We start from the raw sequence: 115343 nt of genomic DNA, 5'->3' as shown, positions 1-115343 counted from the left end.
TGTACCTGATGTTTTATAACCTAAAACCACAACTAAGTTACAGGCCAAGGTAAATGGCCGGTAAGGTATGACTTATTTGTTTTAAGTACAAGTAACGCTTACCTCCTGCGCAGCATCGTTACAAGATATGCTTATACCGTTATAACAATAAGTCTAAAAAAACAGGGGTGCTAAGCCAAGTGCCAAACTGTGTGGGTTGAAATCATCTAAAAACAAAGGCCCCTGCAAATTGATCTGCAAGGGCCTTGTTTATGTTAAGATGGTATCTTATCCATTAATAGCTTTAACACCCGGCAATTCTTTACCTTCCATATATTCGAGTAAAGCACCACCACCGGTAGAAACATAACTTACTTCATCTTCCATACCGAATTTTGCAATTGCCGCAGCAGAATCGCCACCGCCGATTAAAGAGAATGCGCCGTTATCTCTGGTTGCAGCTACAACTGCTTCTGCAACAGCTTTAGTACCTACCTGGAAACTTTCCATTTCGAAAACACCCATCGGTCCGTTCCACAACAAAGTTTTAGAATTTTTAATTACATCCTGGAACAAGGCAACCGATTTTGGACCGATATCCAGTCCCATCCAATCTGCAGGAATCTGACCAGAGTCTACATCTTTTTTATCGGCATCATTTGCAAATTTATCAGCAATTACCGTATCAACAGGTAAAATCAGGTTCACGCCTTTTGCTTTTGCCTTTTCGATCAGTTCTAAAGAAAGCTCCTGTTTATCAGCTTCTAATAATGAGGTACCAATTTCTCCGCCTTGTGCTTTAGCAAAAGTATAAGCCATACCACCACCAATAATCAGGTTATCTACCTTATCCAACAATTTTTCGATCAACAGAATTTTATCAGATACCTTAGCACCACCCATAATTGCAGTAAAAGGTCTTTCTGCGTGGTTCAATATTTTCTCTGCATTTTCTACTTCTGAGGCCATCAAATAACCGAAGTATTTTGCATCCGGGAAAAACTGGGCAATAATTGAAGTTGAAGCATGTGCACGGTGAGCAGTACCAAAGGCATCGTTTACATAAACATCACCTAATTTTGATAATTTTTCTGCAAAGGCAACATCACCTTTTTCTTCCTCTTTATAAAAACGAAGATTTTCCAACAATAAAACTTCACCCGGTTTTAAATCAGCTGCTTGTTTTACTGCGCTTTCGCCTATACAATCATCAGCAAACTTAACTTCAACACCAACAAGAGCAGATAGATCAGATAAGATATGTTTTAAAGAATATTTATCCGTAGGACCATCTTTCGGGCGGCCTAAGTGAGACATTAAAATAACCGCGCCACCATCTTTTAAGATCTTAGAAATGGTTGGCAATGCCGCCCTGATTCTTTTATCGTCTGTAATTTTAAATTCGTCATCTAAAGGCACATTAAAATCTACCCTGATTAATGCTTTTTTATCTTTAAAGTCAAACTGGTCAATTGTATTCATGTTTAATTATTTTTGATTTAAGTTTAATTTCATTTCGTAATGGAAACCGATGCCAGGGATATCGAACTCTGGAGATTCTGTAGTGAAGCCGATTTTCTTGTAAAAAGCGGCCGCCGTTGAACGGGCATTACACCATAAATAATCGGTTTTATATTCTTTCAGGTACTCAATGGCAAAAGTAACCAGTGCAGCACCATAACCATTTCCAACTGCATCGGGATGGGTGGCCATGCCCCTAAGCTGATAGCCCTCTCCCTCTTCGGGAAAAAAATCGTTCCGCATGAAGGTCGCAATTGATTTTATTTCTCCATCTTTTAAAAAACCAAGATGAAAAGTATCGTAGGCAAGATCGCCTTCAAAAACGCATGCTTCGAGTGGTTTGCCATTGCGCAAGACCAGGCTCCTTAAAGGCAGTACTTCTTCCGGAAGAATAAATTTGACCATATTTTTAGTATCAGCTAGCTTACATCTAGTGTGAAGACATTGCTATTGGATGCACTGCAAACGTTTGCAAAGTTAATAAAGCAATTGAAACCCAATAATAATACGGGTTAGAATTTTCAACATTTTAGATACTAATGTAAGAAGGCTTAAAAACAAATAGATTATGTTTTGTTTTCTGCAAAGCAAGACTCATTGCCTGTAGGTTACTGTAGCCCTTCTTTCCGCTCTTATCTTTTTGTGATCGTAAGCAAATGATGATTGGCGCTGTAACAAAAAGGATAACCGCTGCAATAAGGTTTATTGAACCAAGGCCTGTAGAACAAAACCACGGGCAGCTTTGTATCTGTTTCCTTGCAGATTAGAAGTACCTAGCCCCGGGCGTAGCGGCATCCCTGAAGCGCAGCGTAAGGATACAGCGGAGAACGGGAACAGACGCTAATAGCAGATCAGACCTTGCGCTCCAAAAATTGATTCTTTTTTTTTGTAAAGCAAGGTTCATTGTCTGTAGGTTACTGTAGCCCTTCTTTCCGCTCCTATCTTTTTGTGATCGTAAGCAAATGATGATTGGCGCTGTAACAAAAAGGATAACCGCTGCAATAAGGTTTATTCTAACAAGGCTTGTGCATCAAGACCACAGCCCGATATCAACTGTAAAATTAAAGGTTGTTTTGTATCAGTTTGCTTGCAGGCAAGAAGTGTTTAGCCCTCATCCCAATGCCATTAAGTTAATCCACCTGAACAGACACTAATGGCTGTACTAGTTCTACGCTCCAAAAAATTAAAGCCTCACATAAAATGTTCCAGTTAGCCAATTACTCACAAGGTCCATTCCTTTCATCTATCCGCTTCAATATAAAAGAAAGCACCATGGCATAAACTACATAGGCCACAAATACAAAAAAACCAAGCTGAAGGGCTGAATTGTTGGCTGTTACGGTTTTAAGCGTTCCACTCTGTACATTCAACCCTGAAAGCTGGCTCTTCAATATGCCGTTCAGGCCAATATAGGTCATGGCAATGCCAACCACCATTACATCTGCCATATCCCATTTACCAAGGTCGAAGGCGAGGAAGCGCAGTATTTTTCTGCTGCCAAAAAGATGTCCGCAGGACACATGAACCCCTCTAGCGACAATTCGTAGCAAAGGCAATACAACCACAAAAACAAGCAAGAGTACACCAACTAGTACCGCATCAGGCTTTGGTTGTTCAATCAGTGTTCCTATTATACCAAGTATGCTTTTGCTCTGAAAGAACAGCACCTGGTTATTGAAAGCAATCTTATCGCCTAAAAGGCTAAATTCGAGCGATTGGATGCGCGCATCAACCTCTATAATCGGCGAGGTAACGCCAACAGTAAGCAAAATCACGGCAAACAACAGCGACATAATAAATAATGGTACATGCAACTGTGCCGATTTTCTTAAAAAAAGCCATAATATGAGTGCGAAAGCTATACAGCCCAGCATTCCCAATCCACATTGAAAAGTTTCTATTTTGATCTGTGCAAGCCTCGAGTTTACTAAACGGTCGTACGCGGTTGCATTAGCAACATGATACTTATGGTATATATTCTGCTCTACAGTGGTAATGGTGGTATCTGTGCCATCGTAGGTCTGATTTTCCAGCTCATCTAGCTTACTCGTTGCTACTCCCTTAAGCCTTCTCAGACTTGTTGGACTGGTAATCTTAGCCACAATAGTTTTCGCAAAAGAAGGAACCTGGGCATGGAGTTCATCAACATCAACAAAACTGTTAAAGGCCAATTTTTTCAGTTTACCGCCAAGGGTTTTCTGAGGCTTGGTAACCTCAGACACAGCCTTGTTTACCAACCCATGCAGTTCTTTTTCAACCTCCTTGCGCATGTCTTTTTTCTGCTTTGCAGTTAAGTTGAAGCCTTTTACCCTTCTGTCAACAACTGCCGAAATTTTTTCTCCCCACCGGTCAACCGAGAATATCCCAAAAGTGATATTGTTCGACAAGCTGTAATCTTCTTTGATCCGTTTCTGTTCGTAAGAAAGTGAATGGAAGCGGTAGCCAAAATAGGCCTCCCCCAGCAAAAGGATGCTGAGACCAACGATCAGTGCAAGTGGCGCAAACCAGTTCTTTTTTGTGTGGATATTTTTAGGGGTATTTGGTGTAGTTGCCATAATAAATCAGCTTTAATAAACGGTTAGTGGGCATCATGTGGGGTAATAAACTTCAATATCGTAGAAAGAATGAGGCCATAAAGTACAAAACTGATGAATATGATGTATCCCGGCTGCAGGGCTGTATTATTAGTGGTTAAGATGGTAAGTGAATCATTTTTGATATTGAGTGCCTGGAGCTGACCTTCGAGCAGGCCGTTTAGTCCGATGTAAGCCATTAGGATAGCGATTACAATCACATCTGCCATACTCCACTTACCCGATTGGAAAGCGAAATACTTAATAATCCCATTTTCAGCCAAGCGTTTACTGCCCAAAAGATGCACCCCTGTTGAGCTCAGTTTAACTACCGGGAAAAGGATGCTAAATACCAATATCAGCACCCCTACCAGAATAGAATCAATTCCGGGCTGGCTAATAAGCACCCTCACAACATCCATAATACTTTTACTCTGAAAAAACAGCACCTGATCTTTAAACACTACATGTTCGCCAAGCAGCACAAAATCGAGCGAACGGATGCGGGCATCCACCTCGATCATCGAGGCAGTAAGGCCTACAAAAAGGAGAATGAACGCAAATAGCAGCGACATCACAAAAAGTGCAACATGAAGATCCCTGCGTTTGCGGAGCCCCCACCAAAAACCAAGAACAACCACTACGCAGGCGAGCATACCAAAGGAATAGCCATAAGTTTTTGTGCGGATATCGGCGAGTGAGGCAATGAGCTTTTTATTGAGCATCCTGGTAGATGATACCTGATATTTACGGTACATCGCCTTTACAGAAGCGCCGTTTGCAACAAAGGCACTGTCGAGCTTTTCCTCATCAGCCAACTCGTTAAACTCGCCCATGGCCATTTTGCTTAACTGCCGCTTGTTCTTCGGATTATCTACGTCGGCTATAATTTTCCTGGCAAAACCAGGCACCTGCGCCCGAATGCTATCAGAGTTCACAAAATTGCGGATCGCAAATTTCTGAATCTTCCCGCTTAAAGTCTTTTTTGGCTTATTCACTAAGGCTTCTGCCTTATTAATAAGCGCAAGCAGCACCTGCTCTACCTCTGTTTGCAATATTTTTTTTTGTTTTCTGGTCATCTTCAGGTTGCGGACCTGGTGATGCACAATCCTGGATACATTGTCCTTCCATTGCTGCACCGAAAACAACCCATAGGTAATGTTGTTGATATCAGCATAATCTTCCTTAATGCGCTCCTGCTGATCAGAAAGCTCGTGCAGCCTAAATCCGAAATAAGCCTCCGTACCAAGAAGCATGGAAAGGGAGAGGATGAGCAGAAATTTGGGAAGCAGGGGCTTCCGACTCCCTGTATTTTTTTTATGTGTTTCCAAGCCTATTGGTTTATGCGGTTTATCAATTTCTATCTGTTTCCCCTGCCCAAACCAAGAGCAAGCGCTTTAATGTGCGTTTACCGATCGGAATATCGGGCCTAATATTGGCAGATAAAACCAACAATACACAAAAAAAGTTTTTGAAAGATGAGAATATAGCCGTGAAGTTATTTGAAGGATGTATTAAATCATTTCATATTAGAATCCCTGTATTTAACAATCCGCTCAGTTAGGCAGATTTCCTGATCTAAATTAAATCAAACAGATTTACTGATCGCTTGTTGAATGATATATCTCATTTGATCTGATCTGCAATTATGGAAGATGAAAACATAAAAAAAGCCGCCAGGATATTGTTGGGCGCAGGTTTAATTACTGCCGGAATCGGTCATCTGACTTTTGCCCGTAAACCTTTCCAGGCGCAGGTACCGGATTGGGTTCCTTTAAAAAAAGATGATACAGTAGTATATTCGGGTTTTGTCGAAATTGCATTGGGCGCGGCCTTAGTGCTAGCGCCCAAAAAATATGAAGATTTAGTAGGTAAGGTTGCCGCAGGATTATTTGTTGGCGTATTTCCTGGAAATATTTCACAGTACACCCATAAACGCAGCGCCTTTGGCCTTAATACTGATAGTAAACGTTTTCTACGCTTATTTTTTCAACCGGTATTGGTTTATTGGGCATTAAAATCTACACAAAAATCTAAAATCAGCCTTTAGCAAGCATGTCTATTTTTTTTACCACATCGATCAAGCGACTGCTGTAACCATATTCATTATCGTACCAGCCCACAACCTTAACTAGGTCACCAACAATGGAGGTTAATAACGAATCGAATATACATGAGTGGGGATTATCAATAATATCGACAGATACAATTGGATCCTCGGTATACTCGAGTAGATTTTTCAGTTCATTTTCTGCAGCTAACTTAAAGGCGGCATTAATTTCTTCGATGCTTGTCTTCTTCTTTAACAGGCAGGTAAAATCGGTTAACGATCCGTTTAAAACCGGAACCCTGATCCCTGCCCCACCTAAACGGCCATCCAGTTCTGGAAAAATATGGGTAATGGCTTTTGCTGCCCCTGTTGTAGTTGGAATGATGGAGGATGAGGCTGCCCTTGCCCTGCGCAGATCCTTATGGTTTGCATCGTGCAGATTCTGATCGCCTGTCATCGAATGAATGGTCGTAATATAACCTTCTTCAACCCCCCAGTTATCGTTCAAAATCTTAATCATCGGGGCAATATTATTCGTTGTACAACTGGCATTTGATAGCACAGGACTACTTAAATCAATCTGATGATCGTTTACACCTAATACTACCATCGGAATATCATCAGCAGCCGGGGCTGAGATGAGCACCTGTTTTGCGCCTGATGTAATGTGTTTTTCTGCTGATGATCTGGTTAGATTTTTACCTGTACAATCGATAACCAGATCCACTCTAAGTGCCGACCAAGGCAATTCATCGGCATCCTTAATAGCGAAAACCGGAATAGAAAGCTGATTGATTACCAATGCATCAGGTTTTGCAAAAACACTTCCTGCGAAAACACCATGAACAGTATCGTACTTAAACAGGTGAGCCATCGTTTTGGCATCTGCCAGGTCGTTAATAGCCACTACTTCAAATCCCTCAGCCAATGCTAAGCGTAAAAATGTTCTTCCTATTCTACCAAAACCATTTATTGCCAGCCTCATTATTATAAAAATTAGAGCGCAAAATTAGTATTTATTTATCAAAGCAAAGACCTGATTATATAAGATGGAAAAGGGATGATGAAACCTTATTATAGCGGCTATGCCTTTTCTTAATAAGTCAATTTTGCTTCTTTCTAAGGCAATCGTCATGCTGACCTGTAGCGCAGCGTAAAGCTACACAGTAAACCGAGCCTTAAGCGAGCTCACCGAAGGTAATTTATTTCAGCATCTATCATGTTACTAAATATTCTACCTGGCACCACAAAAGATAAAAGGGAAAAGAAAGATCTCAGCAACCGTAAGCACTACAATGCTTTACTAAAAAAAGTAAAATTAATTTCAGGAGTACAAAGTTATCCGCTTTTTCAAACAATAAGGTTCTTTTTTTAGGAGCGCAGGGTCTGTACAGCTATTAAGGATTGTTCCCGTTCTTCGCTATATCCCTGCGCTACGCTCCGGGGATGCCGCTACGACCAGGGCTAGGCACTTCTAATCTGCAAGTAAACCGGTACAAAGCTTCCATAATTTTACAGATATACCCAGCTATGGTTTTGAACCACAGTCCTTTGCTAAATAAACCTTATTGTAGCGGATATCCTTTTTGCTGCACTAACACACAACTTCTCTCTAACCATCACAAAAAGATAGAAGCGGAAAGAAGGACTGCCATAACCGATAGGAACAATACCTGCTTTACTAAAAAAAGTAAAATTAATTTCAAGAGTACAAGGTCATCTGCTTTTTCAAGCAACAAGTTTTTTTTCTGAAGCGCAGAGCCCGTACAGCTATGGATGTTTGTTCCCGTTCTTCGCTATATCCCTACGCTGTGCTCCGGGGATGCCGCTACAACCGGGGCTAGGCACTTCTAATCTGCAAGGAAACCGATACAAAGCTGCCCTTTAATTTTTTCTACAGACCCTGGTTAAATAAACCTTATTGTAGCGGATATCCTTTTTGCTGCACTAACACACAACTTCTCACTAACCATCACAAAAAGATAGAAGCGGAAAGAAGGACTACCGTAACCGATTGGAACAATACCTGCTTTACTAAAAAAGTAAAAAATTAATCTCTGGATCGCAAGAACACGTACTAAATTAAAGTTTGTCTACCTTTCTTTTTAAGCAGGCCTAAGGTAAGCAGGGTATTAAACGCAATGCAGAGGCCAATAATGAGCAAGATCAAAACGAAATTCCCAAGATGCTGAAGGAAGATGGTGGCAGCTATTGTAGCCAGATTAAACCCAGCAGTAGAAATTACGATCCAGTTGGATTTAAACCCTAACTGCTCTAAACGATGGTGGATGTGGTTACGGTCGCCCTTAAACGGAGAACCTCCTTTTAAAATACGGATAGTAAAAACCCTTAATGAGTCGAAAATGGGCACGATCAGTATGGCTACCGCTATTGCTGGCGCAGAATAAAAAGCTGGCCTGCTTCCTCCGGTAAACTTATTAAGCTCTATAAACTTAATAGCTAATGCAGCAGAAATAAGCCCGATGATCAGTGCACCGGTATCGCCCATAAATATTTTGGCAGGAAACCAATTATACTTTAAAAAGCCTGCTATAGCACCCGCCAGGGCAAAGGCAATAAATGCATAGGGTACCTGCCCCATCGAAGAAAACAAAATACCGAAAACCAGGCTCGTTAAAATGCCGATTCCACCTGCCAATCCGTCAATGCCATCTATTAAATTGAATGCATTATTCAGGAAAATAATTAATGCAACCGAAAAAAGGCTTCCCCATAATGGCGCCATATCCCCTATACCCAATACACCGTATAAACTTGTTAAACGGAAGGCACCAAAAAAAACCAGGATAAAGGCGACCACGATCTGCAGAATAAATTTTGTGCTGGTATTGGTGCCATAAACATCGTCTTTTAAGCCAAGTGCCGCAAGGATGATGCACGATGCAATTAAAAAATTAGCTTCTTTAAAATTAATAATGGCCGAAAAAAGCAAGATACATACGGTAAAACTGCCTACAATGGCTAAACCACCTAAACGTGAAATATTGCGTTTATGTTTTTTACGGTACAGGTCGTTCTTATCAAAAAGACCATACTTTAAAGAAGTATAGATTATACTCGGAATACTAATAATTACGACTGAAAAGGCCAAAATAAATATGGCCATGCAGAAATAATTTGGGTTGGTATTCAGGATATCTTTAAACAATGCGGGATGACTTGGTACACAAATATAAGTAATGTACCCTTAACAATTTGCGATCATAAATGTTTAACATGACATAAATCAAATGTGAAGTAGATTTATATGGTACAGCCTCTAAAAAGAATTAAAATTGATTGAGTTTACTCAGCTTTTTCCTGATCACGACCAAAAGTGGATGTGGTACACCGTTTCTTTTTAAAGCCTTATAATCATTAACAAAGGCAGAGACCCTGCTCATCACAGATTGGTTACTTACCCCTCCCATGCGCATATTTATCATTAAGACAGGCAGATAAACGGCTTCTATTTTATGGGTATAAAAATATCGTAATATTAATTCGTAATCGGCAGCGGTACCAAGATCCAAGGCATAATCTCCATTTTTTTTGAATAAAGATCTTTTCAGATACAGTGTAGGGTGTGCGGGCATCCAGCCTTTTTTAAGATCCTGAAAGGTGTTTTGCTTTGATTTCCAAGTCCTGACCGTTTTATGTGTTGTGGGATGGATGTAATTGAGGTCACCATAAAGTCCATCTATTTTCGGCTGGTCGATAAAGGCTTTGGCTACTGACGCCAATACATCAGCGTGTGCAAATAAATCATCGGCATTTAAGATTCCGATCACCTCTCCTGTTGCCCTCTGGATCCCCTTATTAATGGCATCGTATAAACCTTTATCTTTTTCTGAGATGAAATAATCAATATACGATTGGTTTTCTTCGATAATGTTCAGTGTTCGGTCTGTCGATCCCCCATCAATCACCAGGTATTCTACGTCAGGATAGGTTTGCGCCATTACAGAATTAAAACACGCTTGCAAGAATGCTTCTCCATTATAAACGACCGTAATCAAGGATATCTTCATGGTTACCAAACAGCGATTCTGCAGCTTTTTTAAGCTGAAAACTGTGGTAAAGATAAAGAATAGCTTTACATATGCCGAATGGTTTCCTATTCGAGCCGACAAAGATGATCTATAGTTTATTTTTTCTTTTGATTACGAATATACCGAAGAGACCTGCGGCGGCACCAAGGGTCCAAGTGTAATCATCTAAATTACAGTTCACAAACGAGTAAGAAAATTCCACCCCCTCGTTTTGTGCAACAAGCCCCAAACCCAATATGGTTAGTGCAGATGTAGTGCAAGGAGTTCCAAGGCTTACAGGAGTATTTGCATACCCAGGGCATGCGCCCGGAATTTGTGAAATCTCGGGTGAATTGTAAAGAGGAACTAAAATACCCAAATTCAAAGGGACTAATGTCGCTCCAAGCAAAGCGGTTCCCGTTTGTGGCCCGTAGATCTTACCATTAGGCAACTTGCATCCTGTATCCGCACCAGCTTCAAGATTACAAGACAACAAAAAAAGACCTATAAAATAGTATTTCATGTAGTACATCTCCGCATTGTTATGCGAAGTTACTACTGTAATGAACTACAAACTACGTTCGTTTTGTTCAATACTATATCAGCACTATAGCCCTTAGTGATACAAACTTACTACTACAAGAAATAACAAGAGTAATTGCCTATAGACTGTATAAGATTGAGCTTTTTTTACGAATTATGATGAAACCAAGAAATCCGATGGAGCTTATTAAATATGGCATATAATCATCTAATGGTAACGCCATACAATTGCTATCAGATGGACTGTAATTTACCAGAAGACCCTGATTTAAAACATTTTCCTGAGAAGTACATTTAGATTGAGGGTTGCCAGAGCCCCCACTGGCCACGGAATAATTTTCTGAGGTGGTTCTTAAAATCCCACAATTTGGATCTTCAGGCCAGTTTCTTATTGTGATTCTATCAGATGCAGTATATAGCGGCATAGTGGTACCTCCATCAAAATAGGTTCCACTTTGAACTGTGTAAATAAAATTTCCGGTTCTACAACCTACCGCTCCAACGGCATTAGAGACAAATAAAACTGTTGACAAGACAGTTAAAAAGAGATATTTTGACATTGTTGTTTGGTACTAATGGGTGCACATACGTAACTCCCACTATCAGAGATGTTCTGCGGCAAAAAAATTATAATAATAGACAACTAACTTCTGGAACCGAGTAATGATGCAAACCAAACACAATCCCTAAATAATCGTAAGATTAATATTACAAAATTAACCAAAAAAGCGTAATTAAATTACCGAATGAAATGAATATGAACAGAATATGACACTCTTATTTCGCGCTAAGATTCGGCAAAAAACGGGGCAGAAAGTGATCAAACAAAGAAAAAATAAAAGAATCGCTAGAAATAAGGTCAGAAATTATTGACAAATATCATGAACAAAATGAACGAAACTAAAACAACTTTAATAAAACCTGGATAATCTAATGTTTTTAAACTTGAAACGTGTCAGAGAAAATGAGCCTATTCCGGCTAGAACAAGCAATGCAAGGGGAGCGTAGTCATCTATTGGGCAATCGGTAGGGCTGGTGGAAAAAGAAACCAGTGTACCAAAATCGTCACCAGGACCACCATACCCTTTGATATAACATGACCCCTGTCCGTTGCCAAGCCCACCATAACAATAGACCTGAGACAATGTATACCTATTCGTAAAATTATCATTGCGATACTGGGGGACACCATTAAACAAAATTGAACCATCACGCACATAATATATGGTATTGGACCCAAGTGTTGCTTGGCATCCTGTAACAATTGCGCCATAGGAATATGATGCCGATAGCAATACCAAGACAAAGATTATTATGCGATACTTCATTAAAAATAGGGACAGAACTTATACAAAAGTACAAATCCCTAATAAAAGACACTAATAAAGATGTATAATTATACAAAAAATACCTTTTATGTACCTACTTATGAGTATCAAAAAACTCTAACATCAAACGGATTCATATCGCAAAGACATGCATAAGAGACTAAATATAAACCCGTTAACATCATAAAGTAATCAGCAGAGTGAAACTAATTCAGTCAAATTTATAGATAATCTATAATAAAATTTTAGCGTCTTTACATGTGTTTGTTTAACATTGCAAATCCAAAACATGATGTGATTAACATGAAGAAAACGATATAGGAATCAATTGGGCAAGGATAAATTAAATTCGTTGTTGCTTGCCTATAGTATGAACTACTTAAGCCTTCTATACTGCATGGCGCGTTTGGATTATATGATCCGGCAGTAAATGTTGAGCATGATAACACCGAACCCGAGGTCGCATATGTAGATCCGCTATAGTTGTTCGTTCCTATCGAAATATAATAAAATCGGCTGGTAAAAGTACTATAGCAACCATCAGTGGCATAGCTTTTACTAAAAATACCCATAAACAGGACTATCAATCCAAATGTATATAATTTGCTCATAAGAAAAACGACTTCAACAAAAGTAGTTAATATCCGTAATCTTAATAATACAAAATTCTTTATTATGTTGACTTTAGTCATGTTAAATCGTATTTCTAGATCCTAAGCAAAAAAGAAGCACTACAGCATATAAAAACATAATAATCAGCACATTATATATTCATAAAATACTTAAGAAAAGGACCATCTGTGCTGCAATTAACCAATAAAACTGTTTTTGGTAAATGCTTTTAATTAATGGCGGGGCTATGCTTTTCTAATTACTATTTTTTTTAAGCATCTTTAAACAGTATTTTTGCATTTACCTACACATCTCATTTAGTTAGTATATCTTTCTAATAATTATGATCCAAAAACACCCCATTTTTAAATTCAATCTTTTTTTATTTACGTCGATCATACTGTTCAGCTGCTCAGTCCGCAAGCAACATAGCTTATTCAATGCACCCAGTGATATCGTTACAGATACAATTAAACAGGTTTATGTAGTAAATGATCAGGGCATAAGCGATGCTTACTATAAAATCAAAATCGGTGATCAATTGGCCGTTAGGAATGTTCAAAACCCTGAGTTCGGGGCAACATTGAGCACAGGCGTTTCGGGTGCTTCAACGAATAATGTTGCAGCAGCAGGAACTTCGCAAAATACTCTCTCTTATCCGGTAGAGCCTGATGGCATGGTTAATCTACCTGCCATTGGGAAAGTAGAAGTTGTGGGTTTAACCAGAAGAGAGGCCACCATAAAGATTCAGGATAATTATAAACAAAAGCTACTCAAGGATCCGATTATTGAGTTAACCGTTGTTAACTTAAAGGTTACTTTATTGGGCGAATTTGGCAAACAGGGTAATTTTTTATTGGAAAAAGACAATACCAGTTTAATCGAAATCATAGGTGAGGCAGGTGGTATTACCAAAACTGCAGACCCTAAAACTTTAAAAATTATTAGAGGCGATCGCAGCCACCCTGAAATTATCTATGTAAACTTAACTGACATTAATAGTCTGGCGAGCAAAAAACTGATTCTGCAGAATAACGATATTATTGTACTGCAACCCACCAAAGGCTCTGCATTAAGTGAAAAACTTCAGAGTTTTAATAACATTGTACAGCCTTTACTTGTTGTAGTTAACCTTGCCGTATTAATTTTTACCGTAACACGCTAATGGAAAAAGCAGAAGATTTAGAAGTTAAGGCTGTTAGTCAACAAATTGATTTTTACAAAATATTCAGGGTATTTTGGAGCAGGTGGTATTGGATAGCTGGCTGTATCGCAATTGCATTAGTTGTTGCCAAGATAAAAGTGCTTTATACGCAACCTATCTATCAAACCGGAGCTTCCCTTAAACTTCAGGATAGTAACCCGAGCGTGAGCACCAATAACCAAATGCCGACACAGGTTTATAACTACACCGATAAAATCCAGGCAGAAAGTTTTGTGATCCGCAGTAATGATGTTGTGCTCAATGCTATAGCCCACCTTGATTATAAAATCTCTTATTATTTAAAGGGCCGTATCCGCACTACCGAACTCTATCCAAATATTCCTTTTCAGATCGAAATTATACAACAAGATTCAGTTAATTTTAATCGGGGTTTATATAACATCGAAGCTATAGATAATAAAAGCTTTAGCATTAGCGATCCCAATAACGAAAAAACCAAGCAGACCGTACACCGTTATGGAGAGGTACTCAATATGGGTAATATGCAATTCCGCATTAAATCTATTGTTCCAAAAGGTGATTATAGTTTTAAATTTAATACCAAAGAAGATTTTATCGGGCGGGCCATGGGTTTAAGTGTAGCAGAGGCTGCTCGTTTCACCAACGTAATGAGTTTAAGTTTAACCGATGGCAATCCTGTTTTCGCTGCAGATATGCTCAACGCCATTATGAAAGAGTATGTGCGCTACGATCTGATCCAGAGGCAACGTTCAGCTAAACAGACTGTGCAATTTATCGATACACAATTAGGCTTTATCAATACTGAGGCTGGCAAATCTGGTAATACCCTGGCCAATTATAAAACTAAAAACAAAATGGTCGATCTTGGATCTGCCACCTCTACAACAATCGGTAAATTGTCAGATTTCGAAAAACAAAAAACAGAACTCAACATTAAACAACTGGCCATTAAACAACTGGAAGACCAGGTAAACAACAACCGCTCGAAGGTAGAAATCGGCTTAGATATAGAAGGTGATTTAAATAGCGGACTGGGGGCCTTGGTTACTCAGCTCAATACCTTGTTAGCCAACAGAATACTCAAACTGAATCAGTTTAATGCAGATTCGCAACCCGTAAAACAAATAGACCAACAGATTGCCAACGTAAAAGCGAGCATAAGAAGCAATGTACAGGCCATGCGCAGGAATAACGAACAGACCATTCGTTATATCGACAGCCAAATCTCAGGCGTTAACCAAAACATCAGTACCATTCCGGCTAAAGAACAAAACTTTGTAAAACTCAGTACTAATTTTGAGGTAAATAATAAGGTGCGTTCTTATTTATCAGAGAAAAAATTAGAAGCCGAAATGAATGCTGCTGCCACAGTTTCTGGCGCGGCCATCGTCAATTTAGCTTACCCTTCCTACTACTCTATTTCTGCAAATTCGAATAAGGTTTATACCTTTGCCATTTTATTTGGCTTAGGTGCTGGTATGGGTTTGATCCTATTGGTTAGGTTTTTAAATCCTTACATCTACGATAAGGAAACCGTAGAAGGATTAACGAATACTCCTATCATCGGGGTAATACGCAAATTCCCCGATTATATCGATCAGGATAACCGTCAGGCCTTATCAATAGCTAAACCCAAATCAGTTTTCGCCGAGTCGGTTAGGTCCGTACGTACCAATTTGAGCTTTTTAGCCAGCCATAAAAAAAGCAAGGTGATCTGCATTACCTCGGAGATATCGGGCGAGGGCAAATCATTTGTCACCGTAAACCTGGCTGGAACGCTAGCGCTAATTGAGAAAAAAGTAATCTTAATTGCTGCCGATCTACGTAAATCGAGGTTACACAAAGTTTTTGGAAGCGATAACCGTAGAGGCCTGAGTTCTGTTTTATCCGGACAGCACAAATTGGAAGATGTGCTCATACATGATGAAGTACACCATATCGACTTTATTCCTTCAGGCCCTGTACCACCTAATCCTTCTGAGCTTTTGCATACCGCCGCCATGCGCGATTTATTGAAAACGCTGGAAAAAGAATATGATTATGTTTTGGTCGATACCGCACCAGTAGGACTGGTTTCGGATGCCATTCCATTGATCAGAAATTCGGATGTCAATCTATTTGTCATCCGCTCAGGCGTTTCGCAAACGCGGGCAGCTGCTATACCCGAAAGGTTATCGCGGGAGTATGGATTGAGCAATATGGCTATTGTGTTGAATGCATTTGGTGATGATGCCCTTTATTCGAATTATTATACTACCGATTATAGCCGAGGTGGTGGCAACAGCACCTATTATTATTCTGATTATTCGGGCTACTCGGGCTCGGGCTATTATGATGATGAGAACCGGAAATGGTGGATGTTTTGGAAAAAGAAATAGGATTAATCGGTTAACTGTTTAAATTGGTTAACTGTATGTAACTGATGAAAGAAAGGCGTGGAAAGATACATGTGGGTTTAATTGTTGAAATTAATTAGCTTAATGATTGATCAAAATTACAGGTGGTATCCGGTATGTACGCGTTCGAGGGCTGAGAAAAAGGCGCATGAGGAGTTAACGAGAAAAGGTATTTCTTCTTATCTCCCGCTAAAAAAGACGGTTAAACAATGGAGCGACCGTAAAAAAATAGTTGAAGAGGCTTTGATTAAGTCTTATCTGTTTGTGTATATTTCGGCCAAAGAATACGCTGAAGTTTTGATGACCAACGGCATTGCCCGGTTTATCTATTTCTCCAGCCAAATAGCGTCTATACCCGAACAACAAATCAATGATCTTAAGCTCCTGCTCGCTACTGATGCAGATCTTGAGGTTTTTGAGTACGACATCAAACCTGGTGAACGGGTGTTGATTAAAGCAGGTCCATTTAAAGGGATCCTGGCCGAACTGGTATCGATACAGAATAAACAACGTATTATTTTACGTTTACAAAATATGGGCTATGCGATTGAAATTAACACCTCAGTTGCGTTTGTAGAACCAATTTAGAACTGGATGATGCGTGAGGGATTAGATTAGCCCTTAATTAATAGAGCTGATGTTTTAAGCTCAGCAGCTTATAAAAAGCAAATATCAGTCCGTTTTTGAAAATAAAATGTGACTGAGGGGGCGAAGCTGTGTCCAGCCCAGAAATATCAAATGACCATTACCTTTTACAGATGTGCCGCATTGCGGGAATTATAGATAGCAGCAGACCAATGGACCTGCTTCAAACAGAAGTTAAAGGCATGTGCACGCTAATGGCTCATGGCGGCCCTGATGATGAAGGTTTTTACGTCAATGCCAGCGATGGAATTGTAATGGGCCATAGGCGCCTTGCGCTGATCGATTTATCTCCTAAAGGACATCAGCCCATGCTTTATCGCAATGGAAAACTGGTGATTTCTTTTAATGGTGAGATCTATAATTATCTGCTGTTGAAAAAAGAACTTCAAAACCTAGGCTTTCAGTTTAAGACCGAGAGTGATACCGAAGTTATTTTAGCCAGCTATGCCGCATGGGGAGTTGAGAGTTTCGACAAGCTTAAAGGCATGTTTGCTTTTTGTTTATATGATGCTGATCTACAGCATAGCTACCTGGTGCGCGACCCATCGGGCATTAAACCTTTATATTTCCGTGCTATCGAAAAACATCTGGTTTTTTCCTCGGAAGTTAAAGCCTTTACTGAGACCGGTTATATTTATAATGAACAGCCTGATTGGAAAATCCTTTTTCTGGCTTTTGGCCACTTACCTGAACCTTACACCACCTTTAGCGAGGTGATGATGTTAACTAAAGGACATTATCTGATCTGGCAACATCAATCGGATACCTTCGAGATCAAAAATTATGTCCAACAGCACTCTATAAAGGAAATCGCGGATTACCAAGAGGCCAAAAATGCTGTACAGCAAAGTTTATATGCATCAGTTAAAAAGCATCTTTTATCTGACGCCAAAATCGGTGTTTTCTTAAGTGGTGGGATCGACAGTAGTATTCTGACATTGCTTGCTGATAAAATTTTAACCGGGACTACTGAGTTGAGCAAGCTCAATACCGTATCGATCAATTTTGAAGAAACAGCATTTTCAGAGAAAGTTTTCCAGGATATTGTTGCTCAACAGCTCCATGGAAATCATTCGGAATATACCATCACGCCAGCGTTCTTCTCCGAACATTTCCCCGCGGCCTTAAAAGCCATGGATCAACCCACTGCTGATGGCATTAATTCGTGGTTCGTTAATTATTTTGCTAAAGAAAACGGCTTAAAAGCTGTTTTATCTGGCATTGGTGCAGATGAACTGTTTGGAGGCTATCCTTCTTTTAAACGGATGGGATGGGTTAGACATTTGAAGAGACTGCCTCAGTTTGTTCTCAGAAAAAGCCTGCGCTTAAAAAAAGCTTCGTTAAAACGTTCGTATTATTTAAGTTACCATAATACTGTTGGTGAGTATCTTTTCTTAAGGGGCATATTCACTCCTGACGAAATCTCCGGATTGTTATCGTGCTCAATTGCAGAGGTTGACCAGGTACTTCAAAGTGCAGTGATAGCCCCTCTTCCCAGTCATTTAAAAGATGGCGAAAGAGCCAGTTGGTTAGAATGTAACCTGTACATGCAAAACCAATTGCTTAAAGATACCGATACCATGAGCATGCAACATGGTGTAGAGGTTAGGGTTCCTTTTTTAGATCAGGATTTACTTACAACTCTGGCCGCAACAGATTATAAATTAAAATTTGACGGTGATCGGCCAAAATCGCTTTTGATTGAAGCCTTTTCGGCAATACTTCCCAGGGCAATCTGGGACCGCAATAAAATGGGCTTTACCTTTCCTTTTCAGGATTGGTTGAAAAAGGATGAACATTTCCTCCATTCAATAAAAACAGGAGAGAATACATTTGCTTCAGGAATGCTTGATGATTTTAGGCAGGGGGATCTGCACTGGAGCAAAGTGATGGCGCTTTATCAGGTATTCACAGGGTTTAGGGTTTAGGGTTTAGGGTTTAGGATTAACAAATTTGAAAAGCAAAAAAGTTCTATTTCTTACTTTACATACTTTCAGTTTAACGGGAGGGATAGAAAAGGTGAGTAAAAATTTTGCGAAGACTCTTGATGACCTAAAAGCTAGTTCCCAGATCCAGTCTTACCAGGTATTGTCGATGTATGATGATAAGCCCGACCTGGCTTATGTAACACGAAGTTCATTTAAAGGATATAACAGCAAAAAAATAGCTTTCGGTTTAGCAGCCATCAGAGCAGGATTAAAAGCAGATGTGGTTATTTTAAGTCATGCGCATTTATTACTTTTCGCAAGGATCATTGAAATACTAAAGCCAGGTGTTCGTATCGTACTCTTTGCTCATGGAATAGAAATCTGGAATGCCTTAGCAGGCTGGAAAAAACAGATGCTTAATAAAATTGAGATCTGGGCGGTAAGCCGATATACTGCAGATCAGATTATACTACATCACGGAATAGCTGCGAGCAAGATGAAGGTATTAAATAATTGTTTAGACCCCTATTTTAAATTAGTCGAACCAGTTCCAAAACCTGCTATTCTCCTCGCAAAATATGGTCTTAATAGCAATCAAAAAGTACTGTTAAGTGTTTGCCGTTTATCTTCATCAGAACAATATAAAGGATACGATCTGGTGATCGAATGCTTAGCGCAAATCATTAAGGTTCATCCGGATTTGGTTTACCTGTTGGTTGGAAAAGCAGATCTGGCAGAATTAGCGCGTATTCAAAAGCTCATAACTCAATCTAAACTTCAAAAAAATGTGGTACTTACGAACTTTGTCCCTGATGATGAACTTGCTTTACATTATCAATTGGCAGATGTATTTGTAATGCCAAGCAAGGCGGAGGGATTTGGACTCGTTTTTATTGAAGCTGCTGCTTATGGTTGTGCTGTAATTGGCGGTAATGCCGATGGCAGTAGGGATGCCCTGATGGATGGCGAACTGGGCACCCTGCTTGACCCAAATGATACTGGAGCAATTGGGGAAGCGCTTATTGCTGCTTTACAAAAAGAAAGACATGATGTAAAAGCGATCCAAAAGCTATGTTTTGAAACATTTGGATACGGACGGTACCAAGAAAAAGTATTGAATTTACTATTAGTATGAGGCGATACAGATGAATAAAAACAACCATGCATAACGAAGAACATACCTGGACCATTGAGGCTAAAGCTTCTTTATTCGATTTAAAGCTTAACGAAGTCTGGGCGTACCGTGATCTGCTTTGGTTATTGGTTCGGCGAGATTTTGTTTCCTTTTATAAACAGACCATATTAGGCCCATTGTGGTTTTTCATTCAACCCCTATTTACCACGATCATCTTTACCTTTATTTTCGGGAATTTAGCGGGCATATCTACTGATGGCTTGCCTAAGCCACTTTTTTATATGGCGGGCATTACTGCTTGGAACTATTTTGCTGATTGCCTGACCAAAACGTCAACTGTTTTTAGGGATAATGCCGCGATTTTTGGAAAAGTCTATTTTCCCCGTTTAATTATGCCACTGAGTATAGTGGTGAGTAACCTGGTACGCTTTGGCGTACAGATGATCCTTTTCTTGATCATGTTTATTTATTATTATTTAGCTGATGCAAGTTTTCAGCCTTCGTGGGCCATTACACTGGTTCCCGTTGTGGTAATCTTAATGGCCTTATTGGGCCTGGGCGCCGGGATGATCATTTCGGCTATGACCACAAAATACCGTGACCTCGCATTTTTGGTAGGATTTGGTGTACAATTATTGATGTATGCCACCACCGTAATATATCCCCTCTCTACTGCAATAGAGAAATACCCAAAATATGCATGGATCATTAAATATAATCCGATGACCCCTATTATTGAAACCTTTCGGTATGGATTTCTGGGCGAAGGGAGTTTTACTTGGGGAAGTTTGGGTTATGCTACTGGCGTTACACTCGCATTATTGGTTTTTGGAATAGTGATTTTCAATAAGGTAGAACGAAATTTTGTTGACACTGTGTAGAGGGTTTAGGGGTTAGGGTATAGAAGGTTTAGTAAAAAATTTATATATTCATAACAATCATCCCTTATTTATTTCATCTATAAAAATAAGGAATATGCACACCTACTCATTTGAAAAATTAGAAGTCTGGCAACTATCCAGATCCTTTAGAAAAGACATTTATCATTTAGCGCTTAAGTTTCCGAAAGAAGAAACATTTGGATTGATTAGCCAAATTAAAAGGTCAGTAAGCAGCATTGGTGCTTGTTTAGCTGAAGGATCAGGAAAAATCACAATGAAAGACAAAGCGCATTATACCAATATGGCTTATACCACTACCCTCGAAACTTTAAATCATTTAATCGCAGCCATGGATTTAGATTATATTTCTGAACAAGACTATTTAACATCAAGGAGTAAGATCGAAATTATTACAACTAAACTTAGTGCATTGAGAAAGTCACAGCTTATCTAAACGTTATTCAAGAACTAAACTCTAAACCCTAACCTTTTTCTTATAACCTTCTAAACCCTAATCGCTAAACATTGTCAAAAAATATTGCAATTAAAGTAGAAAATCTAAGTAAAGCCTACCAACTGGGCCAAATCGGAACCGGCACAATCAGCCGCGATCTGGAGCGCTGGTATGCCCGGACCCGTGGGAAAGAGGATCCGTTTTTACGCATTGGAGAAAGCAACAATCAAAACACCAAAAGCGAGAGCAATATCGTTTGGAGTTTAAAGGATATCAACTTTGAAATTGAGCAAGGCGATGCTGTTGGGATCATTGGTCGCAATGGTGCAGGCAAAAGCACTCTCCTTAAAATACTGAGTAAAGTTACCTCTCCTACTATGGGTAAAATCAGTGGTAAAGGTAGAATTGCCAGTTTATTGGAAGTCGGCACAGGCTTTCATCCTGAACTTTCTGGCAGAGAAAACATCTTTTTAAACGGCGCCATTCTGGGCATGCGAAAAAAGGAAATCCAACGCAAATTAGAAGAAATTGTAGATTTTGCAGGTATAGAACGTTATCTGGATACGCCTGTTAAACGATACTCATCCGGAATGTATGTGCGCTTGGCTTTCGCTGTTGCTGCGCACCTGGAATCAGAGATTTTAATTGTAGACGAGGTATTGGCAGTTGGGGACGCGGAGTTCCAGAAAAAGTGTTTGGGCAAGATGGGTGAAGTAAGTAAAGGTGAAGGTAAAACGGTACTTTTTGTAAGCCATAATATCCCATCATTACAAAGTCTATGCTCATCAGCAATTTTATTAGAAAATGGAACCTTAATCCAGCAAGGTAATCTGGATGATGTTCTTCTGACATACACTAAGGCAAATATTTCAGATAAAGACTTTTATTTCTTAACAAGAAAAGATAAGGTCAAAGAAGACTTTTATGTTGAGCTATTATATTTTGGAACGTTATCAGAAAGTGAAAGTCAAAAAAACGAATTTTCTATTGCTGAATCTATAGGGGTCAAAATTTCATATAAAATCAAAAACATCGAAATGAAGCCAGCCGCAACTTTTGCTGTATGCACTACGGATGGAACTATCTGTTTTATGTCTATTTCACCATTAAAAGAATATCAATTAGGTGATCATAACCTGATCGCATGGATTCCTAAATATTTACTGAATGACGGAGAATACATTATTAAGCTGGGAATAACAACTCTGAATCCGTCTATCATACATATTGAACATGAGATTAAATTATTTGTAAGTGATATTTATGACGAAGTATTTAGAAGTGAATATAAAGAAAAATATCATGGTTTATTACGTCCATTAATAAATTGGCAGAAACTGAATTAAAAATGCTCAAGAAAATACAACGGCTACTTGAAAAAATAAATAACACAATGAATGCTGTGTTAAGTATTAATCAGAACTTGGATAAAATTAACAATAAACTAAATGTTATGAATGAAATACTCTTAGATATTCATTCTGCTACTGGTATTCAAGATAATCTTAATGAATTAAATAATTTTGAATACCAAGTATATTCTCAAAATGGGGAGGATGGATTACTAAATGAAATTCTCAACCGTTTAAATATTAAAACTGGTTTCTTCATAGAAATAGGGGTTCAAGATGGACTTGAAACCAATACGACGTATCTCCTAATGAAAGGCTGGAAGGGGTTATGGATTGAAGCTGATAAAAATCATACCCTTGATATTACTAATACTTTCAGAGAAGAGATCAATAGTAAAGCGTTAATTCTAAAAAATGAATTCGTTACTACTGAAAATATTGAGCAAATATTAATAAATGCGAATGTCCCTTCAACTATAGATGTATTATCAATAGATATTGATTCTAACGATTATTGGATTTGGGAAAAAATAAAAACCCAAAGCCCAAAGGTTGTAATCATAGAATATAACGCATTTATTCCCTATGATGTCGAATGGATTATGAATTATCAAAAAAACAAAACTTGGGACTATTCTACCGCTTTCAATTCGAGCCTAAAATCATTAGAAAAACTTGGCAAAATAAAGGGTTACAAATTGGTTGCCTGCTGTAAGAACGGAGTAAATGCCTTTTTTGTTAGAAAAGATCTGATAACTGGACAATTTCCAGAACTTGATATTCATGATATCTATATGCCTATTAGATATTACTTAAAAAGAAATTATAATGTTGTAAAAGGATTTCACCGACACCCAAATGATTAATCTATGACGCATAAGGCAATTGCTAGTAAGGACTCGATTCAAAAAATAAAATACATTTGGTATAAATTCTTTGATTTTGACCCAACTTTAATATTTGAATTTGGAGCTAGATATTGTGAAGACTCAATATATTTAGCTGAAGTATTTAGCTTATCAAAGATATTTTCTTTTGAATGCAATCCGACAGCTTTAGAACATGCTAAATTAAACATTAAAAATAATCAAAGAATAAAGCTATTTGAGAAAGCAGTAGGCAATTATGACGGAAAAACCAAATTCTATCCTATCAATAAAGAAAAAACAATAACAACTTGGGAAGATGGTAATCAAGGGGCATCCTCGTTATTTAGGGCATCAGGAAAATATCCGATTGAACAATACGCTCAGGATGAAATTGAGGTTGATATATGTAAGGCCAATACAATAATGAGATCTTTAAACATTAGTGATGTTGATATATTATGGATGGATATACAAGGTGCCGAATTATTAGCTTTAGAAGGTTTTGAAGAAAATTTAAGCAGAGTAAAATTTATTCATAGTGAAGTTGAATTCTTTGAAATTTATGAGGCACAACCTTTATTCAAAGAATTAAAGAGTTTTCTAACTAGAAGAAACTTTTACTTTTGGGGATATACAAATAAGGGAGATTTTTCAGCTGATGCAGTATTTATCAACTTCAATTTGATAAAGGATAAACTAAGCTTTTTTGAAAAATTAAAACATTATTCTTCATTATATTTTAATTGAAAAAGTTTATAAAGACCATTCTATTCAAATGTAGTAGAGCACTATGCTTTTTCTATTTTAAGAAAATAAAGACGGATATTAATTTTCATAACAATGGAAGGGCGAAAAAGGACTATGAAGAAATAGATGTATTAATACCTGTTACGGAAAGAGATATAGAAATTTTGGGCTTAACTATTGAATCCATTAGAAAATTCTCTCTTAATCGAATAGCGAACATTTACTTAGTAGCTAAAAACACTCCTAAAATTCGATTTTTCGCAAATGAAAATAACTGTTTATTTATAGATGAAAGCCAGGTTTGCAATGTAAAATTGAACGAGATTTATTATTCTTTTAAAGGCATAGATAGAAGTGGCTGGTTATTTCAACAATTAATAAAGCTAAATTGGGATAAAATTTCTCAAAAAAAAAACTGCCTCATTTTAGATGCTGACACCATATTTTTAGCCCCTCAGATATTTGTTGATGAAAAAAAACTCTTTTTTAATTGTTCAGATGAGTTTCATCAACCATATTTCGAATGTTTTGAAAAAATCTTGAATGAAAAAAGATTACTTCCCTTATCGTTCATTTCTCATTATATGATTTTTGACAGAGAAAGTACGTTGGAACTGAAAGAAGAAATTGAAAAAAAATGTAAAATGAACTGGGAATTTGCAATTTTAAAGAATTGTACAAAAGATACTATATCAGGTTTTTCAGAGTATGAAACATATGGGCACTTTTTATATAATAGAAAAAGAGAAATGTTGGATATTTCCTACTGGCGTAATATTTCTATTAAAAGAAGTTCAACACTTTCCTTAAAGTGGCTTATTGATAATTATTCAAAAAGGCATAAGACAATTTCCTTTCATTGGCATATTCAATAATAAATATATTACCATGTGAGGCAAAAATATTTTCTCAAAATAAATATCGCTTTACAAATTCCCATCTGCATAACATAAATACTTTTCTCTCAAATTATAAAATTCAGCTAAATTATTTTGATCCTCCTAACATCTAAAATTATTTTAACTGCTTCTCCAAACGATAACAACAAAAATGATCATAGTGAATCTTATTAGTGGGTTAGGAAACCAACTTTTTCAATATGCTATTGCACGTAATATATCACTCAAAAAAAAAATAGAACTCAAATTAGATATATCTTTTTTTTCTACTCAGACTTTAAGAAATTATCAATTAGACAAGTTTAATATAGCAGAAAATCTTGCAAGCATACAAGATTTAAAAAGATTTACCAACTTACGTTCAAAACATTCTGTTAGATATAAAATCCAGAGAAACATAGATAATTTATTACCGAAGCATAAAAGAAAAATATTTTCTGAAAGCTATTTATGGATATATGAAGAAAGTTTAGAAAAAATAAGTGATCACACATACATCGATGGTTATTGGCAAAATAAAAAATATCTTAAAGATTTACATCCAATTGTATTAGAGGAACTCACACTTAAAAACGTCGATAACAATGATTATTCTCACTATCTATTTCTGATTAGTAAAAGTAATTCAGTTTCAATTCACATTAGACGCGGAGATTATTTGGGCGACAAGAATGCAAATGAGATTTTCGGGGTATTATCTATCGATTACTATAATCGTGCAATCGATCATATAAAAACCCAGGTTGAAAACCCTCTTTTTTTTATTTTTTCTGATGATTTAAATTGGGCAGAGGAACAATTTAAAATTCAAGCAACATTTGTCAAAATCGAAAACGGTCAAAAGCCATATTTGGAGTTGGATCTAATGTCGAAATGCAAACACAACATTATAGCAAATAGTTCCTTTAGCTGGTGGGGTGCATTTTTAAACCGTAATTTTGGCAAAATAGTTATTATGCCAAAAAGATGGGTATTAGATGAAAATATCAATGCCAAAATAAATCTTAAATTATCGAATTGGATTCAACTATGAGGAAACCTCAGTTATCGGTAATTATACCCTGTTATAACGCTGGCGAATACCTTCCAGAGGCAATACAGAGTTTAAAGCATGTGAAAGACGATGTAAACTTTGAGATCATTGTTGTTAATGATGGATCTGATGATATATCAACCCTTACATATCTTCAAAGCATTGCCAATACCTGTAAGGTTGTACATCAGGAAAACCAAGGTCCAGCGTCGGCCAGAAACAATGGCATTAAAAATGCTGCCGGCGAATACCTGTTATTTCTTGATAGTGATAATAAAATTAGGAATGGTTATTTGGAAAAAGCAATTGATATCTTGAATAATGATAAAGGTATAGCCGTAGTATATGGACAGCCTCATTTCTTTGGTGAAGAAAATCTTGAACATCGTAAGTTTAATTCTGCCGCTTTCGACCTTCACAAACTATCCCAGGCAAATTATATCGATATGTGCGCAATCGTACGAAAAAAAACTATGGATAAAGTTGGGGGGTTTGATGAAAATCGGTTCTTAATAGGTAATGAAGATTGGGATCTCTGGCTTAACATTGGAATAAATAATTATAAGTTTCACTTTATTAATGAAGTCTTGTTTGATTATCGTATTCGTAAAAACTCACTGCATGAAACACAATCGGAAAAAGCTAATCGATTTTCAGATCTTCAATTGTATTTTTTTAAGAAATATCCCAAACTATACTTAACACTATTCAATGAATTGAGAACCGAAAAGTTAATTCACGAAAACGATAAACAGCGTCCTTTTCGTTCCTTTATAAAATATCTTTATTCAAAATACTTTAAATGATTGCATTTACTATCTGTTCCAATAATTATCTTGCCAAAGCAAAAGTGTTATTGGATTCCATAAAATCGAGGGAAAATGTAAATGTATTTTTATTTATAGCCGACCTAAAATCAGAAAACATCAATTATGAATCATTAGGTTTCGACAAAACGATTTTCCCGCCTGATCTTGAAATACAAAATCTCCAATGGCAGTTGGAAAATTACAATATTATAGAATTTAATACGGCCCTTAAAGGGGTTGCTTTTGAGTATATCTTTGAAAGAACCGATGAAGAAATTATATATTACTTTGATCCAGATATTAAAGTATATAAGAAACTGAGCGATTTTGAGCCTTATTGGAAAAACAAGTCAATATTATTAACACCACATACCCTCTCTCCCCTGCCAATTGATGGCCTTTTCCCGGAAGAAAACCTTTTTTTAAATCATGGAATTTACAACCTAGGCTTTTTAGGATTAAGGAGGACGCCAATATCTATAGCCTTTTTAAAATGGTGGACTGATCGGTTATCTGAAAAATGCATTATTGATTTAAAAGACGGGTATTTTACAGATCAGATATGGTTTAATCTTGTTCCCCTATTTTTTAAGGATATTGAGATTTTAGAACAACATGGCTTTAATGCCGCTTACTGGAATTTACACGAAAGGGATATTAGTTTTAACAATGGTCACCCAACGGTAAATATGGAAGAGGACTTATTTTTTTATCATTTTAGCGGCTTTGATGAAAACTTACAGATGCTAACACCGAGTGATAGGCCTCGTTACAGTTTCGATAATAAGCCTAACCTATTGCCCCTTTATAAAGATTACCTGATCGACCTAAACAAGTATTTATACCTTCATGGAACAAAAGCAACCTATTATAATGGATTGTACCCATTTAAAAAGAAGCAGTTAACCTATTTAGAAAGGATAATGAGACGGCTAAATCGTTAATTAAATTAATGAATATTTTATTTATTTCAGAACTAATACCCAACGACACCTACGCCAGCCAGGTGATATTTTACAGACATCTGAGCAGATTGGCAAGCGAAGGTCATAATATACACGTCATCTGCGATCAGAACTCCTATAATAGAAGAATTAAAGACTTACCGCTGGATTTTAAGCTACACGTTATCCCGAACAGAAAATTTTATTACCCCCCATATCGACCAAGTGGCATACTTCAATGGCTTAGATTTTATCTGCTATACCAGGAATATATCAAGAAAATAATAAGAGAATTTACCATAGAACGGTTAATCGGAGTGGTAAATGGAAATTTTTTATCACCATTTACCGCTTATATCCAGCAGAAAACAAAAATCCCGTTATTTAGCTTTTTTCATGATGATACCATCGAAATTAGTTTGGGCGCGGATGTAAAACCAACTATAGCAAATACGGTTAAAATACTGCGTACAAGCAATACTGTATTTATTGCTTCTGATTCATTTAAGCAGAACTGGCCTTTGTTTTCGCATAAGTTTAAATTACTTTTCCCCATTCCATCGGCTCAAAAAAAATCAGTTGAACATAAAATCAGAGCAACCAGTATTTCAGTTGGCTATTCTGGTACATTTTATGCCGAAACCCTGCCCTTTTTCGTTAAATTTTGTGAATGTTTGAAAGATTTAAATGCCAGTTTAACCATTATCGGGAATAATACAAATATTGACTATCTCTCTAAAAACTTTGAAAATGTAAATACCTTACCTTTATTTTCAACTTCTGAAGAATCAAACGGTTTCCTTTTTGAAAATTGCGATTTGGGTATGATTATATATCCTGAAGAGGTTTCGCAAATGCCTTGGATCAAAACCTGCTTTCCCAGCAAATTCATACAGTTCTGCAGCATAGGCTTGCCAACGATTATAGTTGCACCCAAAGATTCTGCAGTAGGAAAATGGTGTATTGATAACAATTGGCCTTTATATCTTGATAAAATTTCTGCAACCGCAATTACAAAGCTTTTCGAACAGGTCTTATTTACCGAAGAATTAGTCAAACAGATCGTGCATGTTAAAAACAATATTTTCGATGCCGAAAAAATACATGCACAATTCGTTAATGCAATTTTACCGTAAAAGATATACAAGAAACTGCATTGCAACACAACTCCTTCGGATGCGAAAAAGCAAAAGTTTCCCTAAAATTAAAGATGTTGATACTGAAACGCTTTAGCGCGTACATATCCTAAAAAAAATGAGATTGCTCCAAACTTTAATCGATCACATTTACAGGTTTCCAAAAGCTAAACAAAAAACTATTAAAAGGTTTGGTGGCCACGGCAGTTATTATAAAATGATGCAGGGGAAGAGGCTGATGCAAAAGGCTTCCGAATCTTTACCGGCTATAAATTCCGATCCATTAGGTTTTAAAATATACTTTTTAACCGGAAAAAGTCATATTTATCAAACCCTTTTTTGTGCATTTTCACTATGTAAAACAAGTGAAGAGAAATTTCAGTTCATCTTAATCGATGATGGCTCCTTTACCCCAAAAATTATTAAAAAGATTTATCAGCGAATGCCTGGGGTGAAAATAATAACTTCAAAAGAAGTTGATCAAAACTTACAAAGAGTGCTCCCTATAGAACGTTTTCCCTATCTGCATCATAAAAGAGAGGTCTATCCGCATATCAGAAAACTGACTGATGTCCATTCTCTACCAGAAAGGGGCTTTAAACTGGTATTAGATTCTGACATGTTATTTTGGAAAAATCCAACAGAAATAACAGATTGGTTAAAAAAACCTATCGGATCTATTCACATGCTGGATTGCGTGGAATCGTACGGTTATCCAAAAGAATCAATGAGCCAACTTTGCAGGTGCAAGATACCTGATTTGGTCAACGTAGGTGTTTTGGGCTTGGATTCAGCAATTATTAACTGGGTAGAGATAGAAAAATGGAGCAAGAACTTAGAAAAAAACGGTGCATCGTACTTCTTAGAACAGGCACTCTCGGCCATGTTAATTGCCAAAGAGAAAAGAATTGCGCTAAATAATAATGAATATGTGGTTAATCCTAATCCCAGCGAACGTAACATTGATAGCGTAAAACTTTGCCATTATGTAGATCTTTCCAAAAAGCAATATCTCAATTCAGAATGGAAGAAAATTTTATAGACCCTGTACACTTCTTTTGGATAGGAGCTGAAATATCTCCAATTGAAAAACTGGCATTTCAATCCTGTATAAAAGCTGGGATGACACCATTATTATGGTGCTATAATGCTTTCGAAGATGTTACGAAGGGTACTATTATTAAGGACGCTTCAACCATTTTATCGAGAGATGAGGTTAAATATTACCTTGAAACAATGAAGTTGCCAATCGCAAGTGTTAGCGATTTATTTAGATATCGATTATTGGATAAAGTAGGCGGAATTTATTCGGATACAGATATCATATTCCTTAAAAATATTTACACAATAGATAAACCCGAGTATTTTTGCTCTACTCACGAGTATACTTCAGACGATCACCCAAACTGTTGTTTGATGCGCATGAATAAAAACTCAACAATTTCACGATTTCTTGTAAGAGAGTCAGAAGAACGGATTGAAAAATATAAAAACAGCATCGAAAAACCAGATTATTGTGAATTTGGACCTTTTGTTGTACAAAAATGTGCAAAAGAATTAAATGTAGAAATACTACCATTTGACGTCATTAATCCAATATCCTGGCGCTGGACCAGACAGCTCATCGCATTTCAAAAACCCGACATTATATTCTTTCTTAAACAATTTATTAGGTTACTACTGCCTATGGTTTACGAAAAAAAAGGATATTTTATAACCAAAAACACTATCGCGGTACATTTGTGCAATGAAATGTGGAAAGAACATGGCATCAATAAGAGTAGTTCCTTCCATAGGTTTAGTATTGTGGAAAAACTGAGAAACAAAATCTTAAAATAACCTTGGATTCTCCACTTGTTTCAGTCTGCATGCCTGCCTACAATGCAGAAAATTATATTGCAGAGGCTATTGAATCTGTTTTAAAACAGTGCTATAAAAACTTAGAGCTTATTATCGTAAATGATGGTTCAACAGATAAAACCCTTGAGGTAATAAATAGCTTTTATGACCAACGGCTAACAGTGATTACAATCGAAAATTCGGGACAATGTTCAGCCGCAAATAAGGCATTTTACCTTAGTAAAGGAAGCCTCATTAAGTTTATGGATGCTGATGATATTATTTCTCCGAATTTTATCAGCTTACAAGTTGAAAAATTAAATGGAAATGAGGATTTCATTGCTTCAGCAGCCTGGGGCAGATTTAACAATAATGACCTCTCAACATTTAAACTGAATCCGGAAAGCGTATGGAAAGATATGCAACCAATAGATTGGTTAAAAGAATCACTCTTATCTGGACAAAATATGATGCAGTGTGCTTTATGGTTAATTCCACGGGGTATCTTGACAAAATCAAAACTTTGGGATGAAAGATTGAGCCTAATTAACGATTTCGATTTTTTTATCCGCGTACTTTTAAGCTCCAATAAGATCTTGTTTACTCCAAATGCGATATTATATTACCGCTCGGGAATAAGCAACTCATTATCGGGTCTAAAATCAAAAAAGGGCTTAGAATCTGCATTTTTATCAACAAAACTAGGTACAGAAAGCTTGCTTAGGTTCGAAAACAGTCATATCGTACAAAAAATTGCAGCAAACCAGTTCCAATATTGGAAATATCAGTTTTATCCAACTGACATGGAACTTTATTATAAATGCAAGAAAGAAATTAAAAGACTTGGTAGTTCGAAACAGAAAATGGAGGCTGGTGGGATCACCAAATTTCTAAATGGATTTTTGGGGTGGAAATTAACTAAGCGCCTTAAAATTCTTATCGAGGGTTTTTATAAAACAAAAAAAAACACGAATTGAAAATTCTTTTAATTATGGATCCCGGCATACCTATTCCACCTCCGCTATATGGTGGCCACGAAAGGTTGGTATATATGTTTGCTGTTGAATATTTATCATTAGGACATGAAGTAACCATACTTGCGGGGCCAAATTCATTGGTTGCAGGTACAAGGACAATTTCTTTCGGTAAAAACAACCTAAAAAGGTCGGGTTTACAAAAGTTTAAGGAAGTTTTATTTGCTTGGAGTTTTTTAATTGGCAATAAAAATAAATTCGATGTAATCCATAATTTCGGAAGATTGGCCTACCTGTTGCCAATATTGAATATATCATCTGCAAAAATTATGACTTATGGTAGGGAGGTAGCGAAAAAAGGGATTAAACTTTTTAATGCACTTCCTAACAATAATGTTGTATATACCGCATGTAGTGACTATTGTGTAAGTACCGGAAATGTAGCTGGTCGCTGGGAAACAGTATATAATGCAATAGATTTTTCCAAATATAAATTAGAGGAGAAAATTGAAGATGACGCGCCGTTAATGTTTTTGGGCAGGATGGATCAGGAAAAAGGACTGCAAACAGCGATAAAAATAGCCAAAGAAACTTCGAGTGTTTTGTTAATTGGCGGCAACATACCACATACGGTAGAGAATATAGGTTATTTTAAAGAGTTTATCGAGCCTCACTTCGATGGTAAACAGATTATATACCTCGGTGCACTGAACGATGAACAAAAAAACTTCTATCTCGGTAAATCAAAGGCTTTATTATTCCCCATAGAATGGGATGAGCCATTTGGAATGGTTATGGTAGAAGCAATGGCTTGTGGCACGCCTGTTATAGGGTACTCCAAAGGTGCTGTACCTGAAGTCATAGACCAAAACATAACCGGTTTTTACAGTAACCTATACATCGATCTGGTTAATCGTGTTAAAACTGTTCAACAATTTGAACGTAAGAAAGTGAGAGCAACCGCCGAAAAAAAATTTTCCGTAAGCGTTATTGCCAAAAGATATCTTTCATTGGTCAAATAACATGAGAGTCTCTGTAGCATGTTCCTCCGTTGCCCCACATGTAAGGCAAACTGTTATGGCTTATTATGATGCCAATTTTCTGGATCTATTTTATACTTCTTTTTTTTTTCATCCGCAGTATAATTTTTCAAATTTTTTAGGGAAATCAGGCTTCATAATTAACAACCTGAAGAGAAGATCATTTGATTCTTTACCGATCGCATACTTTAAAAGCAGACCTATTCCTGAATTAATCAGAACATTCTCTTCAATTGCATTAATTCCATCAGTTACCGACATCATTTGGGAATGGGCGGATTTGGGTTTCGACTCATGGGTTGCCAAACAGATCGGAAAAAATATCGATGCCATTCACGTTTATGAGCATTCAGGGCTAAATACAATAACAAAAGCTAAGAAATTAGGAATATTAACTATACATGAACAATCCAGTGTGCATGAATCATTTTTAATCAAAATAATGGAGGGGCAAATACAGCTATACCCTGAATTTAGCTCTCATTTTACCATGCTCGAAAATAATATTAAAACATTAAGAAGAAGCATTAGAAAAGGTAAACAGTTGGAATTAGCAGACATTATTTTATGCAATTCAAGCTTTACTAAAAGGAGCCTTTTAGCTGCCGGGTTCTCTGAAAATAAAATAAAAGTTATCCCTTTAGCGTTTCCAAAACCAATAGAAAAAATTAAACCAAAAAAAAAGGATACTCCCATAAGATTTCTTTATGCGGGTAACCAATCTTTCACAAAAGGCATACACTTATTGTACCAGGCCTGGAAAAATTGCAGTTTTGCAGAAAACGATGTAGAGTTATGGGTTATAGGAAAAATGATGCTGCCAAAAGAACTCACAACCAATCTGCCCGGAAAAGTTGTAATAAAGGATAATATTCCAAATCATGAGCTTATGGAGCTCTATTCAAGTGTTGATGTGTTTATATTACCCACTTTGTCAGATGGCTTCGGCATGGTTGTTACTGAGGCCATGTCACAAGGCGTACCAGTAATAGCAACTGAAAATTGTTGCGCCCCAGATATAATAGAAAATAATAAAAATGGCTGGATAATTCCGGCAGGGTGTATCAACTCGCTAACAAAACAAATGCTTTGGTGTAGTAATAACAGGGATAAATTACCAGAATTTGGCGGCGCTGCATTATTAAAATCAGCTGAATGGCAATGGCAGGATTACAGAAAAAAATTAGCTAAACTAATAGAAGATTCATGCAAAAACCGAGTTTAAACAAAAAAGTTTGTTTAATAACTTCTGGACATCTTTCTTCAGATCCGAGGCTCTGTAAAGAGGCCTTAACATTAAGCCAAAAAGGCTTTGATGTCCATATCATTTTTGTTCAAAATCTAGAATATCTTGCTGGCGCAGACCAGGCAATCTTATCAAACAATCCAACCTGGACAAGCGATAAGCTGAAATATCCAAAAAGGAATGTTAATACTTTAATATTCAGAAAAATCCCTGCTGCCATCAGTAAGTTTCTCTCAATACTTAGCTTCAATCAAACCATTTTTCGTTTATCTGCTGTGCTGATCAAAAATCAGAATTTTTACTGGCAAGTTTCCAAAGCCATAAAAGCCAAAGCAGATTTATACATCGGACATGATTTGGGCGCATTACCAGTAATTGTTGCGGCTTCTAAAAAAAACGGTGCAACCTCTATATTTGATGCAGAAGACTTTCACAGGTATGAAGTTACAGATGAAGAAGATTCAAAAGAGTTTAAAATAACTAGATACATTGAAGATAAGTACATATTAAAAGTAAATTTATTAACAGCTGCAAGTCCACTAATTGCTGCTCAGTATGCAAAACTTTACAATACAAATGTAACCAGCATACTAAATGTATTCCCCCAAGTAACAATTAAAGAAAAAAATGAGACTGAAAAAGGATTGAAATTATTCTGGTTTTCTCAATCCATAGGCCCTGGCCGGGGATTAGAAAATATTATCCTTGCTATCAATAAACTGAAAGATAGTGTCGTATCGATTACTATCCTCGGAGATTTGGCTAAACCTGATCAGGTGTATTTTAACAGTTTTTTTAGCAAAAACAATATCGATACAGCACAAATACATTTTGAAAAGCCAATTTTATCAGATAAGCTGATAGATTTTACATCTAAGTTTGATATCGGTTTGGCAACAGAAATAGGAATTCCAAAAAACAGGGATATATGTTTGACGAATAAAATATTCACTTATATCCAGGCGGGTATCGCTGTATTTGCAAGTGATACTTTAGCTCAACAAGAATTGATGGATAGTTTGCAAAATGTTGGGGTTGTTTATAAAAAAGATGATATAGACGACATTTCTTCAAAATTGACCAGATACCTTCTAAATAGAAATATACTAAAAGAACATCAACATAATGCCTTGAAAGCAGGGCGCGAAACCTTTAATTGGGAAATTGAAAGTAAAAAATTTCTTTCTGTTATAGAACAGGCTTTATCGTTACGATAACAAATGTATAAACCAGTCAAAAAAAGCTCAGATATTCAAAAAAAGAAAAATCTCCACCTCGAAGTGATAAGGGGCGGTGCGTGCTTGTAAGTTGTAATAACGCATCTATCAATGAGATTATCAATCATGAACCACTCTTTTAATCCACATTATACAGCTGTTCCATTTTTCTGTTTTTCTCATCCAACACAAAGTTTACCGGAATTATGTGGTTATTAATAATAGAATTATGGTACTACAATCTTTCATATTTATTTCGGCATGCGTTTTTATTGCTGAAGATTTGAGTTATACACCCCTGATTAAATTTTTATATATATCTTTTCCAGTTATTTCACTTCTATTTAATATTAAGTTAGTTTGTTCTTTTTTAGCGGCATTATATAACAAACTCATAAAGCCATTACTAGCACAGATTGAAACTATTTCGTACAGCCTTTAACTGATCCCTGCCCCAATAATTATTTTTTTTATTAAATAATCTGGGCAGCTTAATTAAGGTACTATTGTCTATTCTTTCGTTTACAATAATCAGCATTTGACCGGAGACGATTTTTCGGCCATTTATTTAAGAATCTAAAAAGCAATCAGTTGAAAAAAGCATTAATCATTTCTCCATACTTTGCTCCTTCTAATGCTGCTGATATGCAGAGGATAAGAATGAGCTTACCTTTTTACAAGGATTTTGAATGGGAAGTTCAAGTCGTGTGCGTTGCAGAAAAGTACACTGATGCCGTTTTTGATTATCTTCTTAATGAGTCTATACCAAATGATATAAAAATTCATCGTATTAGGGCCTTATCAAAAAAATGGACTTATAAATTTGGCCTTGGCAGTATTGCGCTCAGATCCTTATGGTTCTATAAACAATATGTAAACCGCTTGCTTAAAAGGGAAAAGTTTGATCTTATATTTTTTTCTACCACACAATTTCCGGTTTGCATCTTAGGACCATATTGGAAGAAAAAATTCGGGATCCCTTATCTTATTGATATGCAAGACCCTTGGTTTACCAATTATTATGAGGATAAACCTAAACACAAAAGGCCAAAAAAATATTGGTTTTCCTATCGCCTCGACAAGTACTTAGAGCCAATTGCCATGAAGGATGTAAATGGATTAATGGCAGTTTCAGATGCATATTTAGATGATCTGGTTATTCGATATCCCCACATTGAAAAAATTCCCAAAGCGACAATTACTTTCGGGGGATTTAGAAAGGATCTTGAAATTGCAAAAACAAATCATGATAAATTGGCATTGGCTTTTGATAACGACAAAGCGTTTAAGCATATTGTATATGTCGGGCGGGGCGGTTTTGATATGGAAAAAGCAGTAAGTTTATTGTTTAAAAGCTTTAAAGAATGCTTATCAACTGATAGGAAATTATTTGACAAACTTAGGTTTCATTTTATAGGAACCAGTTATGCTCCACTGGGCAGTGGTCAAAAAACAATCTTTAGCGTAGCAGAACGTCTCAGTGTTGGTGCTTATGTTACAGAGCAAACAGATAGGATATCTTTTTACGACAGTTTATACAATTTACAAAGTGCAGATGCGTTATTTATCCCAGGTCATGAAAAACCAGCATACACTGCATCAAAAATGTATCCATATATCATGACGGAAAAGCCAATACTGGCTGTATTTAACCTGGAAAGCAGTGCTGCCCAATCGTTGATCGATTGTAAGGCAGGTTATGTTGCCGACATTCTTGATTTTAAAAAATCGAGTAAAACGATAAACTTTTTTTTAAAGGGGGTAGCAGAAAGTAACCTGCCACCGAATAGAACAGATTGGACAGAATTTGAAAAATATAGGGCAAGGGCAACTACCCAAAAACAATGTGAGCTGTTTGATTCTTGCCTAAAAAAAACTGATGATGGAGCATAAAGCAATTTCAGGCCTTGGTTATGGATGTGTTGGACTGGCAACCTACAGTAATTTGCCCCATAGTTTAAATCTTTTAAACCTAGCCTTTGACATGGGAATTACCTATTTTGATACTGCCCCTATTTACAGCAAAGGCTATTCGGAGAAAATATTGGGTGTATTCTCCAGAAACAAAAGGGATAAGATTCAGATTTCAAGCAAATTTGGATTAGGTGGTGCCTCAAAAAATTTGACACCAATTTCTTGGGCCATGTTACTAAATAAACAAAATAAATCAAAAATCCATGCCAGTCCTGGCCCTATAAAATCAGATGCAAACATTAGCTATCGCCGGATTGATCAAAATCAAATCGATAAAAATCTCCACTCCTCTTTAAAAAGACTTAGAACAGATTATTTAGATTGTTTTCTATTACATGAGGGAATCTCGTCCTTTTTAACCGATGAATCCAAATCTTATTTACTCGAATTAAAAAAGGCTGGAAAGGTAAAAAAAATAGGCTCGGCCGTTAATTTTCATCATACGCAGCAGGATCCTGATCTCAGTTTCTGGGATGTATTACAGTATGAAAATAGCCCCTCTTACAATAATTCGGATCGGTTTATTCAGGAGTACCCAAAACACGAACACATCTATCATAGTTGTTTAAAACAAATTAAAAATTTTCATATAAAAAGCATAGCACCAAAAGATTATGCAGGTCTGGTATTGGCTTACGAACGAAAAAAAAATCCAAATGGCAAAGTTTTATTCGCCACTGGAGATTATAACCACTTTAAACATAATGTCCAAACCTTTCAAAAATATATCGATAAACCTGAAGCGCAATTAAAGGATATAATTGATCATGCCCTTTCATAAATTCGACAATTTTTTTCATTTGGATACAACAGTCCACTTCGATTATACCATAATAGGTGCAGGTGCGGCAGGTATTTGTCTGGCTGTTAATTTAACCAAACAGGGTAATAGCGTAATGCTAATTGAAAGTGGCCTTCCCGAAATTAGCGAAATCCATCAAAGGCTGAATGAAGTAGTTTTAACGGGAAAACACATGAATGGCATAAGTTCTGGAAGAAAAAGAGTTATAGGGGGCACCACTGTTGCGTGGGGAGGCCAATCTCTTCCCTTCTCCCCTATTGATTTTGAAAAACGTGATTGGGTCGAAAATAGTGGTTGGCCGATATCGTATAAAGAAATTTCCCCTTTTTACATAAGGGCCAATCAGTTTATGGGAATTCATGATCATGGATATTTCTGTGATAGTAGCCTCAAAAAAATCAAGCTGAAAAACCCAGGTTTCGACAAATCGATATTTGATTATCACATTTCTAAATGGGCAAAAGAGCCAAACTTTAAAATATTATATTCGGATTATCTGGAAAAAAATGTTTTTACCTTATATAACGCTTCAATAGATAAGCTATTTGCTAAAAACGGTAGAATCAAGAGTATTGATATCATTAATAGCGATTTGCATAAAACCCGGATTCAGGTAAATCACTTAATCTTAGCAACCGGAGGTGTAGAAAGTACGCGTATTCTCCTCGGTCATCCAGAACTTTTTGATTTAAACGGCCAATATGAAAAGATTGGGAAAGGTTTTATGGATCATCCATGCCTCAATATAGGCCATATTGAACCTTATAATGATTTTCGACTGCAAAGGTATTTCAATACACATATTTACAAGGGATACAAACAAAGCATACGTTTAAGTTTAAATCAAAAAACACAAATTGACAAAAAAATATTAAATGGTTCTGTCAGCTTATTTTTTGAAACAGAAAGCTGTAACGATCTATTTAGTCAGTTAAAAAGCTTAAAGAAAAAATTTAGCGTCAACGCCTTATTAAAATTATCAAGCAATATTAACAAAATACCAAAAATCATTTACGCCTATATTTTTAAGTCATTTATTTTTAAAAGTAGTGCCAAGGCTACTATTTCTTTAATGATTGAGCAAGAATCTACTCCTTCTAGCTATCTAATACTATCTGATGAATTGGATCATCTTCATCAAAGAAAAATAGCCGTTAATTGGGATATTAGTGATGCTACCTGGAAAACAGTTATAGAAATTGCTAGCTTATTGAAATCTGAACTGGAACATCTTAATTTCGGAAAAGTGGTTTATCAAAAGAGTATAACGGCCGATTATAAGGGATGGAAAAATCTTTTATCTGATGTTAACCACCATATGGGCGGTTTGAAAATGAGTAGTGATAAAACAACAGGTGTAGTAGATCAAAACCTGAAAATATGGGGAATAGAAAATTTACATATAGCAAGCACAGCAGTATTTCCCACTTCTTCGCATTCAAACCCTACCCTAACATTACTCGCATTATGCTGTAGATTGGCTGACCATTTATCAAATAAGTAAAATTGAAAAAGTTAGCTGTTATTATCAGTCACCCCATACAATATTATTCGCCTGTTTTCGAAAAATTAGCGCAATCCTGCGATTTAATGGTTTTTTATACTTTAGGTGTTGAGAATAAAACCGACCAAGTTGATAGTGGTTTCAAACGAAAAATATCATGGGATTTACCTTTGTTAAAAGGTTACAATTATACATTTATTGACAATGTTGCTGCAAAACCGGGATATTATTTTAAAGGTATCGTTAATCCAGGTTTAATTACAGCCATTAAAAATTTCAATCCAAATGCAATATTAATTTATGGTTGGTCTTATCAGAGCCACCTTAAAGCAATGAAATATTTTAAGAACAAGGTACCAATTTGGTTTAGGGGTGATAGTACTTTGTTAGATCAGTTCTCCATATATAAAAGACTAACAAGAAAACTTTTCTTAACATGGGTTTATAAACATATTGATTTGGCTTTTTTTGTCGGCACAGAAAATCAAAAGTATTTCAAAGCTCATGGTTTAAAAACAGAACACTTGATATTCACCCCTCATGCGGTCGATAATGACAGGTTTGGTCAAAACAGATTATCTGAAGCTTTGGCATTACGTAAAGATTTAAGCATTTCAAGCCATGATATCTTAATTTTATTTGCAGGTAAATTTGAAGAGAAAAAGGATCCGTTGATCTTATTGAAAGCTTTTGTTGAATTAAATCGACCTAATACACATTTACTTTTTGTAGGGAACGGAGAATTGGAAAAAATACTCAAAATAGAAAGTAAAGAACAAAAAGCAATAGGTAATCGCATCCATTTCATGGATTTTCAGAATCAAAGTCAAATGCCGGTAATTTATCAGGCCTGCGATCTTTTTTGCCTACCCTCAAAAGGCCCAAATGAAACTTGGGGATTGGCTGTAAATGAAGCAATGGCTGCCGGTAAAGCTGTATTGGTGTCCTCTAAAGTAGGATCTGCAACTGACTTAATCTTCCCAGCTGAAAACGGTTATATATTTAAGAGTGCCGATCAGAGAGATTTAACTGAAAAGTTGGATATTATTACCAATTTACAAACGCTCGATCTTTTTGGAAAAAAATCTAAAGAGATCATTCAACACTGGAGTTTTACAGAACAGGTGTCTGTATTTATTGAAAAATTGTATGAAAGTATCAGATAAAACGTATTCAAACGTAGGAAATTCAAATATTCTCCAGTTTATCAATAAGGATGATTGCAGGGTTTTAGATATTGGATGTGGTGCAGGGGACAATGCAAAAATTTTAAAAGGCCAAAATCATTTCATAGATGGTATAACATTGTCAGACGCTGAAAAAAAAATAGCGGATCAATATTTTGAAAACGTTTACATTTTTGATTTAGAAAATGGACTCCCATCTGAGGTAAAAAACAATCATTATGATTATATTCTCTGTTCCCATGTACTTGAACATATCGCATTTCCTGAAAAGCTATTAAAAGACCTTGAAGAAATAACTTCCAAGCAAGAAACCAAAATTCTTGTTGCCTTACCCAATATAATGTATTACAAAACAAGAATTAAAATTGCTTTAGGCAATTTCGATTACACCGATGATGGAATAATGGATTACACACATTTACGATGGTACACAATAAAGTCTGCTAAAAAACTATTCTTACGCTATAATTTTGCTATTCAAACCTCTTATGTAGATGGCCTGCCTCCATTTTATAGTTTTTTTAAAATTTTGGGGATAAATTCGGTAAAAAACATTAAGAAATTACTATTTTTCATATCCCCATCATTTTTTGGCTCTGAAATAGTTTTCGAATTAATCCACTCACCATCATATGAATAAAATATCAGTTATACTCCCTGTTTATAATGGCAGTAAATATTTAGAGCAATCTATTATTTCCGTGATTGAACAGGATTGTAAAAATTATGAATTTTTGATCTGTGACGATGCATCAAAAGATTCAAGTTTGGAAATTTTAGAGAAAATAAGAAATAAATATCCAGATCAGGTTAAGTTATTTTTTAATGATGAGAATTTAGGTTTATTTAAAACGCTCAATAAATTGATATTCAATTCATCTTCACCACTCATACACCTTTGGGCGCAAGATGATGTGATGATGTCAAATTGCCTAAGTGAATGCATTAAATTCCATGAAAAATTTCCTGAGATTAGCATGAGTTATCATGGAGTTGAGTATGTTGATGAACATTCAGATATTATCAAATCAGACAAAATTGACCAGACACCAGAAATCATACCTTCATGGCTTTATGCCCGGATTTCCATTAAATGGGGCTGCATAGCCGGCAACATTGCTAACGTTACCCTAAGTAGGGCTAGCCTACAAAAAACCGGACTATTCGATGAAAGTCTTTTGTTAAGTGGAGATTTTAAACTCTGGACAAAACTAGCTTCTGATTCTCCAATTGGAAGGATAAGCAAAAAATTAATCTTTTTGCGAAATCACCGCGAACAATTAAGCAAAGACAGTAAAAAAATAGCCTTAAGAATTCAGGAGGATTTACCCATACAGAAAGAAATTTTGGAAATGCTGAACCCAGATGATAAAAAATCAGGAAAGAGATTTTTCAAATGGAAAACACAAACAGCTTACTTTAATGATATGTTGTTTCTTCTTTCTTTACGGGAATATCCTGGTTTTAAAATCTTGGCAGCAACCTTAAAAAAGGAAACCAATATTTACATTCTTTTTCTCCGTTGGTTAGTTATCCGTTTTTTACGGATAACAAAACTCGATAGTTGGTTTTATCACAAAGTTTTACAAAACTAAATGGGTGCGTTTAAGAATATAAGTAAATCTGGTATTATTGTCTTATCTATTCTGCTTTTTTATGCAGTAACAAGCTTCAACCCCTTAGCAACTACCTGTGCCGTAATTACACCATTTTTATTTTTAAAACTCGTTTGGAAAGAAGATGAAAGTCCGTTCATTTTTATGGCATTGTTAGTCCAGTGGCTCTCGGTTACCATAAAAATCTTTTACGCTAATTTTCTTAATGTAAATTTCAGCGACCTTTTCGACAATTATAAATGTGTCGAAAAAGCATATTATTATAGTTTAATTGGCTTAATTTTTATTGCTATCGGTATCCACACAGTTATAAGAAGGTATGCTGTAGAAAAAGATGATTATAACAAACTTGCGCTAAATTATGATTCAAGAAAATTAGTTCCTTTATACATAATTGTATCGCTCCTTTATCCGTTCATGTTTAATTATTCATATGCCTTTGGAGGCTTACAGCAGCCGATTTCAAAATTAGCTGATTTCAAATGGATGGTTTTCTTCATTTTTATGTTGAGTTGCTTTAGCACAAAACAGTTTAAGCTTTTCGGATTAATAGCGGGGATGGAAATTATATTAAGTTTAACAGGTTTCTTTTCGAACTTTAAAGATTATTTCTTAGTGATGTACGGCGGCTTAGCCTTGGTTTATTTAAAAAATTTAAAGGCTAAACATATACTACCTTTAGCAAGTTTAGGTATTGCCCTTATTTACATGGTTATTATTTGGCAATATATTAAACCAGAATATAGAGGCTATTTAAATGGAGGTCAAATAACACAAACAACAATACGAAGTAATAGCGAATCTTTTTCGAAATTAGGTGAACTGATTAGTAAAGTCGACAAAGATGACATAATAGATGGCTTTACTCAAACTGTAAATCGCTTGTCTTATATTGATTTTTTCTCCGCAACAATAGAATATGTTCCTAAAAATGTTCCGCACACTCATGGCCGTTTGTGGGGGGATGCCTTAGAACGAATAATAAAACCAAGGCTGTTTTTTCCTAATAAATCCCACATAGACGACTCTGAAACAACAAGAAAATATTCGGGAATGAAAGTGGCTGGAGCCGAATCGGCAACCTCGATAAGCTTAGGTTATATAACAGAAAATTATATAGATTTTGGTATTCCAGGCATGTTTGTAAGCCTATTCTTATTTGGTATTATTATTGGTGTAGTCTATAAATATGTTATGACAAGTAGTCCGAACAAACTCATAGGCACGGCTATGATTATTCCGCTTTTCATACTAATATATTCATTTGAGTCGGCTTTAAACAAATTTTTCGGTGGTCTTGTAATGTACCTGATCATCTATGAGCTTATCAGAAGATTTGTGCTCAAAAAATTTTTAGTGCAGATCGAAATATAAAAATGTCCCAAAGGTCCTATATTTTAGATTTAACCAGGTGGATAGCCGCTCTTTTGGTTGTGTCTGGACACATCCGTTCATTTTTGTTCGAAGATTATCGATCACAGGATGCTAATCTATTGGAAAAGGCTTTTTATTTCATTACAGGTTTTGGCCATCAAGCAGTTATAATATTCTTTGTATTAAGCGGTTATTTAATAGGAAAAACGGTTATAAACCAATTTAAAAATGGTGCTTTTATATTGAACAAATATCTTGTTTCTAGAATAACAAGAATATACATTGTATTAATTCCTGCATTATTATTTACTTATCTTATTGATAAGGCTGGGATTTTTATAGACAAGGATGGGATTTATAAAACATATAACCAGATCATTTCTCTACAGGTAAACCCTTCCTCCAGACTAGGTTTCAATTATTTTATATGTTCGTTATTTATGCTTCAAAATATTTGGTTGCCGGTATTTGGAAGTAATGAGCCTTTATGGAGCCTTTCACCTGAGTTTATATATTATCTATTAATCCTTTTGTTCGCATATATTCCTTTTGTAAAAAAATATTTATTTAAAATTATAGCCATTCTGCTTGCAATTGCATTTTTCTTTATCCTTCCATCCTACATTTTAAAATACTTTTTAATCTGGATCTGTGGACTTATTCCATATTTCATACATATAAAAAAAATATCATTAAGTTATTTAGTGATATTTGGATTTATTGGTTCGTTAGTATTTAGTAGAATTTACAGTATGGATGAAATGGACTTTATCAATGCAATATCTTTTTCTCTGTTAATCGCCATAGCAAATGATAAAAAATTGTTAAACATGAGATTTAATTTCAGCAAAAAGTTAGCTTCATTTTCATATTCATTATATTTAATTCATTTTCCTTTAAGCTTGTTTATTATCGTTTTTACAAACAGATTTTTAACTCCCTCCATAAAAATCAATCTAAATCTTTATTCCTTATTAATTTATTTCGCAATACTTATAATTGTTTATATAATCAGTTATCTCTTTGCTAGAATAACAGAATACCACACAGAATTCATTAGAAAAAATTTTATGAATTTAATACATTGAATCTAATTCACATCACAGCTTCCTACAAACCTGCCTACATTTACGGCGGGCCTATACAAAGCGTTGCGAAACTTTGCGAAGCGATAACAGCGCTAAGCGACAAGCGTGAGGCGGAAAGCAAAGTTAACTTACAGGTTTTAACGACTACAGCAAATGGACCAGCTGAACTAGACGTAACTATAGGCAAACCTGTTTTAATTGATGGCGTAAAAGTTACCTATTTTAAACGCTGGACCAAAGATCACAGCCATTTTTCGCCGGGGTTATTGTGGGATTTACGTAAAGAGATCCTTCGTTGCGCTCAGGATGGCAACAAGATCGAAATACCCAAACGCCAAACACCAAACGCCAAACTCATTATCCACATTCATGCCTGGTGGAACCTCGTTTCGGTCTTAAGCTGTTTGGTGGCAAAGTGGTATGGGATGCAGGTGGTGCTTTCGCCAAGGGGTATGCTTACAGCTTATTCGCAGCATAACCGAAGTTCATTTTCCAAAAAGCTTCTGCACAAGCTGATGGGAAAAAAGCTTTTGCAATATTGCCATATCCACGCCACCAGTATTCAGGAAAAGCGCGATATCCTTGAGATCATTACGCCAAGAAGCATTACAGTAATCCCGAATTTAGTCAATTTAACTTCAGAAGTACCAATTATAAAGTATCAAGTATCAAGTCGGAATAACCTTAAATCACCAAGTTTCAAACTTATTTTTCTTTCACGTATTGAAGAAAAAAAAGGACTTGAGCTGTTGTTCGATGCCCTATCCTTACTCGATATAGATTGGCAGTTGACTATTGCAGGTTCAGGCAAAAAGGAATATGTTGCAGGCTTACAGGTAAAAGCGCAAAGGTTAAAACTAGATCATCGCATCAATTGGACTGGACAGGTTTCAGATCGGAACAAATATGGGTTAATGGCTAAACACGATGTACTGGTACTGACCTCCTTTAACGAAAACTTTGCCAATGTGGTGGTCGAAAGCCTGAGTGTTGGAACACCTGTTTTAATATCCGATCGAGTGGGTTTATCAGATTATGTATGCGAGCAGCAATTGGGCTGGGTATGCGCACTGGAAGCCAACGATATTAAAGAAAAATTAATAAACTCGTATCGCGCTAAAGAAGCCAGAGAAAAGATGAAGCAATCTGCACCAGAAATCATCAGGAGAGATTTTAATGATCAAGCTTTGGCTAAACGATACCTAGCGTTGTATAGAAGATTGGCCCAATGAACCAGGAATTCAGCTTTATCATTTTAACTTTTAACGAAGAGGTTCATCTTCCCCGTTTATTAGCCTCCATCAAAGATCTACAGGCCAATACCTTCATTCTGGACAGCGGAAGTACCGATGGAACGTTAAATATTGCCAAAACATATGGTGTAGAAGTAAAAAACCATGCTTTTATCAATCATCCTAAACAATGGGATTTTGCGCTGAAAAATTTTAATATTAAAACGCCATGGACAATCGGACTAGATGCCGATCAATTGGTTACACCAGAACTTTTCAACCAACTTCAAAAATTTAGGCACGCAGATTTCGAAGGTATAAACGGGATTTATTTTAACAGAAAAAACTATTTCCAAGGCAGCTGGATCCGCTATGGGGGCTACTACCCTATTTATCTGTTGAAGATGTTCAGAACCGGAATCGGTTATTCTGATTTGAATGAGAATATGGATCACCGCTTTATTGTTCCAGGCAAAACCGTCATCTGGAAGAAGGGGCACTTACTGGAAGAAAATCTTAAAGAAAATAATATCGATTTCTGGTTTAAAAAACATGAAAAATATAGCGACCTGATTGCTGAGGAAGAAATAGAGCGGACGAAAAAGCTACGGTCCCAAACATTAAAACCAAATATATGGGGCAATCCGGACGAAAAAAAAGCCTGGCTAAAAAGGCTTTGGTGGAAATTGCCGCTGGGATTGCGCCCCTATTTGTATTATGGCTACCGCATGGTATTTCAATTCGGTATCCTTGACAATAAAACCGCCAGAAAATTCCACTATCTACAGGGGCTCTGGTTTAGAAAACTGGTAGATAGAAAAATTCTGGCTTTGCGAAAGCAAAATGAACAATGATCTATACCATTACACCCATCATGATTAATCGTACAATCAGTATACTATAACCATCCCGCTTTAAATCAGAAAAACTTACCTTTGTACATCCGAAGAAGATATGAACGAAATCCAGGCCAAAGAAGCTAGAAAACAAGCAAATAGAAAAGCAATAAAATTTATAGTAGCACTTTTTATATTATATATCTTATTCAGCCAGGCAAACCTGTTTATGAACAGCGTAACTAGCCCAGACGCAAAATATTATAACGCAACAATCAGTACACATTTCAATTATATACAAGGATTAAGAACAGCATTAATCATTCCTGCTGTATGGATCATCAAAGCCTTTGGTTTTTACGCCATCTATAACGAAACGGATGTGATGGTTGTGGCAGGCCCGTACCTCCGTGTTAATTATTCTTGTTTGGGGCTTGGCGTGATGAGTTTTTTGGCTGCCTTTGTACTGGCATTCCCAGCACCGTGGAAATCGACCTTTAAGATGCTGGCTATTGGGATTTTAACCATCTATATTTTAAATGTCTGCCGGATTGCTGGTTTAGGTGTTTTACTTGGCTTTTTTGAATCCCAACGACAAAACTTTACCTACCACCACGAAATCTTTAATATTATTGTTTATATCTGCATTTTCACGCTATTGTATTTCTGGATCAAGAAAAATACCAGGAAAACGGACAAAATAGAAGTTGGAGAGAACGATCAACCAAAAGAAGATTAATATTCCATTGAATAAAACTCAGCTCTATAAAAACTTTAATACCGGCGATTTTAAGATCGGCGCATCACTATTGAAACAGTTTTTATGGTACTTTACAGATGTATTCTTTTTTAAAAGCAGACTTATGCCGAGCAGTTCAGTACTTGTGTTCTTATTGAGGTTATACGGAGCGAGGATCGGAAAAGAAGTTCGTATTAAACCCGGCATTCATATCAAATATCCATGGAAGCTTATTATAGGTGATTACAGCTGGCTTGCCGATTGTTATATCGAGAATTTAGATCTGGTGCGCATTGGTGCAAACTGCTGTATCTCGCAGAACGCCATGCTAATGACGGGAAATCATAATTATGCCAAAACCAGTTTCGATCTGATTACTAAACCAATTTTAATCGAAGATGGCGTATGGATCGGTGCTGAAGCCAAAGTTGCTCCTGGCCTTCATTTATTCAGTCATGCTGTACTTTCCATGGGTAGTGTTGCAACCAACGATCTTGAAGCGTATTCCATCTATCAGGGCAACCCTGCCATAAAAACAAGAAAAAGGGAAATCCACTAGTCTTGAACATTCCAATTATCATGCTCCACCATATCAATAATCTTCCCGGCCCAGGCCTGGAAAATTGGAGCATCAGTGAAGAAAAGTTCATCCTCTTGCTCGACACCATTGAAAAGCATGGGTTTACTACCACTACATTTGAACTGTTAAAAGATCATAATCACCAAAGGCGGCAGAAGGAAGTGATCCTGAGTTTTGATGATTGCCCGGCTGCACTTTTTGAATTCGCTATTCCAGAACTACTGAAACGAAATATGAAAGCTGTATTTTTTATCCCAACGGGCGAAATTGCTGGTTTTAACAGGTGGGATGTATCGGAACAGGGCTTTTCAAGGTTCAGTTTAATGAATGCCGAGCAGCTCATTTATCTTTCTAATCTCGGCATGGAGATTGCGAGCCATGGCAAACATCACCTAAGGGCAAATAAAATCAGTGAAGAAGTATTTTATCAGGAAATTTTGGCTGCCAAAAATGAACTCGAAGCGCTTCTGCAAAAAGATATAGTTGCCCTTGCCTATCCCTATGGCGAGGTTCCCAAAAATTACAAAACACTGGTCAGCCAGGCAGGCTATACTTTTGGACTTTCGATCTATCAGCGGAGATCGAATCAGTTTGCACTGCGTAGGATAGGCATCCACACACGCGATACTGAAAGCTCCATATCTTTTAAACTGAGTAAGTCCTATCAGTTTATGCGTACATTCTTTGATCCAATTCTCTGGATAAAAAAGGCTACTAGGGTCTAAATACCACCACTTTCCATTTTTGATTGTTTTCATTAAGTATCTCTTGAAAAGAGATAAAATTGAAGTGCTTTTTGAGTTTCTCCCAGATTACATCATGGCCTAAAAAATCGCACATGGAAATAATAAAATACCCACCCTTATTTAAGTTCTGGTTTATACATTTATGAATGGTATTTAACGGCCTGTTGAAATAATACAAGGTTTCATTGAAGATGATTACATCAAACTTCCCTTCCAACTTTTGGTAGTCGAAATCTAACTGCTTAAAGTTAGCCTCTACAAATGAAGCTTTTGCTTTTTCAATTGCATTGCCAGATATATCGATTCCCAGATAATTTAGTGACGCTGTCGTCGCTTTAAGGTAATGATAAAGTACGCCCTGACCGCACCCCACATCTAAAATCTTACCCGATCCATACTTTTTAAACAGATCTACAATAGCTAAATAATGATCTTTTTCAGCTTCAGCGTAAAGATAATCCCAATCCTTACCACAAAACTGTTTTTCCCATATTGATTTGGATATCCGGTTACCAAAGCCAAACTTAGATAATACGAGTGTATACAGCAAACGTCTGATTTTATTTTTGACCTTATCGAAAAGAAGCTCCATGTTAAAAATCGGGATTGATAGACGAATAATTCTCCAGAAAGATGATTCTTTTGAGGATCATAAATATTTGTAAACAAATATAATTTTCCTAGTGGAGAGATGAACAATAAAAAATATTTTATTCTAGTTTTAAAAATCGAACTGAATTTCTATTTAAACCCAAAAGTCTGTTCATTTTTTAACTTTGCAAAACAAGCTTTTAAAAACTGGAAATAAATTTACCAAAATGAATGTTATCCTAGCCTCTACTTCTACGCTGTTCGGCGGCAATTATCTGGAATACCTAAAAGATGAGCTCATTACGCTCTTTGCAGGGATAGATGAAATTATATTTATCCCTTTTGCAAGGCCGGGAGGCATTTCGCATGAAGAATATACTGCTAAGGCCCGTGATTTTTTCTCACAGCTAAATATCAAAGTTAAAGGCCTGCACGAATTCAATGATCCCGCTGCGGCGATACATGCCGCTAAAGGTTTTTTTACCGGCGGAGGCAATACTTTTCTTCTGGTAAAAACACTTCATGAGCTCGGACTGATGAAGCATTTAAGTGAAAACATCAAACTGGGCAAACCCTATCTGGGCTGTAGCGCCGGAAGCAATATCGGTGGCATAAATATGAAAACCACCAATGATATGCCTATTGTATATCCTCCTTCTTTTGAATGCATGGGACTTGTTCCTTTTAACCTTAATCCCCATTACCTCGATCCAAATCCGGAGTTAAAACATAACGGAGAAACAAGGGAAACGAGGATCATGGAGTTTCTAACACAGAATACCATAAAGGTAATAGGCCTGCGCGAAGGCAATTGGATCAGGATACTAGATGATAAAATCACTACAGAGGGAAGTGAAAACACAAGGATTTTTGAAGCAGGCAAAGCCCCATATGAGCTGTCACCGGGCAGTTCTTTGTTATAATTAATTTATTGAAGCGCCATACAGTGATCAAAATTAAACCATAAATATCTGCAAGTTTATGATTGATTTAATATCATAAACCTGCAGATATTATTCTTCTAATGCATTGGGACGGATAGTCTATAAAGTCATTATCTTTTAGTTACAAAGCAACAGACCTGCTCTTTTTTCGTGAACGCAGGTAGATAACCAATCCACCAAACGCCACAATCAATATAATAGGGATAATCAGTGTAGCCTGCAGAATTTCTGGGCCTGCCAGATTTTTGGCATTGGCAAGCGCTTGCGCTGATGCTGAATTTTCCGGAGCTTTTAAATAAGCATCGAGCGGGGCACCAGCAGGTAAATGTTTAACAATCAGGTTATCGTAAAAGCTCCCCATAAACATGGTATAAATAGAAACAGCAAACATCCCTGCACCCCCCATTAGGTTTAGTCCAAGTGCTCCGGACTTAGGAACGTTTTCCGCTACAAAACCGATCATCGTTGGCCAGAAATAACAGACACCTATACCGAAAATAATTGCAGCGAAGAAAACAGAATTTCCGGTAAAAGTGCTCAGCATATAAAGTCCGGCTGCAGCAAATATTGCAGATAAGAGCAGTACACCCTGGGGCGCAAGACGGTGAACCACAGGTTCGGCAAAACCCCGGCCAATTACCATAATCCCGGTAGTAAGCGTGAGCAATAAAATGGCGTTATCCGTTACATTTTTCAGTAACAAACCTATCCATTGACCGGTAAATAACTCGGTAATGGCCGTACCAAACATACAGATGAACATAAAGATAAACAATGGAGAAAATACTGCTTTATACATATCTGAACTGGAGTAACCAGATGATACCCTTTCGGTAACCGGAAAATCTAACTTCGAAAACAGGTATCCGTAAATTAAAGTAGGAATAATCATCATGGCCACCTGCACCTTCCAGCCCAGTCCGAAATGAACAAACAAGGTAACCAGTAAGGTACCGATTACAATGCCTCCAGGAAACCACAAATGAAAATGATTTAATTTGGTTGTTTTATTGTCTGGATATAAAGCGGCTACCAATGGATTACATGCAGCCTCTACTGTACCGTTGGCAATCCCGATTAACAGGGTAGATAAAAACAGGCTCCAGTAGCCCTGAGCAAAAATGGTGAGGACAATTCCGGCCAGATGGAAGATAAAGGCCATTACCAGCAAACGTTTCATGCCGATCATATCGACTACAAATCCTCCGACCACAATAGCCAGCGGAAATCCCCAGAAGGCAGCAGCCGTAATGGTACCCAATTGGGTGGTACTCAATTGAAAATCAATTCCGAGCTGGTTCATGATCCCGGCGCGGATGCCGAAAGAAAGGGAGGTAACCAATAACGCCAGGCAGCTTGCCCAGAATAGTTTGGTGGTTTGAATGTTAAGCATCTGTTCAGATTTAGGTTATAATTTGTTTTAATTCGAAATAGGGAAAGAGATTTTAAAACCTAGGCCAGTTGTTCTTTAAGAACAGTCCAAGCAGGGAGTTTCTTTAGCCTTTTGGCTACAATCTTCAGGCAGGAAATACGCTGGGGTTTGAACCAGGCTTCTAATTTAATGAGTTGACGCTCCTCCATTTTTCTGGAATATTTGGTTTTATCACACACTACAAGGGGTAGTGTTCTGATTAGATTATAATCATTAATCGCCATAATAATAAACAATTGAATCGATTAATGCAACCGATTGTGTAAACATTGTTTTTTTGCTGGTGAGATATGATCCACTCCTGCAGCTGTGACAGCAATACGCAATAGATCGATACGTACTGTGTTGCTGAACGATAAATTTGATTTTCTCCGTTTCATTCTATAAATTGGTGCAGAATCTTACCCAGTTCCGTTAACCATTATGAAAAGATATTTTTTTATTCTCTTTTTAGCAATCTCTTTTTCTGTACAGGCACAGTCTAATGCTGCCAATTACAAATACATCATTGTGCCAGAGAAATTTAGTTTCCTCAAACAGATTAATCAGTATGGCTTAAATACCCTTACCAAGGCTTTTTTTGAGGAGAAGGGCTTTACCGTTTATTTCGATAATTCAGAAATACCAGCAGAAATTGCAACAGACAGATGCAAGGCCCTGGTAGTAGAATTGCAGGAAAACAATAGCATGTTCGTTACCAATCTTACCCTTTTACTTAAAGACTGTAAGGGCACTGTAGTGATAAAAAGCAAGCAAGGCAAAAGCAGAGAGAAAGAATACGAGACTTCTTACAATTTGGCATTGAAAGATGCATTTACATCTTTTAACGATTTTAAATATGTAGCAGGCAGCCCAACGGTAGCTACCAACCCAACACCTGCCCCGGCAAACGCAGCGGCTACAACAGCACCTGTACCGGTTAATCAGCCAATCGCCGCCAAAACAGAACAACAAGAGGGGCTATTGTATGCCCAGCCTATAAGCAATGGCTATCAATTGATAGATGCAACGCCTAAAATTGTAATGACTTTACTCAAAACCTCTGTAGACGACTGTTACATTTCCAGCAACGGAAACGGGAACGGCGTAGTTATAAAAAAGAACGGAACCTGGTTTTTCGAGTACTACAAAAACAATGCTCTTGTTTCCGAAAAACTATCGATTAAATTTTAGTCATTATAGCGAACTCCAAAGGGCAGAATATCAAACATCTGCCCATTTAAACCCAAGTTCTGAGCTTGGGTAATATTGATTTAGCCGATCTCCTTAAACTACTTACTCAAGATTCTTTTTTTCAGACAGATAAATGGCTTTATAGATCAAGCTGTTTGAAGTATTATCAGCTGCTGACTGATCAAGCCCAACTTCCCCTTTTTTCTAATTAAGGGCCATCATCATGGCCTCCATTTAACGATGGCCACAGTCTTTTCGACCAGCTTAATGGTTTTAATTTCATTTATTTCAAGGCCTTAAACTACTTAGCGTATTGGAATAATTCTGGAACATTAAGTTAAGACCTATTGTAAAAATTGAACCACAGGTATAGATTCATCCATAAAATGAACTTCTTTTCGCCTGATTTTTAAACCTGTTCGTCGAGAATTAAGCTGTGTTGGTATAATTGAGCATTTTCTGCTGCAACGTTTCGCCTATAGTGGCGTCTTATCTACAAAACAATCGCAAAATATTAATTAAAAATATAAACAACAGCATTATGAAAACCTCAATCAAAACCCTAACAAAATCAGTATTAGCAGCTATCGTTTTAACTTCTGCTATTTTCTCTACAAGTGTAATGGCAGGCGAGAAACAGCCAATCAAAATGTCGTCACCTAAAAACATCACCCAGGTTATTGTAAGCGGAAATGTAGAAATTACGCTGATACAAGGAGAAAAAGAAAGTGTAAGCTACAATGACGATAATACTGGTAAAGCAAAAGTGATCCAGGATGGACATGCATTAAAAATCAGTTCGGCAGATAGAAATACAGCGAAGATTACTATTTATGTAAACAACATTTATAGAGTACAGGCATCTGAAAATGCAGTAGTAAAAACTGCTGGAAAATTAGATGCTAAATACCTACAGTTATTCTTAAAAGGAAATGCGGTTGCAGAAATCGATTCAGATACAGAAAGTTTATACACTGTAATTGAAGACCGTGCAGACTTAAAATTAAGCGGAGCTACCGGAGAGCATATCTTAGTAATGGGAAGCACACCAAAATTGAATCTAGACAGATTTGCAGCAATGAAAACACAAATAACCTCACCAGTAACCGGTACAGAACAAACTGCTTCATTAGCAAAATAATAAATAGAAATTTAACAATCGAAGAGCGATGAAATCTATTCATCGCTCTTTTTTGTTGATACACCTCTCACGCTTAAGCCGTAACCTATTTTTTGGCACCAGGCATTGTAATTTTACTCGGATAAAATACAACATGCTAAATAGGAAAGGAATTTCTGCTGTTGATTTTTTGATAAACTGATCCTTTCCATTAGATTTGATAAATCGTTTTACTATTTAATTAGATTAAAAAAATTTACATCATTAATGATACAGTCGGCAATTCATCAGCGGGCTGAATATCGTTTTTGCAAGTACTATGTTTATCACATCTAATCGAAACCCATTACATGAAAAAATATACATATTCTTTATTGAGCGCAATATTTTTGCTAATAGCTTGTATCAATTTTGCACATGCACAAGCTAAAAAACAACCCGTAGACTATGTTAACCCATACATTGGTAACATTAGCCATTTACTTGTACCCACTTATCCTACCGTTCATTTACCTAACAGCTTATTGCGGGTTTATCCGGAGCGTGATAATTTTACCAGTAATACTATAGATGGTCTGCCTGTTGTGGTTACCAGCCATCGGGGCAGTTCGGCCTTTAATTTGAGTCCTTTTCAGGGCGACCTCAAAAATGTAGGTAACGTAATTTCTTATGGCTACGACAATGAGGTGATTAAGCCTTATTATTATGAGGTTGACCTGGATGATTTTGGGATAAATGTACAATTTGCGCCATCGCACCAATCGGGGATATATGCGCTCAATTTTTCGCAGGCAAACGTTCCGGCTTATCTGGTTTTAAACACCAGGAACGGGGCGCTAAAGGTGAGCCAGAATGTGGTAAGTGGTTTTCAGAAACTAGACAATAATACCAAAGTTTACCTCTATTTCGAAACTGATTTAACACCGGTTGAATCAGGCAGGCATCAAGAAACTAAAATTGATTCTAGGGAACAGTCTGCTTCCGGCCGTGATGCTCATCTTATTTTAAAATTTCCTGCTCAAACCAGGCAGATTAAGGCACGTTATGGCATATCATTTATTAGTGAAGAACAGGCAAAACACAATCTCCGTCGAGAAATCAAGGATTATAACCTGAACCAGGTGGCGCAGACAGGAAAGAATATCTGGAATGCCACGCTCGGAAAGATCATGGTAACAGGCACTGATGAAACAGCCAAAACCATATTTTACACTTCCCTTTATCGCACTTACGAAAGAATGATCAGCTTATCTGAAGATGGAAGGTATTTTAGTGCCTTCGACGGAAAAGTGCACAATGACAATGGCATGCCATTTTTTACTGACGACTGGATTTGGGATACCTACCGGGCAACACATCCACTCCGTGTGATTATTGAGCCAAAAATGGAAGGCGATATGATTAATTCTTATCTGCGAATGGCACAACAGATGAAAAACCATTGGATGCCAACTTTTCCGGAGGTAACTGGTGATAGCCGGAGGATGAACAGCAATCATGGCGTGGCCACCGTAATTGATGCTTATAACAAGGGTTTGAGGAATTTTAATCTTGATGAAGCTTATCAGTATTGTAAAGCAGCCATTACCGAAAAAACCCTGGCCCCGTGGTCCTCAAAAAAAGCAGGTGTTTTAGATCAGTTTTTTAAAGATAATGGCTATTTCCCTGCTTTACCTGAAGGCGAAAAAGAAACTGCAGCAGAAGTTCATGGTTTTGAAAAACGTCAACCGATAGCCGTTACCCTCGGTACGGTTTATGATGAATGGTGCCTGGGCAATATTGCTCAGCAATTGGGTAAAACCGACGAAGCCAAATACTTTTTAGATAAAAGTAGCAGCTACCATACGGTGTTTAATCCCGACACCCGATTTTTTCATCCGAAAGATGCGGAAGGTAAATTTATTAAACCGCTGGATTACCGCTTTTCGGGCGGACTTGGTGCCAGAGAAACTTACGACGAAAACAATGGTTGGCTTTACCGATGGGATGTGTTGCACAACCTGGGCGATTTGGTAAATATGATTGGCGGCAAACAGGCTTTTGTTGATGAGCTGGAGAAAATGTATAATACACCGCTTGGGAAAAGCAGATTTGATTTTTATTCGCAGTTGCCTGATCATACGGGTAATGTTGGGCAGTTTTCTATGGGTAATGAACCCGCTATGCATATTCCTTATTTGTACAATTATGCAGCACAGCCCTGGCGCACGCAAAAAAGGGTAAGGAGTTTATTAAGTCAGTGGTTCCGTAACGATTTAATGGGTATCCCAGGCGATGAAGATGGTGGTGGCCTTACTTCTTTTGTAGTATTTTCGCAGATGGGTTTTTACCCTATAACCCCAGGCTTGCCCATGTATGTAATTGGCAGCCCCACTTTTGCCAACGTAAAACTTGATCTGGGAAATGGCAAAAAATTTGAGCTGAACTGTATAAACTATTCTCCTGAAAATAAATACATTCAATCGGCCAAACTGAACGGGCAAGTATGGAATAAATCGTGGTTTGCCCACGAGGATTTAATAAAAGGGGGCAAATTGGAGCTGGTAATGGGCAAACGTCCGAATAAATTATGGGCGGCGGATGAAGCGTCACTTCCCCCCTCGTTTAAAATGCCTGCGAAATAAAAAGGACTGGAGATTTTGGGAGATTAATATTGTTTCAGATATTATCTCCCCAGCATACCATTAGTTATCGCTGGAGCTAAATGATAGGTAATTTACACCCATCATGATAAAAAACGCTGTACCAATTCTTCCCACTCCTGGTCTAATGATAATTGTGGCCTTTTCTCTCCTGCTTTAGCATACCAATAATCGGCATTCCAAATATCGCCTTCTTTGCGGTGCAGGTAGGCGTGGATATGGGCAGAGGCAACATCGCCTAAGTGGTCTACCTGGTTATGGGCCGTATGCCAATCTCCTTTTGCATCGTACCAAAGTGCGCGCAATTGAACTGACATGTTACTGTCAGGCCTATCTTCTTTTAATGACATTCTAAATTCGGCTATATTCTTCATTAACTTCTGATTCTATTTTAACGATTATACAAAATAATCATAAAACAGCATGCTCGCCGCCTGATAAAAAAAATATTTCGATTAATATTTTTGTTGCTTCCCACATCTTTTAATGTCAGCACAAAACACTAGATCACAAATATTTACCGTTAATTACCTCCTTTACGATATTTGTTCTAGCCGCCCAATTTGTATACTCTGGCGTCTTAGCATAAAAACCATCTCCTGAAAAACTTGTTGTAAAAATGGGCATTGTTATTAATGACCCCTTTAAAAAAAGCAATTATGGATTCAGGAACTATTGTATACAGCAATTTAGAAGAGCTCTCAAAAAGTAGTTATCAATTAACAGACGGCGAGGCAAACATTAAAGGTTGGCCAGTACGAAATGAAGCTGGCGATCCGGTTGGAAAAGTGCGCGACCTCCTATTTGATCCCGAGCAAAATGCAATACGCTATGTTATTGTGGAGCTTGTCGATATGGGCGAAGATTTGGAGGAAAAGGCTGTGCTGATACCCATCGGGCTCGCAAATTTAGGCGAAGATAAAAAAGAAGTTATTTTACCCGATATCCACCAAGATCAGTTCAGGGCAATGCCGAGATATATTATTGGTGAGGTTACCCCTGAATTGGAGAACCAGATCCGCAGCGTAATTGGAAGTCCGGCGGCGTTACGGATGGAAGATGAAATTGTAGAGATTGACCGTGCAAACTTTTATCGTCACCATCATTTCGATAAGAATAGTTTTCCAGCGCACAATCCCCGCAATCAGGATTCCGACCCGTTAATTTAATGGATACGTTAAATCTGTAAATGATGCACATGCATCGCCAGTATAATTTATATTCAAAAACGAGGTTGTACCATAGGGGCGATTTCAACTTTATGATACGTCCTCGTTTATTTTTAAACTGATTCACTAAACTCCCTTGTTGCTAAAAGCATTTTGAGGTAATCGTGAAATTGCAGTAAAACGCTGCTGGGAAACTCCCATTTATGATACCTGTTTTTTTAATTTCAGCAGATTCGAATCAATTAAATATTTGCCCCTCGCAATAATCGTGGTCTATACTTTCCAGCTTACCTGCCTTGAAATGAAGGGTTACTGTTGAAGATCCGCTGATGCTTGCACTTACAAAGTTTGAAAAGCCAAACTGCCAGTCATCGTGATTATTCATATCCGGATCGTACGGTTTGTTTAATGGCTTATCGGAAAGTACAAATCCATAAGCTGCATAGGCTGGTAACTGATGGATTTTGATCAGCTTTGCTGTTAAACCTGAAACAGGGTCATCAACCTTTATTGCGGTATCATCAGCCACATTTTCCGGCCATTTGCTTACTGGTGTGCTGAGGCCGCCGCCTGTGGCAATCTGCTGTACTTTATCTCCGCTAAAAAACAGCACTACACGGTCTAAAGTCCCGGTATTGTTATAAATAGTGAGCGCATAATAATAAGGAAGAAGCTGGCCGAGGCTTTCTGGCGAACTGTAAGGCTTGTGGCCAAAAATTGCCACCTGCTGAAAGTCGAGGCTTGGTCCTGCCTTTTGCAGTTGGGTGTATACTTCAGCATGTGAACTGCCGATCTTTATTCCCCATTTTTCGCCCTTTGTTATGGTTTCAGAATAATTTCCCTGTTTTTCCTTTTTACATCCGGCGATGCAAAATAATACGAGCAAAATTGACAAGATTTTTTTCATTAATGCTTAGTGTTAATTTAAGGTATAAACGTGTATATAGCGTTACTTGCTACAAGCCGAGGTAAATAAATTTAAATGTGCCAATTCAATTACAGATAGCCGGGTTAGCGTATATTAGATTTGTGAATTCGTTTTGGTTTATTTATCTTCAATCATCTAAAGGCCAGGTATGAAACGTATTTTATTGCTGTTATGTATCATCATCAATATATCGGGTTGCAAAAAAGACACCGATACTGCCACGAATGAAACCCTGAATGGCAAATGGTCGACAGGTGGGTATGACCTCGAGCTTTATAATTCTTCGGGAATCAAAGTTAGCCATATCGTGGCAGATGCCATAAAATCGTATTGGACATTTGATGATAAACAGGTAAAAGTTTCTACTGATATTAATACATCGGTAAAGTTTTCAGATTATATCCTGAGACGAAATGCAGATAACCGTATCCTCACTTTTAGCAATCCTAATTTTGCCGCACAGACCACTTGGAGCATTGTAGCACAGACCGATCAGTACATGCGGATTAGCGCTGAGGTAACGGATAAACAATCGCTTATTTATGGAACTAACCAAATTGCTGCAAGAGGCGTGATGAATATCTACCTCACAAAGGAATAAAACCAATCATCCTCTGTTTAAAATTTAAACGACGGGCTTATATTTCAAGTCAATAGCTTTTAAAAACAAGGCTCCTTGCCTTGCGATGTTTTGCCGTTATTCTGAGAAAACCGTTGTCGGATCAATCTCTTTAAAAAGATAAGGCGGGTGTTGTGGCAAAGTACCATGGCTAACTGCAGCAGGCATATCCTCTTTCATGGTATTAATATCTTCTACCGTTACCTTTTGGTTTAAAACATCATAGGTTACCCTGGTTTGCTGGCCTGCACCCGCGTTAAACGTTTCCATATAAGTAAAAACAAGTTCGTTGTCTATAAAACGGTACCTGGTTTCGCGGTTACCTACCGGACCGCTGCCGTAAGTTGATATAATTAAATTTCTTTTTTGATCTATGCTGATGTCTTCACTGTCATATTGCTGGTAATCGCCATTAATGTAGGCAGCGCCAATGGCCAGCCAGGAGCTGGCGTATAAACGGTACCCACCTTCCGGCTGCTTCAACAAAACTAAGGTAGGGCGCAAATCTGTACTGTCTGTCTTATTCTGGAGCACTAAAACTACATCTTCCAGTTCGTCATTATTTAAAAGGCCTTTGGTATCCATTGCAATTTTATATAATCCGGGAACAAAATCTTCAATAGTGTTTCCGCTTTGTGAAAATTCGACCTGCCTCGCTTCTTTCGGAATTTCAGTTTTAGGGTTAAGTGTTACTGCTTGTGTATCGCGCACAACCGCAACAACATGGTCAGAGTTACTGCTTGCAGCATGCTGGGGTTTCATACCTGCGCCAAACCAATGCAGTTTATACATCAACGAAATGGCTACCAACATCATGCACGTTAAAACCCCGAGGATAATTTTATTCTGTTTCTTCATCGATTGTTTATGGTTAATCTTCTGCAGCTTTTATTTATTTTTCAGGGCGGAATCAAAATCTTTCACAATCCGCCATGTGGCCTGTGCGGTTACCGTAATAGAAAAGCCTGATAAAAACAAAGCAAATTGTATTTCGTTAAAAATTATTCACAATAGATCATTTTTATGCTTTTAAACTTGAAAATAGCAAATGCTGAATTGAAATTATTTAATTTTTATCGAACAACAGTATTAATTTGCATTAAATTCGTTCGGGCATTAATGCGCTCGCATTTTTAACATTCATTGTAAATGAAATAGCCAAAACCACCAGCTGTAAAATCAATTCTAATCCTTATTTTTGGCAACATATATCCTTAAAAAGGATATTTCCCAATACTTCTTTAAATCCAATGATAACAATAAATAATTTCCCTATACTATTCCGAAATCTATTACCCCTGCTTTTTACCGTTATTATTATGGGTAGTGCATTTGCACAAAAGGACAGGTTATCAGATAAGGGACAGGACGTATCTATTCTTTCGGATTCTGCTACATTGACCAAAGGCGATTATCTTGCGCACCTGGAAAAGGTATTTGAAACCGTAAATAAAGTTCCGGTTACCGTTGGCTCATTTAAGAAACTTAAGCCAATAGAAGCACATTTAACGCAGGATGAGGCTGCACTGGCACTGCTTAAAAGCCGGTTAACGCAAAGCGACAGATCACCCAACCTGCAAAACCTGCAGATGGATCAAACCCTGCTGGAAGAATTACAGAGCAATAATAAAGATTGTTTGTCAGACCTGGATGAATATGAAAAGGAGTTGCGGGCTCTAAAAACAGAAATTCTTAACCTGCGTAAAGATACCGTACTGATTAAATTATTTACCGTACCTGCGGTCCAGACTATGTTTAAAGATCAGTTTGCTGAGTTAAGGAAGAAGCGTATAGTGATGGATAGTCTACTGAAAACGACTACCTTATCCATCAACAACCTGCAGGCCAGAACCTCTTCTAACCTCATTAATATTAAAGAGTTGATGTACCTTACTGATAGTCAGCTCGATGCCGTTAGCATTAAAGCTTTTGGTAAAGAGCGCCGTTATTTGTGGGAAACAGTAAACAGACCGGCCAATAAAAGCATGGGCTTCCGTAGGTTTATTAAAGGAGAGCAAGAAATATCGGGTTATTATTTTGTGTACACCAGGAGCAGCCGGTTGTTATTACTTTTTACCTGTACCATATTCTTCCTTTGGGTATTCTTCAATTTTAGAAGCGTAAAACAGCGTGGCCGTTTAGAAACCCTTGATGGTTTTTCACTGGTCAGTCCGCAGCCCTACTTAATTACTTTCATCATGCTCTTTGCATTGGCCCCAATATTCGATCTGAGGGCGCCTGCACTTTACATCGAAGCTGTTGAGATTATACTGGCCATTTTGCTCACCGTATTTTTCCGCAAAAAACTAGGCTCAAAGTTGTTTTACTACTGGTGCATATTTGTGGTACTTCTTCTTGCCCCGGTTTTCTTACGCCTTTTGGGTATGCCACCAAGATACCAGCGTTGGCTCCTCCTGTTCTTAACCACCAGTTCTGTTGCCTATGGCATTATGGTATGGAAAATGCTCGATGAGAAAACCAAAAGATACAGAATGATCCTCGCCACGGGTTTTATATATGTTGGCTTTGCCATCATTGCCACCTTTTGTAATCTATTTGGCCGCTTTACCCTTACGCAGATTTTTTACTCTACCGGGGTAAGCTCACTTTTAAATGCCATATCGCTAACCATCCTGGCCAAAGTATTGGTAGAGGCCTTTTTGTTACAGATGAAAAGCAGCAGGATCCGTAAAGGATTTCCAGAGTATTTTGATTGGCAGCCTGTAATTGCCGGACTTAAAAGGCTAACCGGCATTGGTGCTACCCTAATCTGGTTTGTGATATTTACCACCAACCTGAATATTTTTAATGGATTATACCAGTCGGTAATGGAAATCCTCACCGAAAAAAGAATCATAGGCAACTTCTCTTTTACCTTTGGCGGTATTGTACTGTTTTTGGGTATAATCTGGATTGCCAACTTTTTGCAGAAATACATTGCTTATTTCTTTGGCGATACCGGTGATGACAGTTTTGACGATAACAAAGGAGAGCGTTCGAAATTACTCGTAACCCGTTTAGTGTTATTAATTGGTGGCTTTTTAATCGCCGTTGCTGCCTCCGGACTGCCAATTGATAAAATCACGGTTATCCTGGGCGCATTAGGCGTGGGAATTGGGTTGGGCTTACAGAATATTGTAAGCAATTTTGTATCGGGTATTATCCTTATTTTTGATAAAACCATCCGAATAGGCGACATTGTGGAGCTGAGCAATAAAAAAGGAAGGGTAAAGGAAATCGGCGTACGCTCCAGTACCTTACTTAGCGACGAAGGCGCTGAAATTATTATCCCTAACGGTTCTATTTTATCGAATAACATCATCAACTGGACACTGAGCAATAACCAGATGCGGGTAGACATTTCTTTATTGATTGCAAAACCTTTTAATTCTACCGAAGTGGTAAATCTGATCAGGGAAATTATTGTAGCGAACAGCAATGTTTTTATCAGCAAAGAACCTATTATTATGATCAGCCCGGTGAGTAAGCTTAACAGTACCATCAATATTTATTTCTGGTGCAAGGATATATCGAAAGCCGATTTGACCAGAAGCATGATCAATGCACAGATATTTGAGGCATTTGAGCAGAAGAACATCGAAATTTTATAATTGAAGATAACATGAACAAACTTGTCCTTTCTGAAATCAATATCTATCCCATTAAATCGCTAGGTGGAATACGGCTTGAAAAAGCACTGCTCGAAGAAAGAGGACTGCAATACGATAGAAGATGGATGCTCGTTGATGAGGAAGGCATCTTTATTACCCAACGGAAACATTTTAAACTGGCACTGCTGCAAGTAAATATTGGGGGCGGTAAATTAAGCGTTTCTCATAAAGCATTACCTGAGCAAAGCATATCATTTTCTTTGGATGAAGATACCGGAGAAGCGCTATCTGTTGTAATCTGGAACGATACTGCCACTGCACTTGAAGTAAATAAAGCCGTAAGCGATTGGTTTTCTAATTTCCTGAATTTTAAGGTTAGATTGGTAAAAATGCCTTTAACTGAAAAAAGATTGGTAGATCGGGATTATGCCACAAATGATGAAATAGTGAGTTTTGCCGATGGTTATCCTTGCCTGCTTATCGGCCAATCTTCGCTTGACGGGCTTAATGAAAAGCTCGATGATCCAATCCGAATGGACCGTTTCCGCCCAAATTTTGTTTTTATCGGCGGGTATCCACATGTTGAGGATGGTTTTAAAACTTTTCACATTGGTGAGGTATTGTTTTCGGCAATAAAACCATGTGCCAGATGCGTGCTCATTACCATCGATCAGCAAACTGGCGAAAAAGGGCAGGAACCACTAAGAACATTGGCCAGCTACCGTACAGTAGGTAAAAAAATCATGTTCGGCCAGAACCTCCTTCATCAACAATCAGGGGTTATCCGTGTTGGCGATGAGGTAAAGGTTATAGACTGGAAAGACGAATACTAACCTCTTATCGAATAAACACATGGGTATTTAATCTCTTTATCAATACGCTAAACTCAATTATTTAATAACCGGCTTATCGGTAAGTCAATCCATCAGTTTTTTTTGCTAACATCGCATAAGTTTTTTAATCGGGAAACATGGGTGGAACTATTATTTCAAAAATATTAATGGCTACTGTTATTGGCAGTGCATTTGGACTGTTTTATACGCTCCTGCTAAATCTGCACGGCTTTACCCGGGTGAAGTATAAATACGTAGCCATCTCCATCGCTTTAGTTATATTTCTTTTAGGCCTGTACAGTTTTGAGGCTGCCGGGATCGCCTGTTTTATTATTGGGATAGGGATTTTTATCCTCGCCATAGCGTTCATGGTAAGGGCTACGGCCGATTCGCTCAAAACACTTTCAGCCAGGTTCTCATCTGCCGACGACAAAACACAGCGCAGTGAAGATCTGCGGCTTAACAATACAGCTTTCAGCAGTTATGTTGGCGTGGTATTTCATTTTGTGATTATTGTTCTTATCTGCCTGTCTATATTTACCTATGCTGATGATACTGTATTAGACCAGGCCAAAATGGACAGATTAATCAGTGATGCTGTTTTTCAGTTTTCGAGTACCATTATGCTCATGCTGCTGGGCGTATTTAACCCCTTTGTACCCCCTTCGTTAAGGTTACTAAGTTTTGCAGACCGTGTTGACAGTCTTAAATACCCCAAACTCTACCTCATGCTTGGGAACAAAAAATTCTGGACAGTTTTAAAAAGCCTGATCTGCCTGGGCATTATCGGATACTTCATTTCTGAAGGTTATTTTGGTCTTTTGGTGTGGGATCATACAGCGCCCTATATGAATGCATATATTTTCATTATCGGTCTTTTTATCTTTATCAACCTGGTGGAAATGATCCGTAGGCCTGAAGTTTTTTTTCAAAAAAACCTGTTTAGGATAACGATGTTACTGCGTTCGGCTTTTGTGAGCATTTTCGTAAGTGCCATCCTGGTTTTCTCTACGTTGGTTATTTCTACAGCCATTGGTGTAGATATTAATAAACTAAAGGTAAGTTCAGAAGCGATACTCTTTCTTGGCTTCAATATTGTAATGTGTTACAATGAGTTTAGGCTGGCAAGGGCCTAGATGGTTACCACCTTCATTTTATTGCTATGGATAACTTGTAAGGATAAATGTAAGCATGCCCGGAACATTTGCATGCGTATTTTGATGATCGCTTGATGCAATTTTAAACCCCATTTTTTCGAGTAGTTTTACAGAAGGCGGGTTATCACTAGATGGGTAAGCAACAATCGTTTTGATGCCCATTACCTCAAATGCATATTGGAGTATGCGAGTAATAATCTCTACCATTATACCTTTACCTTGAAACTCAGGAAGCAACTCATATCCCAATTCTACAGTCTCATTCCGGAGGTCAAAATTCCATAGGCAGGCTGCTCCTATCATAGCGTTATCACCTTTATAAGAAGCAACCCAGTATATAGATTCATCATTATTGATCAGATGATCAATTTTATTGATGTAGGCAATGGCTTCATCAATATGAATGAAGGGTGCCTTGCCCGTCAGCACAGCCACTTCAACATCCGAACGCAACTGATAAATTACAGGAGCATCTTCCAACGAAAGCCTGCGAAGGATCAATCGCTCGGTTTCGAGTACAGGGAAAGTGGAAAAATCGAGTGGTTTCATCTGGTTAACTTAAGGAAAAATTGCCGCAGTCAGGATTATTATCTAGCGGAAGATAACATTTTTTTCATATGAATTAAAGTTTCTCGACCAGTACAAGGCGAATATAACTGTTACGACTTAAAGGTACTTGCTGGCGGGCAGCATCGGCCCTGGCTTACCGAAGAAAGCCCTAAAGCAGGCATTGGCTTTACCTTTTAGGTAACCAAAAGGTAAAGAATAGGTAAGCCTGGGGTAACCCTGGGGTTAACTTGGTAGCAAGAAAGGGTAAACAATAGGTAATAAAGGGGTAAACAAATATTAGCATATTTCCTTGCCCAACACAAAGTACCCTTTCGGTTGCGGACAAATAAAAAAACTCATTTATAATAATAAAATTATTGAAGTTGTATCATAAAGGCGATTTCAGCCCAGATGCTGTCATGTTGAGCCTGTCGAAACACTTTAAAGCGTATTTAAACAGGTCCTTCGACAAGCTCTCCACAGGAGTCCTTTGGACAGGATGACAAATCTATATCTATGATACAACCTCTTCTTTGAAATATAAAAGGTGAGATTATTTCCGCACTGGTATATTTATGTTGTACAGTTTATCGTGCAAAGCTTTCATCTGTGCTTCAGAAAATTTGATATCTTTTCTGTCGTAGGTCATCAAGCCATTGGTTTCTACCTCTACATCGGTAGTTTGGGTATACACTCCGGCAGAAAGCCCTAATGGGATTAATTCTGCTAAACGTTTCATAAACTGGGCATATTTATTAAAAAGATCGGTTTTGTTTTTAAAACTCTGATAACCCCAGTTGTTTTTCTGTTGCCACACGTGGCCATCAATGGGCAGACCAAGACCACCAAACTCACCAAGCACAAGGGCATAGTCTTTTCCAAAATAATCAGGACTCGGCATAGCCGGATGCGGGTAATTGTGCAGGTCGATAATATCGCCTACCGGATAGAAATTGCCTCCACTGGCCGTATTCACCAGTCTTGAAGGATCTTTCTCTTTTGTCCATTTGGCAATTTCTACTGTTTTAAACTGTCCCCAGGCCTCATTGAAAGGTGTCCATACCACAATAGAGGGCACATTATAAAGTGCATCAATAATGGCATTCCACTCTTTTTTGTAATATCCTTCAGATTCGGCACTTCGGTTTTTATCCGATCCATGGTCTAAAATACCGGGGCGGTTCTCCCAGCCGTTACCGAGATCGCCGCTTGGCATATCCTGCCAAACCAGCATACCGGCTTTATCGCAGTAGTAATACCAACGGGCAGGCTCTACTTTAATGTGTTTTCTGATCATATTGAAACCCATTTCTTTGGTTTTATCTATGTCGAACTTTAAAGCGGCATCTGTTGGTGCGGTGTAAAGCCCATCTGGCCACCAACCCTGATCCAGCGGACCATACTGGAAAACAAATTCATTGTTTAAGAGCATACGCTGAATACCGTTCTGATCTTTACCTATTGAGGTTTTGCGCATGGCAAAATAACTTTTTACCTCATCAACCTTTTTGTTTTTAGCGATCAGCTCCACTTTCAGGTCGTATAAAAACGGATTTTTAGTATTCCAAAGTTTAGGATTAGCAATTTTTAAACTGATTGCGCCAGTGCCATCAGCGGTCTGCTCAGCCACTTTCGTAGTACCATCCCATGCCGAAACCTTAACCTGGTCTCCTGCACTGGCACCGGTTAAAAATGGGATAACCGATACCGTTTGCTGATCAATATCCGGCGTTACTTTAATGTGATCGATATGTACTTTATTTACCGCCTCAATCCACACTGTTTGCCAGATGCCGGTTACCGGGGTATACCAGATTCCTTCTGGTTTTTTAACCTGTTTTCCCCTTGGCTGAGGTCCCTCATCTGTAGGGTCCCAAACTTCTACGGTTAAAGTCTGGTTTCCACTCTTGTTTAAAAACGGAGTGATATTAAAACTGAAAGGATCGAAACCACCTTCATGTTTACCTACCACTTTACCGTTGATGCTCACGGTGCTTCTCCAGTCAACCGCACCGAAATGAAGCAAAATTTCTTTGCCTTTCATGTTTGCAGGCACGGTAAAGCTGGTTTTATACCAGAGCAAGCTATCTTGACCAACTGTTTTGCCAACACCCGAGAGTGAAGACTCTACCGCGAAAGGCACAAGGATTTTACCCTGGTTAATTGCAGGCTGTTGTGATTTTGCGGAAATGGCATAATCCCAAAGTCCGTTGAGGTTTTTCCAGTTACCGGTACGCTCAAACTGTGGGCGGGGATATTCCGGCAATACATTTTTAGGATTAACTTCCTGGGCCCATGGTGAAGAGATTTTCCCTTTTACCATCGACCACGATTTGTCTTGCTGCTGCGCAGAAAGGGAAAGCGAGAGCCCCAGCAGCGAGAAAAGGATGGATACTTTGTTGTTCATTGGTTTAAATTTGTGTGTTAAAGTTAAGGTTTGGCAATGTTTTTATTTAAGCAAAGAATAGTTTCATCCTGACGGCTTATTTGTTTCATAAAAGTCAATATGAATGACAGCAATTAATTTACGTTTAAAAATCCCCATAGTTACCGTCATTTCGAGCGAAGTGCAACGCAGTCGAGAAATCTGTCTAGATAGATCTCTCCATTTCGCTGTGCTACAGTCGAGATGACGACTATTCTATTGGAATTTGTCAATGATAGCCTCTAAAAAGACAAATATTTCCATCTTCAAATAAGGGTCTTCGACTCCGCTCTCCGTAGGAGTCCTTTGGACAGACTGACAATAATTTTCACGAACTTCTTCGGATCTCCCTACTGACAATAATTTATTTGTTATTGAGTTTTTTAATCAGGTTAACCTCATCCAGGCGGTATGGGGTACCATCGGGCTGAAAGATTTCGTGGAACCACTCAATCGGATCAGATCCATCGGCAAGCGGGGTATCCCAGGCATATTTGGTATTGGTTTTACCCGCAGCAAAACCCCAGTTTATAGCGCCAACATTTTCAGTTTTAAGCATGGGCAAAATGTTAGCGAAACGGCTGTTGCGCGATCGGGCCATATATTCGGTACAGATCAGTGGCCGGCCGCTGGCTTTTAACAGATCTATGGTTCTTTGGTGCCAGTCTGGTGCCTCATAGTTATGGTAGGTTACAATATCTGAGTTGGCCAGTTGTATTTCGTTAAGCTTTTCGAAACCCCAGCTCCACAATCCGATAGAAATCGGCTGATCGGGATTAACCGACCTTGCCCAGCTAATGGTTTTGGTTAACAAAGGTATGGTGGCTTCTAACTTTCCGCTATTTCCAGGTTCATTGTACAAATCCCAAAGTAAAATTCTTTTATCATGTGCAAAATGGGTAAGTACATCTTTCACATATTTTTCGAGTTCTGGAAAATTGGCTTCTTCTTTAAAAGCCGGATCGCCAGGATCTTGCAACCAGCCCGAATTGTGAATACCCGTTTTAGGCTCTGGCTGTTTACCAATCGCCGAAGTTTTATTCCAGCAATCGTCGAAAAAGACAAACATCGGTTTAATATCATGTTTTTGGGTAATGGTTAAAAATTGATCCATTCTCTTTTTAAAACCTTCAGGATCCTGACTCCAGGCTTTACTAAACAAGAATACGCGTAGCGTATTAAAACCGATTCCTTCAGCCCAGCCCAATTCTTTATCGATCAGATCGGGTGAAAAAGTATCCGCCTGCCACATTTCCAACTGGTTAATGGCATTGGAAGGAATGTAGTTGGCACCCGTTAACCATTTATGCTCTTTGTACCAGGCATTGGCTTTTTCTATTGTCCAAACCTTTGCGGGCTCAGTATTTTTTTTTGTTTTTTGCGCAAAACCCAAGCCGATGTTAAAGCTCAAGACAGCAAGTAGCGCGTAGTTTTTTAAATTCATATCGGTATATATCTGATTATTTTTAATTGCGGTTTGATGGTGATGTTAAGCTCAATCCTGCTTTTACCGGAGTTCCAAAATTTGGTGTCCCATCGGCATTCCAGCTAAACTTTTGGGCCCGGGGCGAGCGGAAACCTCCGCAGCCCTGGCCCGGTTTATCGTTGGCATGATATAGGATCCAATCTTCTTTGCCATCTGGCGATTTAAAAAATGAGTTATGGCCAGGTGCATAAACGCCGTCTTTTGGCGATTGCTGAAAAACAGGTTGATCGGATTTTGTCCAGGAAGCGGGGTCGAGCAGATTGCTTTTAGCTGAAGCTGAAAGCATACCCAGGGCATAAAAATCTGTCCAACAGCCACTGGCCGAATAAATGATAAATATTTTATCACCGTGCGGCAAAAACTGAGGTCCTTCGTTTACATCCACATGTGCTCCTCCACCAAGGTCCCCGATTTTTTCCCACTTAAATTTAGGCGTAGAGATCTTTATCCGTTTACCTTCTATCGTCCAGGGGTTTTTAAGTTTAGCGATGAAAATTTCCTGTTTGCCGTTTTCATCTCCCTCCCATCCAGACCAGATCATATACAGCTGGCCTTTAAAATCGATCACGTCGCCATCAATGGCCCATTTATCAGTCGGGTCGGCAACTTTGCCTTTAAATACCCACTCGCCTTTCATCGGATCGGCTGAAGCATTTTCTAAAACGTACATGCGGTGGTTTTCATTTCTCCCGTCATCAGCTGCAAAGTAGGCGTACCATTTACCCCTTAAAAACATCACTTCTGGTGCCCAGATTTCTTTACTGTACAGGGTTCCGGCAGGTGCGCGCCAAATGGTTTTCCGCTCCGCATCTTTCAAGCCATCCAGCGTTTTGGTTTTCCAAAGATCCACCCGGTTTCCGGTGGTATGGGTATAATAGTAGTAACCATCTTTATAATAACTATAAGGATCGGCACCCGATGGCAGTAAAGGATTGGTAAATGTTTGTGCATGTAAACCTGCTACGTGCAACAGGCACAATGCAACAAACAGACATCTTATTTTCAAGTAATTCATTTTTAAGCGCTTACGTATTTCATGTTTTTGATCAATGGTATTCGTTAATCTTTAAAACAAGCGATTTCTTTTCTTAAACCGGCCTATTTTTATCTCAATATTTCTACAAATGCAATCAATTAATTCTTGCTGTACTTTGCATTAAAAACCGAAAACTTTCAGGGTCGATCTGCATGCGAAAATGCTCATTTTTGTCTTTTATAAAGGCCGCTTTGATTATAGCTGTAGCTCTTGGCGATACTTTATAATTTGAATGATGGGTATGGAAAACATATTGTAATGCGCCGTTTTTATCCATAAAGAAATCGCCATGCCCTGTGCCGTTTATTTTCAATGCCTTTTTACTGATAATCGGGTTGCCCTGATACTTTATCCAGGGACCGGTAGCTGAATTTGAAGTAGCATAACCCACAGCATAATCAGGATTTCTGAAATCATTAGCCGAATAAAAAAGATAGTAAAGATTCCCCTTTTTGATTACCGTTGGCCCTTCGGTTACCGGCCAATCGGTTTTCGCTGTATTTTCCCAGGGTGCTGTTCCTGACAAACAAGCTTTTGTTGTTTCAGGGACTACATCAGAAAAATCATTTTTCAGTTCTGCTACAAAAATCCTGTTGCCATGATCGAGTTTTACATGGTAGAGGTAGTTTTTTCCATCTGTATCGGTAAATACAAAGGGATCGATCTGCTTGCCTGTACCTGAAATAGATTTTAATTCATCCTGGACAAAAGGTCCTGCCGGGCTATTGCTGTGCGCAATGGCGATCTGCTCATCTGCAGTATAGGCCATAAAATAGGTTTTGCCTCTTTTAAATACCTGCGGGGCCCAAAACCCCTTGCTCCCGAAGGCATCGCCCTTTTTTAATGCAAATCCTTTATTTTTTCCGATCGGTTTAGTCCAGTTTTTAAGGTCGCTGGAAGCATAAACCAAAAAGCCTTCATCGCCACTGGTGCCATATAAATAATATACACCGCCATCTAAAAAAATCGTTGGATCGGCCAGGTAAATGGTATCGTTTAGTTGCTTCGCAAACACGTTTTTACCAATAGAAAATACGAAGAAGCATAAAAAAAAAGCGAAAAGATGTTTCATTTAATATGATTTGCTAAGGGTAAGGTAATGATTATCAATAATACTTCGATTGATCGTCATTCCCAACCTGCGCGGGAATGACGAAACTTTAAAGTATAATATCATCTTAAGAGATCGTCATTTCGAGCGGAGTGCAACGTAGCCGAGAAATCTATTAGATCTCTCCATTTCGCTGCGCTACAGTCGAGATGACGATTTTTCTCGTGGATACTGTCATTAACTAAAAACTTATTTTAGTAACAGGCGTAAAAATCAGGTCATCTACTCCTGCAATTTTAACTCCTATCCTGGCAAAAACATAATTTTGTGTCGGTACAATCGTAGGGATACTTACACTCATATTTAAGTTATTCAGGTCGGCAAGAGCTGCACCTCTAAGTTCTTGTACCCCGATATTATTGCCACCATCTACAAACTGTGTTTTGTTGATATAAAGCGATACACTTTCTATATCTTTTGCATTGGCATCAGTGATGATTTTTTCCAGTTTGCAGAACCCGTTCACTTTTCCAGATGCAGCTGTTAAACTAGCACCACGGATCATATAATATGGCATTACTTCTATATCCATCACCTTATTGCCGCTAATATTTACTGCTATGGTATCTTGTTTGCCGGCTGCATTCTTTTTCCACAAAAACGGTCCCTGGTTTGGGGAGAAAACCAGTTTGTAGTTCCCATCAAATAACTTAGCCGAAAAATTGCCATCCTGGCTAAGGTTTACATTCAGTGCGGAATAATTGCCAAAGCCAGATTGCCAAAGTTCGAAATTTACCTGGCCGTACTGCACATTGATGGCTTCGCCCTTATATACGATCCTTCCTGTAAAATCGGTTGCAGGTGCTTCGTAGTTATCCTTTTTACAAGAGGAGAATAACACGGCTATAATTGCCCCTATAATGAAATAAAATCTATTTTTCATGTCTATATCTGATTATTGATTAGGGTTTCTGATAATTTTCGGGTTGCCGTTAAGTACATCCTGCCCGATTGAAGAGTAGTAATTGCCGATACGGAAGCGGTGCGCTGCAGTTACACGGCTGGGTTTAATCACCTTAAAAATATACTTCAGGTGATTGGCATTACCCGGGTTGTAGTATTTATATGGCCACAAACCAAACACTTGTGTACTGGTACGTGTTGCGCTTCCGATATTACTGGCATTGGTAAAATCAGCAGCCGACATATTATTGCCGTTCCATACTTTATCGGCCAGTCTCCAACGTTTCATATCCCAAAGCTGATGTCCTTCAAAGGCAAATTCTACTTTTCGTTCGTGTACGATACGGTCGAAAGTAATATTGGCCGGGCTCAGTGCTGTGGTTAATCCCGCGCGGTCTCTTACCGGTTTAATATAATTGGCTGCAGTAGCTGCATCGCCCAACTCAAAAGCGGCTTCGGCAGCATTTAACAAAACCTCGGCATAACGGTAGCGGATCCACCATACATCACTCCGGGTACCAATCTGGCCTGAACCTGTAGCAGGATCTAAATATTTACGCACGTAAAAACCTGATTGTGCGCTGAATTCAAGCCCATCAACAGGACCATCACCGCCCACTACCTGCACCGAACCTGGGTTACCGGGAAGTACATTGCTTTTACTCTGCGCAAAATTGTCGCCCGTTACAATTGTACCATTAGCCAATTGATAGCCCGCCCATATATCAACCGTTTTACCTTTAAACTGTGTTCCGGGGAGAATTACAGTACCGGCTAAACGTGCATCGCGGCCAGCAAAAATATCGGTGATATTGGTATAATAAACCGGGTTTCCACTGCCATCAACCGAAGCTAAAGAGGCATAGGTATTATCGAGTTTTTCGAAAGACTGCACCAGATTTAATGAAGGGTTTAACCTTCCACCCTGTGCTTCTTCGGCAGAAGAGCGCGGCTGGTTATCGATGGTAAAACCATGAACTTTATTGGTTTTCAATTTAAAATCTTTAGCAAAGATCACCTCCGGATTACTGCCTTTATCGGTAAAAAGGGCGGCAAAATTATCAGATAGGTTTGGGTTCTTTTTGTAAAGCGAATATTTACCGCCATCGATAATTTCTTTTGCGGCATTTAAAGCTTTGGTAAAATAACCGTTAGCCATTGCAGCAGAAATGCCAACCTCTCCACCTGGAAGGGTTAATTGGGCATTGCTATATTTGGCAATAGAACCTGCATAAAGCGCAGCTCTCGATTCCATAGCCAGGGCAGCTGCTTTTGTAGCCCTGCTCTGTATGGTTGCGTTATCCGGAAGTATGGTTTTAACAGCTTCCAGTTCAGCAATCACAAAATCGTAAATTTCAGATTCTTTTGCCCTTGGGTATTGCAGGTAACTTGGATCTCCGCTATAATCATAAGCCAGGGGAACAGTAATCAGCGGAACACCGCCCATTCTTTTTACCATCTCGAAGTATACTCCAGCCCTGATAAAACGTGCCTCAGCAAGAAAACGGTCGCGGTCTTCGGCTTTTAAAGCTGTAGCTTCCTGCCCGCGTTTAATAAACAGGTTCAGGTCGTTTACAAGCCTGTAAACGCCTATATCCCAGTATCTCCATGCGTCGTATCCATATTCTAAATTCTGGTGGCGAAAATAATCACCGCTGGCGGAGGCAAAACCTTCATCAAAATCGGCAAATAACCACCATGATTCGATACGTTGAAAATCAGGGAAACGATCGTACAGATCGCCAACCACGGTAAGTACCAGGTTAGGGTCTTTCCACACTGCATCAATCGGCAGGGTACTGGTAGGTTGCTTATCCAAAAATTCGGAATCTTTTTTACACGACTGCGCAAAACTTAAACATGCAATGGCAGCAAATGTATATATGTATTTTTTCATTTGATTAGTCTTTTTCATGTTATAGCGATAATTTAAGACCGATGTTAAAGAACTTGTTCTGTGGATATTGCAGTCCATTATCGTCTGCAATTTCAGGATCTACGCCATATTCTTTCAGGTTATCGATGGAAAACAGGTTATACCCGTTTACATATACCCTTGCATTCTGGATCTTGATTTTTTCTGCCCATCTTTTTGGCAAAGTATAACCAATTTCAAGTGTACGTGCCCTTAGGTACCTAACATTGTGCAACCAGAAAGTCGAGTTTCTGGTATTGTTACTATGGTCGCGGTCGTTAAAACGGATTGCAGGATATTTACCGGCCACCCATGGGCTGTTCAGGTCGTAAAGATTAGTACGGTGCCAACTGTCATCAGCAAAATTCTGCAGCAAAGCACCTCCGTTCTGGAATGCCCAACGCTGCTCCCAGTTCTGGTTCCAGGAGTACATGGCACCACCAGAAAAATCGGCCGTAAAATCGAAGTTTTTATAAGAGCCGCCGATGGTGAAACCAAAGCCAATGTTCGGTTGCCCGGCAGTGGTATAACCAATTGGTCTTTCATCTAAACCATCAATAATACCATCGCCATTCTGATCCTTGTAAATTAAATCGCCGGGCAATAAAGAACGGTTTCCTTTTCCATCGATATTAACTTTGTAATTATTGATCTCATCGATACTCTGAAACTGACCGGTTACTTCATAACCCCAAAAAATATCGGCATATCTATCGGTACCATTACTTCTGTAATTCTCCCATGAGTTGCCAAAACGTGGTTTGTATCTTTCTAAAAGTTTTTTTCTGCTAATGGAAATATTTCCACCAACATTGTAGTTAAACTCACCAATTTTATCTCTGTAGTTTAAAGAGAATTCACCTCCAAACTGTGCATCGCTCTCCAGGTTTTCAACATTTAAAGGATACCCCAGTTCGATAGGTACAATTACGTCGTTTTTAATGGCCGGTAAACCAGAACGTTTTCTATAAAAATAATCTGCTGTTCCGGAAAGTTTACTGCCGAACATCACAAAATCCAGTCCGATATCGGTAATTTTGCTTTTAAACCAGCTCAGGTTATTGATAATCGGACCTTTATCTCTCGAAGTGGTAATGTTTTTTCCATCCAATATCACACTGCCCTGATTGTAATTATAACCTGGGATGTAAGCAAAAGGATCGATGCCTACATCATCATCTCCCAATACCCCATAAGAAGCACGGAGTTTCAGATCGTTCAAGATATTGCTTTCGCCCAAAAGCGATTTCATAAATTTCTCTTGCGTAATTCTCCATCCAATTGATGCCGAAGGGAAATAACCAACGCGCCTGTCAGGCGCAAACTTCCATGAAGCATCTCTACGACCCGAAAGCTCCAGGTAATATTTATTGTCGTAGTTATAATTTAGCCTGCCCACGTAACCAATACGGGCCTGCTCTTCCTGTATATCCGCAAAATCCTGTCCGTCCATATCGGCAAACTGAAGCACAGGCAAAATATTAGTCTGTGGTACAGCATGCTGAAAGGTATAGGTCCTAAAACGGTCTAAACGCTCGGCCACCAAAACGCCGCCTACGGTATGTTTGCCAAAAGTGCGGTTATAATTGGCTTGAAGCTGATAGGTATTGGTATAAACTTTTTCATTTCTACGCTCCCTGTATGGGTTTGAACTGCCTACTTTTTCTTCATAAATACCCGTTTCCGGATGATAGGTATATACATTATAAGTATACTCATGTCCATTGATTACGTTATCGGCGATATAATAAGAATATAAACCTTTTATTTCCAAGCCTTTTATAGGCGTTTCGTAAGAGGCTGATAAATTGGTCTGTAAAACCCTCCAGTCCGATTTCCAATACCCGCTAAGCGCTTTACTCTGTACAGCGAACTGCTCGGTATTGTGCCCTATATCATTCGGATAATTCGGATTGCCATTGGCATAAGCCTGTTCGGTAGGTCTGTTTCTCAACAAGGCAAAACGGGCAGCCCAGTAATCATCTCCCCCCGGTACGCCTGGCTGATCGCGGCTTTCGATACGGCCATTGATGAGCATACCCACCTTAAAACGATCGGTTATTTTAGCTTCGATATTACTCTGAATATTGGTCCGGTTAAAATCGAATTCCCTTGCCGTTCCATATACGCCTTTCTGATCCAAACGTGTAGCAGAAAAGTAATAGTTTACCCTGTCACTTCCACCTGAAGCACTTAGGTTTACTGAAGTTTGGGGTGCGTTGGGCGCAATGATAATGTCTTTCCAGTTTTGGCTTTGGTAGCCATATTCCGTACCCGCTTTCCATTTATCGAGTTCGGCCTGTGTAATACTGGTTGCGCCGTTCTGGTTCATTTCTGCAGTAGCCTGCCCTACTTTCCATTGGTAAGCATCGGTAGTTTCCGGGAAACGCACCCAGTTCTGCCAGCCCGTGTAAGCATCAACACTAAAGGTATTGCGTGTACTGTTTTTTCCCCTTTTAGTGGTAACCAAAATTACGCCGTTTGATGCCCTGCTACCATAAATAGCAGCCGATGCATCTTTAAGCACACTGATACTTTCGATATCGTTAGGTGAAATATTATTAAACTGGCCGGCATCCTGTTGGATACCATCGATAACATAAAGCGGGTTACCCATATTACGGATCTGGATATTGGCACTCGCCCCAGGTCTTCCGTCAGGCATCCTGAAAGATACACCTGGTAGCTTTCCGGCCAGGCCTGTACTTACCGTAGAACCGCCGTGTACTTTTTCGAGGTCTTTGCTGCTGATTGATGAAATGGCGCCAGTAATGGCTTCCTTTTTCTGCGTGTTGTAGCCTACCACAACAACCTCTGACAGATCGTTATTAGATGGCTTAAGGCTAACATTTATTTGTGTACGGCCGGCTAATGCAACTTCCTGATTGGCATATCCCACATAAATAAAGATCAGGGTAGCATTTTTATCGCTTACCTGAATTTTGAATTTTCCATTTCCATCTGTTGTTACTCCTGTGTTGGTACCCTTAACTTTAATACTGGCACCAACTACCGTTTCTCCTTTTTCGTCGGTTACTGTTCCGGTAACAGCTGTTTGCTCCTGGGCACTGAGCTGAAAGGAAAGTAAGATTAGGGTGATGGAAGTAAAAATAGCGGAGAGGACTTTACGCTTCAGAAACATTTTTTGAAGCGGGTACCAATCCAGGCAGACAAAACCGCCATAAGAGAATAAACTTCTTTTCATATTAGGTTAGGGATTTGGTTAGTTAAAGAACTAAATGGATTTAGTTCCATTTAATTCTTATCCAAAGATTCGGTTTTTAGCTTTTCGGAGGGATACGCATTTGTATCAATCTTTCTTCATTTTGTCTCGATTTGTATTACAGCTGTTACTTTAAGGTGGCCGTCAACGCTAAGTATCATCTCGACCGTAGTGTTCCGAAGGAACTCCTTTGGAGGAGAGATCTTTTAATATAGTCCACAGATTTCTCCATTCCACTGTGTTCCAGTCGAAATGACGACCTCTCTATGGAATCGACCTTTCGAGGAAACAATCTTGCATCCGATAGCTATCGGATGACGACTCTTCCCTGCGGTCGTCATCCTGAGTTCAGCTCAGGATCTTAAACAACAGTTTTTTGGAAATGAGGGGCTGGCACATTTCGGTTAGGAAAGCCCTGCTATCTCTTCAAGTCCCCTCCCGATGAAAAATCCTACCGTGTGGACACAATTAATTATAATATTCTTCTATCGCTCTATGCCGCGGGGGCATGGTACTTTGGAGCGCCAAAGTACCCAAAGCGCTTGTCAATCCAACAAGGTGGCTTCTCACTGCCCCACGCACATCAAAAAAACAGCGGCACTTTGTTTTGTGTTCAATTCCTTTATGGCTTTGAATTATCGTTTATGAACACAAAACCACTGCGTTTCAGGTTTGGTGGTGCCGTTTGTTCTGCATTGCACCTGTTTTTTTGATCCTCTTGCCACTTGGGATTGACAGCGTCCTTCGCTAAAACTTGTGCCTTATTAAAGTCGGTTAGCAAAATGCTTAAACTATTCTTAAAATGATGTATAGCAACTGTTGGACCTAGCGTCGGGATCCGAGCTTTACGTTTAGGAGATTTAAATTACTTAGGTTTGGTGGTACTTGGGCTGGGTTGCCTTTCTGGCGTTGATTACTCCCCTCCTTTTTTTAAGGAGGGGTGCCCGTAGGGCGGGGTGGTTTGCGTTAGGGATTGTAAGGGTTCAGTACCGATCCTTCATCGGTACCGGAGCGAAGCGCAGCCCTGAAAAGCCCGACCTTTTCCCGTATTTCACGGGATTAGGGGAACGCCCAGATTAATTAGCAATTCGCAGTTGACAGTTTGCAGGTTTAGAAAAGAGTTCTTTACCCATACCAAACCAATCTGTCTCAATCTTTCTACGTATCCGCTCAAATTCAATTTAGCCTGAAAGCAAAGCATTTCTTTAATATATTTGATGCAGCTGACCAAGATATCTTGAAAAAACTCTTCATCCTTTTATGCCTGTTGTTTTCTGTCCACATGCTGCGGGCGCAACCTTATTATTTCAGGCATTACCAGGTAGAAAACGGTCTTTCTAACAACACGGCATTTTGCAGTGTGCAGGATGGAAACGGTTTTATGTGGTTTGGCACAAAAGATGGCTTAAACCGCTTTGATGGTTATTCTTTTAAAACCTATCGCCACGATCCGGACCGGGCTGGCAGTTTAGGCAACGATTTAATCTATGCACTTCACCACGATCGTGAGCAAACACTTTGGGTGGGTACAAACAGCGGCGTGTACCAATACAATCCGGCAAAAGAAAGCTTCACCATCATTAAAGAAACCAAAGGGATGCGGATTATAGATCTGGCCAGCGATCAGCGTGGAAATTTATGGATCTTATCTTCATTCAAAATATACCTATATCAAAAGCGTACCAAGAAAGTACAGGCTTTTACCCATAATGCACCTTTCGATGCCTCGCTGGTAACGGTTTTAAAAGATGGTAGCGTATGGATCAGTACCGGAAGGGGAACTGTTGAAAAATATAATCCCAAAGCGAATAATTTCCAGCGTTTTAATATCAATGGTAAAAATGCCAAAACCGAATATGGCTGGGTATCCAGAATTGCGGAAACCGAAAGTGGGAATTTACTGGTCGGCACCACCAATCAAGGTGTCAAACTTTTCAACCCTGTTACTTTAGCATCGAAAAATATACTCCGGTTAAACGACGACCAAACACCAATTTTTGTTCGTGATATCAAAAAAACAGGCCCTCATGAGTTTTGGATTGCCACCGAATCGGGCATTTACATTTACAATGATGAAAGTGGAGCGGTTATCCACATCAAAAAACAGTACAATAACGATTATTCTTTAAGTGATAATGCCGTTTACACCATTTGCCTTGACCGTGAAGGAGGGGTTTGGACAGGCACCTATTTTGGCGGTGTAAATTACTATTCGAGCCATACTTCACTGTTTACCAAATACTTTCCGCAAAAAGGCACAAACTCGATCAGTGGAAGTGACGTAAGAGAAATTACAAAGGATGGCAATGGAAATTTCTGGATCGGTACGGAAGATGCCGGCTTGAACAAACTCGATGTAAAAACAGGAATATTTAAACACTTTTTACCCGATGGAAAACCTGGAAGCATTGCCTATTCTAATATCCATGGTTTACTGGTTGATGGCAACAAACTCTGGGTTGGCACTTTCGAACATGGACTGGATGTTTTAGACCTGAAAACAGAAAAGGTAATAAAACATTACCAGGCAGGTGTTGGAAATGCCTTACGCACCAACTTTATCGTTACTTTTTGTAAAACACGCTCTGGTGAAATTTTAGTTGGAACCATTAACGGGATTTACCGTTATAACCGCAAACGCGATGATTTTGAACCTATTGCCGGCCTCCCCTTTATTTTTTACTATTCGGTTATCGAAGACAGCAAGGGTAATATCTGGGCAGGTAGCTTTAACGATGGCTTATTTCAGTTTAACTTATCCAAATCAGGCTATGTGAACTACCGAAATATTCCTACAGATGCGAAAAGTTTAAGCCATAACACCGTAAATAGTGTTTTTGAAGATAGTAAACGGCAGATTTGGGTAACCACAGACGGTGGCGGACTTTGCAGGTTCGATCAGAAAACACATCAATTTAAGCGTTATGGCATAAAAAATGGTTTTCCCAGTAATTACCTTTTCCGCATTGAAGAAGATGCCGCAAATAAGTTCTGGATTAGTAGTACCAGGGGACTTATCCATTTTGACCCCTCCACGGGTTTAAACAAAACCTATACCAAAGCCAACGGATTGCTTACCGATCAGTTCAACTACAGTTCGGCCTATCAGGATGAGGATGGCCGAACCTATTTTGGGAGCGTAAAAGGGTTGGTCAGCTTCAATCCCGCAAACTTAAAGGCAACATCTTACCAAACGCCTGTATTTTTAACCGGGTTTCAGATCAACAGTTCAGAAATCGGTTTAAATGGGACAGATTCTGTTTCCAACAAATCGATCGTTTATGCCGATACCATCGAACTGAACTATAACCAATCTTCTTTTAGTATCGATTTTGCTGCCTTAAGCTATCTATCGCCCGAAATGACGGAGTATGCCTATAAAATGACAGGGCTTTATAAAAACTGGGAATATTTAAAAACCAACAGGAAGGTTTATTTTACCAAACTTGCCCCTGGCAATTATATTTTTGAAGTGAAAGCATTGGTTGAAGGAAGTAGTGCCTGGAGCACCAAAAATGCGAAGTTACTGATCAAAATCCGTCCTCCTTTTTACCTCAGTCCTATTGCCTACCTGCTTTATCTGATCGCTGCGGGAGGAATTATCTTCTTTCTGGTACGGAGATATCACCGAAAAATTGCGTTAAAAAACAGCAGGCGGATGGAAGTTTTTGAGCATGAAAAACAAAAAGAAGTGTATCAGGCGAAAATCGAATTCTTTACCAATGTTGCCCACGAAATCAGGACACCACTCACCCTGATTATCGGCCCGATGGAGAAACTGATTAAACAGGCCGATGCCATACCTGCAATAGAAAAGAATTTACGGATTATGGGGCGAAACACCGATAGGTTGCTTAAACTGACCAATCAGTTACTGGATTTCAGAAAAACCGAAACCAGCGAATTTTCATTAAACTTCGTAAAGGCCGATATTTCAGAAATCCTAAAAGATGTATTTCTTCAGTTTCAACCCGCCGCAGAACAGCAAGACATGAAGTATAACCTTCATTTACCCGAGAAAAAAGTTCTTGCTTATATCGATGTTGAGGCGTTTTACAAAATGATCAGTAATTTGGTAGACAACGCCATTAAATACGGAAAAACCACGGTACAGATCAACTTATCATTACTGGAAGGCGACAAGTTTGCTGTGAGGGTAAAAAACGACGGGCATAGGATACCCATTGACATTAAAGACAAGATATTTGAACCTTTCTTTAGGGGCAAAGAAACAGAAATAAAGGCAGGAACCGGAATAGGTTTATCGATTTCAAAATCGCTTGCTCAATTGCATAGCGGCGAGCTTTATTTAGATTTTAATGACCGTGATTTTAATATATTTGTATTAGAATTGCCTATCCATCAACTTATAGAATTTAACCTGAACGGAAAATGGAAGAAATTGTAGGCACGCTGACCATAAAAGATACTGAAGATATGGAAAGATCTGTAGTGTTACTGGTTGATGATAATGAAGATATCCTTGATTTCATTTCAGATGATCTGGAAGAAAAATACCATGTACTACAGGCCCGAAACGGTGTAGAAGCATTAGAAATATTACAGCATGAAATTGTTCAGCTCATCATTAGCGATGTAATGATGCCCGAAATGGACGGTTTCGAATTTTGTGCGAAAGTAAAATCTACCTTAGAATTCAGCCACATCCCCGTTATCCTGCTTACCGCAAAAAATTCATTGCAATCTAAAATTGAAGGATTGGAACTCGGCGCCGATGCCTATGTAGAAAAACCCTTTTCTCCCGAGTTTTTACAGGTACAGATTTCGAGCCTGATTAAAAACAGGAACAAGATCAAAGCATATTTCGCGAGCTCCCCCCTGCTCCACCTTAAAAGTATTGCTTATTCAAAGGCAGACGAACTGTTTTTAGAAAAATTACAGGATACCATCAATAAGAATATCAGCAATCAGGATCTGGATGTAGAGCATCTGGCAGAAAAGATGAATATGAGCCGGCCAACCTTATACCGGAAAATTAAATCCATTTCTAACCTTAGTCCGAACGAACTGATTAATTTGGCAAGGCTAAAAAAAGCTGCCGAGCTTTTAAATGAAGGGATACTAAAAATTTACGAAATCTCAGAAATGGTTGGTTATAGCTCTCAGTCTCACTTTGGCAGAAACTTTGCCAAACAGTTCGGCATGTCGCCAACCGACTATGTAAACAGTAAAACTGTTGATAAAAAAAAGCCTTAAAATCAATTAGTTAAGTCTTGTTATTTTCTTAATTTTTCTGTAAATTGTCATAACCAAAATATAGAAGTTATGAACATGCTTAAGAAAATCCAAAGCTGGGGCGATCATCATCACCCAAAATGGTTAGACTATTTTAGAATCTTATTAGGCCTTATTTTAATTTGGAAGGGCATTGATTTTTACATCAATATGCAAGCCTTTAGTAATTTAATGAGGGGCGCTTTCTTGGGCACCGCTGTGAGCATTAGCTTATTGGCACACCTGATTATTATGTTACACATTATCGGGGGCTTAGCCATTGCCCTGGGCACGCATACCCGTGTATTCTGCCTGGTTAATTTACCAATACTGATTGGGGCGGTATTCTTTGTGAATATTTCTGGTGGCATTTTTAAACCCTATTCGGAATTTTGGTTTTCGGTCTCCGTATTAATCGGCCTGGTTTGTTTTGCAATTGAGGGAAACGGTATTTTATCTGTAGATCGGGAAAAAATTTACCCTAAACAGGCGCTTTAGTTTAAACCTAAAGCCCAAAATTGCTACTAAAATGGCCTTTATTGGTCATTTATTTGGTTTTTTAAAAGTTTTTATGCGAGCTAACTAAATGATTAGCAATGCTTAAAATATTTATGCAAATATTTGAATGGAAATCATTTGCAGATTTGCGCCAAGTTCGTACTTTTGCAGCGGAGAGCTGGCAGAGTGGTCGAATGCGGCAGTCTTGAAAACTGTTGACTGTAACAGGTCCGGGGGTTCGAATCCCTCGCTCTCCGCCAAAAATGGTTCAAAACCTTACAAAAGCCCGCAAATCGTATGATAGCGGGCTTTTGTAATTTTCGGAAGCACCAAAATATGCATAAAATAGCATACTTGAGGTGAGCAATTCGGTGAGTAAATTCAATTTTGAAAAGTGCGCACTCGAAACGACATAAAACACTAATCTTCAACATGTTCCGAAGATATACATCTTGATTTTTAATGACTGCAAAGCTAGATTTGTTACACTTTAAGGTGAGTCATTATGAAAATTAATTTGAGTTTACTCTTTTACTTGAAGAAGAGAAAAAGTTACAAAAACGGCCCTGTAGACATCTACATGCGGATTACGGTGGACGGAAGGCGTTCCGAAATTACTACAGGACGCTCCTGCGAACCGGAGAAATGGAGTATTTCGGCTGGCAGATCGTGCGGAAAAACGGAAGAGTCCCGAACCCTAAACGCATATCTGACCGATCTAAAAACCAAGATTTACGAAATCCATCGTCAGCTTGTCCAGAAAGATGAAATTATCACAGCCGATATCATCCGCGACAGATTTTTGGGAAAGGAAGAAACACCAATTACACTGGTTAGTGTTTTTGAGGAGCACAACCGCAAAGTTGAAATTCTGGTAGGTAGTGAATATACCAGTGGAACAGCTGAAAGATACCGCACATCCCTCAAGCACACAATTAATTTTCTACAATGGAAATATAAAGTGAGTGATGTACCCTTAAAGAAAATCAACCATCAATTTATAAGTGAGTATGATTTTTATTTGAGAGCTGTACGCAAATGCAACAATAATTCAGCTGTAAAGTATTTAAAAAATTTTGGAAAAATTATCAGGATTTGCCTTGCCAACGAATGGATGTCTGTTAATCCATTTTTAAATTATAAACATAAAGTTAAACCAGTTGAACGGGAATATCTTACCGAAAATGAGATCAGTATTATAGCCAGCAAAGCAATGGTGAGTGATCGGCTGGAACAGATACGGGATATTTTCCTCTTCTCCTGCTTTACAGGGCTTGCCTATATTGACGTGAAACAGCTCATGCATGATGATATTATCCAGGGGATTGATGGAGAAAAATGGATTTCGATAAAAAGACAAAAAACAAATATTCCCTCACGCATCCCACTTCTACCTACGGCGATCACGTTGATTGAGAGATACAGGAACAATCAAATTTGCGAAATAACTGGAGTAATTTTTCCAGTCTGCAGTAATCAGAAGATGAATAGCTATCTAAAGGAAATAGCCGATATCTGTGGCATCAAAAAACAAATTACGTTTCACATTGCAAGGCATACCTTTGCAACTACGGTTACAATGCTGAATGGGGTACCAATTGAAAGTATATCGAAAATGTTGGGACACACAAATATCAAAACGACACAGCACTATGCAAAAATGCTGGATATTAAAGTAAGCGCGGATATGGCCAAATTGAAAGCAAAGTCCAACTATGAGCCTATTAACTTCAACCAAAAGGTTTTATGTACTAAATTAACTGAGCATGGAAGACAGTAATAAAATGCCCAACGTAGCTGATGAAGTAATCATCAACCGGATCTACGTGATCAGGGGACAGAAAGTGATGCTGGATGAAGACCTTGCAGAACTTTACATGGTAACAACAGGAAATTTAAATAAGGCAGTATCCAGAAACATAAAAAGGTTTCCGGAGGATTTTATGTTTAGGTTGAATGATGATGAATTCAAGAACTTGCTCTTCCAAAATGGAACAGCAAGCTGGGGAGGAAGGCGCCAGGCACCCAATGTCTTTACCGAAGCGGGCGTCGCGATGCTTTCCGGCATCCTTTCCAGCGATCGGGCAATTAGTGTGAACATTCAGATCATGCGAATTTTCACCAAGATGCGACTTTTGCTTTCTGACAATATGGAGTTCCGAATAGAGCTCGAAAAAATCAAGAAAAAGTTGACCAATCAAGATAAAAACATGGAAATAGTATTTCGTTACCTCGACGAATTGTTGGAGAGCAAAGAAAAACCCAATCCCCCGAGGAAGCGTATTGGATTTAAACCCGACGATCTTTAAGATGTTTCTTTGAAGAATTCAAGGAGCCGTTATGGCGCCTTGAATTCTTAAGTAAACAGGATGTTCAATTTCTGCAACAAAGTTAAAGTTATTATCCCTGCATAGTTGCTGTGTATTGACAATACGGTATCAGGGAAATTTTTGCGTATATGCGAAAAAGCGGGAACAGCGGGGGATTGAGCATGAGGGTTCCGCAGGCCGCAATGTGCGGTGGGCTCATACTCAAAGAAAATTCGGTTTCAAATGTACCGTCCTTTGCAAGCGCCGGAAATACAACAAAGACTCTCAGGGGAAAGCAAAGGATAAATTAACGATCTCAAAAGAAAAAAACAGAATTAGAAATTCAATCTGACAATTAGTAAGAACTAACCAACTGTCAGATTAAGTAGTGGCTATTACAAATTATCACTTTTGATGCCTTTCAAATCGTTATTTAAACGGCGTTACAACAGATTATCTGATGCATAACTAAATGCCCCTGCCAGGCCCCAAATTATTCCCTCGTTCCTGAGCTTCCCTTAATTTTTCCTGTTTTTCCCGTTGTAAATTCAGCTCCGCCTGTATCTTTTGTTGGTGCTTAAGCTCTATTGCTTCAGGTATTTTATTCACCCATTCAGGCAGATCCTGTGCCCTTGCGGTAATAATACCCTGTTTTATCGTCATTAAAGAAGATATTTTAAAGGATTCATTTTCACCAACATTACTTTGCATGATATCCACGGTATCAAACCTGTCGTAGAATTTGATCAGGTTTTCCAATCCCCCGGTATAATTTTTATTCACGTTTTCTACATCAACAAAGTGTCCGCCAGCCTTAACCCTCATATTAACCCTGTTTATTGATGCCTGTACCGATGGCAAACCAATAAAAATTAAGTTGATCTGATATCCCTTCTCTTTAAACTGGGCAACGGTTTTCATTACTTCTTCGGTCCTGAAATTGGTTTCAAATGCAAAATCCGTTTTGGCAGTGATCGCCCTGTTTTTTCTTGCCTGAAACACATATTCATTTGCCGACTCATACAATGTTCCGCTATCTGTCATTGGATATTTGTGTTTCAAAATAGCAAGTTCCTTATCCCCATCAAATATATCTGTACCCGGTGGCACAAAAGTTTCAGACAGGGTTGATTTGCCGGCTCCATTGGGGCCGCTCAAAACATATAACTGTAAAGGCTTCATTTAGTCCAGTTTAGCAATCACCTTAATAATGCCTGTTTTGGCATCCACACTGACAAGCTCTCTGCGATCCGAATATTCATTTACGAACAGATCAGGACTTGTACACAGTTCATTTTGATAGGTGATGAAAGAACCCTTTTCCAGATTGGCCTTCTCCACTTCACGTATACGGGCATCGAGGAGTTCTGATTTTTCCTGCAATGTGCGCTCGTGAAAGGGAATAAATGTTAATTTGGCCATTAGTTTATAAAAAGGACTGTTGGGGTCTATTGCAGATTTGAGCTTTGGCCAGTCACTGAATAATACAAGTACACCCTGTGGGGTTTCCATTGCATCAACATAGATGCTTAACGCTAACGGCTGAAAATCTGGGACATTCAAATTTACGGAATTTCTCATGTTTTATCAAGTTTAGAATAATGGGTCAGTGTTTATAAAAATAATAAGCCAACCAAATTGTAAATGCAAGGCAGGTGATGAGAATCAGAAAAGCTATTACAACCCGTTTAGTCGCTTTAGCGAAATGATGGTGGTTCTTTACGTTTATCGTATTTGGAATGCGTGATACTATCCCTCTGATCTGCAACATGGTGTCATCCATATTTTTCTGATGGTTACTTGCCAGAAAGCGCTCAATACTCTGTCTGACCATTTGCAGATCACCGGTATAATCCGGAACCCTCAATTTGGGATACTCAGGTACACGGGCTTCCAGAAGTTTTATTCTTTCCGCATGTATTTTTTGTGTTTTAAGGATCGTTTCGATCTGCTGCTGTTCTTCGCTCATATTGTCTGATTAAAGGTTAATAGTTACATGCTTTGGCCATGGGATTGATCTTGGGTCTGGCTTTTCTTTTTCTTCCTTTTTTTACGCATACTCCCAACGGGGTTAGATTGGGCAGGCACAAATGTGGGCTCAAGCAATATTTCAAGAAAATTACCTGCGGTTTTGCCAACAGTGCCGAGCATATCGGTGGAGGTTTGAAACATACCTTCAGCCACATCTTTGATCAGTTCCCTGGCAATGGACCGGGACTGGTAATTTGTAGCTGATCCTTGCCGGAGCATATCCAGTTGTTCGCGCTGGTTCAGGTTCCCGTTCTTTTCTGCAACTGCGTAGGCCATTGTTTCGTTCAGGTTCCGTTCATATCTAAAAAACTGATCAAACAGGCGCTCACCTGATTGGATAAATGCAGTACGTTTAAATTGTCCTACTTTTTTAGAATGCTGTTCGTTCTTTCCCTGTGAGTTGTTCATCGGGCTGAGTTTAATCTTATTGGTCAGGTCTTTTCGGCTCACAATCACCTGCACATGCACCTGATTGCCTGTTTTGAGTTCGCCCCGACGTTTGGTTCCGTCTTTTACCTCCTTATCCTTATGCCCGTAATATCTATGGTTTTCCAGTTTAGCAAACCATACCAGATCTTTACTACTATCAATCCCGTCCCGTTTAAAGTTACGGGCATATTCATCCATCACTTTAACTGCATAGTCTTTTAACTTGTCCCTGAAATTATTTTCCCCATGTTTGTCTATCAGGTGTTTGATTTCCTTCTGGCTTGGGCTAATATTGATCAGGAAAAACTTAGGGTCTTTTTTACTAAGTTTGGCAACATTACCGTCAATGGTTCTCCTGACCTCGAAAGGCTCAAAATCTTTTCCATGGTGGTTAAACCAGCGTTCTTCCAGCTTATTATATATCCTGTTTTCCTTTTCCAGATAATTGACCAAGGCTCCGCTACTCCCCTTGTTATCGGCGGTTATGGTATCTGTAATATTAATAAACATATCCTACAGCTTTCTAATCTGTGCTTTACAGGTGTCCACAAGCTCCTGTCTCTTGATTCCCGGTGTGGTGATCCCGAAGGTATCCCTGACCTGAATATAGTTATCCAGTATATACATGAATTTGGCTTTCAGTTCCTCTTTGGTGTCCATTTTTAGCTCAACAGTCTTCATCAGAGAATCAAGCTTTGCAAACTTCTGCACCTGTAAGTCCTGTTTGTTTTCAAGAACCTTTAGGCCCTGGATCTGCAATTCATTATGCCTGAGCACTTCCGTATTAAATGCGTCAAGCACCCTACCTAAAGCGGTGACCACGCGTCCAATCTCTCTTTTGGTGGGGATTAAAAGGTCAGCTTCCTGGCTCTTGATAAAACTGATATAACTATTGTGATTTTTCAAGAGGGTATTTTTTAAAAGCTCATCATTCAGGTCTAAAGGGTCTTTCTTACTCTTGTAGAAATAATCTACCATCTGTTCAAACACAATTCGCTTATCCCGGCCTAATTTTAAAGCGAGGGTGTTAAATTTAGTATTTGTAGTTTCGGTAAACCTGACCGTTTTGGTAAAGGTTTTGGTCTGCGCTGTCATCGTTATTATTCTTTATATCCTAAAATATAGCCTGTTATTCGTGTAACCTATCTGCTTACCCGTAGACTACTTAGTTTTATCCTTACAGGAGATCCGCTATTCTCCCATAATATTGTCTTAAATAGCCCATAGCAGGGCCGGTTCTCCCCGGAGGAGAACCAAAACCCTATTTGCAGCGCAAATAGGCAAGAAAAGTAGGGCTTTGCCCCACTTCGGCTTGCTCCTTTTTCTGAAAATGAAAAAGGACCTTTCAGCATAATGTATAACCTTTCTATAGCTATACAGAAAACAAAATTATAGGTACGCGAGAGAAATGATTCTCCCAATCCCAGTATTGCATATCACATGAAAGGCTATGCATCTAACACCTATTTGGGCGCAACACTGTTAAAGCTGACTTGGCTGGCAGTAATCGTATTGTAGCTTGGATTATATTCTATCCATCCCTGGTTGACCAGTTCCCTGAGACATTTATGATAGGTATTAAATGAGCGGATAGCAGAAAGTGACATCAACTCTCTACGCGTAATTCTAAATGGACTCTTCTGCCCCTGTTTTTGGCAGCAAATCACCAGGGCAGTGAAGAGGCTGATGTGGCTTGGAAGAATACTTCTTTTAGCTTCTGACTGTTTTAGGAAGTCAAGATGAATTTTTAAGCTATCAATCATATTTCCCCTCCCTCTCCCATAAGTTTTTCGATATCTGCGTAAGCATAATAACAGATACTGCCAACTTTTTTAAATGGCAGTGTGCGGTTGATACGTAGGTTTTGTAGCGTACCTGCGGAGATTTTTAATAATTGCCGAACCTCTGCACTCCGTAGCCATTTCCTATGATCAGATGCAACGTAAACACCTGCATTCATTTTTTTTAGCTCATCAAAAAGTTCAATTTTAAACTTTTGGAGATCAGCTTCTGTTAAGATTTCTAATTGCATAAATTACCTCCTTACTAATTATTTCTTTAGCAAAGATCTGATGGTAATAGGCAGATACAATGACCAGTGCATTGCGCTGGTCATGTCTAAAATATATACTGGATACTGTTTTCTATTCGATGCTTACAATTTTAAACAATTGCTGGTCCGGATAAATAAAAGTTCCTTTAGATGGAATATCTCCCGCCTTTTCAACAAAGTAATTCCTGGCGGTTTCTACCGGAATGTCCTTTTCGCCATGGCTGAAGTATTTAGCAATGATTTTGGCGTAAGTTATCTTGTGATCGCATCTAAGCAATAGTCTACCCGACGGCAACTTTAGATTACGCATTTGTTGCAGGAGATCTACCAAAGTTGGCAGATGTTCATCTTCAATACTAATTTTTTGTTTTACTTCGTATTGGGTCAACTCGGCGACCTGTTGCTTTAATTTACCTATCTCATTAAGATGCTTTTGAATAATCAGGTCTTTTTCTTCAATCACAAGCGCCGCCGGTCTAGCGTTCCATTTATCAATTCCATTTAGAAATTCTTGAAATTGTTTTAATTTCCCAATTCTAATTAAATTTTGCTCGTGGTCACTGCTATGAGGATTCTTGTTCCGAAAGTGTTTGATTCTGGTTTCTATGAGTTCCCACAACTCTTTGAAAAATTCTTCTTCAGCGGCAATGTTATTTTCTAATGTATGTTTGAGGTGGTAAGCGTAGTATTCTCCATACTTTTCGATCTCTAATCTATAGAATTTTAATAGAAAGTGGCTATCGGCATTTCGTCTCCACGGACCGAAAAGATTGCCGATGTCGTAAATATGAGGGAAAAAGTCAAACAGTTTACGTGCTTTAAAAAAATCAGCTTTCATACATATTATTAATAAAGTAATTGCTAAGGCTTTAGATAAATTTAAATTAAAAAAATCACATATACGAGTTTTGCTACTGACAAAGGCTTTTTGTTTGCTTCACATTCAGCGTTAATAATCACTAGTATTAAAATGATAAATTCTCAATCACTAATTTTATCAATGCTGCAAAATGCGTAATCTCCTATTAAAATTGGATGTTATCTAGGGTCTGCTAAAAAAAACATAACATATTTTTTTTCATTTATTTATGTTGGTTTTCACTAATATTAGCTCAAGATTTTTCATAGGATATGCTCAAAAAGCATGCGTTAGATTTTTTGCTATAAATTTTTGACCAATAAGCACAACGGATTACTGTTAATTTTTTGGTATATATGGCTTATTTTTCTTTTAAAAGACACTACTTTAATAAAAATTTGAAAACCTTGAGTTTTCAGCAGCCCCTATCTACACCGTTAAATGATAGTAGTAAAAAAAGAGGTGAGTTTTCGGCACTAAAACCATAGAGGAGTATTCAAAATAACTGATTTCTAAATAATTACACCGCTAGGTTCGACACCCTTTCGCTCCCGATGGTCAAATACAAAAAAGCCCCTCAATCCTGAAAGCGCTAGTTTAGATAAAAAGTGCAGCCCTACAGGGGATTAAACTTGTAATAACAAAACGACAAATGGGGCGTTTCAATTTAGGCTTCTTGCACCAAATGGCCAGACGATATTAGTAAGTAAAGGTTACGCTTTTTTAAGCAGTTGCGAAAATGGGATATAGTCGGTGAAGTTACTCTTCCAAAGGTCATTTTTTATTAAGTGAAATCTTTCTAAGATACCGTTTCTGCGGCATTTCACATTAATCTTTCCTTACCAGATAAGTGAATAAAAGGTCAAGCTTTTCCACTAACAGTTATGAATAAAATCTAATGGCCCCACATAGAAGAAATAGAGCTACCGTTACATGAACAGAGAACAATTGAAAAAGTCGGATTAATACATGAAATAGTCTATTAAAAACAAAAATATTGATAACCAATCCAATAAATTTGTTTTTGTATCATCATCCTAACCAATTATGTACCGTAGAAAACTTATCCAAAACCTTGCTGTTGGTATCAGCCTACTATTAACGACTTTATCAATAAATGCGATGGGTCGCCAAATGGGAGAAGACGAAAAAAAATCAATGCAAAAAGGGACCATTCACTCCAGCATAAAAAATGCATTTACAGGAGTTAAAGGTCCCGGATCAAATTTATCCCCCGAAAAGATGAAGTGGTGGGAAGATCAGAAGTTCGGTATGTTCATCCACTGGGGTTTATATGCCATCCCGGCAACAGGTGAATGGACAATGTTCAATCAAAAAATTCCATCAGATGTCTATGCCAGGCTAGCAGATCAATTCAATCCTAAGGCCTTCAGTGCTGATGCGTGGGCAAAAACGGCCAAAGAAGCTGGAATGAAGTACATGGTATTAACGGCCAGGCACCATGACGGGTTTTCATTATGGAACAGTGCTTCCAGTTACAATCATTTTAATAGCTGGGAAACCGCTGCACATCGCGATTTCGTTAAAGAATACACAGCGGCTTGCCGCAGGGCTGGCTTGCATGTCGGACTTTATTATTCTCCATTAGACTGGCGGTTTCCTGGATACTTTGATCCTAAGGGAAAGTCTGAGAATGCTGCTTTATTAAAAAAGCAAACATATGGACAGGTAGAAGAGCTGATGAAAAATTATGGAAAAATTGAAATTCTTTGGTATGACGGTGGTTGGCTTGCCCACAAAGGAAATGATGCAGATGCCGCCTGGTTTTGGGAGCCTTTGAAACTAAACGCCATGGTGAGAAGTTATAATGCAGACGTTGTTATCAATCCAAGGTCCGGAATGGAAGGAGATTTTCAAACGGACGAAGGAGACGCCCCGGTAAAAGGTCCGATCATATCCTATCCTTGGGAAAAATGCCTTAACCTAAACAGAACAAGCTGGGGGTATAATAAGGCTCAAAACCTGATGCCCACGAAGCTAATTGTCGATTATCTTGTGAATACCGTTGATCGCGGAGGCAACATGTTGTTAAACGTTGGTCCAGATGCCGATGGCGTTATCCCACCTTCACATGTAGAACGTTTGAAAGAAGTAGGCCAATGGCTATTTAAAAATGGTGATGGAATTTATGGAACCCGTCCAGGGCCGTTTGAGCCTGTTGATGATTATTATGGCTCGACACACAAAGGGAAAAAGATTTTTATCCATGTGCTAAAAATGCCCGAAGAAGCTACAGAAATCAAACTTCCCAAAAACGAAAAGACCATTATTTCATGTATAGTACTCGGAGGGGCAAAACTGAAATTTTTGCAGGATCAAAATGGTATTAAGATTGCGCTGAATGCGAAACAGCTTGACCCTATTGTAACTACCTTGGTGCTAGAAACAAAGTAACCCATTTGAACTGATATACAGAATTAAATAATGGCTGGACAGCTTGACTTTAACATAATGCTCTCCGCTTGACCAAAGAGCATTATGTTGCTGAAGTAAATGAATTGACCTCTTTCTACAACGGCATTTAATACTATAATTGGATCTTTCTTAAATAGCGTTAACATTAATCATAATTGTTCTAACCCCCATTAACTTTTATCACATGCAAAATTTATTATTTGCCTTAATATTGCTCTTACAGCCTCTTTTTTCTTTTGGTCAATCTGATCAGATAAAAGTACCCCAAACATTTAATGATACAAGTGGGAAACCCATTAATGCCCATGGCGGTGGCATTTTATACCATAAAGGCATATATTACTGGTATGGAGAGGTAAAAAACGGAAAAACATCTAGGGTACCCGGATCTAACTGGGAAAACTATAGGGTTAATGCTGGGGGTGTTTCCTGTTATTCATCAAAAGACCTTAAGCGCTGGAAATTTGAGGGCGTTGTACTTCCAGCCAATAAAACAGATAAAACCAGTGACCTACACATTTCTAAAGTAATTGAAAGGCCTAAAGTAATTTATAACCAAAAAAACAAACAGTTTGTCATGTGGATGCATATCGACAGTGAGGATTATGCTTACGCAAGATCGGGGGTAGCAGTAAGCAATTCGCCAACTGGTTTGTTCAAATATCTAGGTAGTGAACGTCCGAATGGCAATATGGCCCGTGATATGACTATATTCGTAGATAGCGATGACAAGGCCTATCACTTTTATTCTTCAGAAGGCAATGCCACTATGCACATTGCGCTTTTAACAGACGATTATTTGAAACATACCACAACCGAAAAAAGGATTCTTATTGGCTTAGGCAGAGAAGCGCCTGCTATTTTTAAATATCAGCAGAAATATTATTTGATCACATCAGCCTGTACAGGCTGGTCTCCTAATGAGGCGAATTATGCTGTTGCAAACGACATACTCGGTGAGTGGAAAGCCTACGGAAACCCTTGTTTGGGTAAAGATGCTGATAAAACCTATTATGGCCAGAGCACTTTTGTACTTCCTGTTGCCGGAAAAGCCAACAAATTTATTTTTATGGCAGACCTATGGAACAAACTGGATCTTGAAAAATCAAAATATTTATGGCTGCCATTAAGTGTAAACGCATCGGGCATACCCCAAATCAAACCCTTAAACTAAGTTTTAGCGATCACACGCAGGTGCAGTAGAAATACATGGGATTCGTTTATATCAACACCTATCATTAGTGAGCTATTTTCAAAAAACACTTGTTACTTTTTAACATAGACAATATTAATACTCATGTACTAGTTCACGAATGATTTATTTCAAACTATCATAACTTGTAACATAATAATACAAAAAGAGTTTCCTAGTCAGTTTTAATTGTTAACGTTAATCCTTATATCAATTAAACCGATAAAAAATGCATCGTAAGGCATTTTGATAAGCTGCCGCAGCATCCTGACAGGCCAGAATGTAATTTTCTCCTCTACCACTTGCCGCTCTTCCACGTACAATGGTATCAACTGGCCGCGGCACGTAGGTGGCTGCAGAGCGTCCATTGGCTACAAGCTTATTCCAGCAAGCCAGGGTTGTGCCCCTGCATTTACCTTAGTTGTCATTCGGGTAAAATCAGCAGCAGAGTGGAGCATCCCTGGATACACAACAGTAGTTACCCGCCCAAGGGCAGCGGCGGCCATCTGTTTTCCGGTCACCAGACTGGTGCCCAAATTTGCCGGATCGTCTGCAGCGATAGGCTTGCTGCATCCGCAAAAGATGGTTAAAGCGCAAAGCATAAATTGATTCATTTTTGTTTTCATAGTTTATGTATAAAATTGGTTAAGCTAATTAGTCATATAACAACAGATTTATGCTAGAACAAAACCGTAAAGAAGATTCATTACCATATTTAATTAACTCCAATATGGTATTCGTCTCTAACGGGTGCTACGCTTTTTAAAGGCAAAAGGTTGCTTAAACAACCTTTTGCCTTAGTGATATTTTTTTATTTGTCCACTATCAATCTAATTGGTGTCAGTTTATTGAGGTATACGAAATAAACGCCTAAACGGTAATTTCCTGATAAGCCTACCTGCAGTTCACGGTCGGCAGCACGATAGTTGCCGCTCTGCATTACCCTACCAACAACGTCCCTAACAGTTACCGTAATATTTTGATCCCTGAGATCCGTGGTAAGCCTTACTTTGAAAGACTGGTCTTTAACCGGATTCGGATAAATGATATTGCTGGTTGATAACTCCTGGGCTAAAGGCTCTGTCTGGATGATACCTGTATGGGAGACTGTACCTGAAAGATTGCCAGGTTGGCCGAAACCAGATGTAGGTTCTGTTCCGTATACGAGCTGCCCCTTGTAATAAACAGTGATGTGTGCATTGGAATCCATTGCTGCCTTCGGTAAATACGAATGATCATTCGATTCGTTAAAGGCTGACCAGTTGTTTTTATTGATGCGGAACTGGATATTTCCGGTACCGCTTAAAGGATAAAGTTTTCCTGCTGACTGATCGACCGATAATTCCAGGTGGGTGTCGGCACCGGCCAGTGAAGGACCAAGCTCGGTAAACTGTGCTTTAATCTTGTTATTCCCCAGTTTGGCATAATCTACTGTCATGTTCAATCCAGCTGTTCCTTCTTTGCTAAACCAATAACGGGCGGTCAGGTCGCTATAATCAAGGGTACTATTGCCTACATTTTTAATGGCAATAAAAGCACTTATGGTATTGCTGTTTGCAGTCAAGTTTTGATTCTGATAAAGCACATTCAGTTTGGTTAAAGCCTGTACCGGAGCTGGTTCTGCTCCAAATATCAATTTACCATTGCGGTAAAGGGTAACGTGATTATTTACACCGTAACTACCTGTATTGGCCTGGTAAGAATAATCATCAGTTTCTGAAAGATCAGACCAGTCCTGATTTGCAAACCTGGTTCGGATTACTCCACTATTACTGTTTCCATTTAACTTTCCTCCAGATAGAAAGCTATATTCCATATAACCCAGGGCACCTGAAGCAGGATCTGGCAATTGTACATATTTCATCTTCACGTTGCTGTTTCCCATCTGGGCATAGTCAACCCAGGTATTGATCCCGGCATAATTTTCCGCGGTAAACCAGTAACGCATGGTAAGCTCACTGTAGTTGATCCCGATCGAATCCTGGTTTACCAAGCTGAAATTTGGCCTGATCACATTGTTGGTAAGCTGGCCACCATCCCCATCCATTGATTGGATCTGGATGCTAAAAGGAACTACATTAAAGATCTGAGTCATATTGGCTGCAGCATAGGTTCCGTTTCCTACCTGTTGCGCAGTGATAACGGAGGTTCCATTACCCACTACCTGCAGTTTATCATTTACGATCTTTGCAACCGTGGTGTCTGAACTCGAATAGCTAACCGGCAAATTAGAACTTGGTGTTGCATTTAGTGTCACATCAGCATCTCCGAGTCTTTTGGCAGGTAAGCCGGCAAAACTAATGGTTTGTGCAATTTTATTTACAGTTAAAGTCTGGCTTACAGGTGTTGCGGCTGTATATTTTGCATTTCCTTCCTGAATGGCGGTAATGGTTGTAATCCCCGCTCCCTTAATCTGTATTACATTATTGGCAACCTTTGCCACAGTGGTATCTGAACTAGTGTAACTGATCGGTAAGCCCGAACTGGAAACTGCGCCAGCATTGAAGCTGGTATCGGTAACGGACTTATCTGGTAAAGCATTAAAGGTGATGGTTTGTACAACTTTATTAACAGTTAATACCTGGCTTACAGGCGCTGCAGCCGCATATGTTACACTGCCGGCCTGGGTGGCTGTAAGAGTGGTAACACCTGCTGCTTTGATCTGGATTATATTATTAGCAACTCTTGCAACTGTGGTGTCTGAGCTGGCATAACTGACTGCCAACCCTGAACTGGAAACCGCACCCGCGTTAAAGCTTGTATCGGTAACCGTCTTTTCTGGTAAAGCATTAAAGGTAATGGTTTGCGCAGTTTTTAAACTTTCGGCTATCTCAGCATCACTTAATGCCTTGCTATAGATCCTAAACTCATCAATTGAGCCTTTAAAAAGTGGATCATTAAACTGTGATTTACCCAGGTAATTCAGCGTAGTGCCCGTAGTAGTGCCTGAAGCGGTGAGCTGCGAAGGTTTAATGTTCAGGTTGGTATTGGTTGATACCAAAGCACCGTTGATATACAGCTTTGCAGTATTTCCTGACTCGGTTACTGCCAGATGTGTCCACGTATCTAAAGGAAAGGCATAATTGAAGCTTACGTTTAACTCTGTGCCCCCGTTTTTAATCGCATAACGTATGGTTGATAGTTTTACGCCATTTACGGTTGGCGTTCCCTGCTGAACGGTAAGGAACATATATTGTGTGCTGCCTGTACCAAAATCGAACATGCGCATCCAGGTAGACAGTGCATCCATCCTTACCCAGCTGGAGATGGTAAAATCGGATAATGTTTTTACAATTCCTGTTGGCAAGGTAGCATAAGAAGTACCTGTTCCGTCCAATTTAAGCGAAGTTCCATCTTTCCCCGCCGCCCTGGTTGCTGTTGCAGCCAATGTTCCGTGGGTAGCTCCCCAGCTGTCAACAGCGCGGGTGCCGCTAGCCTCATCGAACTTAAGGTAAACCAGCTGACCAGCAGCAGGTTTTGCGGTTACTGCTGCGCTGGGAGAACCCTCACCCAGACTATCTACTGCCGCAACTACATAATAATAAGTAGTTCCATTACTCACACTGGCATCGGTAAACTTATTGGTCATTACATTTGATAACGTTATATAAGGACCACCCGGTGTAGTTGAGCGTTTCACATTAAAGTTAAAACCCTGAATAGCATCCCATTCCACCACATTTTTCGCATCCCCCGAAGCAACAATAACGTTGCTGACCATATTGTTCTGTACCGTTAAGGTAATGTTCTGCGTTCCAGGGATACTGTCATTAACAGCGCCGATAAATAACGGGAATGTACCGTACTCAGTTGGGGTACCGGATATGATCCCGTTTGAGGCGTTTAGGCTTAAACCGGCAGGTAAGCCTGTTACTGTAAAATCGCTCAGTGCATTAGTGCTAATGGTATAGGTAAACGGCCTGCCCTTAACAGCAATGGGCTGGGTGTTATTGGTGATGGCAACCGACAATACTTTTGATTGCGGCATTGCAGGCCAGTAAACCGAATTCCCTGCCTGTAAAGCAGTAATGGCGGTTGTTCCGGTAGTCAGAACACGGACTTTATTATTTACAATTTTTGCAACCGTGGTATCTGAACTAATATAAGTTACCGGAAGTCCGGATGTAGTAGTAGCCGCAGGATCAAAATCTGCATCGCCCATAAGTTTAGGGGCAATGGCATTCATCGTGATCGACTGGCTGGTGAATGCCGAAGCAATCTCTGCTGCATTTAAGGCCCTATTATAAATCTTAAACTCATCAATTGAGCCCTTAAAAAGCGGATCATTGAACTGCGATTTACCCAGGTAATTCAGGGTAGTGCCGATAGTGGTACCGGAAGCCGTCAGCTGCGAAGGCTTAATCGTGATCCCGGTATTACTGGCTACCAAAGCGCCGTTGATATACAGGCTGGCCGTATTTCCGGATTGGGTAACGGCAAGATGCGTCCAGCCATTCACTTGCAAAGGATAGTTAAAACTAACGATCTGATCTGTTCCCCCATTTTTAATTCTATAGCTAATGGTCCTTGTAGTTACGCCATCTACTGTAGGCGTTCCCCCCTGAACAGTCAGGAACATATATTGTGTAACCGTTGTTGCACCAATGCCAAAATCAAATACGCGCATCCAGGTAGAAAGCGCATCCATCTTCACCCAGGTAGATACAGTGAAATCATTTAAAGTACTCACAATACCTGCCGGTAAGGTAGCATAGGCATTCCCCGAACCATCCAGTTTAAGGGCATTTCCGGATTTTCCGTTATCCCGGCTTGCCGAAGTTGCTAAAGTTGCATGTTTAGCTCCCCAACTATCAATGGCACGCCCGCTTGTCTCATCGAATTTGAGGTAAATAAGCTGACCAACATTAGGTGAAGCCGCAACCACAGGGCTGTAAGCCGAACTATCTGGCGAAGCAACGTGATAGTAATAGGTAGTTCCGTTATTCACACCAATACTATCGGTATATTTAGAGGTACTGATCGTAGCGAGTGTATTATAAGGACCAGCTGATGCCGTTGCACGTTTTACCACATACGTTTTATTCGGGATAGGATCCCAGTCCAGGATGTTTTTACCATCGCCCCCTGCCGCTTTGAGGTTTAATGGGATAGGTCCTACCGGCTCAAAACGGAAAGGAAAGCTATAAGGCGTAGGATCATTATCGCTTCCCCCTACAGTAAGTATTTTATTGCCGCTTTGATACCAGTAACCGTTTCCACCGTTTTGTGCCCGCTGAATGGCATATGAGGTTCCATCAAAGTAAAAATTCATTGAATTCCATACAAGTGAAAATGGCGTAACATTACGGCCAAATTGTGCACCCTCGCTCAGATAATTGCTAAAAGCTGCAGGGGGTGTACTCAAACAGGAAATTTTGTACCTGCCGTTGCTCTGCTTCCTGATATCCCAGATTTGAAGATATGGGTCGGTGCTTGCCACCTCAAATAAAGGAGTATTGGTCTCGTTCCTGGTAAATAAGGAATCGCTTGTTGTGGGTTTAATATAGTAATATCCATCTGCCAGTGTATTTAACTGGTAATACTTGGAGGCTAAGTACCGTTTCATCGCATTATCCAGTACGGTAACATAGTTGCTTATCTCGATGACTGTAGATTGTGTATTATATTGAGACTGGACATAGGTAATACTATCATTTAACTGCGCATTGGCTGTTACCGGAAATTTACCCGGTACATTGGTGGCACTCGTTGCTGTAGTATCGCGTAACTTGATGGCTTCTGCAAGTTTTTTCAGGTAAGCTGTTGACATTTCGGAAGCAGGAACCGGTTCTATTCTGTAGATCTGGTTAGGGTTATCAAGCCAATTGTAGATGCTCATAGAAACACCGTCTGAAGTGTTGGAACCAGGAACCTCCAGCGCTTTCCCACTCTGCTTTCCAATAATGTTGAACGTTGAATTTAGCCGGTCTTTGATCGTCCATACTTGCGCGGCATCACTTGCCGAATAGCTGCGCTGCTCTACAAGAGCGTTGTTGGTTACGGCATTGGAAACGACATCTATAGCCTTTCCGCTTAACAGGTTGATGATCTTATAATCGGTACCCGATACAGGTGTTATTTTCCAATGCTGGCTGCTTAAATTGGTATATGTTCTCTGTCCTATTAAGGCACCATCGGCTGTTGATCCATTTTTAACCTCTACTGCCTTATTGCTATGTGTAGCTATGATCCGGTATACCCCATTTAAAGCATCTGAACTTAATACCTGTGGAACCGGTGGCGCCTCCGGAGTAGCACCATCTCCCGGCGAATCGGCACTGGTGCCCGAAGTATTTACCGCACAAACCTTATAATAATAGGTCTGACCGTTCGATAAATTATTATCCAGGAACGTATTTCCGGAAAGGCCTGTGGCTATGGTAGAATAGGTCCCGTTCATAGAAGACGACCGTTTAAGCGTATAACTCACTGCGCCAAAGGAGGATAACCACCTTATCCGCATCTGCTGATCTCCGGGATAGGCATATACAGAAAGCGGTGTTTCGGGTGCAGTAAGCACTCCGCCCTGCCCGCCGGTAACACTCACATTGCTAAATGTAGCAATATTTAAGGCACCATTGGTATTGGAACAAACCGCCAGGCCAATGTAGGCGGTGCCGGTAAAGCCTGTATACCTGCCCTCGTGTGCCGCCGCCCAGCTTACCCCATCGGGCGAATAATAGGTGGCAATCATCTCCCCTACACGTTCAATTTTTACCCAATACGGAATGCCGGTTACAGGCCTGGATGATTTCTCATAATAGGAACCACCCCTTAGTTCTGACCATCCATGCATAAACGATTCGGCTTTCACCGCAGGAGTTATCCCTATCCAGGCCCTTTGCGCTGCATTTGGGGTCAGATCAGAACGGAGCATTAAGCCTGCACGCGCATTCGTGGCACCACCTCCGGTGGTTTCTACCTTCGCAATGATAGAACAGTTTCCGGTCACTTCCTTATAAACGAAGTGCAAAGCATCTGCCCCATGTGTCCACATATCACCACTCCCTTTTACCGTCCACACATTGTTATTGTAAGAACTGCTCCCGGCAGGAGAGGTGGCCCCGATATCAAGGGAGGTTAGCCCCCCCGTCCCTACTTTTGTTGGAACCGGAACCGTTTCGGTTTGCGGTGGTACAGTAGCCGTAGAATTGTCTGCCGACTTATAGAACCAGGTAATTACCGGGTCAAGACGCCTTGGCGTGGTATTAAGTAGCTTTGTCAGGTAAACCGAGCTTTGGTTTTTACGGATTACGTAGGCCCCGTGAGCTAAAGTAGTACCGAACCTTCCCTGGTCCCAGGGAGTTGTCACGTCATTTAAATAATAGGCATCAATAGTGCCATAAGGGATATATGGGGTGGGTAAACTTATATTTTTCCGGGCAAAATATTCGGCATTGGCCATAATCCGGTCTTCAAGCTCCGAATAAATGTCGATACCCTGTTTATAGAGTACTTCAGCAGTGAAGGCCAGGTTATTAAATGTCCCGTGGGCATGTCCCTGATCCCTTAAACTTTCTCCGTTCTGGCCACTGGGCAAAGTATTTTTAAGTCCGCAAGAGGCAATATATCTCGAAAGGTAGAGGATATGGGCCATTTTAGCAGGATCGTCAGAAAAGGCGGCGATTACCACACCTGCGGATAAGCTCAGGTTGCCTTTATTGGAAGGTCCTAAAGCATAACCGCCACAGCCCGAAGGTGGCCAGTAAACATTGTTAAATAGGTTTTTCACCGCGGCTGTGTTCGCCGCAGTCCAGCCGCTCCAAGTTCCGCGAAGAATAGAGGCAGCGCCACCGTAAGCATAAGCATAGTCGCCTAAGTCAAGGTTTCCCAGCTGGCCTCCAAACTCCGTTTGGGTAGTGGCCCAGGCAATTAAAATATCCCTGGCTTTCGCAGCATAGTCTTGATTTCCAGTAAAATACCACATCAACGATAAATTAAAGGCAGCCGTCATATCGTTTCTCCAACGATAAAGGTTTAAATCAGGACTGCGGGTAACCGTGGCAAAAGCCTGGTAAGTGTAGTTCAGCTGGGACTTACCATCGGCAGCCAGGATATCATAAGCCTGTTTCCAGGGATAATCCCCAGCTTGCACATGGGCTTTCAAGGTACTCAGATCGGAAGCAGATAACGGAATACCCGGGTGCACGAAGGTCTGGGATCGTGCAGTGAAGCAAACACTCAAAATGAATGAAAGCAGGATAAAAAAGTACTTGTTCATCATATTTAATGGTTTAGGTTATTAATTATTTAAGGGCTTGTAAAAAAAATTGAGGTAACACATAAGGCTTTTAACGGGTTCTTCGCTAAAAAAGGAGTGCCTGATCGGTTATAGCTGTTGGAAGGCGCCAAAGGCTCATCACCTTCCAGTATAGCTTCAGGAGGGTGGTCACAAACAGTAGGCTGAACATGATGCGTTTTAAATGAGACCATTTGTTAATTTATTCGGGCAAGTTTTTAGTTTTATGCGTTGGTGATGAGGCAAAGCAAGTTCATTTGTTAAATAGACAAATTAGCAAACTATACATACTCTTTTTACAAATTATACATGTATTATATATTTGTTAATCTATTGATTTAAACAAAGCCTTCCATAGGCTTTCCAAGTATTGGGCTTGGCAATGGCTAGCCAGTTTAAAATCTGAATCATAGTATCTATCGCCACACGGCTCATAAAGCCACATCCCGTGTAGAGATGAGCATACAATATCATTTAGGCATTCTATTGCGAAGTAGTTTAGTACCTTTGGGTTACCAAAAAACATTTAACGGACAAACCTACTGAGCGATGGTCGAAACTGGTAAAGCAGCATTGTCTCGCTGAGGTAACCATCAAATGTGTGTGTTATCAGATTATTTAACTTTAAACCAATGGTTAAAAGCTGTGGTATTTAAGATTGTAGAGGCTATTGTTATTTACGACCTTTGCAAAAACAGCATTGCGTTTATGAGAGGATCACAAAAACCGATGAATAGCGTAACATAGTTTCATAAGGTAGAGTTGAAATTGGTTAGATATTTGGTTAATTGGTTCAAACAAGTGAAATTTTTCGCTTATTTAACATAAGACAATATCTATGTTTTTCTATACTCTTTCCATGAGATTTTTTTTTAAAAAAAGAGAGGCCAGCCCAGAAGAACTTTTAATTTGAGCAGAATCGGTTATTTTTAAATAGGAACAATTCCGGCATTTCATTTTGCGTAGTAATTAATGTGAGTTTTGGGTATTAATTTCGTCATTGCGAACTGAAGAAGCGGTTTTGTGCCGAGCGAAGCACCCACGAAGCGAGCTTGAATACCATTTAAACAATAAGCTAAAAAAAACTTTTTTGATAATAAATTATATGATAGATTGCTTCGGCTCGCTCATATCCCGCCTCAGCAATGACGGAATATCATACAACAAGTTGATAACCTGAGTTCGATAATTAATATCAGTTTTTGGCAGCTTAAATTAGTTTTTTGATTTAAAGTAGTTGTCACCCTGAATTTATTTCACTGTTGTCCGGAGAAAATATTTTAATAATTTTTAACCGGACAGCCAACTTCAAAATAGTTATAGTATTTGAAGATTAAAATATTTTCTTCTCGAATATCGAAGCTATAAAGGCTTTAAAACTTAGAAACACTAATTATGTACTAATTTGCTCCGGACAGCCGGATTTAATTATGAATTTTGAAAACCATAAAAATAAGAGGGCTTTCCTTTTAAAAATGATAGAAAAGCAGCTTTTTCAGCTCTAATTGTAGGATTTTATTGTTAAGCTGGACTTTAACCGGACAACAATAAATTTATTTCAGGGTCTTTATTGCTAAAAAGATGTTGACCATGTAATAGCTACATGGCAATTGCAAACACTATTTATACTTGTAAAATAAATTCAGCATGACGAATTGGTCTAATCAGGGGCGTTTATAAAACAGTTTTTAATTAAATAATTATCGGGTTCAGGTCATTAAGCTTATGTAATTTTAAGCGCATTGGCGTATGAAGCCTCTGGCTGATCTGCGGGAAAATAAACTTTTAATCCCTGTGAATTTCTTTCAAAACGCAGATTTTCTTTGGTGGCAAGCAGGTGCACATTGCTTATTTTTTCGGGATAATCTGATGATCCTTCGGCCAGACTGGAAATCAGAACCGAACCTTCAGCAGGCCAGGCCATAACCGTAGCGAACAATTCTTTTTCTTTAACGGCAAACCTGATGTCTTTATCGCTAAAAGGTACGCCTTTGCCTTCATTAAACCCTTGTGCGCTTAATGCAGGTGATTTTTGTTGTGCAGGTCCTTCTCCAAAAACTTTCCATGGCCTGGTACCGTATATACTTTCTCCGTTCGCTTTCATCCATATACCAATATCCTGCTGTTTTATGGCTTTTACAGTTACAGCCACCGGCCTCTATGAAAACCCAAACCGGCGATCTTAATTTGTTCGGCAAAACCTTGAGTTATTACAGCGGTATTTACAATCACTGGGTATGGTAGTTGGGGTGATTAAAAATGGAAAAATAATCTACCATCAGGTAGAAGATTATGCCAATCTGGAGAAAAAACCACTGACGGATGATTAACTGTTTCAGATCGCTTCAGTAACTAAAACATTTACGGCAAACTTGATTATGCAGTATGAGCAGGAACATGACGCTTCGCTTGAAGATTAGGCGCCGAACTACCGGTTCATTAATACATACTTTGGATGGCTCTATGATGTGGATGCCAACACTCGCATCAGGCATTTCCTAAGCCACACACCCGAAGACGGCCCAGGCAATTCCTTTGTCTATAATGGAAGCCGCTTCAATTATATATGGTGTTTTCGAATCAGCCGGCAGTTATGCGCCTTTTACTGATGGTTATTCCCTGGAACTCCAGAAGAGGATCTTTAAACCCCTGCATATGGAAAATGCGATAGCGGAACTCCCAGATTCGCGCAAAGATACCCTGTTCAAACATATTGACACCCCATGCATTTATGACACTTTAAAACATGCATTTAAAGAAGATACGGTGAATTATTGCTGGACACAGGCTTTCTCCCGGCGACCGGCATTTTATCTACCCTTGGAGACCTGGCCAAGTACACCAGCAGGTACGAAGATCACAAATTGATCACCGCTGCCAACTATGCCAGGGTAACTACACCGCAAACATTAAACGTCGGCTCAAAAAGTCCTTATGGCATAGGTTGGTTTACCGAGGAGTTTGAAGGTAAAAGGATCCACTGGCATTACTCACATGCAGATGCCTATGCGTCCCTGCTGGTGTGGGTACAGGAAATAGGTTATACCTTTATTTTCCTATCTAATTCGAGCGCTCTGTCCGAACACTTTGGCTGGGTTCCGGATCTATCCGGCAATCGCCTTTTGCAACTTCTTTTGTTAAGCAGTTTCTCTTCCCTCAAAAAGATCAAAGGCACATCAATTGAAACAAAGACTTCATCGACATTCCGCGGCTATATGGGCAATCTGATGTCGTAGGACGCCGTTTTCTTATAGAAGAGCTGGGCTGGCACCTTTTTGCCGCTATTCAGAAAAAATATATGGTACCTATAGGGGAGATGCCCAACAATTGACTGGTTGCTCTATCAGCTTAGGCCAGAGCGGCTTGACCAGTATCATCCCGTGCTCATCCATTTTCTTACAGGTTTACAGGACAAAGGGCCCGGACCACTATTCGTGTTTCTTCAGAGGTGTTCGTTGCTCCCTGGCAATTAAATGAAAGCAATTCGAGGTAATTGTTCCGTGTGGCCTCCTTAGCCATATAATCAATAATTGAATAGCGGAATGGAGATAGGCTTTTAAAGATCCCTTGATATTTATTTTTTCCCGATTGATCCATAATGTGGTGAAGAAATCCTGGATAATCTCTTCTGCAGCCTCTTTAGACCTCAATCTTTTATTGGTAATTACATACAACTCATACCAATACCTGGTATAAATTTTCTTGAAAGCAACCACTTCGTTCTCCCTCAACATTATGATCAGTTCCTCATCAGTATGATTATGCTGGTTGATCATAGCCAGTAAAAATAAAAAAAATGAATCCAAAACCACGAACATAATGCCAAACCAGCGATATATTAAAATGCCCATATTTAGAGGCATCTTGCTTAAGGAATCCCAAAATCTATCTTATTTTTCTACTTACCAACGTTAAAATCTTGATTATTTCCAACGCAGGCCTAGCAGAAAATAAAGCGTAAATTAAAAAGCCGGATTTACATCCATCTTTAAATAAAATATGTCTGCTATGCGATGAATTAAATCGACTTACGCAATCAGGAAGAACAACGATCGTTTCGTTATAAAGATATTACCAGTTCCATCCCTTCATAAACCAGCTGCTTTCCAGTAAATTCTCCATCGCCGAGGCCTTTATTTTTCTCTACGAGCACAATGTTCATTTTTCTTGCTGTAACCATTCCATCGTAAGATCCCCGACTTTTGGAAATACGGAATTCACGACGGATATCATTCCAAGATAGGTCATAGCTGGTTGTTTTACCTTTTTGATAGTCATAAGTGGTGCCGTCATCCTCATAAACGGTAAACGTACCATTTTTGCCTGGATAGATTCTGATCTCAAGAGGCGCATCCGGTTTTTCGCCTGCATATTGCTGGTTCGGACCTAACGGAACAATTGAACCCGCTTTAACGAAAACAGGAATGTAATCTAGGGGGCTGTCCGCATCAATAGATTTCCCGCCTTTATATTTCCGCCCACTCCAAAAATTGGTCCACAATGTGCCTTCAGGAAGATATACTGTCCTGCTTTTTACTGTCTTATCGCCTGGCGATGATAAGCCCTTTCCAAAATATTGAGGATCAGTTATCGGACATATTAAAAATGCATTACCGAACATGAACTCATCTTTGATATCCTTCACCTTTTTATCTTTACGGAAATCGAAAAGCAATGCTCTGGTCATTGTATAATCCATTTTATGAACCATTGCAGCTATTGAGTAGGTGTATGGCAGAAGCCTGTATCTAAGTTTTATTTGTTTAAGTATAGCATCATAAAATGCATTTCCTGGCCCACCAAATTGCCAGGGCTCCCTGGCAAAATCGGTACCATGGCTCCTCATAACTGGCAACCAGCAGGCATATTGTAAATTCCGGATATAAAATTCCCGGTATGCATCATCTGATGTACCATCTGGAAAGTCGCCGTTCGAGAACCATGTCTTGCTTGGTCTAACAAAGAATGCTCCCGCATCTATTGTCCAATAAGGAGACCCTGTGGTCATATAGTTTAATCCACCGGAGATCCAGCTCTTAAAATCGTTCCAGGTTGCTTTGGTATCTCCATTCCATACAACTGTCCCGTACCGCTGCATTCCCGGATAGGATGCTCTTGTAAGGTTCACTACACGCTTGGTACTTGAAGTTAACCTTTGATTTTCATAGATACCCATTGCATGGTGTAAGGAAAATAGATTTACCCTGAGGTCTCCAAGCAGATCGGCCATCACCTGTACATTCTTTTGAAAACGGACAAGGGGATTGTTGGCAATATCATTAGCTTTCCCAGACCAATCATAATCAACAGGTTCTGATGAATCGGCCCACCAACAATCAACCCCTTTTGAAAATAGATTCTTGTTCACATAGCGATCCCAATACATCTTTCTCGCCGCCGGATTAAAGGCATCGTATATTTTACGTCCCAGAACATAGCCCTTTGCCGACATCTCCTTTTCTTCCTCTGCAGCTACCTGTGGCCAGATGGATAGCATAAAATGTGCTTTTTTTTGGTGGATGTTACTGATCATTTTTTCAGGCTCGGGGAACTTGGTCTCATCAAACCTCTTATAGCCCCATAAATTTCCCCTCCAGTATTGCCAGTCTTGCACAATCACATCCAGCGGAATGGCATCATTTCTGAACCTGTTTAAAACACTATCCAGCTCGTTGACATTTTTGTAGCGTTCTTTCGACTGTATATAACCGAACATGAACTTTGGAGGTATTTCTACCTTGCCGGTTAAAGTACGGAATTGGTGAATGATCTGGTCGAATTCAGGTCCGTACATAAAATAGTAATCGATCTGATTTACAGCCAGCATTTCCATGCCATGTTTTTCGGGCTCATCCCGGAATATCGTGGCCGACCCCACATCGAACAATAGCCCGTACCCCATATCGGACATTAAAACTGGCATGCTCTTTTTTAGGTTATGTTCATAGAGATATTGCCTAGTGCCTCTCAAGTTCATCAGGTTTTCCTGATGGGAACCCAAACCGTATAAGGCCTCTCCCCGCTGCCAGGTAAAGTTCTGTTCGGCATGCCATGCCGATCCTACCCTTTCTTTGTTGGTGATGTTAGCCTGAACCCGATCTCCATTAGCTGTTTTCTCGACCTTACTCACTTCGTCGTTATAATTGGATTTCAGCAGTTCGACCTTCTCAAAATTGCGGGGTTTTTGCTGGTCCTCTTTTAAAAGCGTATTTCCTTTACTGTCATAATATGCTACACTTCCCGTGGCTAAAATTACCCTAACCTCAAGCTGTTTGGACTTAAGGCTTACAAAATTGCCACCGCCTGTGAAATCAAGTTTAACATTTTTTTCGGACAGCGGTAAACATACATCGGTCTCATTGCTTTTCAAGTCACCATCTGGAACACTTCTTACCCTAACAATTGCCGGATCTACAAATTCTACCCTAAGTGTCTTATTTCCCGAACGGAGCAACAATCCATTAGAGATCCTGGTAGCCTTGAAGCCAGATTGGGCAAAGGTAACCTTAGCTGAAAGGGAAAATATCAGTATGTATATTATTATAGACGCGGAAAATTTTGATGATGCATTTATGTTCATATATAAATCTGTTGGTTTATGTTTTATTCGAAAAATATAATTGATTAAAAACATTGGTTTATTTTATTACCCTATACCGGTATATGTTGCGTGACATTTTGCCGTCAGGTATAATTCCTTCTATCTTTACCCTAAAGTTTCCGGTGGTATCTGAGTTGTAGTATTTAAGGGTACATTGCCAACAAATTACATTTAGACCTACAAATACAAAATTTAACTTATTAATTACCTTGCAGTTAACACTATTTCCAGATTTTTCATGCTTAGCCTCTTATTTTATAAACCTTTCCTTTACTGGTTAAAAACGTTGTCAGGTATCCATTTGTTGATTTAGTGACTTTTGTTTTAATGCCATCTATACGAACCGGGGAAATGGTTCTGATTACGCAATTGCCTCCACTTCCAGATCTGATCAATGCCGACCTTAATTTACCTGCATCCCATTCCATATCAACTGTAAAAGCACCTCTGGCTTTTAGTCCGGATACGCTTCCACTTGCCCACGATGTTGGAAGTGCCGGTAAAAGATGTAACTCATCGAGTTGACTTTGCAGGAGCATTTCTGTAATACCGGATGTTGCACCAAAATTTCCATCTATTTGAAATGGAGGATGTGCATCAAAAAGGTTCGGATATAAACCACCTCCTTTTGAGACACTTAAATCGCGCATTAAATCACGAACCAGTTTATAAGCATGATCACCGTCGAGTAAACGGGCCCAGAAGTTGATTTTCCAGGCAAGGCTCCAGCCAGTTCCTTCATCTCCACGTAATTCCAGTGTCTTTTTACTGGCGGCAGCGATATCTGCATTGATTAGTGGCGATATTTCACGTCCCGGATGTAAGCCATAAAGGTGGCTTACATGGCGGTGATGCGGCTCTACATCTTTCCAGTCTTGATACCACTCCTGTAAATTACCTGCCTTACCAATATGAAGCGGGTATAGTTTCGCTACCTTCGCTTTAAGTAATTTTCTGAATTCAGGGTCAGTTTTTAGTGCTTCAGAAGCTTCTATACAATTGCGGAAATGGTCGCGAACAATCGACATGTCCATGGTTGTAGCGATAGAAGTATTTGCCTTTTTTCCTTTATCGTCATAATATTCATTTTCGGGTGAGAATGAAGGCGCCGTAACCAGGTGTCCATTTTTATCTTCTACCAAATAATCTAATAAAAATTCTGCTGCTCCCTTCATTACCGGATAAGCCTTTTTCAAAAAGTTTTTATCCTGGGTAAAGCGATAATGCTCATATAAATGCCGGCTTAGCCACGGAGCTGCCATGTACCAGTTTGCCCATTTAGGGTCACCCTTTCCTAAATTCCCTACTGGGTTACTTAAAGCCCAGATATCGCTGTTATGATGGGCAACCCAGCCTTTCATGTGATAAAAATCTTTCGCTGTGCTTTTACCTGTTACAGCTAAATTGCTGATGAACTCGAACAATGGGTATTCCATTTCTTCCAAGTTACTGATGGCAGCAGGCCAATAGTTCATTTGCGTGTTAATATTGATGGTGTAATTGGAACTCCATGGTGGTCTCATCGAGGCGTTCCAAATCCCCTGGAGATTCGCTGGTGGCCCACTAGGTCGCGAAGAACTAATCAGCAGGTATCTTCCATATTGATACAAAAGTGTTTCAAATGCCGGGTCGGTTATACCTTTACTAAATTCAATAAGGCGTTCATTGGTTGGAAGCTTTGCATTTGAATTATCATTTACGGTGCCTAACTTAAATTTAACACGGTTAAAATAACGCGAATAATCGGCTACATGCTCAGTATACAGCTCCTTCCATGGGCGCTTAATCACTGCCGTAAGATTATTATTGCAAATTTTTATCTCATCTTTCCCTTCACTTACAGGGCACTTATCAAAACCGTTAAAACTGGTGGCAGCACAAATAAACAGCAACACTTCGTCGGCATTTGCCACATTTACACCAGAGGTATCTGACTTAATGCTTCCGCCTTTCAAAATAGCTCTAAGCTGCATGGCTACCCGCATACCGCGGCAATCAGCATCTTCATAGTTTATTGACTTGGGGTTATAGTTCACGTAATTAGGATCAACCTGCGATGGAGCTTTTCCTTTAAAAATAATCCCATTGTTCCCATCTGCAGTTATCACCCCCTTAAGCTGACTACTTACACTGGCAAAAAAACTGATCATGCCAGGCTTATCTGCACTTAAGCGGATAACAATGGCTTTGCCCGGAGCTGTGGCGATAACCTCGCGCTTGTAGGCTACTCCGTTTGCCTTGAAATTAACAGAAGCCAAACTTTCATCAATAGACAGGTCTCTTACATAACCTTCAAACTGACCGGGGCCAATATCTTGCTTCAACTTAAGGTCTGCCATTGGCAGGTAAGATTGAGAATAAACACCCTGCATTTTCCTTATCTCGGTATTTGCCTCCTGGTAATTCTCATTTTTCAAAAGCAAATCCCGTGTACGCGCCAGGTATTCGGGCGCTTTGGGGTTTACATTTGCCTTTACCGGACCGCCACTCCATAAAGTTGCCTCGTTAAGCTGGAGCAATTCATTAGACGGATCGCCGTAAATCATGGCGCCCAACATTCCATTTCCAACGGGCAAAGCTTCAGTCCATTTTTTTGCAGGTGCATTGTACCACAGCAAGTCATTTTTCTGTCCAAAGCAGTTAATGCATAAATTGGAAAAAATTGTCAGGAAAAATAAAAAACGAATCATAGATAATATTTGTGTGTTTAATTTTAAAAGTGGGTGAATGACCAATAGCCCATAAATACCTACTCTTTATTTGGAATATTTGTAGTTAAAGTAATCTATATCCACAAAGCCTTTCTCTGCAAGTTTATTGTAATTAAAAATGCCAATCCTGTCGCCCCGGTAACTCCCCCAGGTTAACTGACTAACATTACCAATAGGAAAAAACTCTTTACCATCTAAACTATAAAAGTAACGATTTTGGCCTTGGTAATCCCAGATGGACCGCAGCCAAACTATATTTTCTTTTATTTTTATTCCAGGCGATTCCTGTCCATCTGCATTGTACACCATCAGCCGCTCATCGCCTTGCTGTTTAATACCCAACATGCTCAAAGATGTTGTAGAAAAGTGAGTCAAGCCCGCAAACTGTCCGTCGGCCATGCCACTAATATCCAGTTTCACAGTAGCCTCATTAGCCCTGGTCCGCATACTGCGCTGCGTAATGGTATTACCGGCCCTTAATAATATTTTTTTCGGATCATCAGGTTTTATAGGTTGAAAAGCTTTAAGGCGAAGAAAGCCTTTTCTTTCAGAAAGCGACCACTTGTCAGTTCTGGGTTGGTAATTCCACTCCCATTGCGGGCGGAGTACCACTGATGAAAAATCGTCGTCCGTTTGGATTTTTATATTTGGATTAAGGGGAATCGGGGCTTTTCCAGACCATACCATGTTCCCAATATTATCATCGCCAATCTTACCGATTATAGGCCAGCCATCTACCCACGTTACCGGTAGCAAACTTGCTGCCCTTCCTTCCCAATCGCCAGAGCCGTGATGCGTAAAAAACCACCATTGCCCATTTTTTAACTGCATTAATCCACCCTGGTTAGGTTCCTTATCGGTATTCTTGTTTACGTGGTTTAACTGTTTGATTTCCCACGGGCCGGTAATATTCCGCGATCTTTCCATCATCATTACACGGCCTTCTGCTTTTACTTCGCTAAAAAAATGATAGTATAAGCCATTGATCTTATATAATTTATTTGCCTCACTACCAGATGATTGATGAATAATCATATCCGTATCCATACGCAGGCTCTTGCCATCCTGAGCCATCTTAAAGAGGTGAATATTGTATTTTTTATTGGTCTTAGGATCCAGTTTAAAGTTTGTGGCTATAAAATAAAGCTGTCCGTCATCATCGCAGAAAGAAGAACAATCGTCCCATCCCGATACATTCCAGACCTGGTGAAGCGGTTCCCAAGGGCCTTTTGCATCGGTTGCCGAGCTCATAAAAAATCCGTCGTCTGGACTCCCGAAATAGACCCAAAACTTATTTTTATAATATCGGATAGAACCCGCCCAGATGCCTCTGCCATAACTGTTCATTTTAGTCCAGTTCAAATTAGGACTGATCCGGGTAAGATCGGCAACTACATGCCCCGCAATTTCCCAGTTCACTAAATCTTTAGAATGTAATACGACCATTCCGGGCGAAAACTGCATGGTTGACGATATGGCATAAAAATCATCACCAACGCGGATAGCATCTAAATCACTGTAATCTGAAGGTATAACTGGGTTGTAAAAAGTACCATCTTTTTGCGCACCCCAATTTTCCGTTTTCTGACCGAAAACGGTGGCACTGAGTATAACAAGCAAAAAAATCTGACATAAAAAATTAAATGTAAATTTCATAAATATTAACAGGTGATAAAGAATGCTTTAAACTCATCTGATTTCAAAGGTTTTAACTAAACTACAATTCTGACCCCCAATTCAAGGATATTTTCTAATAAACACTAAGGATTTAACGTACGTGTTAGCGTTACCCCCGATATGTTAACCGTCTGGTTACCCGAAAGCGTGGCAACAAAGCCCATTGATACGGTAGTAGCGGTATTGAGAGTAAAGGTAAACGATTTGTTTCCTGATCCATTTATGGCTGCCCTTCCTACAAAGTTTGCAGGAGTTGTTGGAGCTGCAATATCGGGAATGTTTGTACCTATTGCAGCAACACTATAAGCGCCCTTGGTATTATCGGTTGTTATACCACCCCTAACGTTTGTATCAAATTTATAGGTTCCTGCAGGTAACAAAACAGTTTGATAGATCTTGCCATTTGTAATATTGGGCGTAGTGGGAGAACCTCCCGGCTTTCCGGCATCAGCAGCGGCAAAACCAGATTCGAATGCAATCTGGGTACTGTTGTTGTTATCAAACGAACCATACAAACCGTTCAACTCGTTTGTTGGGCTATAAGATTGATGGGTATTTCCCTGCGAATTAAATAGCCAGCCCGCAAGCACTCCCCATCTCCCCTGGTTTGGGTCTATTGTGCTGGTTTTAAAGGGTTGTGAGGTATTTTTCATCACTTTGGTGATATCCGAAAATATACGCAGAGGGTCTATTAAATAAACCAGTGTGCTTTTTGCAGCGTTAACCTGGTATTTTTCAGGATTGGATAAGGTAAATGCAACTGCTACTTTAGACGGGTACTTTGCAAATATACTATCGATGTTGACCCTCATTTCAACCACAACTGAACTCTTATAATCATCTAAAACGACATCAGTAAGATCCAATGCGGCCTTGGTAAGAATAGCGGTGCCTGCAGGGAGCAGTCCTTTCGCCATCAATGTTTTTAAGGTGTCGGCATTATAGGCAATTGATGTTCTAAAACCCCTGGAGGCTTTTCCACCTAAATCTACCTGGGCCTTTATCGAGAAACCAGTATTATCGAAGCTTACATTATTAGCGGCCAGATTAGGAGAAGTGAGTTGCGTTACTACCTGGTTTGGGTTTCTTGCCGCAGCAGTAAACGATAAAAAATGTAACTCATCTATTTTAGCTATATCTGCAGTATTTAATGTAAAAACC

Annotated in this window: 91 protein-coding genes, 1 tRNA gene and 1 pseudogene (1 of these 93 only partly in view); 54 read left to right on the top strand and 39 right to left on the bottom strand. The window is 39.0% G+C overall.

Annotation, left to right across the window (positions count from 1 at the left end):
- Window positions 1–267: 267 nt before the first annotated feature.
- The 4 genes from ACN9MR_RS02315 to ACN9MR_RS02300 all read right to left on the bottom strand — a co-directional run bounded on the left by ACN9MR_RS02315 (window position 268) and on the right by ACN9MR_RS02300 (window position 5404).
- Window positions 268–1461, bottom strand: coding sequence for a phosphoglycerate kinase (locus ACN9MR_RS02315; protein ID WP_426328072.1), 1194 nt, complete (start codon window positions 1459–1461; stop codon window positions 268–270).
- Between the two features lie 6 nt (window positions 1462–1467).
- Window positions 1468–1905 (bottom strand): GNAT family N-acetyltransferase, encoded by a 438-nt coding sequence (locus ACN9MR_RS02310; RefSeq protein ID WP_426328071.1) that lies wholly within the window; start codon window positions 1903–1905, stop codon window positions 1468–1470.
- An 812-nt stretch (window positions 1906–2717) separates the two neighbouring features.
- Window positions 2718–4055 (bottom strand): paraquat-inducible protein A, encoded by a 1338-nt coding sequence (locus tag ACN9MR_RS02305; RefSeq protein ID WP_426328070.1) that lies wholly within the window; start codon window positions 4053–4055, stop codon window positions 2718–2720.
- A 23-nt stretch (window positions 4056–4078) separates the two neighbouring features.
- The gene (locus ACN9MR_RS02300) at window positions 4079–5404 is read right to left on the bottom strand and encodes a paraquat-inducible protein A (RefSeq protein WP_426328069.1); all 1326 of its coding nucleotides are present in this window, start codon (window positions 5402–5404) and stop codon (window positions 4079–4081) included.
- Between the two features lie 317 nt (window positions 5405–5721).
- On the opposite strand from ACN9MR_RS02300, the gene ACN9MR_RS02295 reads away from it, so the two are divergent.
- Window positions 5722–6123, top strand: coding sequence for a DoxX family protein (locus ACN9MR_RS02295; RefSeq protein ID WP_426328068.1), 402 nt, complete (start codon window positions 5722–5724; stop codon window positions 6121–6123).
- Here ACN9MR_RS02295 and gap read toward each other — a convergent pair.
- The 5 genes from gap to ACN9MR_RS02270 all read right to left on the bottom strand — a co-directional run bounded on the left by gap (window position 6113) and on the right by ACN9MR_RS02270 (window position 11257).
- Window positions 6113–7108: a type I glyceraldehyde-3-phosphate dehydrogenase gene (gap, locus tag ACN9MR_RS02290; RefSeq protein WP_426328067.1), complete on the bottom strand. Its 996-nt coding sequence runs from the start codon at window positions 7106–7108 to the stop codon at window positions 6113–6115. The two genes, ACN9MR_RS02295 and gap, sit on opposite strands and share 11 nt — an antisense overlap.
- Before the next feature lie 1092 nt (window positions 7109–8200).
- A complete protein-coding gene (locus ACN9MR_RS02285; RefSeq protein ID WP_426328066.1) occupies window positions 8201–9250 on the bottom strand; it encodes an MraY family glycosyltransferase in 1050 nt (349 codons plus the stop codon).
- Window positions 9251–9413: 163 nt separating this feature from the next.
- On the bottom strand, window positions 9414–10154 hold the full coding sequence (locus tag ACN9MR_RS02280) for a glycosyltransferase family 2 protein (protein WP_426328065.1): 741 nt from the start codon (window positions 10152–10154) through the stop codon (window positions 9414–9416).
- Between the two features lie 109 nt (window positions 10155–10263).
- On the bottom strand, window positions 10264–10677 hold the full coding sequence (locus tag ACN9MR_RS02275) for a hypothetical protein (protein ID WP_426328064.1): 414 nt from the start codon (window positions 10675–10677) through the stop codon (window positions 10264–10266).
- A gap of 139 nt (window positions 10678–10816) precedes the next feature.
- Complete coding sequence (locus ACN9MR_RS02270; RefSeq protein WP_426328063.1) at window positions 10817–11257, bottom strand: hypothetical protein; 441 nt, start codon at window positions 11255–11257, stop codon at window positions 10817–10819.
- A gap of 1723 nt (window positions 11258–12980) precedes the next feature.
- On the opposite strand from ACN9MR_RS02270, the gene ACN9MR_RS02265 reads away from it, so the two are divergent.
- From ACN9MR_RS02265 to ACN9MR_RS02100, 34 genes are all read left to right on the top strand, one after another.
- Window positions 12981–13802, top strand: a complete 822-nt coding sequence (locus ACN9MR_RS02265) for a polysaccharide biosynthesis/export family protein (RefSeq protein ID WP_426328062.1) — start codon at window positions 12981–12983, stop codon at window positions 13800–13802.
- A complete protein-coding gene (locus tag ACN9MR_RS02260) occupies window positions 13802–16201 on the top strand; it encodes a GumC family protein (protein WP_426328061.1) in 2400 nt (799 codons plus the stop codon). The genes ACN9MR_RS02265 and ACN9MR_RS02260 overlap by 1 nt, the downstream gene beginning before the upstream one ends.
- 102 nt (window positions 16202–16303) lie before the next feature.
- Complete coding sequence (locus ACN9MR_RS02255) at window positions 16304–16807, top strand: UpxY family transcription antiterminator (RefSeq protein ID WP_426328060.1); 504 nt, start codon at window positions 16304–16306, stop codon at window positions 16805–16807.
- A gap of 170 nt (window positions 16808–16977) precedes the next feature.
- Entirely contained in the window at window positions 16978–18792 is a 1815-nt protein-coding gene (gene asnB, locus ACN9MR_RS02250) for an asparagine synthase (glutamine-hydrolyzing) (RefSeq protein WP_426328059.1), read from the top strand.
- A gap of 25 nt (window positions 18793–18817) precedes the next feature.
- Window positions 18818–19927, top strand: coding sequence for a glycosyltransferase family 4 protein (locus tag ACN9MR_RS02245; protein WP_426328058.1), 1110 nt, complete (start codon window positions 18818–18820; stop codon window positions 19925–19927).
- A gap of 26 nt (window positions 19928–19953) precedes the next feature.
- The gene (locus ACN9MR_RS02240; RefSeq protein WP_426328057.1) at window positions 19954–20808 is read left to right on the top strand and encodes an ABC transporter permease; all 855 of its coding nucleotides are present in this window, start codon (window positions 19954–19956) and stop codon (window positions 20806–20808) included.
- Window positions 20809–20902: 94 nt separating this feature from the next.
- A complete protein-coding gene (locus ACN9MR_RS02235) occupies window positions 20903–21262 on the top strand; it encodes a four helix bundle protein (RefSeq protein WP_426328056.1) in 360 nt (119 codons plus the stop codon).
- A gap of 71 nt (window positions 21263–21333) precedes the next feature.
- Complete coding sequence (locus ACN9MR_RS02230) at window positions 21334–22608, top strand: polysaccharide ABC transporter ATP-binding protein (protein WP_426328055.1); 1275 nt, start codon at window positions 21334–21336, stop codon at window positions 22606–22608.
- Complete coding sequence (locus ACN9MR_RS02225; protein ID WP_426328054.1) at window positions 22590–23480, top strand: hypothetical protein; 891 nt, start codon at window positions 22590–22592, stop codon at window positions 23478–23480. The genes ACN9MR_RS02230 and ACN9MR_RS02225 overlap by 19 nt, the downstream gene beginning before the upstream one ends.
- 3 nt (window positions 23481–23483) lie before the next feature.
- The gene (locus ACN9MR_RS02220) at window positions 23484–24230 is read left to right on the top strand and encodes an FkbM family methyltransferase (RefSeq protein ID WP_426328053.1); all 747 of its coding nucleotides are present in this window, start codon (window positions 23484–23486) and stop codon (window positions 24228–24230) included.
- Entirely contained in the window at window positions 24227–25105 is an 879-nt protein-coding gene (locus ACN9MR_RS02215; protein WP_426328052.1) for a DUF6492 family protein, read from the top strand. The genes ACN9MR_RS02220 and ACN9MR_RS02215 overlap by 4 nt, the downstream gene beginning before the upstream one ends.
- A 175-nt stretch (window positions 25106–25280) precedes the next feature.
- Complete coding sequence (locus ACN9MR_RS02210) at window positions 25281–26162, top strand: alpha-1,2-fucosyltransferase (protein ID WP_426328051.1); 882 nt, start codon at window positions 25281–25283, stop codon at window positions 26160–26162.
- Window positions 26159–26968 carry a glycosyltransferase family 2 protein gene (locus tag ACN9MR_RS02205; protein ID WP_426328050.1) on the top strand — a complete coding sequence of 270 codons (810 nt, stop codon included), beginning with the start codon at window positions 26159–26161 and terminating at the stop codon, window positions 26966–26968. The genes ACN9MR_RS02210 and ACN9MR_RS02205 overlap by 4 nt, the downstream gene beginning before the upstream one ends.
- A complete protein-coding gene (locus ACN9MR_RS02200) occupies window positions 26965–27915 on the top strand; it encodes a hypothetical protein (protein ID WP_426328049.1) in 951 nt (316 codons plus the stop codon). The genes ACN9MR_RS02205 and ACN9MR_RS02200 overlap by 4 nt, the downstream gene beginning before the upstream one ends.
- 8 nt (window positions 27916–27923) lie before the next feature.
- Window positions 27924–29051 carry a hypothetical protein gene (locus tag ACN9MR_RS02195; RefSeq protein WP_426328048.1) on the top strand — a complete coding sequence of 376 codons (1128 nt, stop codon included), beginning with the start codon at window positions 27924–27926 and terminating at the stop codon, window positions 29049–29051.
- A gap of 118 nt (window positions 29052–29169) precedes the next feature.
- Entirely contained in the window at window positions 29170–30093 is a 924-nt protein-coding gene (locus ACN9MR_RS02190) for a hypothetical protein (protein ID WP_426328047.1), read from the top strand.
- On the top strand, window positions 30075–30890 hold the full coding sequence (locus tag ACN9MR_RS02185; protein WP_426328046.1) for a glycosyltransferase: 816 nt from the start codon (window positions 30075–30077) through the stop codon (window positions 30888–30890). The genes ACN9MR_RS02190 and ACN9MR_RS02185 overlap by 19 nt, the downstream gene beginning before the upstream one ends.
- A 2-nt stretch (window positions 30891–30892) precedes the next feature.
- Window positions 30893–31867, top strand: a complete 975-nt coding sequence (locus ACN9MR_RS02180; RefSeq protein ID WP_426328045.1) for a glycosyltransferase family 2 protein — start codon at window positions 30893–30895, stop codon at window positions 31865–31867.
- Window positions 31864–32886 carry a glycosyltransferase gene (locus ACN9MR_RS02175; protein ID WP_426328044.1) on the top strand — a complete coding sequence of 341 codons (1023 nt, stop codon included), beginning with the start codon at window positions 31864–31866 and terminating at the stop codon, window positions 32884–32886. Before ACN9MR_RS02180 ends, ACN9MR_RS02175 begins: the two co-directional genes overlap by 4 nt.
- A 1-nt stretch (window position 32887) precedes the next feature.
- Window positions 32888–34129, top strand: coding sequence for a glycosyltransferase family 4 protein (locus ACN9MR_RS02170; protein ID WP_426328043.1), 1242 nt, complete (start codon window positions 32888–32890; stop codon window positions 34127–34129).
- Window positions 34111–35367, top strand: coding sequence for a hypothetical protein (locus ACN9MR_RS02165; protein ID WP_426328042.1), 1257 nt, complete (start codon window positions 34111–34113; stop codon window positions 35365–35367). The genes ACN9MR_RS02170 and ACN9MR_RS02165 overlap by 19 nt, the downstream gene beginning before the upstream one ends.
- A gap of 591 nt (window positions 35368–35958) precedes the next feature.
- On the top strand, window positions 35959–37260 hold the full coding sequence (locus tag ACN9MR_RS02160; RefSeq protein WP_426328041.1) for a hypothetical protein: 1302 nt from the start codon (window positions 35959–35961) through the stop codon (window positions 37258–37260).
- Window positions 37247–38122, top strand: coding sequence for an aldo/keto reductase (locus ACN9MR_RS02155; RefSeq protein ID WP_426328040.1), 876 nt, complete (start codon window positions 37247–37249; stop codon window positions 38120–38122). Before ACN9MR_RS02160 ends, ACN9MR_RS02155 begins: the two co-directional genes overlap by 14 nt.
- A gap of 19 nt (window positions 38123–38141) precedes the next feature.
- A complete protein-coding gene (locus tag ACN9MR_RS02150) occupies window positions 38142–39647 on the top strand; it encodes a GMC family oxidoreductase (RefSeq protein ID WP_426328039.1) in 1506 nt (501 codons plus the stop codon).
- An 86-nt stretch (window positions 39648–39733) separates the two neighbouring features.
- The gene (locus ACN9MR_RS02145; RefSeq protein ID WP_426328038.1) at window positions 39734–40813 is read left to right on the top strand and encodes a glycosyltransferase family 4 protein; all 1080 of its coding nucleotides are present in this window, start codon (window positions 39734–39736) and stop codon (window positions 40811–40813) included.
- Window positions 40797–41474, top strand: a complete 678-nt coding sequence (locus ACN9MR_RS02140; protein ID WP_426328037.1) for a class I SAM-dependent methyltransferase — start codon at window positions 40797–40799, stop codon at window positions 41472–41474. Before ACN9MR_RS02145 ends, ACN9MR_RS02140 begins: the two co-directional genes overlap by 17 nt.
- Window positions 41467–42429 carry a glycosyltransferase gene (locus tag ACN9MR_RS02135; RefSeq protein ID WP_426328036.1) on the top strand — a complete coding sequence of 321 codons (963 nt, stop codon included), beginning with the start codon at window positions 41467–41469 and terminating at the stop codon, window positions 42427–42429. The genes ACN9MR_RS02140 and ACN9MR_RS02135 overlap by 8 nt, the downstream gene beginning before the upstream one ends.
- A 438-nt stretch (window positions 42430–42867) precedes the next feature.
- A complete protein-coding gene (locus ACN9MR_RS02130) occupies window positions 42868–43824 on the top strand; it encodes a hypothetical protein (protein WP_426328035.1) in 957 nt (318 codons plus the stop codon).
- A gap of 2 nt (window positions 43825–43826) precedes the next feature.
- Window positions 43827–44912: an acyltransferase family protein gene (locus ACN9MR_RS02125; protein ID WP_426328034.1), complete on the top strand. Its 1086-nt coding sequence runs from the start codon at window positions 43827–43829 to the stop codon at window positions 44910–44912.
- Window positions 44909–46144 (top strand): XrtY-associated glycosyltransferase XYAG1, encoded by a 1236-nt coding sequence (locus ACN9MR_RS02120; protein ID WP_426328033.1) that lies wholly within the window; start codon window positions 44909–44911, stop codon window positions 46142–46144. The genes ACN9MR_RS02125 and ACN9MR_RS02120 overlap by 4 nt, the downstream gene beginning before the upstream one ends.
- Complete coding sequence (locus tag ACN9MR_RS02115; protein ID WP_426328032.1) at window positions 46141–46998, top strand: glycosyltransferase family 2 protein; 858 nt, start codon at window positions 46141–46143, stop codon at window positions 46996–46998. Before ACN9MR_RS02120 ends, ACN9MR_RS02115 begins: the two co-directional genes overlap by 4 nt.
- Window positions 46999–47098: 100 nt before the next feature.
- The gene (xrtY, locus tag ACN9MR_RS02110; protein ID WP_426328031.1) at window positions 47099–47719 is read left to right on the top strand and encodes an exosortase Y; all 621 of its coding nucleotides are present in this window, start codon (window positions 47099–47101) and stop codon (window positions 47717–47719) included.
- Window positions 47688–48278, top strand: coding sequence for a WcaF family extracellular polysaccharide biosynthesis acetyltransferase (locus ACN9MR_RS02105; RefSeq protein ID WP_426328030.1), 591 nt, complete (start codon window positions 47688–47690; stop codon window positions 48276–48278). Before xrtY ends, ACN9MR_RS02105 begins: the two co-directional genes overlap by 32 nt.
- A 20-nt stretch (window positions 48279–48298) precedes the next feature.
- Window positions 48299–49024: a polysaccharide deacetylase family protein gene (locus ACN9MR_RS02100; RefSeq protein ID WP_057932680.1), complete on the top strand. Its 726-nt coding sequence runs from the start codon at window positions 48299–48301 to the stop codon at window positions 49022–49024.
- Here the strand turns inward: ACN9MR_RS02100 and ACN9MR_RS02095 are convergent.
- Entirely contained in the window at window positions 49014–49637 is a 624-nt protein-coding gene (locus ACN9MR_RS02095) for a class I SAM-dependent methyltransferase (RefSeq protein ID WP_426328029.1), read from the bottom strand. The genes ACN9MR_RS02100 and ACN9MR_RS02095 overlap by 11 nt on opposite strands.
- Window positions 49638–49863: 226 nt before the next feature.
- Between ACN9MR_RS02095 and pepE the strand changes: the two genes are divergently transcribed.
- On the top strand, window positions 49864–50559 hold the full coding sequence (pepE, locus tag ACN9MR_RS02090) for a dipeptidase PepE (protein ID WP_426328028.1): 696 nt from the start codon (window positions 49864–49866) through the stop codon (window positions 50557–50559).
- A 142-nt stretch (window positions 50560–50701) separates the two neighbouring features.
- On the opposite strand, the gene ACN9MR_RS02085 is transcribed toward pepE, so the two are convergent.
- Window positions 50702–51973, bottom strand: a complete 1272-nt coding sequence (locus tag ACN9MR_RS02085) for an MFS transporter (protein ID WP_426328027.1) — start codon at window positions 51971–51973, stop codon at window positions 50702–50704.
- 59 nt (window positions 51974–52032) lie between these two features.
- Window positions 52033–52236 carry a hypothetical protein gene (locus tag ACN9MR_RS02080; RefSeq protein ID WP_426328026.1) on the bottom strand — a complete coding sequence of 68 codons (204 nt, stop codon included), beginning with the start codon at window positions 52234–52236 and terminating at the stop codon, window positions 52033–52035.
- Between the two features lie 199 nt (window positions 52237–52435).
- On the opposite strand from ACN9MR_RS02080, the gene ACN9MR_RS02075 reads away from it, so the two are divergent.
- From ACN9MR_RS02075 to ACN9MR_RS02065, 3 genes are all read left to right on the top strand, one after another.
- Window positions 52436–53185: a hypothetical protein gene (locus ACN9MR_RS02075; RefSeq protein WP_426328025.1), complete on the top strand. Its 750-nt coding sequence runs from the start codon at window positions 52436–52438 to the stop codon at window positions 53183–53185.
- A gap of 541 nt (window positions 53186–53726) precedes the next feature.
- On the top strand, window positions 53727–54326 hold the full coding sequence (locus tag ACN9MR_RS02070) for a GIN domain-containing protein (RefSeq protein ID WP_426328024.1): 600 nt from the start codon (window positions 53727–53729) through the stop codon (window positions 54324–54326).
- Between the two features lie 329 nt (window positions 54327–54655).
- Window positions 54656–56929: a GH92 family glycosyl hydrolase gene (locus ACN9MR_RS02065; RefSeq protein ID WP_426328023.1), complete on the top strand. Its 2274-nt coding sequence runs from the start codon at window positions 54656–54658 to the stop codon at window positions 56927–56929.
- A 101-nt stretch (window positions 56930–57030) separates the two neighbouring features.
- On the opposite strand, the gene ACN9MR_RS02060 is transcribed toward ACN9MR_RS02065, so the two are convergent.
- On the bottom strand, window positions 57031–57321 hold the full coding sequence (locus tag ACN9MR_RS02060; RefSeq protein ID WP_426328022.1) for a hypothetical protein: 291 nt from the start codon (window positions 57319–57321) through the stop codon (window positions 57031–57033).
- Window positions 57322–57606: 285 nt separating this feature from the next.
- On the opposite strand from ACN9MR_RS02060, the gene ACN9MR_RS02055 reads away from it, so the two are divergent.
- Window positions 57607–58116, top strand: a complete 510-nt coding sequence (locus ACN9MR_RS02055) for a PRC-barrel domain-containing protein (protein WP_426328021.1) — start codon at window positions 57607–57609, stop codon at window positions 58114–58116.
- 238 nt (window positions 58117–58354) lie between these two features.
- Here the strand turns inward: ACN9MR_RS02055 and ACN9MR_RS02050 are convergent, their stop codons facing one another.
- Window positions 58355–59023: a hypothetical protein gene (locus ACN9MR_RS02050; protein ID WP_426328020.1), complete on the bottom strand. Its 669-nt coding sequence runs from the start codon at window positions 59021–59023 to the stop codon at window positions 58355–58357.
- 169 nt (window positions 59024–59192) lie between these two features.
- On the opposite strand from ACN9MR_RS02050, the gene ACN9MR_RS02045 reads away from it, so the two are divergent.
- Window positions 59193–59645 carry a hypothetical protein gene (locus ACN9MR_RS02045; protein WP_426328019.1) on the top strand — a complete coding sequence of 151 codons (453 nt, stop codon included), beginning with the start codon at window positions 59193–59195 and terminating at the stop codon, window positions 59643–59645.
- A 96-nt stretch (window positions 59646–59741) separates the two neighbouring features.
- Here the strand turns inward: ACN9MR_RS02045 and ACN9MR_RS02040 are convergent, their stop codons facing one another.
- The gene (locus tag ACN9MR_RS02040; protein WP_426328018.1) at window positions 59742–60521 is read right to left on the bottom strand and encodes a hypothetical protein; all 780 of its coding nucleotides are present in this window, start codon (window positions 60519–60521) and stop codon (window positions 59742–59744) included.
- Between the two features lie 392 nt (window positions 60522–60913).
- Between ACN9MR_RS02040 and ACN9MR_RS02035 the strand changes: the two genes are divergently transcribed.
- From ACN9MR_RS02035 to ACN9MR_RS02025, 3 genes are all read left to right on the top strand, one after another.
- The gene (locus tag ACN9MR_RS02035; protein WP_426328017.1) at window positions 60914–63274 is read left to right on the top strand and encodes a mechanosensitive ion channel family protein; all 2361 of its coding nucleotides are present in this window, start codon (window positions 60914–60916) and stop codon (window positions 63272–63274) included.
- A gap of 11 nt (window positions 63275–63285) precedes the next feature.
- Complete coding sequence (locus ACN9MR_RS02030) at window positions 63286–64107, top strand: MOSC domain-containing protein (RefSeq protein WP_426328016.1); 822 nt, start codon at window positions 63286–63288, stop codon at window positions 64105–64107.
- A gap of 137 nt (window positions 64108–64244) precedes the next feature.
- A complete protein-coding gene (locus ACN9MR_RS02025) occupies window positions 64245–65243 on the top strand; it encodes a hypothetical protein (protein WP_426328015.1) in 999 nt (332 codons plus the stop codon).
- Window positions 65244–65267: 24 nt separating this feature from the next.
- Here ACN9MR_RS02025 and ACN9MR_RS02020 read toward each other — a convergent pair whose 3' ends face one another.
- From ACN9MR_RS02020 to ACN9MR_RS01985, 8 genes are all read right to left on the bottom strand, one after another.
- Complete coding sequence (locus ACN9MR_RS02020; RefSeq protein ID WP_426328014.1) at window positions 65268–65813, bottom strand: GNAT family N-acetyltransferase; 546 nt, start codon at window positions 65811–65813, stop codon at window positions 65268–65270.
- Window positions 65814–66366: 553 nt separating this feature from the next.
- Entirely contained in the window at window positions 66367–68220 is a 1854-nt protein-coding gene (locus ACN9MR_RS02015; RefSeq protein WP_426328013.1) for a glycoside hydrolase family 2 protein, read from the bottom strand.
- 382 nt (window positions 68221–68602) lie between these two features.
- Window positions 68603–69682, bottom strand: a complete 1080-nt coding sequence (locus ACN9MR_RS02010) for a 1,4-beta-xylanase (protein ID WP_426328012.1) — start codon at window positions 69680–69682, stop codon at window positions 68603–68605.
- 22 nt (window positions 69683–69704) lie between these two features.
- Window positions 69705–70739 carry a glycoside hydrolase family 43 protein gene (locus tag ACN9MR_RS02005; protein ID WP_426328011.1) on the bottom strand — a complete coding sequence of 345 codons (1035 nt, stop codon included), beginning with the start codon at window positions 70737–70739 and terminating at the stop codon, window positions 69705–69707.
- Window positions 70740–70854: 115 nt separating this feature from the next.
- Complete coding sequence (locus ACN9MR_RS02000; protein WP_426328010.1) at window positions 70855–71832, bottom strand: glycoside hydrolase family 43 protein; 978 nt, start codon at window positions 71830–71832, stop codon at window positions 70855–70857.
- Between the two features lie 220 nt (window positions 71833–72052).
- Window positions 72053–72754, bottom strand: coding sequence for a DUF3823 domain-containing protein (locus ACN9MR_RS01995; protein WP_426328009.1), 702 nt, complete (start codon window positions 72752–72754; stop codon window positions 72053–72055).
- A 12-nt stretch (window positions 72755–72766) separates the two neighbouring features.
- Complete coding sequence (locus ACN9MR_RS01990; protein ID WP_426328008.1) at window positions 72767–74671, bottom strand: RagB/SusD family nutrient uptake outer membrane protein; 1905 nt, start codon at window positions 74669–74671, stop codon at window positions 72767–72769.
- 19 nt (window positions 74672–74690) lie between these two features.
- Window positions 74691–77894, bottom strand: coding sequence for a SusC/RagA family TonB-linked outer membrane protein (locus ACN9MR_RS01985; RefSeq protein WP_426328007.1), 3204 nt, complete (start codon window positions 77892–77894; stop codon window positions 74691–74693).
- 1255 nt (window positions 77895–79149) lie between these two features.
- Here ACN9MR_RS01985 and ACN9MR_RS01980 point away from each other — a divergent pair.
- The 6 genes from ACN9MR_RS01980 (at window position 79150) to ACN9MR_RS01955 (ending at window position 85954) form a co-directional block, all read left to right on the top strand.
- Window positions 79150–82320, top strand: a complete 3171-nt coding sequence (locus ACN9MR_RS01980) for a ligand-binding sensor domain-containing protein (RefSeq protein ID WP_426328006.1) — start codon at window positions 79150–79152, stop codon at window positions 82318–82320.
- Window positions 82305–83129, top strand: coding sequence for a response regulator transcription factor (locus ACN9MR_RS01975; RefSeq protein WP_426328005.1), 825 nt, complete (start codon window positions 82305–82307; stop codon window positions 83127–83129). The genes ACN9MR_RS01980 and ACN9MR_RS01975 overlap by 16 nt, the downstream gene beginning before the upstream one ends.
- A gap of 69 nt (window positions 83130–83198) precedes the next feature.
- On the top strand, window positions 83199–83645 hold the full coding sequence (locus ACN9MR_RS01970) for a DoxX family protein (RefSeq protein ID WP_426328004.1): 447 nt from the start codon (window positions 83199–83201) through the stop codon (window positions 83643–83645).
- 172 nt (window positions 83646–83817) lie between these two features.
- Window positions 83818–83905: transfer RNA gene (locus tag ACN9MR_RS01965), tRNA-Ser, on the top strand.
- Between the two features lie 245 nt (window positions 83906–84150).
- Window positions 84151–85425, top strand: a complete 1275-nt coding sequence (locus tag ACN9MR_RS01960; RefSeq protein WP_426328003.1) for a site-specific integrase — start codon at window positions 84151–84153, stop codon at window positions 85423–85425.
- On the top strand, window positions 85412–85954 hold the full coding sequence (locus tag ACN9MR_RS01955; protein ID WP_426328002.1) for an ORF6N domain-containing protein: 543 nt from the start codon (window positions 85412–85414) through the stop codon (window positions 85952–85954). The genes ACN9MR_RS01960 and ACN9MR_RS01955 overlap by 14 nt, the downstream gene beginning before the upstream one ends.
- A gap of 468 nt (window positions 85955–86422) precedes the next feature.
- On the opposite strand, the gene ACN9MR_RS01950 is transcribed toward ACN9MR_RS01955, so the two are convergent.
- The 8 genes from ACN9MR_RS01950 to ACN9MR_RS01915 form a co-directional block, all read right to left on the bottom strand.
- Window positions 86423–87136 (bottom strand): zeta toxin family protein, encoded by a 714-nt coding sequence (locus ACN9MR_RS01950; RefSeq protein ID WP_426328001.1) that lies wholly within the window; start codon window positions 87134–87136, stop codon window positions 86423–86425.
- Complete coding sequence (locus ACN9MR_RS01945) at window positions 87137–87535, bottom strand: hypothetical protein (protein ID WP_426328000.1); 399 nt, start codon at window positions 87533–87535, stop codon at window positions 87137–87139.
- A 25-nt stretch (window positions 87536–87560) separates the two neighbouring features.
- Window positions 87561–87923, bottom strand: coding sequence for a hypothetical protein (locus tag ACN9MR_RS01940; protein ID WP_426327999.1), 363 nt, complete (start codon window positions 87921–87923; stop codon window positions 87561–87563).
- A 23-nt stretch (window positions 87924–87946) separates the two neighbouring features.
- Window positions 87947–88924, bottom strand: coding sequence for a DUF5712 family protein (locus ACN9MR_RS01935; RefSeq protein WP_426327998.1), 978 nt, complete (start codon window positions 88922–88924; stop codon window positions 87947–87949).
- Window positions 88925–88927: 3 nt separating this feature from the next.
- Window positions 88928–89509 (bottom strand): BfmA/BtgA family mobilization protein, encoded by a 582-nt coding sequence (locus ACN9MR_RS01930; RefSeq protein WP_426327997.1) that lies wholly within the window; start codon window positions 89507–89509, stop codon window positions 88928–88930.
- Between the two features lie 368 nt (window positions 89510–89877).
- Window positions 89878–90177, bottom strand: coding sequence for a hypothetical protein (locus tag ACN9MR_RS01925; protein ID WP_426327996.1), 300 nt, complete (start codon window positions 90175–90177; stop codon window positions 89878–89880).
- Entirely contained in the window at window positions 90174–90446 is a 273-nt protein-coding gene (locus tag ACN9MR_RS01920; RefSeq protein ID WP_426327995.1) for a helix-turn-helix domain-containing protein, read from the bottom strand. Before ACN9MR_RS01920 ends, ACN9MR_RS01925 begins: the two co-directional genes overlap by 4 nt.
- 112 nt (window positions 90447–90558) lie before the next feature.
- Entirely contained in the window at window positions 90559–91305 is a 747-nt protein-coding gene (locus tag ACN9MR_RS01915; protein WP_426327994.1) for a hypothetical protein, read from the bottom strand.
- Window positions 91306–91989: 684 nt separating this feature from the next.
- On the opposite strand from ACN9MR_RS01915, the pseudogene ACN9MR_RS01910 reads away from it, so the two are divergent.
- The 3 genes and pseudogenes from ACN9MR_RS01910 to ACN9MR_RS01900 form a co-directional block, all read left to right on the top strand.
- Window positions 91990–92076, top strand: a pseudogene (locus ACN9MR_RS01910) (YegP family protein); the annotation flags it as partial.
- Window positions 92077–92373: 297 nt separating this feature from the next.
- Window positions 92374–93741: an alpha-L-fucosidase gene (locus ACN9MR_RS01905; RefSeq protein ID WP_426327993.1), complete on the top strand. Its 1368-nt coding sequence runs from the start codon at window positions 92374–92376 to the stop codon at window positions 93739–93741.
- Between the two features lie 205 nt (window positions 93742–93946).
- A complete protein-coding gene (locus ACN9MR_RS01900) occupies window positions 93947–94936 on the top strand; it encodes a glycoside hydrolase family 43 protein (RefSeq protein ID WP_426327992.1) in 990 nt (329 codons plus the stop codon).
- Window positions 94937–95325: 389 nt separating this feature from the next.
- Here ACN9MR_RS01900 and ACN9MR_RS01895 read toward each other — a convergent pair whose 3' ends face one another.
- The 3 genes from ACN9MR_RS01895 to ACN9MR_RS01885 all read right to left on the bottom strand — a co-directional run bounded on the left by ACN9MR_RS01895 (window position 95326) and on the right by ACN9MR_RS01885 (window position 105345).
- Window positions 95326–95580: a hypothetical protein gene (locus ACN9MR_RS01895; RefSeq protein WP_426327991.1), complete on the bottom strand. Its 255-nt coding sequence runs from the start codon at window positions 95578–95580 to the stop codon at window positions 95326–95328.
- A 185-nt stretch (window positions 95581–95765) separates the two neighbouring features.
- A complete protein-coding gene (locus tag ACN9MR_RS01890) occupies window positions 95766–103178 on the bottom strand; it encodes a LamG-like jellyroll fold domain-containing protein (RefSeq protein WP_426327990.1) in 7413 nt (2470 codons plus the stop codon).
- A gap of 1738 nt (window positions 103179–104916) precedes the next feature.
- The gene (locus tag ACN9MR_RS01885) at window positions 104917–105345 is read right to left on the bottom strand and encodes an alpha-L-fucosidase C-terminal domain-containing protein (RefSeq protein WP_426327989.1); all 429 of its coding nucleotides are present in this window, start codon (window positions 105343–105345) and stop codon (window positions 104917–104919) included.
- Between the two features lie 622 nt (window positions 105346–105967).
- Here ACN9MR_RS01885 and ACN9MR_RS01880 point away from each other — a divergent pair.
- Entirely contained in the window at window positions 105968–106429 is a 462-nt protein-coding gene (locus ACN9MR_RS01880) for a hypothetical protein (protein ID WP_426327988.1), read from the top strand.
- 192 nt (window positions 106430–106621) lie between these two features.
- On the opposite strand, the gene ACN9MR_RS01875 is transcribed toward ACN9MR_RS01880, so the two are convergent.
- The 5 genes from ACN9MR_RS01875 to ACN9MR_RS01855 all read right to left on the bottom strand — a co-directional run.
- Entirely contained in the window at window positions 106622–107044 is a 423-nt protein-coding gene (locus ACN9MR_RS01875; RefSeq protein WP_426327987.1) for an RNA polymerase sigma factor, read from the bottom strand.
- A 209-nt stretch (window positions 107045–107253) separates the two neighbouring features.
- On the bottom strand, window positions 107254–109773 hold the full coding sequence (locus tag ACN9MR_RS01870) for a TIM-barrel domain-containing protein (protein ID WP_426327986.1): 2520 nt from the start codon (window positions 109771–109773) through the stop codon (window positions 107254–107256).
- 263 nt (window positions 109774–110036) lie between these two features.
- Window positions 110037–112412, bottom strand: coding sequence for a glycoside hydrolase family 95 protein (locus ACN9MR_RS01865; protein ID WP_426327985.1), 2376 nt, complete (start codon window positions 112410–112412; stop codon window positions 110037–110039).
- 138 nt (window positions 112413–112550) lie between these two features.
- Complete coding sequence (locus ACN9MR_RS01860; RefSeq protein ID WP_426327984.1) at window positions 112551–114161, bottom strand: glycoside hydrolase family 43 protein; 1611 nt, start codon at window positions 114159–114161, stop codon at window positions 112551–112553.
- 104 nt (window positions 114162–114265) lie between these two features.
- Window positions 114266–115343 carry the 3' portion of a DUF5013 domain-containing protein gene (locus ACN9MR_RS01855; protein ID WP_426327983.1) on the bottom strand. It continues 500 nt past the right edge of the window, so 1078 of the gene's 1578 nt are visible here — the last part of the coding sequence; its start codon lies beyond the right edge, outside the window; the stop codon is at window positions 114266–114268.

Origin of the sequence: Pedobacter sp. R-06 (genome assembly GCF_049913135.1) — a bacterium.
Classification (GTDB): domain Bacteria; phylum Bacteroidota; class Bacteroidia; order Sphingobacteriales; family Sphingobacteriaceae; genus Pedobacter.
Note: the sequence above shows the minus strand (reverse complement) of the source record. Positions and strands in the feature narration are given on the sequence as shown.

Coding starts and splice junctions, on each gene's coding strand:
- ACN9MR_RS02080 (WP_426328026.1), bottom strand. CDS start 52,236: ATGGCGATTAATGATTATAATCTAATCAGAACACTACCCCTTGTAGTG.
- ACN9MR_RS01870 (WP_426327986.1), bottom strand. CDS start 109,773: ATGAACATAAATGCATCATCAAAATTTTCCGCGTCTATAATAATATAC.
- ACN9MR_RS02140 (WP_426328037.1), top strand. CDS start 40,797: ATGAAAGTATCAGATAAAACGTATTCAAACGTAGGAAATTCAAATATT.
- ACN9MR_RS02010 (WP_426328012.1), bottom strand. CDS start 69,682: ATGAATTTAAAAAACTACGCGCTACTTGCTGTCTTGAGCTTTAACATC.
- ACN9MR_RS02025 (WP_426328015.1), top strand. CDS start 64,245: ATGGGTGGAACTATTATTTCAAAAATATTAATGGCTACTGTTATTGGC.
- ACN9MR_RS02165 (WP_426328042.1), top strand. CDS start 34,111: ATGCAAAAACCGAGTTTAAACAAAAAAGTTTGTTTAATAACTTCTGGA.
- ACN9MR_RS02270 (WP_426328063.1), bottom strand. CDS start 11,257: ATGTCAAAATATCTCTTTTTAACTGTCTTGTCAACAGTTTTATTTGTC.
- ACN9MR_RS02285 (WP_426328066.1), bottom strand. CDS start 9,250: ATGGCCATATTTATTTTGGCCTTTTCAGTCGTAATTATTAGTATTCCG.
- ACN9MR_RS01985 (WP_426328007.1), bottom strand. CDS start 77,894: ATGAAAAGAAGTTTATTCTCTTATGGCGGTTTTGTCTGCCTGGATTGG.
- ACN9MR_RS01975 (WP_426328005.1), top strand. CDS start 82,305: ATGGAAGAAATTGTAGGCACGCTGACCATAAAAGATACTGAAGATATG.
- ACN9MR_RS01900 (WP_426327992.1), top strand. CDS start 93,947: ATGCAAAATTTATTATTTGCCTTAATATTGCTCTTACAGCCTCTTTTT.
- ACN9MR_RS02005 (WP_426328011.1), bottom strand. CDS start 70,739: ATGAATTACTTGAAAATAAGATGTCTGTTTGTTGCATTGTGCCTGTTG.
- ACN9MR_RS01955 (WP_426328002.1), top strand. CDS start 85,412: ATGGAAGACAGTAATAAAATGCCCAACGTAGCTGATGAAGTAATCATC.
- ACN9MR_RS02310 (WP_426328071.1), bottom strand. CDS start 1,905: ATGGTCAAATTTATTCTTCCGGAAGAAGTACTGCCTTTAAGGAGCCTG.
- ACN9MR_RS01950 (WP_426328001.1), bottom strand. CDS start 87,136: ATGAAGCCTTTACAGTTATATGTTTTGAGCGGCCCCAATGGAGCCGGC.
- ACN9MR_RS02210 (WP_426328051.1), top strand. CDS start 25,281: ATGATCATAGTGAATCTTATTAGTGGGTTAGGAAACCAACTTTTTCAA.
- ACN9MR_RS02240 (WP_426328057.1), top strand. CDS start 19,954: ATGCATAACGAAGAACATACCTGGACCATTGAGGCTAAAGCTTCTTTA.
- ACN9MR_RS02200 (WP_426328049.1), top strand. CDS start 26,965: ATGATTGCATTTACTATCTGTTCCAATAATTATCTTGCCAAAGCAAAA.
- ACN9MR_RS02085 (WP_426328027.1), bottom strand. CDS start 51,973: ATGCTTAACATTCAAACCACCAAACTATTCTGGGCAAGCTGCCTGGCG.
- ACN9MR_RS02305 (WP_426328070.1), bottom strand. CDS start 4,055: ATGGCAACTACACCAAATACCCCTAAAAATATCCACACAAAAAAGAAC.
- ACN9MR_RS01940 (WP_426327999.1), bottom strand. CDS start 87,923: ATGAGCGAAGAACAGCAGCAGATCGAAACGATCCTTAAAACACAAAAA.
- xrtY (WP_426328031.1), top strand. CDS start 47,099: ATGAACGAAATCCAGGCCAAAGAAGCTAGAAAACAAGCAAATAGAAAA.
- ACN9MR_RS02235 (WP_426328056.1), top strand. CDS start 20,903: ATGCACACCTACTCATTTGAAAAATTAGAAGTCTGGCAACTATCCAGA.
- ACN9MR_RS01860 (WP_426327984.1), bottom strand. CDS start 114,161: ATGAAATTTACATTTAATTTTTTATGTCAGATTTTTTTGCTTGTTATA.
- ACN9MR_RS02075 (WP_426328025.1), top strand. CDS start 52,436: ATGAAAAGATATTTTTTTATTCTCTTTTTAGCAATCTCTTTTTCTGTA.
- ACN9MR_RS01990 (WP_426328008.1), bottom strand. CDS start 74,671: ATGAAAAAATACATATATACATTTGCTGCCATTGCATGTTTAAGTTTT.
- asnB (WP_426328059.1), top strand. CDS start 16,978: ATGTGCCGCATTGCGGGAATTATAGATAGCAGCAGACCAATGGACCTG.
- ACN9MR_RS02095 (WP_426328029.1), bottom strand. CDS start 49,637: ATGGAGCTTCTTTTCGATAAGGTCAAAAATAAAATCAGACGTTTGCTG.
- ACN9MR_RS01875 (WP_426327987.1), bottom strand. CDS start 107,044: ATGGGCATTTTAATATATCGCTGGTTTGGCATTATGTTCGTGGTTTTG.
- ACN9MR_RS02185 (WP_426328046.1), top strand. CDS start 30,075: ATGGAAGAAAATTTTATAGACCCTGTACACTTCTTTTGGATAGGAGCT.
- ACN9MR_RS02315 (WP_426328072.1), bottom strand. CDS start 1,461: ATGAATACAATTGACCAGTTTGACTTTAAAGATAAAAAAGCATTAATC.
- ACN9MR_RS02145 (WP_426328038.1), top strand. CDS start 39,734: ATGGTTTTTTATACTTTAGGTGTTGAGAATAAAACCGACCAAGTTGAT.
- ACN9MR_RS02155 (WP_426328040.1), top strand. CDS start 37,247: ATGATGGAGCATAAAGCAATTTCAGGCCTTGGTTATGGATGTGTTGGA.
- pepE (WP_426328028.1), top strand. CDS start 49,864: ATGAATGTTATCCTAGCCTCTACTTCTACGCTGTTCGGCGGCAATTAT.
- ACN9MR_RS01995 (WP_426328009.1), bottom strand. CDS start 72,754: ATGAAAAATAGATTTTATTTCATTATAGGGGCAATTATAGCCGTGTTA.
- ACN9MR_RS02280 (WP_426328065.1), bottom strand. CDS start 10,154: ATGAAGATATCCTTGATTACGGTCGTTTATAATGGAGAAGCATTCTTG.
- ACN9MR_RS02260 (WP_426328061.1), top strand. CDS start 13,802: ATGGAAAAAGCAGAAGATTTAGAAGTTAAGGCTGTTAGTCAACAAATT.
- ACN9MR_RS01935 (WP_426327998.1), bottom strand. CDS start 88,924: ATGTTTATTAATATTACAGATACCATAACCGCCGATAACAAGGGGAGT.
- ACN9MR_RS02000 (WP_426328010.1), bottom strand. CDS start 71,832: ATGAAACATCTTTTCGCTTTTTTTTTATGCTTCTTCGTATTTTCTATT.
- ACN9MR_RS02265 (WP_426328062.1), top strand. CDS start 12,981: ATGATCCAAAAACACCCCATTTTTAAATTCAATCTTTTTTTATTTACG.
- ACN9MR_RS02100 (WP_057932680.1), top strand. CDS start 48,299: ATGCTCCACCATATCAATAATCTTCCCGGCCCAGGCCTGGAAAATTGG.
- ACN9MR_RS02015 (WP_426328013.1), bottom strand. CDS start 68,220: ATGAACAACAAAGTATCCATCCTTTTCTCGCTGCTGGGGCTCTCGCTT.
- ACN9MR_RS01945 (WP_426328000.1), bottom strand. CDS start 87,535: ATGAGAAATTCCGTAAATTTGAATGTCCCAGATTTTCAGCCGTTAGCG.
- ACN9MR_RS02255 (WP_426328060.1), top strand. CDS start 16,304: ATGATTGATCAAAATTACAGGTGGTATCCGGTATGTACGCGTTCGAGG.
- ACN9MR_RS02195 (WP_426328048.1), top strand. CDS start 27,924: ATGAATATTTTATTTATTTCAGAACTAATACCCAACGACACCTACGCC.
- ACN9MR_RS01895 (WP_426327991.1), bottom strand. CDS start 95,580: ATGAAAACAAAAATGAATCAATTTATGCTTTGCGCTTTAACCATCTTT.
- gap (WP_426328067.1), bottom strand. CDS start 7,108: ATGAGGCTGGCAATAAATGGTTTTGGTAGAATAGGAAGAACATTTTTA.
- ACN9MR_RS02065 (WP_426328023.1), top strand. CDS start 54,656: ATGAAAAAATATACATATTCTTTATTGAGCGCAATATTTTTGCTAATA.
- ACN9MR_RS01930 (WP_426327997.1), bottom strand. CDS start 89,509: ATGACAGCGCAGACCAAAACCTTTACCAAAACGGTCAGGTTTACCGAA.
- ACN9MR_RS01905 (WP_426327993.1), top strand. CDS start 92,374: ATGTACCGTAGAAAACTTATCCAAAACCTTGCTGTTGGTATCAGCCTA.
- ACN9MR_RS02115 (WP_426328032.1), top strand. CDS start 46,141: ATGAACCAGGAATTCAGCTTTATCATTTTAACTTTTAACGAAGAGGTT.
- ACN9MR_RS02040 (WP_426328018.1), bottom strand. CDS start 60,521: ATGAAGAAACAGAATAAAATTATCCTCGGGGTTTTAACGTGCATGATG.
- ACN9MR_RS02030 (WP_426328016.1), top strand. CDS start 63,286: ATGAACAAACTTGTCCTTTCTGAAATCAATATCTATCCCATTAAATCG.
- ACN9MR_RS02035 (WP_426328017.1), top strand. CDS start 60,914: ATGATAACAATAAATAATTTCCCTATACTATTCCGAAATCTATTACCC.
- ACN9MR_RS02135 (WP_426328036.1), top strand. CDS start 41,467: ATGAATAAAATATCAGTTATACTCCCTGTTTATAATGGCAGTAAATAT.
- ACN9MR_RS02205 (WP_426328050.1), top strand. CDS start 26,159: ATGAGGAAACCTCAGTTATCGGTAATTATACCCTGTTATAACGCTGGC.
- ACN9MR_RS01960 (WP_426328003.1), top strand. CDS start 84,151: ATGAAAATTAATTTGAGTTTACTCTTTTACTTGAAGAAGAGAAAAAGT.
- ACN9MR_RS02220 (WP_426328053.1), top strand. CDS start 23,484: ATGACGCATAAGGCAATTGCTAGTAAGGACTCGATTCAAAAAATAAAA.
- ACN9MR_RS02055 (WP_426328021.1), top strand. CDS start 57,607: ATGGATTCAGGAACTATTGTATACAGCAATTTAGAAGAGCTCTCAAAA.
- ACN9MR_RS02295 (WP_426328068.1), top strand. CDS start 5,722: ATGGAAGATGAAAACATAAAAAAAGCCGCCAGGATATTGTTGGGCGCA.
- ACN9MR_RS02190 (WP_426328047.1), top strand. CDS start 29,170: ATGAGATTGCTCCAAACTTTAATCGATCACATTTACAGGTTTCCAAAA.
- ACN9MR_RS02130 (WP_426328035.1), top strand. CDS start 42,868: ATGTTTAATTATTCATATGCCTTTGGAGGCTTACAGCAGCCGATTTCA.
- ACN9MR_RS02070 (WP_426328024.1), top strand. CDS start 53,727: ATGAAAACCTCAATCAAAACCCTAACAAAATCAGTATTAGCAGCTATC.
- ACN9MR_RS02050 (WP_426328020.1), bottom strand. CDS start 59,023: ATGAAAAAAATCTTGTCAATTTTGCTCGTATTATTTTGCATCGCCGGA.
- ACN9MR_RS01890 (WP_426327990.1), bottom strand. CDS start 103,178: ATGATGAACAAGTACTTTTTTATCCTGCTTTCATTCATTTTGAGTGTT.
- ACN9MR_RS02125 (WP_426328034.1), top strand. CDS start 43,827: ATGTCCCAAAGGTCCTATATTTTAGATTTAACCAGGTGGATAGCCGCT.
- ACN9MR_RS02045 (WP_426328019.1), top strand. CDS start 59,193: ATGAAACGTATTTTATTGCTGTTATGTATCATCATCAATATATCGGGT.
- ACN9MR_RS02170 (WP_426328043.1), top strand. CDS start 32,888: ATGAGAGTCTCTGTAGCATGTTCCTCCGTTGCCCCACATGTAAGGCAA.
- ACN9MR_RS01925 (WP_426327996.1), bottom strand. CDS start 90,177: ATGATTGATAGCTTAAAAATTCATCTTGACTTCCTAAAACAGTCAGAA.
- ACN9MR_RS01970 (WP_426328004.1), top strand. CDS start 83,199: ATGAACATGCTTAAGAAAATCCAAAGCTGGGGCGATCATCATCACCCA.
- ACN9MR_RS02275 (WP_426328064.1), bottom strand. CDS start 10,677: ATGAAATACTATTTTATAGGTCTTTTTTTGTTGTCTTGTAATCTTGAA.
- ACN9MR_RS02020 (WP_426328014.1), bottom strand. CDS start 65,813: ATGAAACCACTCGATTTTTCCACTTTCCCTGTACTCGAAACCGAGCGA.
- ACN9MR_RS01915 (WP_426327994.1), bottom strand. CDS start 91,305: ATGAAAGCTGATTTTTTTAAAGCACGTAAACTGTTTGACTTTTTCCCT.
- ACN9MR_RS01920 (WP_426327995.1), bottom strand. CDS start 90,446: ATGCAATTAGAAATCTTAACAGAAGCTGATCTCCAAAAGTTTAAAATT.
- ACN9MR_RS02060 (WP_426328022.1), bottom strand. CDS start 57,321: ATGAAGAATATAGCCGAATTTAGAATGTCATTAAAAGAAGATAGGCCT.